This window comes from Odoribacter sp., from assembly GCF_985060555.1.
Genome location: NZ_CFKYFN010000101.1, coordinates 1 through 80,795, shown reverse-complemented (window position 1 = coordinate 80,795; position 80,795 = coordinate 1). Strand labels below are relative to the sequence as shown.

At 43.6% G+C, this 80,795-nt stretch carries 55 protein-coding genes, 1 tRNA gene and 1 pseudogene; 46 read left to right on the top strand and 11 right to left on the bottom strand.

The features are described from left to right. Positions 1-3: 3 nt before the first annotated feature. From AC5RDS_RS13830 to mtaB, 4 genes are all read right to left on the bottom strand, one after another. Positions 4-88: transfer RNA gene (locus AC5RDS_RS13830), tRNA-Ser, on the bottom strand. A gap of 144 nt (positions 89-232) precedes the next feature. After that, positions 233-1,579, bottom strand: a complete 1,347-nt coding sequence (gene nhaA, locus AC5RDS_RS13825) for a Na+/H+ antiporter NhaA (RefSeq protein ID WP_217774218.1) — start codon at positions 1,577-1,579, stop codon at positions 233-235. Next, a complete protein-coding gene (locus AC5RDS_RS13820; RefSeq protein ID WP_494222375.1) occupies positions 1,569-2,594 on the bottom strand; it encodes an NAD-dependent epimerase/dehydratase family protein in 1,026 nt (341 codons plus the stop codon). Before AC5RDS_RS13820 ends, nhaA begins: the two co-directional genes overlap by 11 nt. A 298-nt stretch (positions 2,595-2,892) precedes the next feature. Next, a complete protein-coding gene (gene mtaB, locus AC5RDS_RS13815) occupies positions 2,893-4,179 on the bottom strand; it encodes a tRNA (N(6)-L-threonylcarbamoyladenosine(37)-C(2))-methylthiotransferase MtaB (RefSeq protein ID WP_013610667.1) in 1,287 nt (428 codons plus the stop codon). A 122-nt stretch (positions 4,180-4,301) separates the two neighbouring features. On the opposite strand from mtaB, the gene lpxB reads away from it, so the two are divergent. Next, positions 4,302-5,438, top strand: coding sequence for a lipid-A-disaccharide synthase (gene lpxB / locus AC5RDS_RS13810; RefSeq protein WP_013610668.1), 1,137 nt, complete (start codon positions 4,302-4,304; stop codon positions 5,436-5,438). A gap of 47 nt (positions 5,439-5,485) precedes the next feature. Here the strand turns inward: lpxB and AC5RDS_RS13805 are convergent, their stop codons facing one another. Beyond that, positions 5,486-6,436 carry a PCMD domain-containing protein gene (locus tag AC5RDS_RS13805; protein WP_013610669.1) on the bottom strand — a complete coding sequence of 317 codons (951 nt, stop codon included), beginning with the start codon at positions 6,434-6,436 and terminating at the stop codon, positions 5,486-5,488. Positions 6,437-6,644: 208 nt separating this feature from the next. On the opposite strand from AC5RDS_RS13805, the gene AC5RDS_RS13800 reads away from it, so the two are divergent. From AC5RDS_RS13800 to AC5RDS_RS13770, 7 genes are all read left to right on the top strand, one after another. Beyond that, positions 6,645-7,961 carry a TolC family protein gene (locus AC5RDS_RS13800; protein WP_013610670.1) on the top strand — a complete coding sequence of 439 codons (1,317 nt, stop codon included), beginning with the start codon at positions 6,645-6,647 and terminating at the stop codon, positions 7,959-7,961. Positions 7,962-8,011: 50 nt separating this feature from the next. Beyond that, a complete protein-coding gene (locus AC5RDS_RS13795) occupies positions 8,012-9,220 on the top strand; it encodes an efflux RND transporter periplasmic adaptor subunit (protein ID WP_118113187.1) in 1,209 nt (402 codons plus the stop codon). A gap of 237 nt (positions 9,221-9,457) precedes the next feature. Continuing rightward, the gene (locus AC5RDS_RS13790) at positions 9,458-10,198 is read left to right on the top strand and encodes an ABC transporter ATP-binding protein (RefSeq protein ID WP_013610672.1); all 741 of its coding nucleotides are present in this window, start codon (positions 9,458-9,460) and stop codon (positions 10,196-10,198) included. Positions 10,199-10,213: 15 nt separating this feature from the next. Continuing rightward, positions 10,214-11,434 (top strand): ABC transporter permease, encoded by a 1,221-nt coding sequence (locus AC5RDS_RS13785; RefSeq protein WP_013610673.1) that lies wholly within the window; start codon positions 10,214-10,216, stop codon positions 11,432-11,434. 53 nt (positions 11,435-11,487) lie between these two features. Next, the gene (locus AC5RDS_RS13780) at positions 11,488-12,528 is read left to right on the top strand and encodes a sensor histidine kinase (RefSeq protein ID WP_195305656.1); all 1,041 of its coding nucleotides are present in this window, start codon (positions 11,488-11,490) and stop codon (positions 12,526-12,528) included. Between the two features lie 5 nt (positions 12,529-12,533). Next, a complete protein-coding gene (locus AC5RDS_RS13775; protein WP_013610675.1) occupies positions 12,534-13,247 on the top strand; it encodes a LytR/AlgR family response regulator transcription factor in 714 nt (237 codons plus the stop codon). 48 nt (positions 13,248-13,295) lie between these two features. Next, positions 13,296-15,545: a cation:proton antiporter gene (locus tag AC5RDS_RS13770; protein WP_195203611.1), complete on the top strand. Its 2,250-nt coding sequence runs from the start codon at positions 13,296-13,298 to the stop codon at positions 15,543-15,545. Here the strand turns inward: AC5RDS_RS13770 and AC5RDS_RS13765 are convergent. Further along, positions 15,542-16,882 (bottom strand): MATE family efflux transporter, encoded by a 1,341-nt coding sequence (locus AC5RDS_RS13765; protein ID WP_262706769.1) that lies wholly within the window; start codon positions 16,880-16,882, stop codon positions 15,542-15,544. The genes AC5RDS_RS13770 and AC5RDS_RS13765 overlap by 4 nt on opposite strands. A gap of 766 nt (positions 16,883-17,648) precedes the next feature. On the opposite strand from AC5RDS_RS13765, the gene AC5RDS_RS13760 reads away from it, so the two are divergent. From AC5RDS_RS13760 to AC5RDS_RS13685, 16 genes are all read left to right on the top strand, one after another. Continuing rightward, positions 17,649-17,858, top strand: coding sequence for a helix-turn-helix domain-containing protein (locus AC5RDS_RS13760; protein WP_091824851.1), 210 nt, complete (start codon positions 17,649-17,651; stop codon positions 17,856-17,858). Between the two features lie 16 nt (positions 17,859-17,874). Next, on the top strand, positions 17,875-19,428 hold the full coding sequence (locus AC5RDS_RS13755; protein WP_118103811.1) for an RNA-binding domain-containing protein: 1,554 nt from the start codon (positions 17,875-17,877) through the stop codon (positions 19,426-19,428). Between the two features lie 44 nt (positions 19,429-19,472). After that, entirely contained in the window at positions 19,473-20,444 is a 972-nt protein-coding gene (locus AC5RDS_RS13750; protein ID WP_118103809.1) for a hypothetical protein, read from the top strand. Between the two features lie 95 nt (positions 20,445-20,539). After that, positions 20,540-22,057, top strand: a complete 1,518-nt coding sequence (locus tag AC5RDS_RS13745) for a hypothetical protein (RefSeq protein WP_147347718.1) — start codon at positions 20,540-20,542, stop codon at positions 22,055-22,057. A 271-nt stretch (positions 22,058-22,328) separates the two neighbouring features. Beyond that, a complete protein-coding gene (locus AC5RDS_RS13740) occupies positions 22,329-23,729 on the top strand; it encodes a hypothetical protein (protein WP_118103805.1) in 1,401 nt (466 codons plus the stop codon). A 352-nt stretch (positions 23,730-24,081) separates the two neighbouring features. Beyond that, a complete protein-coding gene (locus AC5RDS_RS13735) occupies positions 24,082-26,838 on the top strand; it encodes a SusC/RagA family TonB-linked outer membrane protein (protein ID WP_493714466.1) in 2,757 nt (918 codons plus the stop codon). Between the two features lie 11 nt (positions 26,839-26,849). Then, positions 26,850-28,316, top strand: coding sequence for a RagB/SusD family nutrient uptake outer membrane protein (locus tag AC5RDS_RS13730; RefSeq protein WP_022159972.1), 1,467 nt, complete (start codon positions 26,850-26,852; stop codon positions 28,314-28,316). A gap of 13 nt (positions 28,317-28,329) precedes the next feature. Continuing rightward, positions 28,330-29,091: a DUF4843 domain-containing protein gene (locus AC5RDS_RS13725; RefSeq protein ID WP_146752591.1), complete on the top strand. Its 762-nt coding sequence runs from the start codon at positions 28,330-28,332 to the stop codon at positions 29,089-29,091. 12 nt (positions 29,092-29,103) lie between these two features. Beyond that, on the top strand, positions 29,104-30,768 hold the full coding sequence (locus tag AC5RDS_RS13720; RefSeq protein WP_172720458.1) for a PKD-like family lipoprotein: 1,665 nt from the start codon (positions 29,104-29,106) through the stop codon (positions 30,766-30,768). A 100-nt stretch (positions 30,769-30,868) separates the two neighbouring features. Then, positions 30,869-32,206, top strand: coding sequence for a TlpA family protein disulfide reductase (locus AC5RDS_RS13715; protein WP_022159683.1), 1,338 nt, complete (start codon positions 30,869-30,871; stop codon positions 32,204-32,206). Between the two features lie 799 nt (positions 32,207-33,005). Continuing rightward, entirely contained in the window at positions 33,006-34,166 is a 1,161-nt protein-coding gene (locus AC5RDS_RS13710) for a FecR family protein (RefSeq protein WP_172721138.1), read from the top strand. Between the two features lie 165 nt (positions 34,167-34,331). Further along, on the top strand, positions 34,332-37,820 hold the full coding sequence (locus AC5RDS_RS13705) for a SusC/RagA family TonB-linked outer membrane protein (protein ID WP_181574420.1): 3,489 nt from the start codon (positions 34,332-34,334) through the stop codon (positions 37,818-37,820). Between the two features lie 12 nt (positions 37,821-37,832). Then, complete coding sequence (locus AC5RDS_RS13700) at positions 37,833-39,299, top strand: RagB/SusD family nutrient uptake outer membrane protein (RefSeq protein ID WP_022160139.1); 1,467 nt, start codon at positions 37,833-37,835, stop codon at positions 39,297-39,299. Positions 39,300-39,321: 22 nt separating this feature from the next. Beyond that, positions 39,322-40,290 carry a hypothetical protein gene (locus tag AC5RDS_RS13695; RefSeq protein ID WP_022160138.1) on the top strand — a complete coding sequence of 323 codons (969 nt, stop codon included), beginning with the start codon at positions 39,322-39,324 and terminating at the stop codon, positions 40,288-40,290. A gap of 78 nt (positions 40,291-40,368) precedes the next feature. Beyond that, the gene (locus tag AC5RDS_RS13690; protein ID WP_022160137.1) at positions 40,369-40,782 is read left to right on the top strand and encodes a hypothetical protein; all 414 of its coding nucleotides are present in this window, start codon (positions 40,369-40,371) and stop codon (positions 40,780-40,782) included. A gap of 193 nt (positions 40,783-40,975) precedes the next feature. Then, complete coding sequence (locus AC5RDS_RS13685) at positions 40,976-41,272, top strand: hypothetical protein (protein ID WP_046403536.1); 297 nt, start codon at positions 40,976-40,978, stop codon at positions 41,270-41,272. Positions 41,273-41,360: 88 nt separating this feature from the next. On the opposite strand, the gene AC5RDS_RS13680 is transcribed toward AC5RDS_RS13685, so the two are convergent. Beyond that, complete coding sequence (locus AC5RDS_RS13680; RefSeq protein ID WP_172720009.1) at positions 41,361-43,448, bottom strand: M3 family metallopeptidase; 2,088 nt, start codon at positions 43,446-43,448, stop codon at positions 41,361-41,363. Between the two features lie 210 nt (positions 43,449-43,658). On the opposite strand from AC5RDS_RS13680, the gene AC5RDS_RS13675 reads away from it, so the two are divergent. The 12 genes from AC5RDS_RS13675 (at position 43,659) to AC5RDS_RS13620 (ending at position 60,204) form a co-directional block, all read left to right on the top strand. Next, entirely contained in the window at positions 43,659-44,258 is a 600-nt protein-coding gene (locus AC5RDS_RS13675) for an RNA polymerase sigma factor (RefSeq protein ID WP_240143344.1), read from the top strand. Between the two features lie 10 nt (positions 44,259-44,268). Beyond that, positions 44,269-46,461 (top strand): glycoside hydrolase family 20 protein, encoded by a 2,193-nt coding sequence (locus tag AC5RDS_RS13670; RefSeq protein ID WP_192921384.1) that lies wholly within the window; start codon positions 44,269-44,271, stop codon positions 46,459-46,461. Positions 46,462-46,540: 79 nt separating this feature from the next. Beyond that, positions 46,541-47,098, top strand: coding sequence for an RNA polymerase sigma factor (locus tag AC5RDS_RS13665; protein WP_022160132.1), 558 nt, complete (start codon positions 46,541-46,543; stop codon positions 47,096-47,098). Positions 47,099-47,187: 89 nt separating this feature from the next. Then, positions 47,188-48,366 carry a FecR family protein gene (locus AC5RDS_RS13660; RefSeq protein ID WP_172720007.1) on the top strand — a complete coding sequence of 393 codons (1,179 nt, stop codon included), beginning with the start codon at positions 47,188-47,190 and terminating at the stop codon, positions 48,364-48,366. A gap of 124 nt (positions 48,367-48,490) precedes the next feature. Continuing rightward, complete coding sequence (locus AC5RDS_RS13655; protein ID WP_087395410.1) at positions 48,491-51,877, top strand: SusC/RagA family TonB-linked outer membrane protein; 3,387 nt, start codon at positions 48,491-48,493, stop codon at positions 51,875-51,877. A 32-nt stretch (positions 51,878-51,909) separates the two neighbouring features. After that, on the top strand, positions 51,910-53,364 hold the full coding sequence (locus AC5RDS_RS13650) for a RagB/SusD family nutrient uptake outer membrane protein (RefSeq protein WP_022160128.1): 1,455 nt from the start codon (positions 51,910-51,912) through the stop codon (positions 53,362-53,364). Between the two features lie 86 nt (positions 53,365-53,450). Continuing rightward, positions 53,451-54,152 (top strand): DUF4843 domain-containing protein, encoded by a 702-nt coding sequence (locus AC5RDS_RS13645; protein ID WP_022160127.1) that lies wholly within the window; start codon positions 53,451-53,453, stop codon positions 54,150-54,152. Positions 54,153-54,171: 19 nt separating this feature from the next. After that, positions 54,172-55,659, top strand: coding sequence for a PKD-like family lipoprotein (locus AC5RDS_RS13640; protein ID WP_022160126.1), 1,488 nt, complete (start codon positions 54,172-54,174; stop codon positions 55,657-55,659). Between the two features lie 19 nt (positions 55,660-55,678). Continuing rightward, positions 55,679-56,779: a TlpA disulfide reductase family protein gene (locus tag AC5RDS_RS13635; RefSeq protein WP_022160125.1), complete on the top strand. Its 1,101-nt coding sequence runs from the start codon at positions 55,679-55,681 to the stop codon at positions 56,777-56,779. Positions 56,780-56,787: 8 nt separating this feature from the next. Next, positions 56,788-57,909 carry a TlpA disulfide reductase family protein gene (locus tag AC5RDS_RS13630; RefSeq protein ID WP_022160124.1) on the top strand — a complete coding sequence of 374 codons (1,122 nt, stop codon included), beginning with the start codon at positions 56,788-56,790 and terminating at the stop codon, positions 57,907-57,909. Positions 57,910-57,920: 11 nt separating this feature from the next. Beyond that, complete coding sequence (locus tag AC5RDS_RS13625; protein ID WP_140403427.1) at positions 57,921-59,102, top strand: TlpA disulfide reductase family protein; 1,182 nt, start codon at positions 57,921-57,923, stop codon at positions 59,100-59,102. A gap of 4 nt (positions 59,103-59,106) precedes the next feature. Continuing rightward, on the top strand, positions 59,107-60,204 hold the full coding sequence (locus tag AC5RDS_RS13620; RefSeq protein WP_306446055.1) for a thioredoxin fold domain-containing protein: 1,098 nt from the start codon (positions 59,107-59,109) through the stop codon (positions 60,202-60,204). A 120-nt stretch (positions 60,205-60,324) separates the two neighbouring features. Here AC5RDS_RS13620 and AC5RDS_RS13615 read toward each other — a convergent pair whose 3' ends face one another. After that, positions 60,325-61,179: an endonuclease/exonuclease/phosphatase family protein gene (locus tag AC5RDS_RS13615; RefSeq protein ID WP_022160121.1), complete on the bottom strand. Its 855-nt coding sequence runs from the start codon at positions 61,177-61,179 to the stop codon at positions 60,325-60,327. Between the two features lie 304 nt (positions 61,180-61,483). Then, positions 61,484-62,317, bottom strand: a complete 834-nt coding sequence (locus AC5RDS_RS13610) for a hypothetical protein (RefSeq protein ID WP_046405179.1) — start codon at positions 62,315-62,317, stop codon at positions 61,484-61,486. Between the two features lie 293 nt (positions 62,318-62,610). Between AC5RDS_RS13610 and AC5RDS_RS13605 the strand changes: the two genes are divergently transcribed. Continuing rightward, complete coding sequence (locus AC5RDS_RS13605) at positions 62,611-64,179, top strand: hypothetical protein (protein WP_172720375.1); 1,569 nt, start codon at positions 62,611-62,613, stop codon at positions 64,177-64,179. A 232-nt stretch (positions 64,180-64,411) separates the two neighbouring features. On the opposite strand, the gene AC5RDS_RS13600 is transcribed toward AC5RDS_RS13605, so the two are convergent. After that, positions 64,412-66,751: a DUF748 domain-containing protein gene (locus AC5RDS_RS13600; protein ID WP_288791948.1), complete on the bottom strand. Its 2,340-nt coding sequence runs from the start codon at positions 66,749-66,751 to the stop codon at positions 64,412-64,414. Positions 66,752-67,083: 332 nt separating this feature from the next. Between AC5RDS_RS13600 and AC5RDS_RS13595 the strand changes: the two genes are divergently transcribed. The 9 genes and pseudogenes from AC5RDS_RS13595 to AC5RDS_RS13555 all read left to right on the top strand — a co-directional run. Then, positions 67,084-67,932 carry a 4-hydroxy-3-methylbut-2-enyl diphosphate reductase gene (locus AC5RDS_RS13595; RefSeq protein WP_013610700.1) on the top strand — a complete coding sequence of 283 codons (849 nt, stop codon included), beginning with the start codon at positions 67,084-67,086 and terminating at the stop codon, positions 67,930-67,932. Positions 67,933-67,952: 20 nt separating this feature from the next. Beyond that, entirely contained in the window at positions 67,953-68,933 is a 981-nt protein-coding gene (gene pfkA / locus AC5RDS_RS13590; RefSeq protein WP_013610701.1) for a 6-phosphofructokinase, read from the top strand. 130 nt (positions 68,934-69,063) lie between these two features. Beyond that, a complete protein-coding gene (gene priA, locus AC5RDS_RS13585; RefSeq protein WP_368318142.1) occupies positions 69,064-71,496 on the top strand; it encodes a replication restart helicase PriA in 2,433 nt (810 codons plus the stop codon). A gap of 374 nt (positions 71,497-71,870) precedes the next feature. Then, positions 71,871-72,449, top strand: a complete 579-nt coding sequence (locus tag AC5RDS_RS13580) for an RNA polymerase sigma-70 factor (protein ID WP_041556268.1) — start codon at positions 71,871-71,873, stop codon at positions 72,447-72,449. A gap of 219 nt (positions 72,450-72,668) precedes the next feature. Then, on the top strand, positions 72,669-73,820 hold the full coding sequence (locus AC5RDS_RS13575; protein ID WP_326343904.1) for a FecR family protein: 1,152 nt from the start codon (positions 72,669-72,671) through the stop codon (positions 73,818-73,820). 130 nt (positions 73,821-73,950) lie between these two features. Next, entirely contained in the window at positions 73,951-77,343 is a 3,393-nt protein-coding gene (locus AC5RDS_RS13570) for a TonB-dependent receptor (protein WP_022160113.1), read from the top strand. A gap of 11 nt (positions 77,344-77,354) precedes the next feature. Next, on the top strand, positions 77,355-78,788 hold the full coding sequence (locus tag AC5RDS_RS13565) for a RagB/SusD family nutrient uptake outer membrane protein (protein ID WP_022160112.1): 1,434 nt from the start codon (positions 77,355-77,357) through the stop codon (positions 78,786-78,788). A gap of 30 nt (positions 78,789-78,818) precedes the next feature. Then, the gene (locus AC5RDS_RS13560) at positions 78,819-79,733 is read left to right on the top strand and encodes a hypothetical protein (RefSeq protein ID WP_022160111.1); all 915 of its coding nucleotides are present in this window, start codon (positions 78,819-78,821) and stop codon (positions 79,731-79,733) included. Positions 79,734-79,956: 223 nt separating this feature from the next. After that, a pseudogene (locus AC5RDS_RS13555) lies at positions 79,957-80,202 on the top strand (GNAT family N-acetyltransferase); the annotation flags it as partial. 405 nt (positions 80,203-80,607) lie between these two features. Here the strand turns inward: AC5RDS_RS13555 and AC5RDS_RS13550 are convergent. Next, a partial coding sequence (locus AC5RDS_RS13550) for a hypothetical protein (protein ID WP_494222374.1) occupies positions 80,608-80,795 on the bottom strand: 188 nt, incomplete at its 5' end.

The following is an 80,795-nucleotide window of genomic DNA, read 5'->3' as shown; positions in this document are numbered from 1 at the left end:
CAGCGGAGAGGGAGGGATTCGAACCCCCGGACCTGTGACAGTCAACGGTTTTCAAGACCGCCGCGATCGACCACTCTGCCACCTCTCCAATGCGGATGCGAAGATAGAATGAATTTTGAAAAAAAACAAAATAATAAGAGTTTTTTTGTAATTGGTCATTGAGGTGATCGTTGTGATTTAGTTGTTTTGTTTTAATAGATTGATATACAAAATTTTATCTGAACCGATAGATTTATCGGTTCCGGGGATTTTTATAGAAATGTTTTAGCAACAGGTAACCGGCGAGACCGGCGAATACGGAACCGCTGATGATACCTAATTTGGCTTGGTTGAGCAGGGTAGGACCGATGTCGGGGAGCCCGGCATAGGAGAGGTTGGCGATGAACAGGGAGACGGTGAAGCCGATTCCGCCCAACATGGATACACCGAGAAGGCTACGGGCATCCATGTGTTCCGGCATGTTCAGTAATTTGCTTTTCACGGCCAGCCATGTAAATGAGAAGATGCCGAGCAGTTTGCCCAGGACGAGGGCGATGAATACGCTGAGTGTCACTCCTTCGATATCGGCCAGGGTGAAATGTTCGAAAGAGATGCTGGCGTTGGCGAAGGCAAAGAGAGGCATCACCACGTAGTTGACCAGGGGATGCAGGTTATCGTCCATCGATTGCAAGGGACTGATCACTTTGTCGGAGGCCGATTCGACATGACGGAGGATAGCGCGTTCCGAGTTGCTCAGCATGTATTTGTTATTGGCCATGTCGGAGGTTTCGGGAAGCTTTTGCAAGCTGGCCCGGATTTCTCCGACATATTTGTAGATGTTCAGCTTGGGACGTGCCGGGACGGTGAAGGCTACGATGACACCGGCGATGGTCGGATGAATCCCCGAATTCAGGAATAAGTACCACACGACGATGCCGAAGAAGATATAAAACAGCTTGCTGTTGATTCCGGCTTTACCGCCTATCCACAGAATGAAAATAATCCCTAATGCCCAAAGCAAGTATTCCAGGATCAGATTACTGCTGTAAAAGGCTCCGATGACAATGATGCCACCGATATCGTCTACTACGGCGAAAGTGGTCAGGAAGATTTTCAGGCTCAGGGGGATGCGTTTCCCTAGTAAGGATAATACTCCCAATGAGAAAGCGATATCCGTGGCCATCGGGATGGCGGCTCCCCGGCTGACAGGGCCTTCGGGGCAAATCAGGGAAAAGATGAGGATGGGGACGAGCATTCCTCCGCAAGCTGCGACAACCGGAAGTAAAGCTTTGCGGGGTGAAGAGAGTTCACCGACCAGGATCTCCCGTTTGATTTCCAGACCGACGGAGAAGAAGAAGATAGCCATCAGCGCATCGTTGATCAGGGACATGAAGGTCATATTCCCACCGTGGACGTGAAAGAGGTTGATGTCTCCGAATTGTAAAATGACCTCTTTGGCAAAAAAGGCATCGTAGGATTCGCGTAAGGGTGTATTAGCTATGATCATTGCGGCTGCGGCAACGAAAAGCAAGACGGCCCCACCGTTTATCTTTGCTTTGATAAAGTGACGTAGGGGCGATTTGAATATATTATAATCCATAAGTTTTCATTTTTTTGAACCAGAGGGCAAACTGTTCGATTCCTTTCCCGAGTGAGGTGGTGGCCCTGTAATTATAATCGGTATGGAGTTTGGTGGTGTCTGCCCAGGTCTGATACACATCTCCGGGTTGCATGCCGACGAATTCTTTCCGGGCGGTTTTACCCAGATATTGTTCCAGGAGTCCGATAAAATCCATGAGCTGAACCGGAGAACCGTGACCGATGTTATAGATGACGGCCGGTACTCCCGGGACATCTTCCCGCACTAAGCCCGGGTGGTCGAGTATCGTGACGATCCCGGCGATAATATCGTCGATATATGTGAAATCCCGGGATAAACGTCCCTCGTTGAATATCCGGATCGGTTTATCTTCCAGGATAGATCGGCCGAAAAGCATCGGTGCCATGTCCGGGCGTCCCCAGGGACCATAAACGGTGAAAAAGCGTAGTCCGACAGTCTGGAGGCCGTAGAGCCGGGAGTAGGTATAGGCCATCAGTTCGTTACTCTTTTTGGTGGCGGCGTAGATACTGACCGGATGATCGGCCCGCGCATCTTCGCGGAACGGTACTTCGGTCGAATTGCCATATACCGATGACGAAGAAGCGAAAATCAGACGGGGAATATGATGGTGGCGGCAGCCTTCCAATATATGCAGAAAACCCGACACATTGCTGTCGATGTAGGTCTCCGGATGTTCGAGGCTATAACGTACTCCGGCTTGTGCAGCCAGGTTGATTACCGTATCGAAGGTCCGGGAAGCGAAAAGTGCGTCGAGGGCAGGTTTGTCACAGAGGTCCATTTGCCTGAACGTATAATTGGGGTAAAGGGTAGAGCGGTATTCCTGTTCTTGACGGGAAAGATCGATTCCGCATGCTTTTAAACGGGCTTTTTTCAGGGATACGTCGTAATAACTGTTTATCGAGTCGATGCCATAAGTGGCTATGCCTTGCCGGGCAAGAGCTTTTGCGAGGTGGTAACCGATAAATCCGGCACTTCCGGTAATTAAAACTTGCATTAGGTTCGTTGCTTTAATTAAAAAGTAAATTGCTGATTACTTAACAATCGATGTTTATATTTTTGATACAAAGTTAAAAAGTATTTATAACAAAAATAGGTATATCGGATGAAATAAAAAAATTAAGTCGCCATGAATTGACGACTTAAATTACTAACCCTAAACAGAAACAAACTATGAAATTGATTCTTACACAAAGGTAATACTAATTGTGAACGCTTCAAATTAAATATTGTTAATTAGACACAATAAGTATGTGCCTTTTGTGTATGGGGTTAATCACTTTATTATGAGTTGTTTATTCGTCTTCACAAAAGAGCCCTTTTTCTAGCCGGATGGGAATAATCCGGTTGGCTAATCCGGCATCGTAAGGGAGTTTTACTTTGATATAATTGTCTGTGAATCCGCAGATATACTGTCCGATTTTGTTGTCTTCGAACAATACAGGACGGGTTTCCCCTTCGAACCGGTGATAGAAAGCGGTTAATTTTTTTTGTGATACGGAAATCAGCCGGTTTACCCGCCGGTGTTTTTCTTCCTGAGGAACGGTCAGGGGGATATCCAGCGCTTTGGTTCCCTGGCGTTCGGAATAAGGGAATACGTGAAGCCGTGAAATGTCGAGCGTCTCGATGAACCGGAGGGCGTCTTCGAAACAGGCTTCGGTTTCACCCCGCATGCCGGCTATGACATCGACGCCGATAAAAGCATCCGGTAGCAGGTGGCGGATGGTGCGGATCTTACCGGCGAATAATTCCCGGTCATAACGCCGGTGCATGAGCTTCAACACTTCGTCGCTACCCGATTGCAAGGGGATATGGAAATGGGGCATGAAGCGCTTGGAGGTTGCTACAAATTCAATGATTTCGTCGGTCAGCAGGTTGGGCTCGATAGAAGAAATCCTGAACCTGGCAATCTCTTCCTGGCGGTCGAGTTGTTGCAATAGTTGTAAGAAATTCATATCCGTGCCCCGGCCGAAATCGCCGGTATTGACACCGGTGAGTATCACTTCCTGGATCCCTTTGCCGGCCACCTCGCGGAGAGCGTCGAGGATCCGCGGCAGACTGGCACTCCGGCTTCTTCCGCGGGCAAAAGGAATGGTGCAATAAGTGCAGAAATAGTCGCAACCGTCCTGGATTTTCAGGAAACAACGGGTACGGTCGCCGAAAGAGTAGGCCAGGTCGAAATTGCTGATTTTGAAAATATCACACGAGTGAGGTTCTTGCTTTTCCTGTTCTTCGAGGTGTTGCAGGTAGTGGGCGACATTGAATTTTTCTCCGGCCCCCAATACCAGGCTCACTCCGTCGATAGCCATGATTTCTTTCGCTCTGAGCTGGGCATAACATCCGACAACTACGATATAGGCGCCCGGGTTGTGGTGAATAATTTTACGGATCAACTGCCGGCCTTTTTTTTCGGCCATATCGGTCACGCTACAGGTATTGATCACAAAGATATCGGCGCCTTCTTTATCGGCTACGGTTTCAGTGCCTTCTTTTTCAAGGCTGTGCCTGATGGTAGACGTTTCTGAAAAGTTCAGTTTACAACCCAAGGTGATATAAGCGACTTTCTTCCCTGCAATATTCATATTTGTACCGACTGCTATTAAATTTCTATAATCGCTTGCAAAAGTAATGATTTGGCTTGTAATTTGCTATCTTTGTACAGTACTGTTGAGTTTTTATTTTTTACTTTTAACCTTTACCTTTTATGCGTTATTATATTATAGCAGGGGAAGCATCGGGCGATTTGCATGCGTCGAATTTAATCCGGGGGTTACGGGCTGAAGATCCGGAAGCCGACATCCGGGGTTGGGGCGGGGACCTGATGCGTGAGGCAGGAGCGGAGATCGTCCGGCATTACAAAGATACGGCTATCATGGGATTTCTGACCGTATTGAAGAATCTCGGTAAGATCAAGGCCAATATCCGCTTGTGTTGTGAGGATATCCGGAGTTGGAAGCCGGACGTGGTGATCCTGGTGGATTATGCCGGTTTCAACCTGCGTATTGCCCGGTTTGCCAAAGGGATCGGTTTGAAAGTATTTTATTACATTTCGCCGAAGTTGTGGGCCTGGAATACCGGGCGCGTGAAAAAGATCAAGCGGTATGTCGACCGGATGTATACGATTTTTCCTTTTGAAACGGATTTTTACGGGCGCTATCATTATACGGTGGAATACGGAGGTAATCCGCTGGTGGATGCGATCGATGCCCGGCCTTACCGGGAGGAGACTTTTGCCGGGTTTATAAAAGCGAACGATTTACCGGATAAACCGATCATCGCTTTACTGGCCGGCAGCCGGAGCCAGGAGCTGCGTTATGTGCTGCCGGCAATGCTTCGGATGGTGGATCATTTCCCCGATTATCAGTTTGTGATCGCCGGGGCTCCTTCGATGTCGGATGCCGATTATGCTCCTTACCTGAAGGGACGGGAGGTCCGTATTTTGTATGGGCAGACTTATCGTTTGTTGAGTCAGGCGAAAGCGGCTCTGGTTACCTCGGGTACGGCGACCCTGGAAACGGCTTTACTGCGTATTCCCCAAGTGGTTTGTTACAATGGCGAAGGAGGTAGGTTGAGTTATTATTTGTTCAAGACCTTCGTTAAAGTAGACTATATTTCGTTAGTCAACCTGATTTTCGGTGGGGAAGTCGTCAAAGAGCTGATGATGCACCGGCTGACCGAAAGAAATATCCTCAACGAGCTCTCCCGTATCCTGTACAGCGAACGTGACCGGGAGAAAATGCTCCGGAATTACGATGAGGTGATCCGCCGTTTAGGGCAACCCGGAGCTTCGGCCCGGTTTGCTAAAATGATGGTACGGGATGCTAAGAATTTAATCGGTTAAAGCCGGGTTTTAATATAACTTTGTAGTTATTATGTGCTTTTGATATTTTAGTAAACCAGTTTTACATTATCGATCCAGAATTTGGCGTCCGGGGCACCGATGTAGGCTCCGCCATGGCCGGAGGAGAAACGGAGGATAATGTGGGTGGGAGTAGTGTCGGGAGAGGCCCAGCCGATCTCCTGGATGGGGACGATCTTCCCCTGGCTATTGGCGGCATATTGTGTCGATTCACCTTTTACCAGGTCCATATAAGGCTGGTAAAAATCCTTTCCGGTAATATCTCCGTAATGGATTTCTATCCGATGGCCGTTTTGCCATTCTTTTACTTCCTGGTCATAACGTTCGTAGGCTGTGCCGACGCGTTTGGCAAACAGATTCCCTTTTTCGTCTTCCCAGCGGTATTGCAGCAATAGGCTGGCTTCGGCATTATTCTGTTCCGGGATATCGACGATACGGCTGAAACCTGTCGCTTTGATCTGTTTCCCGCCCGGCTCTACTTTATAATCGAATTCCAGGGCTTTCGGTCGTTTCGTGAAAGGAATATTGTTATTGAGTTTGCTTTGCGGATTTTTAGTGTCCCGCACGGGTTCCATCACTTCACCGACAAATATCGTTCCGGTGGCTAATACCGATATATTGATCAATCCAAGCACTTTGACGCGTTCCATACGGGTTTCGAGCCGGGCACAATAACCGGAATCCCTTTTCTCCGGGAATACGGTTACACTGGCTTTCACCACTCCGCTGACTTTAGCCATGACGGTCGACGTAGCCCACGGAGATATACTGTTTTTATAAGGGGTGTTGTTTTTCAGCGTATCGCCCGGTGTGATCTCATACAGATATTTTGTATTTCCTCCGATAACAAGGGATTCGTCGACTACCCGTACCATCCACTGATTCATATCTCCGTAAGGAAATAATTCGGTGGTATCGTTTTGTGCACGCAACTGTCCGGCAAAGGATAGCATAATAAACAGGCTGTATATCGGTTTCATAGTAACAGATTTTAATTGAAATAGATGTATTGCCCCTTTGCTAACAAAAAAGATGCCAATATTAATGTGAAAATATGTAAATGCTAAAATAATTATCGGGTGAATCGGGGGATTCGTCGTGAAAAAGGGGGAATGTATATATTTAAATTGTAGGGGGGGAGAACAGAAAATACATTTGTAACGTGAAAATGAACTTAAAAGATACATTATGAATGCATATTGGAAAGGGATAGTCCTGGGACTGGTCGTGTTGTCCGCCCCGGTGATGGCTCAGGAAAAACCGGCTGTGTGGGATTTGAAATCCTGCATTAATTATGCCCGGGCACATAATATTCAGATTCGGCAAAGTCGGATCGCATGGGAAGAAAGTTTAGAAAATACGAAGCAGGCTAAAGCGGACCGGCTGCCTTCTCTTTCTTTTACAACGGCTCACAATTATGTGAACCGTCCCCGTCCCGAAGCCGGTGATAAAAATTCGTATTCCGGAAGTTATAACCTGAATTCTTCCGTATCTCTGTTCGAAGGAGGAAAAATCCGGAAGAACGTACAACAGATGGACCTGCAAAATGAGGTGCAGGGGTTGACGATCAAGGAATCTGAAAATAACATCGAACTGGCGATTACCCAAGCATTTGTCCAGGTATTGTATGCTGACGAAGCGGTGAAAATTAACGAAGGGACGGTAGAAGTTTCCAAAGCCCAGCGGGATCGTGGCAAAGCTTTATTGGAGGCTGGAGCATTATCGAAAGCCGATCTCGCTCAGCTGGAAGCTCAGTATGCCACCGATAAATATCAGTTGGTTGTAGCCCGGACAACGCTCGCAAATGCTCAGCTGGAATTGAAACAATTGCTCGAATTAGGGGTGAACGACCAGATGGAACTGGCTATTCCGCAATTGACAGATGAAAGCGTGTTGGTCGTTTTACCGTCTAAAGAGAGTGTTTACCTGACTTCGCTGGGAATCATGCCGGAAGTGAAATACAACCAATTGAATATCCGGGTAGCGAATCTGGAGAAGGAGAAAGCGTGGGCGGGATATTTACCTGACGTTACCTTGTCTGCCGGTTTAGGAACCAGTCATGTTTCGGGTATCGGCACGGGGTTCGGGACACAGACGAAACACAATTGGAGTGAAAATATCGGTTTGACGCTGAATATACCGATTTTTAATAAACGTTCGACCAAGACGGCGGTCAATCTGGCTAAACTGAATATCGAGAATGCCCAACTCAATTATGAGAACGTACAGAAAGAATTACTGAAATCGGTAGAGACGGTTTATCAGGATGCGGTATCGGCGCAGAACCGTTTCCGTTCGGCCCGGGAGAATCTGACCGCTACAGAATTGTCTTTCGAGCTTACTCAGGAACAGTTTTTCCTGAAAGCAAAAAATACGGTAGAATTGATGACGGAGAAAAACAACTTGCTGGCTGCCCGGCTCGAGTTGATACAAGCCAAATATATGGCAATCCTGAATCAGCAATTGTTGAATTTCTATCAGGGTATAGAGATCAGTATCCAATGATAGAGGTATGTGAGAACCAAGTGATTGTATGACAATATAAAAAAGAATATATGAAAAAAGGGAAATTAATAACGATCGGGGGAGCTATCGTAGTTCTGGCCTTGTGCGGATATTTCTTTATGGGTACTTCTTCAAAAGGGAAAATCAGTTTTCAGACTGAAAAAGTGACCCGTAATTCGATGACGGATGTCGTAGTGGCGACAGGGACGGTAGAGCCGGTGACCAAGGTGGATGTCGGTACGCAGGTTTCGGGTATCATCGACCGTATCTATGTCGACTACAATAGTGTTGTGAAAAAAGGGCAGCTGATTGCCGAGATGGATAAGGTGACCTTACAGGCAGAACTGGAATCGCAGGAAGCTCAGCTGGCGAATGCCAAAGCAGAATACGAGTATCAGCAAAAAAATTATGCCCGCAGTAAAGTGCTGTTCGAAAAGCAACTGATCAGCGACAGCGATTATGAAGAGGCGACGTATAATTATGAAAAGGCTAAAAGTGCCTATGAAAAGTCGAAAGCCGATATTGTAAAGGTGAGAAGAAATTTGGGATATGCCGTGATTACCAGTCCGATAGATGGTGTCGTTATCAGTAGGGAAGTGGAAGAAGGACAGACGGTGGCTGCCGGATTCGAAACTCCGACTTTGTTTACCATTGCTAAAGATTTGACGGAGATGCAGGTGATTGCAGACGTGGATGAGGCCGATATCGGCGAAATACGCGAAGGACAGCGGGTTACCTTTACCGTAGATGCCTACCGGAACGATGCGTTCGAAGGGGTTGTGACTCAGGTACGGCTGGAGGCTACCGTGGAATCGAATGTGGTGACCTACGAAGTGGTGATCAGTGCACCTAATCCGGATCTGAAACTGAAACCGGGATTGACGGCTACCGTGTCGATTTATACACTGGAGAAGAATAACGTATTGACTATTCCTCCCAAAGCATTGAAATTTATGCCCGATCAGGCTTTGGCCGAAGCTAATGGAATCGTACTGAAACCGATCCATGTGGATAATTCTGCCTTACAGAAAACAGTGTGGGTGAAGAATGGACAAACGTTGGAAGAAAAAGAAGTACAGACGGCTACTGCGACGACTTCACTCCTGGAGATCACCGGTGGCCTCGCTGAGGGAGACGAGATTGTCGTGGCGATGGAACAATCCGGTAAAAAAGCGATGGGAACTCCGCAACCCGGAGAAACAGAATCCAGTCCCTTTATGCCGAAACCACCGGGACAAGATAAGAAGAGTAAGAAGTAAAATGTAAAAGGCTATAGGCTGGAAGCTATAGGCTAAAAGATGGGGAGGAGGAGATAAGGGGGAGTTGCGGGAAATTGGTGGAGAAGGTAAATCGATGATTTAGAAAGTAGAGGAACTTAGTAACTCATTAACTCAGCAACTTAGTAACTTAGTAACTCAATAACTCAGCAACTCAATAACTCAGCAACTCAGTAACTCAATAACTCAGCAACTCAGTAACTCAATAACTCACACACAATGAATGCTATAATTGAATTAAAAGATATCAAGCGTGATTTTCTGGTAGGAAATGAGACGGTACATGCTTTGCGGGGGGTATCCTTTGCTATTCAGCCGGGAGAATTCGTGACGATCATGGGGACCAGCGGATCGGGGAAATCTACTTTACTGAATGTGCTGGGGTGTCTGGATACGCCGACAGCCGGGGAGTATTGGCTGGACGGGTATTCGGTCCGGCAGATGGGAAAGAATGAGCGGGCGGAGCTGAGGAATCATAAGATCGGTTTTGTATTCCAGTCTTATAACCTGCTTCCGAAGACTACTTCGATCGAGAATGTCGAGCTTCCGTTGATGTATAATCCGGCGGTTTCGGCTAAGGAACGGGAAAGACGGGCGATAGAAGCGCTCGATTCGGTAGGGTTACATGACCGGTTGTATCATAAGTCGAATCAGATGTCCGGAGGACAGCAGCAACGGGTGGCTATAGCCCGGGCGTTGGTGAACGATCCGGTATTGATTTTGGCCGATGAGGCTACGGGAAACCTGGATACCCGTACTTCTTTCGAGATTCTGACGTTGTTTCAGGAATTGTATGCCCGGGGGAGGACTATTGTTTTTGTCACCCATAATCCCGAATTATCGGCGTATAGCAGCCGGACTATCGTGTTGAAGGATGGGCGGGTGATTCAGGATACCCGGAATGAAAAGATTGCTTCGGCTAAAGAGACGCTGGCCGCTTTACCGAAGAATGAGGATTAATTAAATCGAAATACAATGAATTTTGCGAATTTATTCAGGATTGCTTTGCGGGCCCTGGGGAATAATAAGATGCGGGGATTTCTGACGATGTTGGGGATCATTATCGGTGTCGCTTCGGTGATTACCATGCTGGCTATCGGTCAGGGATCTAAGCGGAGTATCCGTGCTCAGATCGCGGAGATGGGTTCTAATATGATCATGATTCATCCGGGTGCGGATATGCGGGGAGGGGTACGGCAAGATCCGGCTGCCATGCAAAGTCTGAAACTGGACGATTATCAGGCGATTGTCGATGAAACCCGTTATGTTTCGGCTTGTTCGCCATCGGTGAGTAGCAGTGGACAAGCGATCTACGGATCCAATAATTATCCGACCAGTATCTATGGGATAAATCCGGATTATCTTGAAATTCGTAAATATACCCTGGCGGAAGGGGATATGTTTACGGAGGAGGATATTCTCGGATCGGCGAAAGTCTGTGTCGTCGGGAAAACGATCGTGGATAATCTGTTTACCAATGGGGAAAATCCGGTGGGGCAAATTATCCGCTTCGGAAAAATACCTTTCCGTATTATCGGAGTCCTGACATCGAAAGGTTATAATACAATGGGGATGGACCAGGATGATCTTATCTTAGCACCTTATACAACCGTCCAGAAACGTATCCTGGCCATCACCCATTTACAAAGTATATTCTGTTCGGCGCTTTCTGAAGATCAGACCGAACTGGCAGAAGAGGAGATTGCGAGTATCCTGCGCAGGAATCACAGGCTGAAAGAATCGGATGACGATGATTTTAACATCCGTTCCCAACAAGAACTGAGCTCGATGATGAATTCCACAACGGACATGATGACGATGTTGTTGGCTTGTATTGCGGGGATCTCTTTACTGGTCGGCGGTATCGGGATTATGAACATCATGTATGTGTCGGTAACCGAACGTACCCGGGAGATCGGCTTGAGAATGTCTATCGGAGCGAAGGGGCGGGATATTCTGGCCCAGTTCCTGATCGAGGCGATTCTGATCAGTGTGACCGGTGGATTGATCGGTGTGGTGTTCGGTATCGGAGCCTCGTGGGTGGTCAAGTTGGTTGCGGGATGGCCGGTATATGTGCAACTGTATTCTGTCGTACTGTCATTTGTGGTCTGTACGGTGACGGGAATCTTCTTCGGTTGGTATCCGGCACAGAAAGCTTCTAATCTCGATCCGATCGAAGCGATCCGGTATGAGTAGTTTATTTACCGGTTGATCCGGTAAATAAACAAATAAATCTTTATCTTTGTAATATGAGTGACAAGAATAAAATTTTAAAGTTTCTGATCCAGGTGATCGGCTGGGGATTGGTATTCGGCTTCCCTCTTTTTTTCACCTGGAAAGAGGGAAATCCGATGACCTGGGTTAAATTTCTGGGGTATGTCGGTGTTCCCATCGCTTTTATTACTGTATTTTATGCCAATTATTTTATTTTTATCGATCGCTTGTTGTTCCGGAAAAGGTTATTGGTATTTATTATTGTCAATTTATTCCTTTTTGTGTTGCTGAGCTTATGTTTACATGGATGGCAGGAGTATTATTTTATTCATTTTGTCAATGAGGGACCGAGGCATTCGAGACCTTTTCCTCCACGGAGTGTTTTTATTATCCGGGATGGAGTGATGATGGCTTTGGTGGCGGCTCTGAGTGTCGCTATCCGGATGACCGAAAACTGGTATATCCTCGAGCAAGAAAAAAAAGAATTGGAAAATGCCCGTTCCGAAGCGGAATTGCAGAATCTGAAAAGCCAGCTGAACCCTCATTTCCTGTTCAATACCCTCAATAATATTTATTCCCTGATCGCTATCGATCCTGACCGGGCCCAGTTTGCCGTCCATGATCTGAGCCGGCTGTTGCGGCATGTGCTGTATGAAGACAATCAGAAATTCGTATCGCTCGATCATGAATTGAATTTCATGAAGAGTTATATCGAGTTGATGAGTCTGAGGTTGTCGGGAAATGTAGAGTTGAAGGTCGATTTGCCGGACGATGGGAAAGGTGTGCTGGTCGCTCCGTTGTTGTTTATCACTTTGATCGAAAACGCTTTTAAACACGGAGTGAGCCCCACGGAGCCTTCTTTTATTCATATCCGTTTCAATTGGTTGGAAAATTCAGGAATCTGCTGTTATATTGAAAACAGTTATTTTCCCAAGAAAGAAACCGACCGGAGCGGATCGGGGATCGGACTGGAAAATTTAAAAAAACGACTGGATTTATTGTATCCCGGAAAATATGATTTGCGGACAGAACGGGAGGGAAACAAATTTGTCGCTCAATTAAAGATCGGAAGTTGAAACGGATGGAACTGAATTGTTTGATAGTCGATGATGAGCCTTTGGCTTTGGATTTGATGGAGAGTTACGTCAAGCGGACACCTTTTTTGAAATTGGTTGCCCGTTGCTCGAATGCTTTGGAGGTGTTGCAGGTGTTACGCGAAGAGGCGGTGGATCTGATCTTCCTCGATATCCAGATGCCTGAACTGAATGGGTTGGAATTGTCCCGGGTGTTGGATAAACAGATCAAAGTGATTTTTACAACCGCCTTCGAACAGTATGCTTTGGAAGGTTTCCGGGTGGATGCGCTGGACTATTTATTGAAGCCGGTCAGCTATCCTGAATTTTTAAAGGCCGCTAACAAGGCGTTGAATTGGTTTGAGAAAACCCGTGAAACGCAGGGGGACAGTCTGGAAGAGGATTGTATTTTTGTAAAATCGGATTATAAACTGGTCAAGGTCGAATTGGCTAAAATTTGTTATATCGAGGGTTTGAAGGATTATGTAAAAATATACCTCGAAGGGGTGACTTCGCCTATCGTTTCGCTTATCAGTATGAAATCGCTTGAAGAGATGTTGCCGGCTTCTTTTTGCCGGGTACACCGTTCTTTTATCGTCAATCTGAATCGGATCACTGTCATCGAGCGAAACCGGATCGTTTTCGGAAAGACTTATATTCCGATAGCAGATTCCTCGAAAGATAAATTTATGGAATTCCTCAATAAGCGGACGATCAAGTGAACGGAATTAGGGTTTAAATGCTAATTTTGTGGCCAAATTACGTGGTTTATGTCACACTTACCTACATTAATTACGGATCTGGCTCTTATACTGGCTTCAGCCGGATTGATGACCCTGATATTCAAGCGTCTGAAACAACCATCGGTATTAGGGTATATCGTGGCCGGTATTCTTGCCGGACCGCATATCACGTTAACCCCGACGGTTATCGACAGCGGAAATATTCAGACCTGGGCAGATATCGGGGTGGTATTCCTGTTGTTTGCTTTGGGATTGGAATTCAGTTTTAAAAAGTTAATGAAGGTAGGAGGTCCTGCTATCATCGCTGCTCTGACTATCATTGTGGGTATGGTGGTTTTGGGTTTTATCGTCGGGGTAGCGATGGGATGGAAACAGATGGACAGTATCTTTCTGGGAGGTATGCTGGCCATGTCGTCGACTTCGATTATCTATAAGGCTTTCGAGGATTTGGGGTTGCGGACACAACGTTTTACGGGGCTGGTGTTCGGAATTTTAGTCATCGAGGACCTGGTCGCTATCGTCTTGATGGTGATGCTTTCTACGATGGCTGTCAGTAAGAATTTCGAAGGGATGGAAATGGTGTATAGTATCGGGAAACTCTTGTTCTTTTTGCTGTTGTGGTTCCTGACCGGGATTTATATTATTCCTACTTTTTTCAGGCGTACCCGTTTGCTGATGGGCGACGAGACCTTGCTGATCGTCTCTCTCGGTTTGTGTTTCCTGATGGTAGTGTTCGCTACAGCCGTCGGTTTCTCTTCTGCTTTGGGGGCTTTCGTGATGGGGTCTATTCTGGCCGAGACGATCGAAGCGGAAAAAATAGAACGTTTGGTGAAACCGGTGAAAGATTTGTTTGCCGCGATATTTTTTGTTTCAGTGGGGATGATGGTCGATCCGGGGATGATCGCCCAATATATCTGGCCGATTGTGATTATTACGCTTACCGTTTTGATCGGACAGTCGGTATTCGGTACCCTGGGAGTGGTATTGGCCGGTCAACCGCTGAAGACGGCTTTGCAGTCGGGATTTTGTCTGACGCAGATCGGGGAGTTCGCTTTTATTATCGCCGGCTTGGGCATGACGATGCACGTGACCAGTAATTTTTTGTACCCGATCGTGATCGCTGTAGCCGTCATAACGACATTTCTGACTCCTTATATGATCCGGGCTGCCGAGCCGGCTTATCCTTATGTCGAAAAACATTTGCCACGGAAATGGAAGCGTTTTATCGAGCATTATACTTCCGGTACCCGGGTGGTCAATCATGAAAGTAACTGGAAGCGTTTACTGACCTCGCTGATCCGGATAATGGTAATTTATTCGGTGATCATCATCGCTATTCTGATTCTCTCGTTTCAATTTCTGGTGCCCTTGATCCGGGGATCGCTGCCCGGCTTTTGGGGAGGGTTGTTGTGTGCCGTTCTGATTTTGTTATTGATCGCACCTTTTTTGCGGGCTATCGTAGCCAAGAAAAACCATTCGGCCGAGTTTCAAACCCTGTGGAACGATGGATATTTTAGCCGGGCTTATTTGGTGTCGCTGGTCATATTCCGTTTCGTGATAGCGATATTGTATGTCATGGTGGTGATCGTGTCGCTTTTTAAAGCTTCTATCGCTTTGTTGCTGGGAGTGGCTTGCGTGTTGGTGGCCGGGATGTTTTATTCCCGTTACCTGAAAAAGCAGTCTATCCAGATCGAACGGCATTTTTTGCGGAATTTCCGGGTAAGAGAGGTGTATGCCCGGCATGCCGGAACACGGCTGCCTCCGAAATTTGCCGGACATCTGCTGTCACGGGATTTACATATGGCCGATTTTATAATTCCGTCCGAATCGTTGTGGGCCGGATATACGTTGGCCGATCTGGCTTTGGGAAGTCGTTTCGGGGTGATGGTCGTCGCTGTTTTCAGGGGACAGAGTTGTATCAATATTCCGGGTGGTAAAGAACGCTTGTTTCCACAAGACCGGGTGCAGGTGATCGGTAGTGACGAGCAGCTGGAACGTTTTGGGAATAAACTGCAGTCCATGACCTTGCCACCGATGGATTCAGACCTGACACAGAGCGAAGTATGCCTGAAACAGTTTGTGGTCACCGAAGATTCTCCTTTTAACGGGAAGAGTATCCGGGATTCCGGAATCCGGGACAAACACAAATGTGTCGTAGTGGGTGTGGAACGGGGAACGGCCTCGTTAAGAAATCCGGATGCCGATACGGTGTTCGAAGCCGGCGATCTGGTTTGGGTAGTGGGGGAGGAAATGAATGTATACGAACTGATCCATTAATCCGCTTTCCGGTTGGTCCGCCATAAGAAAAAGAGGGCGATCAGTGTGGCCATCAGGTCGGCGAAGGGGATGGCCAGCCAGATGCCTGTCAGTCCCCACCAGTGTGAAAACAGTCCCAGGGCCGGGATCAGAAATAAGAATTGACGGGAAATATTCATGGTGATGGCTTTAGGTGCCTGCCGGATCGACTGGAAATAGCTGGTGACGATCAGTTGAAACCCTAACAGGGGCATGGCGAGAAAAGTATACCGCAGCCCCTCTTCGCTGAGTTGTAGCAGAGTCGGATCGGAAGTAAAGGCTTTGACCAACCAGGGAGCGAATGCTTCGCCGATTATAAAGCCGCAACAGGCGATCAGACTTCCCGTACGGATGGCTTTCCGCAGGATATGGAGCGTCATCTGCCGATGGCCCGCTGCATAAAAATAACCGATGACAGACTGCATGCCCTGGCATATTCCCATGAGCAACATAGAGACCTGGATGGAATAACTACTGATGATCCCATAGGCTCCGATAGCGTAATCTCCTCCGTTGTTTTCCAGATAGCGGTTCATAATGATATTCACCATACCTGTGGTGATGTTCATGATAAAAGCGGCCATACCGATTCCGACGATGGAAACTAAGATCGGAAACCGGGGAGAGAAACATTTACTTTGGAGTTTCAGGATATTGGACGGACTTCTGAAATGACGGATCACCAATACTGAGCTGATGCACATAGATAGGGCTGTTGCAATGGCTGCTCCTTCAATGCCCAGGCCGAAACCGAAAATGAAGATCGGGTCCAGGATAATATTGGCAATCACTCCCGCGAAGACGATGGTCATCGATTTGCGGGAAAAACCGGAGGCACGGATGGCATGGCAATAGGTGAAATTCAGATTCGTCAGCAAGCTGGCCGGGATCAGAATAGACATGTATTTACGGGCATAGGGGATAGTTTGCCCGCTTCCTCCGAAGATATCCAGGATAAAGTCCAGATGATACAGGGAGTAAACGATCAGAATCGTAGATAACAGGATATTCAATACAGTGGCATTTCCCAGGATACGGCAGGCCAGGGAACGGTTGCCTAAAGAAATCGAAGTGGAAATGCGGGCAGCAGCTCCGACTCCGGTCAGGGTGCCGACGGTACTCAACAAAGAAACACAAGGAAGCGTCAGGGCCAGTCCGCAGATAGCCAAAGCGCCGGCTCCCTGCCCGATGAATATCCGGTCGACTATGTTGTACAAGGCCATGACCACCATGTTGAACATAGCCGGGTAAACATAGCTCCTGAAGAACTTGCGGATGCTTTGTTTTTCTTCGGTATAATTGGGAAACAGATCTGCCAAGATAGATTTCGTATGATTAAGTCCACAAAAGTAGTGTAAATTCCATAAAATGTCATACATTTACGTAGTTTTATGTCTTCTTCAGACAGTGCCAGTATATTATCCATATGCAACTTCCGATAAGAGTATATTATGGGAATATGGCACAAAGGTACTCAAATTCCCTCAAAAAAGTGAAGGTTTACTTATTAAATAAGGTGAAGATAGCGTTTTTGCCCCCTTTTTTGCGTCAAAATACCACCTTGACCTTATCTTTTCCTTACCTTTTTGGCTTATTTGTGCTATAACTATTTGTCTGGCGACACATGAACATTGGAACTATTGGTTAATGTATTCAGCAACACTCCTTTTTCACACGTTGAATAGTGCTGATGCCTTTTTCTGACGACTTTCCCACGTCCCTGATGGCATAGTCTTTCTTCAAAAGGGAAATGGCTTCCCTGTATTCTTCTTTCTTTTGGTCGGCTGATTTCTTTGAGCCGGGCTTGCGTCCCAGCTTGTCACATTAAGTGATATACTGCTTACTGCCTGACTGTAGGCGGTAGGTGATGCTATCTCTCTCCAGTTGTGTACAAGTGGAGAGCGTTGCCAACATAACAAGAACAAATATGGATGGCTTAAATAATATGAATAATACAAGTAATATGAGTAATACGCTCTTAAATCTATCTAAAACGCAAATAAAGAAGCAGAAAACCATAAAAATATGTGGTTATTTCAGAGAAAACCAGTACCTTTGCATCATAAACAACGATAAATAGGCATAATGGCACAGGACATCAATCGGCTAAAGGTGGTTTTAGCCGAACAAAAGAGAACAAATAAGTGGCTGGCTGAGCAGTTAGGAAAAGATCCTGCTTCGGTGAGCAAATGGTGTACCAATGCATCACAACCCAGCTTGGAGACTTTGGTGGAAATCGCCAGAAGCCTCAATGTTGATGTGAAGGATTTGCTTTGGTCAACGAAAGAACGATAAATAGACAACAGGAAATATGAGACTACCAATCAACATAGAAGAACTTCTGAGCGGACGAGCAGTAGAAGGTGACCGTATAGAATACAAGACAGGTTGGAACCCTGATGCTATATACCGTACTATCTGTGCTTTCGCCAATGACTTTGACGAAACAGGTGGCGGCTATATCGTGGTGGGAGTAAAAGAAGAGAACGGCCATGCCATAAGGCCCGTTACAGGCATTGACCCTAACCAGATAGAACCTATCGAGAAAGATATGGTCGGGTTCAATAACCTGATACGCCCATACTATCAGCCCCGATTGTATATAGAGGTAGCTGACGGAAAGACGATTCTTGTAATCAAGGTCTCTCCAGGTGAGCGCAGACCATACAAGGTGCCTGACCAGATAACTGCTAAGCAGAAGACGTATAACTACTACATCCGCTACAATAGTAGCAGTATCATTCCAAAAGACGAATACGAGCGTGAATTGATAAACCTTGCAAATCGTATGCCCTTTGATGACCGTGGAAACGATGACATCAAGCTGACGGATTTATCGCCATTGCTTTTGCATGATTATCTTGTAAAGGTCAAGAGTAGTCTTGCAGACATTTCGTTGACAGACCACATGGAGGATGTGCTGGAGCAGATGGACTTATTAGAGGCTGTGCCAGAAGGATGGCGTATCAAGAATGTAGCAGCAATGATGTTCTCAGAACGCCCAGACCGCTTCTTCCGTCAAGCGCAGATAGATATAGTTCTTTTCCCTGAAGGTAGAGAAAAGAATCCCAATAACTTGATAGAGGTGGAACCCATCAGGGGCAGTGTACCGCAGATGATAGAGAAAACGTTAAGCTATCTGAACATCAACATCATCAAGAAACAGATTATCAAGCCCAAGGACAGGGCACAATCCATAACATTCTTCAACTATCCCTATCAGGCTCTGGAAGAAGCTGTTGTCAATAGTTTGTATCATAGAGACTGGACGATTCGGGAACCAGTTGAGATAACTGTGGAACCTGAACGTATTTCGATTCTGAGTTTTTCTGGCCCAAACCATACAATTCCGATGGAGGCAGTCCAAAAAGGTATATCGCTACGTTCACGTCGTTATCGCAACCGCAGATTGGGAGAGTTCCTGAAAGAATTAGACCTCACAGAAGGCCGAGCTACTGGCATCCCTACTATTCAGGACGAACTACAGGGCAATGGATCTCCAGCTGCAAAGATTGAAACGGATGAAGAGAGAACCTATTTTCTTATTGACATTCCTTGCCATCCTTACTTTACCAGTAAGGAAACAACGATGGATTTAGGCGTAACTAATGATGGCAAAGTTACCAAAGATGGCGTAAAAGATGGCGTAAAAGATGGCGTAAAAGAACTAACTGAAGTTCAAGAGGTTATCGTAAAAGAAATGTTATTTGACCCATATATCACAACGAGCGAACTGGCGCAAAAAACTGGTATTAAGTTCAGGACTTTGCAACGGTATGTCTCTCAGCTACAAGCTGCTGGAATCATAATACGTGAAGGTGGTCGTAAGGAAGGCAAATGGGTAATCCTTAACAAGAAGGAATAATATGGCAAATGGTTTCTATATAGGTGATAATAGAAAGCAGAGATATGGTAAAGTTTTTCAAAATAATAGAAAAGATAGTATATGGAATTGCAGCACTGGCAATAGTTGCAGCCCTGGCTATGATGATTATTGGTGCTTTTGTCAATCTTGATAAGGTTGAGAAAGAATTGCTGTCGTACATGCCTTATTTCTATATTTGTGCCACAATTGTACTTCTTTATAAAATTGTAGTTCTCGTCTTTACTAGCTTCTATCAAATTAAGATAGAGAAACGAAAGGATTATCTTGATGTGATTCTCGCTCTACAAAGAGCAGAAGAGGCTTCTACTAAGCAAGAGGATATGCTGGAACAAGAATTAACTCCTTTCATAGAAAATGTGAAGCGTTTGCCAGAAGGCAACACAGATGCAGTCATTAGAGAGATTCAAGACCGTCTTCCAGAAGTTGTTCAAAAGTTGGTGGATCAACGAGTGGCAGAAATTAAGCAGAATATTGCCAAGGAAAACGAAGAACGTATTCAAGAAATCAATGTCCTGTCTGCAAATGTTTCTGATGTGCTGGAAAGACGGGAGCATCTGCTCAACCTTGAAGCTGAAATCAAGCGATGTCAGGAAGAAGAGCAAAAGAGGCGACTGGCTAAAACAGAAGAATATACCATGCTGGTATTCTCCTTGGCTGGCACTTCTGTAGAAAATGTAGAGAAAGTATGTGACAGTGTGAAACTATTTATTGAGACAGGACAGGTGGTAGCCAATAAGGATTTATACATCCCATTGAACAAGAAACTGCGCAATGCCGAGTTGAAGCAGTTCGTCACCAATATAATAAAGTATAACGGGAAAGACAACCTTGATGGTGACTCTTTCCTCCAAACAGCATTCTGCGAATGGTTCAGTGGAAAGAAGGAGAATATTGCCAAAAACTACTCCGTGCTGCCCAAGGATTCATTGGTGTCAAAGGAGGGCGTGGAAGCTGATTTAGTGGTTCTGAAGAATATAGTTACAAAGAATGATTGAAAGAACTAACGGTTCCCCATTATTACTAAAAGAGAACATAGGCAACTATAATGATTATTTCATATACACATCCTTACGAGTTGACACAAACTCCAATGTTTGCTGATACAGAGAAAGATTTTGAAAAAATACCAGTAAAATCATCTGGCTATATTGAGTCAAATAAATTTTTGGTTTCATTGTGGAACCAAGTGAATACACATATTTGCCCCAAACATTGTGTAGATAGAGCTCCTTGGGCTTATTTTCCAGGGAAGTACGTTGGGAAAAAAACTTCGGTCTCAGTTTTGGGGTTTTGTCAGACGAGCATAGGTGAATTATACTTCGCTTTGGAGTACCATAAGAAAGGAGATATTGACTCTTTGTTAGTAATGCGTCCTACATCAAAACTCAAACATGAAGAAATAAAGAGATTAACACTTTTAATCAATGATGCTAGAGCCTGTATTGATAAAACTAAGCTTTTTTTATGTAAAGCTAATGTATTTGCGAAATTAAAAAGAATTCGTTTCGCAGAGTATCATGCAAGCAATTTTAGTATCATTCCCCGTGATGGCGGTTTTGATTTCTTCTTTTATGTGGATGCTATAGATAAATTTGAAGCAGAGCAGCAAGCACTTGAAAGATTGTATGAATTATGTGCATTTCTTACTGTTGAAACAAATATCTACTGTTCGTTTGAAGAGTTCTCTGTGAGAGAAAATGAACTATTACCAGAAAGTAAATCATCAAGCCCATTTATAGATGACTATGTAGATTATTATCCAGCGATAGATAACTGGAAAATTTGCATTTCAAGCTATGCATATAATTTTATAGGTAAGAGATTATTGTCAATAGGACGTTTCGAAAAGAGAAGCGAGATTGAAAAATTTTTTATCTCTTCATGCAAGCATGTTCAAATTGGTATTGAAACCGAATTAAGAATGGGAGATGTAGCTATTGCTGGTATTCCATTTGGAACTATAGGATTAACTAAAAGAGACCAACGGAATAAGGTGGAATATATGACTTCAGCACTGATGTCGTATTTATCAGCAGTAGAATGTGCTACAGCAACAGAGGGGCATCATGAAACATGTAAAGAATGTGGTGCTGTTATTTATAAAATTGCAAATAGAGTCCGCAATTTGTCTGCGGAATTTTTGGGTGACGATCTTGGTAAGGTGTTTCATAAACTATATTCATATAGATCAAAGTTCCTACATACTGGAAGAATGGCGTCAGATGCAAATATTGTAAGAACCATTCCACTACTAAGTGAATTTTCAGAAACAGGGGTCAAAGAGTTTGGTAATGTTGCTATAAAGGTAGATGGCAAAATTCTTTCATTCAACGTAAGTAATATACGTGAGTGGACGACATATATTCTCAGGTGTTATTATCAAAAACGCATTCTTGGAAGAAATTCATTCGCAAATGTTTTCAATGATAGACGTGAATTTTCATTAGCCGATTTCCCATTGAGAATTACTGCTGTCAGTCCAGAAGGAGGCGAACAGATGAAGAAAATGTTCATCAAAACAGATACCCCCCAATATAAGATACGTATGTTTTTTACACGTGTGATGCGAGGATTGAAAAGATTCTGTATTAGACCTAATAAGAGTTAGTATTGGATGTCTTTTTTCTATAAATCCACATTAATCCAATAAAAATACTCTTGGATAAAGAATTTTTTGTACCTTTGCACCAACAAAAGAAAGAAATACAGAGATAAGGACAAAGAAGAATAGGAAGAGCATCGCACGGATGCTTATCGATAGTTATTGAGGGACAACATCCAAGATGCTTATGGTGTTCCAATTTTGTACCAATACTTTCGTAAATCACTGATTATCAGTACATGTTAGATTTGAGGAGGGAATATTGCATTTGTGTCTTATGGATTATCGTTGCCGGATCTATAGCCAAAGGTTATGTTTTATCCGTCATCCGGAAAAAACGGATCTTCGTATCGGAACGGATCGGGACGGATATATGAGCCGGGAAGCGGTCGATGTTGAACTTATTTTAAGCAGTGATTCGCTGAGGGAGGGGCGTTTTTCGCTGTCTGTGACGGACGATGCTGCCGTGTTGCGCGATTCCCTGCAGGACAATATTGTTTCTGAACTGCTGCTGAATTCCGATCTGAAAGGGTATATCGAAGATCCGGGCTTTTATTTCCGGGAGGTAAACCGGGCTACGGACCGTTGTCTGGATCTTTTGCTGCTGACACAAGGATGGACTCGTTTCGATGTCGGTGCTGTCACTGCCGGAGAGTTTGAACAACTCGATTATTATATGGAACGCGGACAGACTATTTCGGGGAGAGTAAAAAACTTCTGGGGAAAAGAGGCAAAAGATGCACAATTGACTTTGCTGTCGACAAATATGCAGTTCGATGTATTGCAGGCGGATAGCACAGGGCATTTTTTGGTGGAAAGAATTTCTTTCCCTGAGAATACCGGTTTCATTGTACAGGCCAGAAATAGTAAAGGGAGAAAAGGGGTAGAAGTGATTATCGATTCGGAAGTATATCTGGCGCCTGAGATTCAAATTCCGTATGAACGTCGGCAAGCGAACGGAGAAGATGAGTTTTATAAGCAATTCGGCCGTGATTTTTATTACGACCATGGCGTGAAAGTATATGTGCTCGACGAAGCTTTGGTCAGGAGGACTCCTCCGAAAAAAAATTATTCTTTCTATGATGCTTCGGCCCGGTATATGCTGGATTCTGCCCGGTTGGCTGCTATGAAACAGAAAGATATGCGTACGGCCCTTATGGAAATTCCCGGTGTTATGGTGATCGGGGAAGAAATCACTTACCGGGGCAAAAAACTATATTTGGTATTGAATGATTTTCCAGAAGAATTCGACCGGATTATGATGATGAATCCGGAACAGTTTTTAAGTATCAGCCTGTTGGATGAAAGAATGTCTTATTTTTATTTTGGGCAGGAAGCCCCGGATGGAGCGTTGATATTTACAGAAAATTTCGATTACCGGCCGGAACGGCTAAAACAGAGAGGCTTATCTGTATTCAGACCGCTAGGGTATCAGAAACCGGTAGATTTTTATATTCCCCGTTACGATGTCGACTCGGTCCGTCTGGCCATGGCCGATTCGACGGATATACGTCCCACCGTTTACTGGAATCCCAATATTAAGCTGAAAACTTCCGAACCTACTCATGTCCGCTTTTTTATGGATGATGCCTGTGACCACTGTACTTTTATCCTGGAAGGAGTATTGAATGATGGTACGGTGTGCAGAAAGGAGAAAAAGATCAGTTTGCGGCGTTAATTCAATTATTCTTAAAAAAAAGAAAAAAAGTTCTGCTTTCTTTCACCCTTTTTTTCTTAAAATCTGTTTCTCTTTACGAAAATAAAAACGTTCGTTTCTTTTGGCTGGAATCCGCTACAAGAAAATGGACAAATGAAAATTGAAAACGGACAATGATTGGAAGCCCCTGCTTCCATTAAAAAACGAATAAAGAAAGTGGAATGAAAAATAAAAACAAGAACATAGTCACTGATTATCAGAAGAATATAATAAATATTCCAAGTACTGTATTACCTTGCCACTTAACCAAGCGTTCCGCAAGGGCTAACGACTTTATAAACTTTATGAACTTTACAAACTTTCAACTAATTTAATCGAAGGTTTTACCGGGTCGGCCACTACGGTTACGGGTGAAGAAATCAAAAAACTGACCTCCAACAATGTTTTACGTGCTTTGAGTATGATCGATCCGGGATTCCGCATGAATGTCAGTAACGTTGCCGGATCCAACCCCAATGCTTTACCCGATTTCGAAATGCGTGGACAGGCTAATATGGGCAATTATGACGGAGAGGACGTGGTGATCATGCGTGGAGATATCGACACCCGTCCCAACCAGCCTCTATTTGTATTGGACGGTATTATCGGAGTGGGTATCAGTACGATCATCGATTTGGACCCTGACCGGATCGAAAGTATTACGATCCTGAAAGATGCTGCCGCCATGGTTGTCTATGGTTCCAGGGCTTCCAACGGAGTGGTTGTGGTAGAAACCAAAGCTCCTGAAAAAGGAAAATTACGGTTCTCTTATTCCGGCAATTATAAATATCAGACTCCTGATTTAAGTGTTTATCATCTGCTGAATGCGACAGATAAGCTCGAACTCGAACGTCAGGCCGGATATTACGACGAACGCTATACGGCTTCTAATGCCAGTAATTTGCAGAATTTCTATCTGGCTAAGTATCTCGATGTACAACGGGGGGTAAATACCGACTGGATCGCTCAACCGGTGCGGACGGCTTTTAATCACCGGCATAGTTTTAACCTGGAAGGTGGTGATAATACCCTGCGTTATAAATTGTATTTCGGTATAAATCAAGCTCCCGGAGTGATGAAGGGGACAGGGGTAGATACGAAGAGCGGTAGTATAGACCTGCGTTATCGTACTAACAAATTATTGGTATCCAATCAATTGAGTATCGATTTTACAGTAGGTGACCGGACCTCTCCGTATGGAACTTTTCAGACTTATACCATGCTGAACCCTTATTACCGGATTTACGACGAGAACGGGGCTATTTCGAAAGTGCTGGATAATCATGTTTATTCTACAGATGGGTACGTCAGTTATATCGGAGGTTATAGTACTCCGACGATGAATCCGATGTATAATATTCAGTTTCATCAGAAAGATCAGAACAAACAGTTTCAGGTGAGAAACTCTTTCCGGGCCGAATATACTCCGATCGAGAGTCTGCGTATTTCTGCCGATATCACCTTGACGAAAACCGAAGAAGATCTGGAACAGTTCAAACCGTCCAGCCATACCGATTTCGAAGGTTTAGCTGTGGAAGACCGGGGTAGCTATAACTGGACACATAACAAAGGTACCAATTATAATGTCAGCTTGACAGCCAGTTATAATAAGGTATTCAATAGTGATCATCTGGTGTCTGTTTTTGCCCGTTATGATATCGACGAGCGTTACACCCATGCTGCCGGTGTAAATGTCAAGGGTTTTCCCAACGATAAGATGGATGAAGTGTTCCTGGGGAACGAACTGACGACAACCTCGGGAGACGAAGGAACGAACCGTTCGATCGGTTTTGTGAGTACGGTAAACTACTCTTATAAACAACGGTATGCAGTCGACGGTAGTATCCGTATCGACGGTTCGTCGGAATTCGGACGTAACAACCGTTTCGCTCCTTTCTGGTCGGCCGGTGTACGTTGGAATATGGATAAAGAAAATTTCATCAAGAGCCTCGGTTTCGTCGATGAGTTTGTATTGCGCGGAACTTACGGGATCACGGGATCACAGGGCTTTTCGCCTTACCAGTCTTTACAGATGTATTCTTACGACGGTATGATGAAACTGTATCATAGTTCGGATGTCGCCGGTTCGGTATTGATGTCTATGGGAAATCCCGATTTGAAATGGCAACAGACCCGTAACTGGAACGTGGGCTTGGATTTTAATTTCTTCCGGGGATTTGTCAGTGGACGGGTGGAATATTATAAGAAGTTTACTAAAAATACCCTGCTCGATTTCACTTTAGCTCCTTCTATCGGATTCGAGACGATCAAGGATAATCTGGGAGACATCGATAATAAAGGGTATGAGCTGACCCTTCGGATTATGCCTTACAATAATCTGAAAAAACAGATGAACTTTAATATCGTGTTGAACGGTAGCCACAACGATAACCGGATTGCCCGGATTTCCAATGCTTTGAAGGTTCGGAATACCGAAGCTGCCGAGAAAGTGACTTCCCGGCCGTTGCCTAAATATGTAGAGGGATATTCTCAGTCGATCATCTGGGGAGTACGTTCGCTCGGGATCGATCCGACCTCGGGTAGGGAAATTCTGCTGACCCGCGATGGAAAACGTACTTTCGACTGGAATGCCCTCGATCAGGTACCTCTGGGAGATACCGAACCTACACTGCAAGGAACACTTTCAGCCAACTTCAACTGGAAGGGATTGAGTGTGAGTTTGATCGGTGGCTATAAATTCGGTGGACAGATGTACAACTACACGTTGATCGAGAAAGTCGAGAATGCCAATTTGCGGATGAATGTGGACGAACGTGCTTTTACCGACCGCTGGAAAAAACCGGGTGATAAAACTTTCTTCAAAGGGGTGACGACAGATGTCAACGGACAAAGTACCAAAGCCAGTTCCCGTTTCGTGATGGACAACAATGAATTTACCCTTTCAACATTGAATGTTTCCTACCGGTTTGAAAGGCGGTACCATGATTTTATCCGGAAAGTAGGCTTGAGCAGTGCTTCGGTTGCCCTGTATCTGGAAGATTTAGTCCGCTTGTCTACGATTAAAATGGAAAGAGGTATCGATTATCCTTTCTCCCGTCAGGTATCTATGTCATTAAGTCTGGTATTTTAATATAAACGATTATGAAGAAAATAGCAATATACGGTTTCTTGCTTATACTTGCTTCGCTGCAAGTGGCTTGTAAGGATTGGTTGGATGTTAAACCCAAGACGGCGGTTGAAGAGGATGTCCTCTTCAGTACGGAACAAGGATTCAAAGAAAATCTGACAGGTATTTATTTACTTCTGGCCAGTAAAGATCTTTATGGCAGAGAGTTATCTTACGGGATTACGGATATTCTGGCGCAGCGCTATGAGCCGGGAGGAGGTTCCGATATCCCCGAATTGAAATTTGCCGATAATGACTGGTATAAATTTCCCTCGGTAAAGACCGAAGGATATGTCAATTCGATCTGGAAAAATATGTATAAAGTCATTGCCAATATCAATAATTTCCTGACGTGGATCGATAAGAATAAAGAGGTACTCACTACTCCCGATTATTATGAAATCATGAAAGGGGAAGCTTTGGGATTACGGGCTTTTGTTTATTTCGATCTGTTGCGACTTTACGGGCCGATCTACGATACCCAGGCAGGTCCTTCGTCGTTGTCTCTGCCCTATCGTACGGAATTTAACCGGGAAGAAAAGTCGTTCAGTACCGCAGAAGAAGTGATCGGATTTATACTCAGAGATATCGAAGCTGCCGAAGCTTTATTGGTTAAAGACCCCATGTATATCGAATTCCCTTCCGGCTTTACGACCGAAACTTTGGGATTGGACGATTTCCTGAGATACCGTTTCAAGCGGATGAATCAGTACGCTGTGAAGGCTTTGGCCGCCCGGGTATATTTGTGGAAGGGCGATAAAGAGAATGCTGCACGTATGGCCAAGGCGGTGATCGATGGGAAGGACAAAGAAGGAAATAATTATTTCGCTTTGGTGATGGATAATTCTACCGACCGGATTTTTTCTACCGAATTGCTCTTTTCGATCAGTGTACCTGATTTCGATGACCAGGTAGAGGTCGATTTTAAGGTTTCTCCTTCCAGTACTTTCTATTATTTGCAGGATAGATCACGGGTGGACAAAATGTTCGATGTAAGTGTAGATGGAGCCAATGATATGCGTTACCGCGAAGGACAGGGATTTTCGTTTGAAGCCAAATCGGCTGTTTCTCTGAAATATCAGCAGAAAGGGGCTTTTTCGAGTGCTGTACAGAATACGGTTCCTTTAATACGTTTGTCGGAGATGTACTATATCCTGGCCGAGTGTGAAAGCGATGATAAGGTTTCTGCCAACTGGTTGTCGCAGGTAAGAGCCGCCAGGGGTTGTGACGATGTCGTCTATAAAAGTAAAGATGACCGGGAATATAATATCATGAAAGAGTATCGGAAAGAATTTTATGCAGAAGGTCAGTTGTGGTATTATTACAAACGGCATGCTTATAAAACTTTCCAGGATTGTCCGTTGAAAATCGATATGACGGAAGCTAACTATCGTTTCTCTATTCCTGATAATGAAGTAGAATTTGGTAAAGTGGATAAATAAAATGAAAGAGAATATGAATACTTGTTTGAAATATATTTTAGGATTCCTGCTGGGCTCCTGGCTGTTTACCGGTTGCCATTATGCAGATATGCTGGAATTTAACGATATTCCACGTGTTAGTTTTGTCGGTGTGGACAAGAATGGAAGCGACACTTACGACCCTACCACTTTGGCTGCTTCCCTGAATTTCGGAGAAAATCTGAAAGGAGATTCTATTTCCTGTGATACGATGACGGTTCGGATCAGGTTATTGGGAGCACCGGCCGGCCAACCTTTGAAAGTTTCTTTGAAATCGGTTCCTGTCGGAGGTTGGCCGGAAGCCGAAGTTAGCTTTTTAAATCCTTATGTGATCGAAGATTCGGCTTACCGGGCTATTTTAAAAGTGGTAGTAAATCGTCCGGCAGAACGGCATAAAGAGTATAAGGCCGATCTGGTTTTCGATTATGCCAATTCGGATGTAGCCGAAGGAATCGATACTTTACGGCATTATGAGTTGACCATTACCGATGAGGTCACACTCGATATGCTGGGATTATATGAGGGGGATTGGGAAAATTATATAGCCCCTTATCTCGGACCGTACAGTGAAAATAAAGCCCGGTTTATGATTATGACCCTTAAAATGATGAACCTGAGTATCCTGACCTATGGACCGGGGTATATCAATCGCTACAAACCGCAATTGGTGGAAGCTCTGGAATATTATAACACGATGAATCCGGATAATCACCTGAAAGATGAAAATGGTAATTTAATCAGTTTTGATCCCGCTTAAATTTTATGAATTATGAGAAGTAGATTTTTATTTTATATATTTCTGTTTCTTTTATCGTCTCTGGCGATCGGTTGTTACGACGATGAAGGAAATTACGATTATAAGACAATCAACGAAGTCGCAGTGAAGTTGGAAGAAACTTACGGTGTACGTAAAGTCGATACGGTTTTTGTGATCCGTCCGGAAATCAGGCAGTCTTTAGCAACCGATACGACGAATCTGAAATTCGAATGGTATTATAATAGTGCTTCGGATCAGTTTAAAGGTGATCTGGTCAGCACAGCCGATACAGTCGCTATCAGGATCGATCCGGCCGATAAAAAATTCTCTTACAATCATTATCTCCGGTTTTATATCCATGACACCCAAACAGGAGCAAGTTATCTGTTTCCGGTGAAACTGAAAGTAGCCAAACCGTATGAAGGGGCCTGGATGGTGTTACATTCCAAAGAGGGACAAACAGGACTGGGAGCGGTGGAATATATCGGCGATCGGATGGAGGTCAGCGAAGATGTGTATTTCAAAGAAAGAGGACAACATTTGAAAGGCAAACCGGTACGCCTGGGATCTGCTAACTATTTCAATGCTTTTTATAATCCCCAGTACAGTCCGACGACTTTATTTTATTGCTTCACCGATAATCCCGAAGAGTCGGGAATTTTGATGCAGGATAAAGGATTTATGCTGTACGATAGTGTCCCGCGTTATGTTTTCCCGAATCATGCTCCGTATTTCGATGTGACTAAAGTAGGTGCTTGTGAAGGTGAGATGTACGGCCGGATTTGTATTTGCAACGGATCGTTGTTTCAGGGATCTGCCTATGAATCCAAACTTTACCGGGTGAATCCGTCGCCCCAGGTATTGGGAGATTACAATATTACACACGGTACTTGTGTCGGCTGGACTTCTCTGGTATACGATAGCAAAGGCCACCGTTTCCTGCATTTCCGGAATGATAATAGTTCGAATATGCAATATGCCAGTTTCGACGAGGCCAGTGAGAATTATTGTACGATGGATTTTGTGAAAAAGGACGAAAACAATATTCCCGGCATCGATTTGAATCAGATCGATGCCAATCAGGAGATGGTCTATATGGGAACCGGTTATTGGTATGGTTCGTCTATGAGAGCTCCTCAGGCCCGGGTGGCTGCCTATGCTTTTACGATCAATAAGACGATCAACTATGCTTATGTATATGAATTTCACGGTTATCCGTTGTGGGGAAGCGATGAAGAGGATTATCCTTTCACTTACTATGCTGCTTTCCCATTGTCCTCGGGTATAGAGGTCAATACGCCGATGGCTTCCAGTTGCTCGTTCAACCGTTTGCTGTTTTATGCAGTCGATAATAAAATCTATCGGCTGGATTTCGGGGCAGGCGGTACTTCGACCCTGATTTATCAACATCCGGATCCGACTGCTAAGGTAGAAATCATGCGTTTTGCCCGGAAAGACGTCGGTTCTAAAAGAGAGACAGATTATAACGACACTTTCTCGGATTACGGACATTCTGTATTCCGTAGCTTAGGGATTGCTTTCAATTTGCCGAACGGAAAAGGCGAATTTGTGGTATTGAACCTCAACTCTTCGGGTAGGGTAGATAAGAACGGTACTTTCCCTTCCGAACAAGTACACGAAGGATTTGGCAGTATCAAAGATATTATGTTTATTTGACAGTTAATTAGTGAAAACGGATAAAACAGTGAAAACAGATAAAAACTTTCTTTATCGTTGTGCCTGTTTTATCCGTTGTTCCTGTTTTAACTCAGCATTTATGAAATACGGATTAATTTTAGGGATTGTCTGTCTTTGCGGTTGTCAGCAACCGGTGAAGAATACGGTTCACTTGAGCGGGCAATTGGTCGACATGGGACGTGCCGGTGTGATTATGCGGTATGATGGCGCAGCTTCTTTGATAGGAGATAGCCGTGATATCATCTTGTATACCGATGCGGAAGGACATTTCGATACGGTTTTACCATTGGAAAAACCGGAATATTACTCGATTAGCCGGAATACGCTTTACCTGACTCCCGGCGATGAGCTGAAGATGTATATCACGACCGACAACCGGCAGGCCCGTTTTGAGGGAGTGGGTGCCGAGGCAAATACCTATATGAAAGAGCGATTATTTCCCAAAGGAGGGTCTTATCTGGAAGGGGGATCGAATGTAAAGGCCGATTTCCGTGAAACCCGGAAACTGATCGGTTCGCTGGCGCAAGTAAGGGAAAAACAGCTGGAGGCTTTGCAAAATGTATCTGAGGAATTTAAAGCGTTGGAAAAAGGACGTATCTATGCCGATGTGATCAATAGTTATTTGTATTATGCATCGTATGCCGATGAATTTCGGGGGAAAAGCAGGGAGGAAACCAGGGAGTTACAAAAGACTTATCGCGCAGAAGCTTTGTCTGAGGTAAAAGAGAAATTGAACTACTTGAACGAAGACCGCTTTCTGGAGGTGGCTGTCGTGCGGAATATTCTGTTTTACCGGGAAGATCCGGAATACAGAAGTTATTTTGAAGATTATCGGATGAGTCCCCGTTGTGAGGAATTGTATCAGGGGTTTGAGAAGGTATCGGCTTTAAGACATGATCTGAACTTACAGGTTGTCGACGATATCCGCACGGTCGGTAATCGGATGCAACAGGCCGATTTTGCTGTAGAGTTGCAAAAGAAGCTGGAACAAGCGGCCCGTTTATTACCCGGTCAACCGGCACCTGATTTTAAAATGACGGATGTGGATGGGAATGAGAAGAAATTGAGTGATTTCAGAGGTAAGTTGATTTATATCGATTTATGGGCTACCTGGTGTGGACCTTGTATACAAGAGTCACCGGCTTTTACAGCCCTGAGTGAGAAATATCCGGATATCGAATTTTTACAGATTTCCCGGGATGAGCAGAAAGAAGCCTGGGAAAGCTATATCGCTCACAAAAATAGTCCGTTGACACAATATAATTCTGTCGATATGGAGTTGGCAGAGGGATGGCAGTTGTTTTATATTCCCCGTTTTATTTTGGTGGATAAAGAGCAGAAGATCATCGATGCCTATGCTCCCCGACCGTCTTCTACGGAAATTATTACGCTGCTGGATTCACTTTCAAAAGCATAAGCAAAAGTAGCCGGTTATCGGACCAAGGCATCTTAAGCAGGTAAAAGTCTATCGTTTGGTTTTTGCCTGATTTTATGAGTTAAAAAATGTAGGTTTAATTTTTTTCTTTCTATTCCGATTTCGGTTTTTATGCCGTCAGACCGGTTCGCCTGGACCGGTCCGTTAAGGCTTTCCTTCACTGACCGGCGGAACTCCTCACTGCGTTCGTCAGACACCACCGGTCGGGCGTTCGGAAACCCTAACCGGACACTCGTTCCCGCTCCAATGGTCTTCCGGCATAAAACCCTTCATCTAACGGCAGAGCTAACCGGCAAAGAAAAACAAACAGAAATTTACAGCAATAAGAAACCGGATCATCCGGATTATTTCCAGATAGAATGTTATTTCTCAAATCAAGACCGGGTCGCCAATTCCGATCACCGGAGACGAATAAGCAACGAAATAAATCTACCTATAAATTTACTGAACCGTATAATATTTCTAAAAGTTATCTCTGATAACTGTGTACTATTTCCTAAAAATAGAAAAAAATATCTTCTTCATTCACCCTTCTTTACAAAAAATCTGTTTCTCTTATAGAGACAATAAAAAACGATCGTTTTTTATTGTTAAAATATGGAGAATCGTTCGTATATTATTTTGGATTTATACTTCCTTTTCCCGATTATAGCCCACTATCTTAAATTCTTTTTGATCAATCTTTTATATCGAAAATACGTTCCTCATTTTACCATCCGGCAGTTTTATCCGTTTATTCTGTTTTATCCGTTTTCTTCGTCCAAAGAATTGATCGTTTTTAATGGGAGAGGAAGAGATTATATCATTGATTCCATTGCTATTGCAGGGAAAGGCGACGGATGAACAGGAACGGGCAGTACGTTGCTGGCTGGAAGAGAATGAAGGGCATTTAGAAATTTACCGGAAATATTGTGCTGTTTATTATCGGCTATATTATGCCGGGGAATGGAAGAAGATCGATGTATCCCGGGCAATAAAGCAGGTCAAGGGACAAAACGATAGAAAAACGATAGTTTTCAGAAAAAGAAAACTATTGTCCGGGGTGGCTGCACTTTTTTTGATTTGTATCGGGGCTTATTGGCTGTTGCATTCCGATAAACAGCCGGAAGTATGCCCACAAAAGGTTGTTGAACAAATAAATAGCGAGGAGAAAAAAGCAATCCTGACTTTAGCAGACGGAAAACAGGTCGAACTGGTCTCGGGGAGTGCGGTCGATAAGGATTTAGGAATTGTACAGGTAACCGGGGATTCGATGGCCGGTTTAGTGTACCGGGCTAAAGATACTATAGTAAAGGCGTTGGAATACCATTTGTTAAGTGTTCCACGTGCCGGAGAATACGTTATGACCTTGTCCGACGGTACGAAAGTGTGGATTAATGCCGAAAGCGAGATCAAATATCCGGTTGTTTTCGGACCGGACAAACGGGAAGTATTTATTACCGGAGAAGCTTTTTTCGAGGTGGTAAAGGATTCGCTCCGGCCTTTTATCGTGCATACTCCTAACGCACAGACAACGGTGTTGGGAACTTCCTTCAATGTTATGGCCTATCCGGACGAACGACACACTGAAATCACCCTATTGAAAGGAGCTGTTGTGGTGGAAGCTGCCGGCCGGAATCAATATATAAAACCGGGGCAGCAAGTACAAGTGGACAATGTCTCTAAAGAAATGAATTGCAGGGAGGTAAATGCCGGTCGTTACGCTTCCTGGAAAGACGGCCTTTTCGATTTCGAAGGGATGAAACTCGAGGATCTGGCTGTCGAATTAAGTCGCTGGTATGATGTGGATTTCTTTTTTATCCATGCAGCTAGCGGGCAGAAAAAATTTACCGGAGCGATCAAACGGAATAATAGCCTGCAGTTTATGCTCGACTTTATCGAGAAGACTTCGGATGTGCGCTTTGAAGTCAAGGAAAATGTGGTCAGGGTTTATAACCGATAAGATAAAAAGAGCCGGCTGGTGTCGTAACCACTAACCGACCCTCTGATTGATGTTTAATAAAAATATGTTTACAAATTTATGGAAAAAAATCGTTGTATGGGCACAAAACCGATAGGAAATGTGCTTCGAAACACTTTTTTAGTTATGCGTTTAACCGTAATTTTTGTGTGCTTATTTGTTTTAGGTGGTCGTGCCAGTGTACTTTCACAATATCGGGTGAATGTAAAACTGGGAGAAACGACCTATAAGCACCTGTTCGAAGAAATCCGGAAGCAAACCGGCTGTATCGTCATGTACAGTGACGATATGCTGGATAAAAATGCAAAGGTGAAAGCTACCTTTGAAAATGTGACTTTAGACAATGTGTTGAGAGAAATTCTGGCGGATAAAGGATTGACTTTCGAAAAAAATGCAGAGTTTATCACCATTTTTAAAGCCGCTGCTGCTCAGCAGAACAGTATAGTCTTATCCGGGAAAGTGACGGATAAAGCCGGTAACCCCCTGCCGGGTGTTTCGGTGCTTGTGAAAGGAACTTCTTTGGGAGTTGCAACTGATGTAAACGGGACTTATAAATTAGAAATTCCTAAAATCGATGGAATGGTCCTGAGCTTCTCTTTTATCGGTATGAAAACGAAGGAGGTGAATTATGCCGGACAAAAAGAACTCGATGTCGTCCTCGAAGAAGAGCTGAGCGAAATGGATGAAGTAGTTGTCACCGGTTACCAGAAAATCGAGCGCCGGAAACTGACTTCTTCCATTACTACCGTAGATATGGAAACCCTGAAAACGGTGAATCAACCGAATATCGATAAACTTTTGCAAGGACAAGTACCCGGTATGACCATTATGAGCACTTCCGGAGCTCCGGGTGCTGTGCCTCAGATCCGAATCCGGGGTACGTCGACTATCAGCGGGAATGTACAGCCTTTGTGGGTGGTAGACGGTGTGATTCTGGATGATCCGGTAGACGCGACGGTGGATGATATACTGACTAACCGTAACCTGATCGCTTCCGGTATCGGCGGCGTAAATGTCGACGATATCGAATCCATCAGCGTACTGAAAGATGCTGCTGCTACTGCTATTTACGGTACTCGGGCCGCTAACGGTGTGATTGTGATCACTTCGAAGAAAGGAAATGTGGGTAAAACCCGAATAACCTATAACGGGAGTGTACATGTAGGGATGCGTCCGGAACTGAAAGATGCTTATATGATGAATTCCAAGGAACGGATCGACGTCAATATGGAGATGATCCAAAGAGGAGTGTTGAATACTTCTTCTGCTAAAGCCAATGAATACGGTACTTGCTCGGATTTTGAACGCTATTTTGTAGATGTACACGATCGTAAATTGACCTGGAGCCAATTTGAAGATAAAGTAAAGGAACTGGAAACGGTGAATACCGATTGGTTTAAATATTTATTCCGAAATGCTATTACTCATCGGCATAGCTTGAGTATTTCGGGGGGTAATGAAAAGACTACTTTTTATGTCTCCGGTAGTTATATGGACGAACAACATACGGCCAAGGAAGTAGGACAGCAGGTTTATACCGGTTTGGTAAAGGTGAATACTTACCTCAGGGAGAATATCCGTTTAGGTGCTTCTTTGAATGCTTCGATGCGGGATAATAAAAGTTTTTTTGCTGTTGACTCATGGGAAAATCCTTATGAATGGGCTATTTATACGACCCGTGCTCAAAAAGCTTATGACGAAAACGGTGATTATAATTATATGTATTATAACGGTGTGAAATACAATTTCTTGGAAAATCGGGATAAAGGTTGGAGAAACTCTAAGAATTTCGGAGTGACCGGTAATTTGGATTTTGAGTGGCGATTGTTCCCCGATCTGATATTTACCAGTTTGTTTTCTTTTAACAAACAAAACACAAGAGATACGGATGTTGCAACCTCAGATAGTTATTTTGTAAGACAAAGAAAAGAAAACGTATATCAGCTGGATGGATATTATCCGGTGTATATTTGGAAAGATGGAGGATATCGGGGAGATAATGATGTAAATGCCAGTTCGATTACTTTCCGGAATCAGCTCTCTTATATGCCCATGATTAAAGATATCCACCGGATCGATATTATGATCGGTGCGGAAATCCGTACTTCTAAACGGGAAGAATTGAAAAATACCGTTTATGGGTATACGCATGAACGGGGACATCAAATGGTGCCGCAATGGGACTTGATAAAACATGTAGGTACCCCTTATTGGAATGAAAATCTTGATCGTACAGCTGCTGTTTCTTATTTTGGAGCGTTAGGGTATACATTGATGAATCGTTATACAATTAGTGTCAATGCACGTACGGATGGCTCTAATCGTTTCGGTATTAAAACCAACGATTTATTCCAACCTTTGTGGTCGGTGGGATTCAATTATCAGATGAAAGAAGAGAATTTCCTGAAAGATAAAGAATGGCTAAGTTATCTTACTTTGCGCGGCTCTTATGGTAGTCAGGGAAATGTTGCTTCACAGGCTTATTCTGATCTGATAACTCGAGTGGCTACTTCCGATGGGATAAATCCCGAAGGTTATCTGACCATTAGTGCCCCGAAAAATCCGGGTTTGAAGTGGGAAAAAAATTATACATCCAATATTGCTTTGGAATTCGGATTTTTGAAACGGAGAATCTACGGTACTCTTGAATATTACTATAAAAAAGGAGTGGATTTGTTAGGTACGAAAGAAGTATCCCAGGTTACCGGTTTTAATACAGTTTCTGTCAATTGGGCGGCAATGAAAAATAGCGGGGTAGAATTTTCTATCAATACGATCAATATCGATACAGACCAGTTCCGTTGGACGACCAATTTGAATTTCGGATACAATAAAAATGAAGTGACGGATGTATATTCGAAACCGACAGTAGGAACTTTAACGAATGCTAACCGATCAAGTTATGAGTCGGCAGCTGTTATCGGAAAACCGATTAACGGTTTGTGGTCCTATCGTTATGCCGGACTGAATGAAGATGGACGGGCGACTTTTTATAATGATAAAGATGAAAAAGTATTGTATGGAATGAATAAAGTGGAAGGGTTAAAATATTCCGGAACGACCCAACCGCTTTTACAGGGAGGTTTTACCAACAGCTTTTATTATAAAAACTTCACCTTGTCGGCTTTATTCATCGGTAGTTTCGGTAATGTGATTCGTTTACGGAATCTGAGTGAAGGATATGCTTTCGGTTTCCCTGATCCTACCAAAAATATGTCTAAAGAATGGGCGAATCGTTGGAGGAAACCCGGAGACGAAGTTCATACGGATGTTCCCGTATTGGAAACAGATGAATGGGCGCCTGAAGTAACCGGAGGAAGTCCTTATAATGCTAAGATGTATGATAATAGCGATTTGAGAACAGTGAAAGGTGACTTTGTCCGCTTGCAAAACTTATCATTGAGTTATGATTTATTTTCAGATAAGATGAGAGCTAAGGGGATTCAGAATATTCGTTTCATGATTCAGGGAAACAATCTGCATGCTTGGCATAACCGTAAACTGAAAGGGCAGGATCCGGAAGCTACGGGTTCCCAGATGAAATATTCGGATGCACGTACGGCTAATGTTTCTTTTGGAAATACTTATTTGCCAATACCTCGTTCTTATTCATTTTCAGTATCCTTACAATTTTAAAATCGTGTAATTATGAGAAAATTATTATATTCCATTTTGATATTTCCGTTATTACTGGCTTTTGTAGGATGTAATAATCTATTGGATATCAAACCGGTCAATAGTATGATACCTGTTTCCATAGAGGATTTTGAATCCTTGCTTATCGGAGGTTATCCCAAGTCTGAATTTTTTATGAAGACAGAATATTCAACCGATAATGTATATGCAAACCTTAATACAATGTATGGTATCGATAAATCTAACGAACCTTTTTTTGTTTGGGCTTCTACTCATGAGTTGCCTACGGCAACAACAGATCCTTATTGGGGTACTTTGTACAAAACCATCTTTTATGCCAATTCGGTATTGGATGATTTTGAGAAGCGTATTCCTGCCGAAGCAGAAAAAGAATTGTATGAAATTGTGAAGGGAGAAGCCTATGCTTTGAGAGCTTATGCTTATTTTTATCTGATAAACCTGTATGCTGAAAATTATGCACCCGAGAATATGGATAAACCCGGTGTGCCTATGCCTTTGACCGCAGAAGATGTACAGATGACCTCCCAAAATAATGTGCGCGAACCTGTAAAGGTGGTGTGGGAACAGATTAATCAGGATTTAGATAATGCCACTACACTGTTGTCAGGAAAAATGGCTAAATCCGATTATCGGTTTAATTACACCTCATTGCAAGCTTTTAAAGCTCGGGTCTACTTATTTATGGGAGAGTGGGAGAAAGCCATCAGTGCTGCTACAGATGTGATGAATACAAAATCTTTGTTCGATATGAACAATTTGCAATCTTATATCGATGAAGAAGGAAATCGGTATGCTTTCGGTGGAGATTACGGTTTCACCGATACCGATTACACTAAAGAAATTTTGTTTTGGGTAGGTGGAAAAGCCAATGGGAATATGTTTTATTACGATAGTTATATGGGGGCTCCGGATCCTTCTCTGCTTGAATTGTGTAGTCGTAATGATACAATTCTCGATTATCGTCGTTATATATTTGATTCGTTCCTCGATCTGACAGATCCCAATAGTGCAGCAACAGGACCGACGGTATACCATTTTTATGGATATCAGGGGACACCTTGTTATTATGTCGGTATTGAATTGAGTGAGATGTATGTCACTCGGGCAGAAGCTTATATGAAGAAAGAAAAACCGGAGCCTGGTAAAGCCATTGCTGATTTGAACGAATTGCTGAAAAGCAGGATTCGTACGAAAGATTATGTTGCTTTAAAAGAGAGTGATTTTAAGACAAATGAAGATTTATTGAAGCGAATTTTGGAGGAGCGTCGCTTGGAAACTGCTTTTGATGCAGGATTGCGTTGGTTTGATCTGAGGCGTCTCGGAAAACCGGAGATCAGGCATGCTTATAAAAATGGAACAGAATATGTTTTGAAACAAGGCGATTTGCGGTATGTCTTGCAAATTCCGATTTCGGAACAGAATGCCAGCCCAAATATGCCTTTGAATCCAAGAGATTAGTTAAATTGTAAAACGAACGATTATGAAAATGAATGGTATATTTAAAATTATGGTGATGTTAGCTACCTTCAGTCTGGTAAGTTGTAGCGATGAAGATGACCTAAAACCTTCTGAAAGTCTGGGAATTCCGGAAATGTTTTCCCCTGCTGCTGATGCTGACGCGCGGGTAAAAGAAATGTATAACGATTATGGCCTTTGGGTGAGAATGGATTTCACAGATTGGCATGAAGTGACCAATGCTTATTTGTATGAAGATGTTAATAACCGTATGGGAGCTACAATGATCGATGATACTTGTCGTGAAAATGCGATTATTTTTTCTCAGACCTTATTGAGCAATGTTTCCAAAGAGTTTGCAAAAGCTTATTTCCCGTTGGAATTATTTTTTGTAAAAACCTATAATGGTAGTTGGTGGGCGGCTGATTATGCACAATTAGGAAGAAGTCGGTTTGTACTGTGTTGGCCGAACCAAATGGAGGGAGCTTTGCCTGTCACTAAAGAGGCTAACCCGGATTATTATTATCAGGATTCTCTGATTTCGGGTTTGATTTGGAAAAATTTCGGGACAATGATCGCTCAGCGTTTCGATGAACCGATCAAAGAATTTGTATTGGCTGGAAAAGCTTATGATAATGGGGAAGCTTATGATAATATCAGAGAGCAATATCAAAAAGACGGTGATGAAGAAAAATATGATAAAGCAATCGATGAATTATGTAAAAACGGAGGATTCCTGTCTGGAGCCGGTTCTGGAAAATTTACAACAGATTTTGGAGATTGGCTTAGTCTTTTAGTTATGGAATCTTATGATAACATCAAAAAGGATTATTTAGACAATAGTATAGCCAGAACTGCTAAATATAAAGTTATTGTCGAATTCTTTAAAAAATATAATTGGGATATACAGGCAGCTGGAAATAAATTCCGTCAGAAATACAATGAGTACAAAGCAACTTTACCTCCTCCTGTAGAAGATGATGAGGAAGAATAATAAATAATTTATTATTACATTGAATGATCTTCCTCCTCTATTATTTGAAGGAAGATCATTCCCTAAACCAAATGGATTATGAAAAGTACAATTCAGAAATTAAGATCGATGATTAGTGTCATTGCTATTTCTTTAATTTTAAGTTCTTTTACCACGAGTACAGCAAGAGTTGAGACTTCGTTCGGAACCACTATTATGGGTGTCCCGTCAGGGAGTAAAACTTTTACTTTTTGGGGAAATAATTATATTAGTGTGTCGATAGGGAATAATAGTTCTATTCCAGTTATTGCATTCTATGAATGTTTACAATTGCAAAAGGGTGAAGAGTATATTGTTTTACCTCCTTATCAGCATACGATGGGAACTCCATTTTATGTTGACGTTCCCGAGCATGAATTGCCTTTTCTGTGGGTTTTTAAATTTGATGCCTCATATTATGAACGAGAGGGTAATATAAATGTAGGTTTTGTCGCGACATGGGCACCGTATTGACTTTTTTGTCTCTAATAGAATTGATTGATACGTTTTAATCTATTTTTATAAAATGTCGGGAAATTATTTAGGATATCTACTTGGTTTTGTTTTGTTTGTATCGTGTTCGCATGAGCAGGATAAGAAGCAAAGGACTAGTTCGATCAATTTACGCCAACAATACGTCAAAACAAACAAGTTTTTAGACGTCGATATGTCGAAATTTCTTCCGGGGACTCAAATTCAAGCTTCGGTAACTGCCGAAGATTCGGCTCAGATGTTTGTGGCTTTGTATCGTTTTTATAGTCATGTGAAAGTGGTGGACGATGCCTACGTGTGTGATTTGACAAATGCGCAGGAGATTCAGGTTTCTGAAAGGGTTTTCAGATCTTTATCGGAGAATTTGCAGAAGACGAATCTGCAAATTCAACGGTTGAAAGAACAAGGCAAAAAAGTAACTATTTCTGAAATAACTCCCGAATACCTGAATTCCCTTTTAGAAAATAAGTGAAATCAGATAGACTGGTTTCACTTATTTATTTTGTCGGATATCTATATTGCTGTTAGCAAGTTTGTACTTGATTTTAGAGTGGAAGGTCCTATTCTGATTTACTTTTCAGTCCGCTTCGTTCCAGCAATGCGTCGATGGTCGGTTCCTGGCCCCGGAAGCGTTTATAAAGTATCATCGGGTGTTCGGAACCGCCTTTTTCCAGGATATTTTTCCGGAAAGATTCGGCGGTAGCCTGGTCGTAAATACCTTGTTGTTTGAAAACCGAGAAAGCATCTGCATCCAACACTTCCGCCCATTTATAGCTGTAGTAGCCGGCAGCATAACCTCCTCCGAAGATATGGCCGAAACCGGTAGAAAAACAGCTGCTGTCTACGGGCGGAAAGGATTCGGTCGGAGCCATTGCCTGATTTTCGAATGCCTGGATAGAACCGTTGACAGGAGAGGTGACCGAATGCCAGGCCATGTCGACCAGGCCGAAACTCAATTGGCGGTCGTTTTGGTAACCACTCTGGAAGTTGGCTGCTTCGTGGATCTTAGTGATATATTCCTGGGGAATTTTCTCTCCGGTCTGGTAATGTACGGCCCAGGTATCCAGCCACTCTTTTTCAAGTGCCCAATTTTCCATAATCTGAGAAGGTAACTCGACAAAATCCCGGTAGACATTGGTCCCTCCGGTCGAATTATAGGTACATTGGGATAACATCCCGTGAAGGGAGTGTCCGAACTCGTGCAGGAAAGTGGTCACTTCGTCGAAGGTCAGTAGGGAAGGTTTGCTGGCTGTCGGTTTGGTAAAGTTCATCACCAGAGAAACCAGCGGCCGTACGTCCTGCCCGTCTTTTTTATGCTGGCCTCTGAATTCGGTCATCCAGGCACCACCGCCTTTGCTTTCGCGTGGGAAAAAGTCCGTATAGAGAACGGCAAGAAAACGGCCGTCCCGGTCGTATACTTCGAAGGTTTTTACATCTTCATGGTATTTGGCGATATTGTCCACTTCTTTAAAAGTAAGGCCATACAATTTGTTGGCTAATCCGAATACCCCCTGCTGTACATTTTCCAGTTTAAAATAGGGTTTTAGCATTTCGTCGTCGAGCGCGTATTTTTCCTGTTTTAATTTATTGGAATAATAGGCCCAATCCCAGCGTTGTAATTCGCCTTTAAATCCCTGACGCCGGGCAAATTCTTCTACTTCCTGTTTTTCGGCCAGGGCATGAGGATGAGAAGCGGCCAGCAGCTGACCGAGGAAGGTATTCACCATCTCCGTGTTTTGGGCCATACGGTCGGTGAGTACGTATTCGGCATAGGTCGGATAGCCCAATAGTTGTGCTTTTTCCAGACGGAGAGCAACCATTTTCCGGATCACCTCTTTGTTGTCGTATTGGTTATCCCGGTTTCCCCTCGAAGCATAAGCCCGGTACATTTTTTCACGCAATTCCCGGTTGTCGGCATATTTCATAAAAGGAATGTAACTGGGGGCATGCAAAGTGAACAGCCAGCCTTCCAATTCTTTTTCTTTTGCCGTCATCGCAGCCATTTCGACCGCTCCTTCAGGAAGACCTGCCAGATCTTTTTCGTCGGTAATGTGGAGGGTGAATCCGTTGGTTTCGGCCAGGGTATTTTCGTCGAATTTTAATCCCAGCTGAGATAGCTCCATAGCTATTTCCTGAAATCTTTTCTGGGCTGCGTTTTCCAGATTAGCTCCTCCTTTAATAAAGGATTTCCACGTATCTTCCAGAAGAGTAGATTGTTCCGGTGTCAGACTTTGCCGGTCCCGGGATTCGTATACTTTTTTCACCCGTGCAAAAAGTTCCGGATTCATGTATACACTGTTTCCGTATTCAGTCAGTTTCGGTGAAATCCGTTGGGCGATCTGTTGCATTTCTTCGTTGGTACAGGCGGAGTTTAGATTGAAAAAAATCGAAGAAATCGTACTCAGTTTTTCTCCGGCCTGATCGAGCGCTACGATGGTATTTTCAAAGTCCGGAGCTTCTGCCGAAGTTGAAATCGCTTTAATTTCTTGCTTGGCTTCCTCGATAGCCTGGTCGAAAGCCGGTTCGTAATGCCGGGTTTCGATGCGGTCGAAAGGAGGGGTTTGATGAGGGGTAGTGAAATGTTCCAACAAAGGATTGCCGGCCTGCTTTTCGCTACACGAAGTTATCGATAAGATAAGTGTCGTCATACAAATTATTGTTTTCATTTATATTTCTGTTTTGTTTACGGCAAAAATAGAAATTAATCTTCAAAATCTATACTAAGTTTATATTATTGGGAAAATAAAGCGGAAACAATGGCTTTGCTATAAATTATACCAGAATCGGGCTTTACACTAGTTTTAAAATTATAAATTGTAGTTAAAATTATATATATTTGTCCATCATTTATGTCCGGCATGTTGTCAGATTCAAAGATATTGCAAACACTTCGGGAAAAAGAACCGCTCGGTATGGATGCCTTGTTCGAAAGGTATTACAGACCCTTAGTGGTATTTGCCGAATCGTATTTGCATGATTTGCAGAGTGCAGAAGATTTGGTACAGGAACAAATGGTAAAGTTATGGTCGAAGCAGACCTTTGCCGGTATCGTTCCCGAGGCATTGGGTACTTTTTTGTTTACCGTAGTGAAAAATGCCTGTATCAACTGGCTCGAGAAGAAGAGATTGCCTGTAAAAAGCCTGGATCTTCTTCATTATCAGATCGCTTTGGAAGAGGCCGAACGTTTGGACGATTCCGCAGTGGAACTGATCCGGGGAGCCTTGGAAAAATTACCTGATAAAACCCGTCTCGTGGTTACGGTGGTTATGTTGCAGGAGAAGATGTATAAAGAGGCGGCCGAGGAATTGGGGGTGTCGGTAAATACAGTAAAGACTTTATTGAAGCAAGGCATGCGGGAATTGAGAGAACTGTTGAAAGATAAGCAAGAATTAATATTTTATTTTTATCTTCTGCGTGCTGAATGTAGAGAACAGAATCCAATATATGATCACCTTTAATTCGAATGTTATGATAAGAAATCTTTTTCTGTTAGTCGTGTTTTTAGGTTGTGTTAGTTTGCGGCATGTAGAGGCTGCCATCGATATCATACCTAAGCCGGTGAAATTAGTAGAAACCGATGGCCGGTTCGATATCACTTCCGCCTGTTCCATTGTGGTGAATGACGATTTGAAAACTTGTGGGGAGTTGTTGGCAGATTATCTTCAACCGGCTATGGGGTATCGTTTAGCAGTGAGTAGTAAAGCGGAGAAAAGCAAGCCGGCTATCCGTTTAAGCCTTGATAAGAGCTTGAAGAAATTATCTGAAGAAGCCTATCGGTTGGAAGTTACCGGGCAGGGGGTACGTATACAAGGGGCTTCGGAGAAAGGAATATTCTATGGTATCCAGACGTTGTTGCAATTGCTTCCTGTCGAAATCTTTCAGACTGAAGTACAACCGGTAAGCTGGACCGTTCCCGGAGTGCAAATCGAAGATTATCCCCGGTTCGGATGGCGTGGATTTTCACTGGATGTATGCCGTCAGGTTTATTCGGTAGATTTTATTAAAAACTGTATCGATTGGCTGGCTATGCACAAGATGAACGTCCTTCACTGGCATTTGACGGATGATGAGGGATGGCGGATAGAGATTAAAAAATATCCGGAGCTGACCCGTACCGGTGCATGGAGGGGACCGAACGAAAAGTTACAGCCTACTTTTTGTTCGGGATACTACCGTTATGGCGGTTTCTATACGCAGGAACAGATCCGGGAAGTGGTCGGTTATGCTGCTAAACGGCAGGTGATGATTATGCCGGAAATCGAAGTGCCGGGACACAGCCGGGCGGTAGCTGCTGCTTATCCTGAAATTCTTTGTGATTATATAGATCCCGGGAAGCACGAGTTGTCGCAGAATTCCTGGTGTGCAGCCAATGAACGGGGATACGAAATCCTGGGGGATATCCTGCAAGAAGTAGCAGGCTTGTTTCCTTGTCCATATATCCATATCGGAGGGGATGAAGTGGAGATGGAGTATTGGGAAAACTGTCGCCGGTGTACCGGATTGATGAAAGAGAAGCATTTTGAGAAACCTGCCGAGGTACAGAATTATTTTATCCACCGGGTAGCGGAATTAGTCGAAGCTGCAGGGAAGAAAATGGGAGGCTGGAGTGAGATTATGGACGGAGGAGAACTGCCGTCGGGTACGGTAGTCTTCTCGTGGATCGGACTGGACCATGGTATCGCTGCTGCCCGGAAGGGATTACCGGTGGTGATGATGCCTGGGGAATACTGTTATTTCGATATGGGACAGACCCCGCTGGAACGCGGACATTATTGGGCAGGAATGGTGCCTACAGAGAAAGCATATGCTTTTAATCCCTTGATTCCCGATAGCCTGAAACCGGCTGAAAGAAAAAATGTGCTGGGGGTAGAAGGGGCGATCTGGTCGGAAATGATGGATCGTCCGGCCTGGCATTGTGAATATCAGATGTTCCCGCGTTTGTGCGTTACGGCAGAAATCGGATGGACACCCCAGGAGCAAAGAGAATGGACCGATTTCAAGGGACGTCTGGATAGGAGTCATTATATGCGCTTGTATCAGAAAGGCATTCGTTTTCGGGTACCTTTCCCGGAAGTTACTTATCAGAACGGGGTATTGACCGCAGCGGCTCCTTACTCTGGGGCAGTGATTCGTTACACGGCCGATGGTAACGAACCAACCTGTTTCTCTCCGTTGTATACCGGTGAGATAAAGACAGAACAACCTGAAAACTATCGGTTTAAGACATTTTTTACGCCGCATTGGGGAAGTATTGCTGTCGGTATCGAAAAGTACTTGCATCCGGAGATGAAGGTGACAACGACTATCGACGCTCATCCGAAATGTCCGGCCCAGTTGCTGGCGGATGGAAACGAAAAAACTTTTTTCAGGAGTAACCGACGGGTAAAAGACGGGGATACCGTTTTGTTCGAATTCGAAAAACCTTTGGATTGCCGTAAAATAACGATCAAGAGTGGAGCTTACCAGACCAGCCATTATATCATTACCCATGCTATTGTCGAAATATCTACGGATGGAGAGCGTTTTATGCGTTCCGGCTGGTTCGATGCCGAAGGGGACAGTGAAGTGATCTGTACGGTTCCGATCAAGGCTTTGCGTATCGTGTTTACCGAACCTCAATACGAAGAACGATTGGTTTTACAGGATTTGAAGATCGAGTAGGCAAAAGGAAATTTGAAAAACAGAGCGTGTTTGTTGAAAATATTGTTCTATCTTCGTAGGCCGTAAGATGTTTTATTTTATGGTAGAGGAGAAAGAAGATCGGTTCACATTATTTAAACAGGGAGATGAACGTATTTTTCGGCAATACTACGAGAAATATTATCATGCATTATGTCTTTGGGTGGTGCGGATTATAAAAGAAGAGACAAGAATGCATGATATCGTTCAGGAAGCTTTTATTGTTTTGTGGAACAGCCGGATGATTATAGAATCTGAACTACACCTGAAAATGTTTCTTTATCAAGTGGTTCGTAACCGCTGTTTCAACTACTTGAAAAGTAAACGGGTCGAGGAAAAATATATTCAGGAGTATCTGCAAATGGAAGAAGAAGGGGGGTTCGAAGATACAGTGATTGAAGAAGAAGTACATCGTATTGTTGCACAAGAAATTGAAAAATTACCCGAGGAACAAAGGAAAGTGGTATATTTCCATATGGAGGGAAAAAATAATTTCGAAATTGCTGAAATCATGCAGATTTCTGTGAATACGGTGAAAACCCATAAAGCCAGGGCCCGAAAAACATTAAAAAATAAATTAGATAATCTTTTCATTATCACAGTCTTGTTGGGACTGTGATAATTTTTTTCTCTTTTTTTACTTTCCTTGTCATTCTCTTGGCCTTTTTAATTGTATTATAGTTAAAAGAGCTAAAAGTCTGTGACGTTATGAATAATTACGATGAAATAGAGCGTAAAATTTCCCTGATCAAAAATTATTTGGAAGACAACCTTAGTGTTGCCGAAGAGGAAGAATTGCGGGTATGGTTGGATGAATCGCCGAAACATCGGGAAACTTTTCAGCGAATCAGGGATAAAAAAATATTGTTTGCAAAGTTGGAATATCGGCAACGGCAAGAAACGGAAACCGATTGGAAAGTGATTTGCCGGAAGACGGGTATCGGCTCTTCCCGTCGTTTGTGGTATATTCGGGTGGCACGTTATGCAGCTGTTTTCTTCGGATTATGCCTGGGGGTATGGTTGTATTTCAGGGCTCAGGTGTCACAGCCTCAGGAATCGACATTGGCCGCTATTTCTATGGATACCATTTGTCCGGGATATAAACAAGCTTATATCGAGTTGAAAAGCGGTGAACGGATTGCCTTGGGAAATACCGGGAACAAGCAGGAGAAACGAATCGAGGGGATGGTTTTAAAAGAGGAAAAAGATGGAGTTATGATATTGCCCGGTGATTCGTTGGCCGATAAAGCAGTAGCGGTGGAAAAAAGTTGGATCGTGGTGCCGAGGGGAGGAGAATATCAACTGATTTTACCGGATGGTACGAAAGTGTGGTTGAATTCCGATTCGAAACTCGAATTCCCGAACACTTTTGTAGGCGATGAAAGAAGGGTGAAGTTGGCCGGTGAAGCGTATTTCGAAGTGGCTAAAAATAAAGCTAAACCTTTCCGGGTAGAGGTAGATCGGGTGGAGGTCGTGGTTTTAGGTACTTCATTTAATATACATGCTTATGATGAGGCGGTTAAGACTACTTTGGTCGAGGGCGCGGTAAAATTGAATGTCGCCGGTAAGGCTTATTCGCTTTCTCCCGGTTTTGAAGCTAATGTCGATCAGGGAGGGGTGAGAATAGTGAAATCGGACGTCTACGAGCAGATTGCCTGGAAGGATGGAAGATTTGTATTTCGTGAAAAACGATTGGAAGAGGTCATGTCGATCTTGTCTCGTTGGTATGATTTTGAAATTTTCTACCAGAATGCGGCAGTAAAAGATTTGCATTTTACGGGCAATATTCCCCGGCATGCTACGATTAATGAAGTGTTGAAATTTTTGGAACGTACTCACCTGGTACATTTTAGTGTGGTTGGGCGAACGGTAATCGTATCTGAATAAACGTCCCTATATTTCGTGAGGAAAGCAAATATTATAATTTTAATAAAAGACTAGCCACCGGAAACTGGTCCTTTCCGGTGGCTAAATTAAACAACAAGGTGTTTAATCTGTTAAAAACAAATTTATGAAAAAAAATCGAAAAAGGTGGTATCCGGAAGAGGGTATTCCCGGAAAATTTTTGAGAAAAATGAAGTTGATTTTATTTCTTTGTTGGGCCGGTATGATGCAGGTATCGGCTATGTCTTACGCACAAACCGGCACGGTAAGTATCCGGGTGAAAGAGACGGCTTTGCATGAGATCTTTCAACTTATAGAAGCTCAGTGCGGTTATACTTTCGTTTATAATAACGAACAGTTGAATGGCTTGAAACCGGTATCCATCGAGATGACCGATGCAAAAATCTCCAAGGTCTTGGATGAATGCTTGAAGGGGACGGATTTGCGCTATGAACTGCTGGACCAGATCATCGTCATCAACCGCCGTAGCGCTCTCCCTCAGACTGCCCTCGATTTGCAGGGAACCGTTAAAGACAAGGAAGGCAATCCGCTGCCGGGTGTTTCCGTTTTTATTAAAGGTACTACCATCGGGGTGGCGACCGATGTAGACGGTAAGTTTAAAATGCAGTTGCCTGAGATGGAAAATATGGTTCTGGTGTTCTCATTTACCGGAATGAAAAAACAGGAGGTAAAATATACGAAACAGCCTGTACTGAATATTGTGATGGAGGAAGATGTGGCTGAAATGGAAGAAGTGGTGGTAAATGGATATTTTACTAAAAATAAGGACAGTTTTACCGGAAATGCCGTAGTGGTGAGTAAGGATGAATTGGCAAAAGTCTCTTCCAATAACCTGCTCAGTGCTTTACAGGTGTTTGATCCCTCTTTCCGTTTGAAAGACAATGTGGATATGGGGTCTAATCCGAACTCCATGCCGAATTTCCGGATTCGGGGAAATTCCGGATTTGGTGCTGAAGGACTGTCGGAAGCCAATTTGAAAAATGATCCGAACCTGCCAACCTTTATTCTGGACGGATATGAGGTGGATGTGGAGAAAATCTTCGACTTGAATATGGACCGTATCGAGAGTGTGACGATTTTGAAAGACGCTTCTGCCACAGCGATCTACGGATCAAGAGCTGCCAACGGAGTGGTGGTCGTGACAACCAAGGCTCCGCAGGAAGGCCAATTGAGGGTTTCTTATAATCTGAACGTGGCTATCAGTGCACCTGATTTATCGGATTATCATCTGTTGAATGCCAGGGAAAAGCTGGAAGCGGAGGTGGCCGGTGGACTTTATGAATCCGAATATATGGATACTCAACAGAAGTTGAGAATGGATTATGCCGATCGTCTGAAACGGGTCAAAAGCGGGGTGGATACCTATTGGTTGTCCCAGCCGCTGGAAGTGGCTGTCGGCCATAAACACTCCCTGTATGTAGAGGGAGGAGACAAAAGCATCCGCTATGGTATCGATTTGAATTATCAGGCCAATCCGGGAGTCATGAAAAAATCTTCCCGTGATCGTTTCGGGGTGGGGTTCCTTTTATCCTATAATTTGAATAATAAACTTTTGTTCCGGAACAAACTGACCGTGGACAAAGTCAAGTCCAAAGAATCTCCCTATGGTTCGTTCCGCGATTATGCGGCAGCCAATCCTTATGAAAGAGTGCATGATGACGAGGGAAAATTGATAGAGTCTTATGACACTCATGTAGCGACTACGGCTCGTTATCTGAATCCGCTTTATGAAGCGACCCTGAACCATAAGGATGAAACGGCTTATACCTCATGGACGGATAACTTTGATTTCGATTGGTTTATCAATGATCATTTCCGCTTAAAAGCCAAGGTTGCCTATTCCGAACGCACTGACAAGCAGGAACAATTTACCGATCCGCGGTCTGCCCAATACAATACTTACGATTATCAAGAGGGAGACGGAGTTCTGAAAAAAGGAGAGGCTTACAGTATGTGGCAGAAGAGTTCCGATCTGGAGATGAATGCCGTATTCAGCTACAACCAGGCGTTCGGATATCATTTTGTCAATGCGGTGGTAGGAGCCAATATGCAGGAATCCCGTTATGAGAATGAATCTTACAGCGTCATTGGTTTTCCGGCCGGGAATATGGACTATATCTCTTTCGGTAACGCTTATAAAGATCAGGTACCGTCCGGAGAGGAGGGGGTGTCGCGTTTGGCCGGTGCTTTCCTCAATGTGAATTACTCTTACAACAACATCTATATGCTGGATTTCTCCGGTCGTCTGGACGGTTCTTCTAAATTCGGAAACGATAAAAGATATGCACCTTTCGGTTCTTTGGGTATCGGCTGGAATATCCACAACGAATCGTTTTGGGAAAGCTGCAAGGGCGTGATGAGCCGCTTTAAGGTTTCCGCCAATATCGGTAGCTTGGGCAAGGCCTCTTTCGAACCCTATGAGGCTCAGGATGTATACAATTACTATAAAGGACAATGGTATGCCGGAGGTTTGGGAGCCATTATGAGTACATTGGGAAATGCCAATTTGCAGTGGGAAAAGACCAAAACCCTCGATATCAACTTAGAAACCGGTTTCCTGAACGATTTGATTACGGTGAACGCCAGCTACTATCTCAAGCGGACCAAAGATTTAGTGAGCAGCATTACCTTACCGCTTTCCTCCGGGTTTCAAAGCTATCGGGATAATTTAGGCGAATTGGAAAACAAGGGGTTTGAAATTTCCGCCAGAGCATACCTGTTAAGGAAAAACGATGTGGTGGTCAACGTATTCGGATCCATTGCACACAACAAGAATATAATCAAAAAAATCTCCAATTCTTTGGAATCCTACAACAAGAAAGTGGATGACGAACAGGATAATTACGAGCAGGGGTGGGGTGAGGACTTGGAAACGGCCAAACCGTTGGTGCAGTTCAAAGAGGGGCAGTCAACGACGGCTATTTATGCGGTTAGGTCGTTGGGTATCAATCCGATGAACGGTAAGGAACTGTTCTATGACTTGAATGGCAATCTGACATACGATTGGAGTGCGGCCAACAAAGTCGTATGTGGAGATACCGAGCCGAAAGTATCCGGTTCTTTTGGTGCGAATGCCGACTGGAAAGGGTTTAACCTGAATGTCAGCTTCCTCTATCAGTTGGGCGGACAGGTCTACAACCAGACTTTGGTGGATCGGGTAGAAGATGCTGATTTGAGCCGGAATGTGGATGAAAGGGTATTGAAAGGCAGATGGCAGAAACCGGGTGATCATACCTTTTTTAAGGACATTGCTTCCAGAGACCGGACGGAGGTTACTTCACGGTTTGTACAAGATGAAAATGTATTGCAATTCAAGTCGTTGTCTCTATCCTATTCTTTCCCTCAAAAATGGATTAAAAAGATGTATATGGAACGGATGAAACTAACTTTCCAGATGGAGGATCTGTTCCGGATTTCTACGGTGAAGCGGGAGAGAGGGTTGGATTATCCCTTTGCCCGGACGTTTAATTTTGGATTACAGGTACAGTTCTGATATGATTTGTTAATATATAAGAAAGAAGAATTATGAAAAATAAGATATTAATAGCGGTGACCCTGTTTGTCTGTACCGTTGCCAGCAGTTGTAACAATTGGTTGGACGTAACCCCGCAAGCTCAGGTCAATGCCGACAAGCTGTTTTCTACTCCGGAAGGGTACGAAAGTGCCGTGTATGGTATTTATACGGCCATGACAGACGCTTCTATCTATGGAACTCACATGACTTTCGGTTTTATGGACGTATTGGCCCAATATTATTATGCCTCTTGGGACAAATCTCATAATTTGTATGAATGTTCCCAATACCATTATAACAATGGAACCACCCAAAACTTGATTTCTAATCTATGGTTGAAGTCTTACAATACCATAGCCAATTGCAATGTGCTGTTGGAGCGTTTGAAAGGGCAGTCGCCGTCATTTTTCCCGGAAGGAGAATACAATTTGATTTATGGAGAGGTGTTGGCATTGAGGGCATTTTTGCATTTCGACTTGCTGAGGGCCTTTGCTCCCTCGTGGAACGTGGATAAAGAAGCCCTTTGTTTACCTTATGCGGATAATTTTGGGGATAAAATATACCGTCAGAAGAAAACTACTGAGATTGTCCGGGCGTTGATACATGATCTGGATACGGCCCGGATATTGCTGAAACCGGTAGACCGTGCGGTACAGGACGAATTTAAGGACATGTACAACCATTATGTGACAGATGCGGATAACGTGTTCCTTTCCGCGCGTGCCTATCGGATGAATTATTGGGCAGTGACCGGGTTGTTGGCGAGAGTGTACCATTATATGGGGGATCCGAAAGCCTATACCTATGCCAATGAAGTGATCCAGGCCTTACGAGACGGATACTTCCAATTCACTCCCGAGAGTGCGTTGAGTGCTCCGGTCAAGACCCGGGATGTCATTATGCAGAATGAGGTGCTGTTTGCTTTGAACTATTCCGGTATCCATGATTTGTGGTATTCCTATGACGCCAGTACAACTACAGACTATGAGATTGATGGTGTGTCGAGACTTTATCCTTCCGGAGATGATTTCAGAGGTCAGTATTTGGTTACGGCAGGTAAGGCCGGTTATGAGGTATCTATCAAATACGCCGACGTGAAATCCGACAAAGGAGGGAAGATTCCGATGATCCGTTTGTCCGAAATGTTCCTGATTGCGGCTGAAAGCGGTTTTGACCAGGACAAGGAAAATGCCATTGCCTTGTTGGAAGAGCTGAGGCTGAACCGGGGAATCGGGGCGGAAATATCGGCTACGATTTCAGCTGAAAAATTCCGGGAAGAACTGACTATAGAGGCTCGTCGGGAATTTTTGGGCGAAGGGCAGATGTTCTATTGGTACAAACGTTTGGGATTGCCGGTCGGATTGGATGAGATAGAGGTGAGTCCTGCTACTTTTTGCCTGCCGTTGCCTGCTACAGAAGTGGAATTCGGTAACCGTACCGAAGATTACATAAAGAACCTGAAATAAACAATTAAGTCGAGAGCAAAGCCAGGTTTGCTTAAGTTTTGCCGAGACGAGAATGATTGTAGACGAAGTTTAAATATATTGAACGTATGAAAAACAGCATAATCTTATTGATAGGAGTTATTGGGATCTTATGTTCCTGTTCGGAAGTGGATGTGACGGATTATTCTTCTGATAATTTCATCCAGTTTGCCAAAGCGGCGAAAGACAGCACGGTCTTCTCTTTTGCGTACGACCAGACGATGTCGGCTGGTACGGTGAAGTTGAAATTGAATTGCATCGCCAACCTTTCTACAGAAAACCGGACGTTTGGTGTCCGGTATCGGGCTGAGGAGAGTACCGCCCAAGCCGGTGTGGATTTTGTCATGCCGGATGAGGAACAGGTCTTGTTGGCCAATGATAGTGTCGCATACCTGGAAATTCAGTTGAACAAAAGCGATAACGTAAAAGCAAAAGACCTGTTATTGGTTTTTGAAGTGACCGACTACGGTGATTTCAAACCGGGGATGAACGCTTACCGGAAAAACAGGGTGATTGTTTCGAATAGATTGACTCAGCCTGCATGGTGGGACGATTGGCATGAAACGAACGGATTGGGCAGTTGGTCGGCGAAAAAATACACGTTATTTATGGAAGAGACAAAAGTGTCCGATATGACTTTGGACCGGGATGGCGGGACGATGAGTTATTCGGAGATGCGTGCTTATGTTTTGAAGTTCAAGTATTGGTTGCAGGAACACCCGACTACGGATGAAGATGGGACCCCGATGAGAGTAGCAATGAGAGGTTAATTTTTAAAGTGCAGATAATATGAAAAAATCGATAGTATTTTTTATCCTGACGATTGGCTGGCTGATCGAGGGATGCTATGAGGATAAGGGACATTATGACTATATCCGGATATCCGGCCCGGAGGTGACCGGTATAGAAAAATTTTATACGGTATATGACGGAGGAAATTTCGATATTCACCCGTCGGTGACCTGGACTTACGGAGAGTTGGAAAATTACACCTATTCCTGGAAAGTGGACGGGATATCTGTTTCCGATAAGGCTGAATTGACCGAACAGGTGAAAGATCTTCCGGTGAAAGCAAATATGTATGCGGAGTTTGTGATTACGGATGAGGACACCGGAGTGGAATACATCACCCAGTTCAGGGTGACTGTATCTTCGGTGTACGAAAGGGGGTGGATGTTGTTGGCAGATCAGGGGGAGACTTCTATGCTGTCGTTGGTCAGGAATGACAAGATCGTTTACGAAGACGCTTATCGTTTGGCCAATGATGCAGATCTGGCAGGCGGTGCAGTCGGATTATACGAACATTGGACGCCTTGGTCGGAAGATGTGGGACAGGTGTTTGTGGCTTGCCAGAAAGGACCGGAATATTCCGTAGAGTTGGATGGGAACAGCTTGAAAAAAATGGTGGCGACCAAAGAGGAGTTTGTGGGAGGAATGCCGGCGGATTTCAAACCGATGAGCATGAATTGTGTGTCGAATTATGATTATCTGGTCAGCAACGGGAAATTGTATGTCCGGTATGTTGAAGCCTCTAATGGGGCGATGTATCAGGACGGACTTTTCCCTAATTTTCCTTATCAGGGGGATTTCCCTTACGAATTGAGTCAATGGACAACCCGGGGAAATTTGTTATTTTCCAATGAAGTGATCGGTTTTGATAAATTGAGTTCCAGTTATGTGGTATTCCGTAATGGATCGCTGAACAAATTCGGTGATGATAACACTGCGGAATCGTTTTTTAATCCTTCTGATATGGGTAAAACCGTATTGGATGGAGCTGCGGTTGCTACTGATACACCTCAGGACGATTATGTCGTATTTTTGAAGTCTAATACAGGCAATACCATTTATGTGCAGAAATTCTTGTTTTGGGGATGGCAGTCTCCCAAAGGATTCTATTCCAGAGGAGAAGAGGTGTTTCCAAAGCCCGAAATTATCGATGAAAAGACAAAATTTGCTTTTTGCCAAAATCGTCCGTATGTTTATATCGCTTCCGGCAATACCCTTTATGTGTATAACCACAAAGATAATACGGTGAAGACATTGCGGGATGATTTCGGACGTCCGATCCGGGATATTGCCGTTTGTCCGACCAATTACGAACGCCTGGGGATTGTGCTGGAAAATGCGGAAGATCCGGGGATGAGTGACTTTATGGTATTGGATGTCTCTGTCGTTGCCGGGGGAAAAGTGGTGGATGGCATGGAATTTTATGGCAGGTTCGGGAAAGTGGTGGATTTGAAGTATAAGATCGGTTATCAGTGGGATACCTATTAATTATTTTATAAGCGTAGAGATGAAAAATCTTTTATTTTTGATTGTAACAGTTTTTTATATCTGTTCCTGTACTTCCAAACCGGACGGTTATGAAGTGACTATTGATTTGAAAAATGCAAAAAACGAACAGATTTATGTAAGTGAGCGTATCCCGCATCCGACGACCTGGTATACGGATACCATTCAGTTGAAGGACGGAAAGGCCGTGTTCAAGGGAAAAGTTACCGATCCGCATTGGGTGGCTTTTGTAGTGGTGAAGGAAGATGGAGAATTGCAGGGGTCTTTCGGAATGTTCTTGGATAACAGTCAGGTACAGGTTAAAGGGGACTATAATAATCTGAAACAAGTGGAAATCACCGGCAGTAAAACAAATGACGAATATCAGAGGATAGAGAAAAACGGAGCAGAAGTGTTCCGGAATTTCGGTCGGATCAGGTATGAACGGAGCAAAGCCTTTAAAGACGACCGCGCCAGATATGATTCATTGACACCCCTTTATCAGGAGGCTTATAACAAGTTGTTCGATTATATCGTTTCTTTGCCCGGTTATGCGACCAGTCAGGTGGCTCCCCATTACGTATGGGAGTATTTTGCGGAGGATTTGGATAAAATGGGTAAGGCATTGGCCGGATTCGATGCTTCCCTGAATTCCAATGTATTTGTGGCTGAGTGCCGGGACAATTGGGAAAAGGAGAAGAAAGTGCAGCCCGGACAGCCGGCATACGATTTTACGTTATCGGATATTGACGGGAAGGTGTATAAATTGTCGGATTTCCGGGGAAAATACGTATTGATAGAATTCAGTGCTTCCTGGTGCGGCTGGTGTAAGCTGGAGATTCCCTATCTGAAGACCGTTTACGAAAATACCAAAGGCAAGAATTTTGTAATGTTTACGGTTAATATGGATGAGGATCGGGAAAAATGGGAGAAAGATGTGAAAGAGTATAACCTGCCTTGGCCGGTAGTGTCCGATTTGAAAGCCTATAGTGGTCCGGTGGCCCAAAATTACCATGTGAAAGGGATTCCGATGATTTATCTGATTGATCCGGAAGGAAAAATCATGGCCAGGGATTTACGCCGGGAACCCATGATCGAGTATATTAACAAATTGTTCAAATAAGCAGACGAATGAAAAATTGTATATATGGGGCAGCAATTTTTATTGCTGCCTGCTTTTCATGCACTTCACCCAAAGCAAAAGAATGTGTTGTAGAGGGAGAGGTGAAAGGGTATGGGGACGGCTTTTTCTGTGTTATGACAGAGACATTGGATGATTATGATGTTGATACAGTTGAGGTGAAAAATGGACATTTCACTTATCGTTCTTCCATCGAACATCCGACACAGCTGACATTTCTGGCGATAGACAATGCTGCATGCGACAAGCGGGGTACTTACTCTTTCCGTTTGCTTGCCGAAAATGCAAATACTCCGATTCGGGTGAAAGCCGAGGTGGAAAAAAAATTGGAGAATGCAGAGATTACCGGTAGCCGGGTACAGGCAGAATGGGAAAGAATCAATTCTGCAGAGGTATTCCGGCATCTGAAAAAGATCCAATGGCAGCGGGACAGTTTGTCACGTACCGAAGATTCCGTTGCCTATAAAATCAAGTGTACCGAGTTTGACGGAATGGTAAAGCCCTGTTTGGATCAGTTGTTTGCCTTGGATTTTGCTCCGAAGAGTACAGCAATGGTATATACGCTTCATAGTTATTTTTCATTCCTGTCTGTCGATGAGTTGGAAAACGCTTTGCAGCGTTTGGCTCCGGATATAGAATGGTCTGTCTATCTGGAAAGGATGCAGGAACGGATTCGGCGGGAAAGGGTTATGGCTGTGGGACAGATAGCACCTGAATTTACGCTTGAGGATGTAAATGGAAAAAAATATCGTTTGTCGGATTTCAAAGGGAAGATGATTTTGCTTGATTTTACGGCTTCCTGGTGTCATTGGTGTAAGGTGGAGATCCCTTATATCGAAGCAGTTTACAAAGAAATGCAGGGAAAGGATTTTGAGATTGTTTCCGTGTATCTGGATAAGAAAAGGGAAGATTGGGTAAAAGATGTCAGGAAAGAAAACCATCCCTGGAAATGTTTGTCGGATGTCATGTCGTGGAAAAAAGGAGGTATGGCCTATGATTATTATGTGGGGGGTATTCCTTGCCTGATTATTCTGGACCGGGACGGACGTATCGTTTCGAAAAATACCCGAGGGGAGGAAACGATACAAGTGATCCGCGAGAATTATAAGTAAGTCCGAATTTTGTGAAATCGATAGTAACCGGAATGATGAAAATGAATCAATGGATACTCTTGTTCAGTCTGATCCTGGGATTGGGGGGAACAGGTTGTGAAAATCGTGAGCCCGGAATAATCACGATTATGGGTGAAATTAAAGGTTTACCCGAAGGCTGGGTCAGGTTGTACACTTGTCCTCCTTCGAATTTACTCTTGGACAGTTGTGAAATCCGGGAAGGAAAATATAAGTTGAAAGGGAAGTTGGACGATCCCCAATTGGGTATGCTGTTTTTTGATGTTAAACCGGAATATCAGCCAAATTTTATGCCTATGGTCAGGTTATTTCTGCAACCGACTATAATGAAAGTATATAGTGAACGGGAAGATATGAAGGGGAGTTTAAAGGTGGAGAATGCTCCTTTGAATGAACAGTTGATCGCTTGTGAGCAGTTCCTGAAAAGTTTGCCCGAATACAAGCAGGCAACTGTGCTGACCGATTCTATTCAACTGGCATTTTACAAAGCGGATATGGTAAAAGTGCGTTCGATGAGTGTGGTGCGGGACTCGCTATATCAGGTTTTGATCGACCGTGTATTTGAGAAAGAACCGGAAGCTTCGCATAGTGAGGTGGTAGCGTATTTAGCCAGTCAGTATTCTTCCCCGATGTCCGGTGATCGGGTGGAGCGTATCGTGGAACGTTTCGATTCTTCCTTCCGTAATTCCTACTATGTCGCTCAGATGAAACAGTTTGCCGAGAATGACCGCTTATTGACTGCCGGGAAAGTATTTCCCGATTTTCAGGTATTCGATACTTTGGGGAAAACTTATACGCTGGCTGATTTTAAAGGGAAATATTTATTCGTAGAATTCAGTGCTTCCTGGTGTGGTTGGTGTAAAAAAGAAATTCCGCATATCCGGAAAGCTTATGAGCAACTGAAGGACCGGAATATTGTTTTCATTACGATGATGATGGATACCGAACGTGAACAATGGATTCGGGATATGAAGAGAGAGGAGATCGGATGGCTTTGTCTGACCGATTTGAAAGGAATGAAAAAAAGTCCTTTGGTAGATGCTTATAATCTGAGAGGATTGCCCGATTCGTTTGTGGTCGATCCGGAAGGATATATTATCCGCCGGGATTTAAGGGGAGGAGAGGTACTCGACTATCTTTCAGAAGTAGTCACTGAATATCAGAATGAATTTTAATGTTATGAAAATAAGTGTATTAAGTGTGATTGCGGTGTTGTTGTTGGGGGCCTTACCGGTACAGAGTCAGGTTGTTTTTGAGGAAACCGGGATCAAAGCGGTATTTCAGAAAGCCCGGGAAGAGAATAAACTGGTTTTTATAGATTGTTATACCAGTTGGTGCGGACCTTGTAAGAAGATGTTGAAGGAGGTATTTAGCCGGAAAGATATCGGGGAGTATATGAATACCCGTTTTGTCAATTATAAGCAAGATATGGAGCAGGAAGAGGGGAAGGAACTGGCCGGGAAATATGGAGTGGAAGTATATCCGACTTTCTTTATTCTGGATGCAGCAGGCGAAGTCAGACACAAAATGGTAGGAGGCATGACTGCCGGGGAGTTTTTGAAACAGGTGCAGCTGGGGAGTGGAGAAAATTCGTTATTCGCTTTCAATCACCGCTACCGGCAAGGCGAACGGAATCCGCAATTTATGATAGAATATATCGGATTGCTTTCGGATGCTTATATGAAAGACGATATGCAAAAAGTGTTGCATGAATATTGGGAAACTCTGGACGACCGGTCGAAATCTTCGGATACTACCTGGCCGTTGGTAAAGCGTTTTGTCCGGGAGATGAAATCTCCGGAGTATCTGTATTTGCTTGAACATAAAAGCGATTTCGAGGCTAACGTAGGAAAAGAGGAGGTGAATGCTAAAATATGGGGAGATCTGTTGCCTCTGATTGGAAATCATTGTAATGATATGATTTTTAAAAATCGCCCTGAAGATCCGGCAACTTTAGAGGAATATCGTTCGATTGTTGAAAAATCGGGTGTGGAAAGGATGGATTATTTATTGGATATCATCGGCTTTACCCGTGCTTATGTGGACAATGATCTGGCAAAGGCTTTGAAAATGTATAGGCGTAATTTTTCGAAATTGATACCTGATGAACGTTTTAATGCAACTTTACAATTAAATGGAATGCTTATCGGAAAGGGAACTCCTGCACAATGTAAACAAGGACTTCAGGCAATTCGCCGAACGATAAAATCGTGTGGTTGGAGCGAAGAAGATCCGTTGTTTAAAACAATGATAAAGGGGCTGGAGGAGAAGAGTTGAAAAGAGTTGCTGAGTTATTGAGTTGTAGAGTTGCAGAGTTAATAGAGTTACTGAGTTGTAGAGTAAGTTAAAGGGGAAGACCCAACTCTTTCAACTCAGCAACTCAGTAACTCAGCAACTCTATTTTATCTCCAATTCGACGATTTCGGGGTTATGGTCGGATAAGAATAGGGTGTCGTTGAGTTGTGAGAAAGGGATGTACGAACTGATTACCCGGATTTGTGGGGTAACGAAGATAAAATCGATTTTTTCACATTTTTCGGCCGGTATTTTACCGAAATTATGGTAAGTGAAATCCACTCCTGTCCGTTTTCCGGCCACTTTGTGGGCATCTTTCAGAATAAATTCGTTGTTGGTAATTGTTTTATAGGCATCCCAGTCTTCCGATACATTAAAATCTCCGGTGAGAATAGCGGGAGAAGTCCCAACGATTTCTTTAATTTTTTCGATAATCAGCAGGGCACTGTTCCGGCGGGCTTCGGTACCTATGTGATCGAAATGTGTGTTTACTACCATAAGGATTTGTCCTGTCTTCTTATCTTGTAATTTTACCCAGGTTGCAATCCGGGTCAAAGCGGCATCCCAACCGACCATTCCGACACTGTCCGGTTTTTCACAAAGCCAGAAAGTATTCTGGTCCAATAGGGTATATTTCGCTTGTTTAAAGAAGATCGGTGCATATTCTCCGGCTGTTTTTCCATCTTCCCGGCCGACTCCGACAACTGTATATTCGGGTAAGCCGGTTTTCAAGACTTCCAGCTGGTGATGCAAGACTTCCTGCATGTCGATGATATCGGGATCGACCCTGTGGATAAAAGCACATATACTGTCTTTGCGGTGTGGCCAGCTATTGGGACCGTCTCCCGAATTATCGTAACGGATATTGAAAGTCGCTAAACGCAGGGACTCAGGCTGTTGTTGGGTACAGCCGAGGGCCAAAAGGCTCAGGATAAGGGTGGAAAATAGATTCTTCATGTTATTTATTGTTAGATCTCCAAAGCTAATAATTATTGAGGAAATTTTTAGGAAAAAGAGGACGAAGTATGAAATAAATGCTTTGGACAATCACCTGGACCGGAGAGCTTCCGCAAAGAAAGACTAGAGGATATAAAACGGATTTAAACGTACGTTTCAAACAATTAAATCTCCACTGTTACAAAGATTTCAGAAGTCAAGTCTAACCGTTGTAACTATAGAAACTAAAAAACGATGCCACTCTGTTTTAAACCCTTGTTCCCGTTTAAACTGTTGGCACCGTTGTAATTGTATTGCCAGAATCTTAATTCAACATCCTGATCAATTCACTGGCCTGTTGTTTCATTAATTGATTTTGAGATTGGTTAGCCAGGTTATTGGCGATGTTGGCATATTTTTTTGCAATGTCGTTGAACCCGCATTTTTTGGAGATTTTGACATAATTGTAAATCGCGTCGAAGTCGGACTTCGATTCGACAGTTTTTCCTGCCCATAATTGGATCACTTTCAGGCGGGAAACATCATTCATGATTTCCAGAGCTCCGGCAGTGATTTCTTTGATCATCTTCCGGTTTTCCGGGAAATAGCGAAATAACTTCCGGGCTTTGTAAAAATAATCTTCGGCATTTCCGGATAACCGTAGTTCTTTGATATTGAAATAATCCAATACAACATCGTAGTGCTCGTATCCGGTTTCTTTAATCCGCTTCATTTGGTTTTCGTAATCTGCCTTATTCTGGAGATAGAGTTGTTCCAAATGGTTTACCAACACATTGTCTAATTTCTGAAAAACATCGTCTTTGGAAAAATGCTGGATGAATTTATCTTGATTTTCAAAAACATATTTGAGCTGAGGTGCATTGATGTCGTTCACATAATCCCGTACGATCATCCAATTGTAATCTTTGAAGTAATCGGCTTCACTTTGGGTTTTGAAATAACGATTCAGTATATCTTGTCCCGACTTCCCTTGTTTACTCAATTCTTTTAATAATTGCATGGTCGTTTGAGGGTTTGCCGGATTTTGTTCAAATGTTTTGACCAAATTATCCAGACTTACCGTCGTTTTTTCAATTGCAAAACCGCTCCAGGTACTCCATAAAATCACCCCTACTGTTAATAAAAATCTACACTTCATATCAACCTTCAATTTTATATTAAATTTACATCTATAAAACACCTAAAGAGCCTAAAAGGGTGAAGTAAAAATCGATTTTAACTTACGATTTAACAGATTTTACATATAAAATTGACGATTTGCAATTATATCCATTCGTTTGGTATAAAAATGCAACTTAAAACGTTTACATGAGGCAAGGTTTTTAGTTTGCTCTTAAAATTAAATAAAACGCGGAAAATATTTTAAGAAATGCAATGATTTCCTGGCTGAAAATATTAATTTGTCGCAATATTTATTAGTTCGACCGGTTTATGAGAAGAATTATACTGTTTTTACAACTGCTGTTGGGAGTGGAGATGATTTATGCTCAGACGGAGACGGAAATATTGAATTATTCCCGTTTGTCTTATGCAGGATCGGCTCGGGCAGCTGCTATGGGCGGTGCTTTCGGAGCTTTGGGAGGAGATATTTCTTCCTGGAATCTGAATCCTGCCGCTGTCGGGGTTTTCCGTAAATCTAGTGTTACCTATACTTCGGTATTGAATTTCTCCGGGAATGAATCCGGGGAGCTGACTGCAAGGAAAACTTCTTATCTGATCGGAACGGTAGGAGGGGTACTGTCAGGGTACGTGAAGGATGAAAAAAGTGATTGGAAAGGTTTTAACCTGGGCTTTTCGTATACTGATCTTTCGAACAATATTCAAAATACCCGGCAGCAGGTGTATCATTCCCCGACTTCCCTGACGGATGTCTATGTTTGGCAAAGTCAGGGATACAAACCGGATGAATTGAATATTTTTACAACCGGTCCCTTTTATGATACCTATTTGTTATATCAGGACGAAAATGAAAGTTACCATTCTATTTTGGAAACCGATGGAGAAACAGCCGAATGGGTCGATCAATATCAGGAGATCCGGGAAAAAGGTTACCTAGGCGAGTTTTCAATTGCCGGAGGAACGAATTATAAAGATAAATTATACCTCGGAGCGGTACTCGGTATACAGTGGACCTATGATAAACAACGTATTCTTTATTCCGAGATTGCAGAAGAAAATGCTCCTTCACTTCTGGATTTTTATGAATTCCGGCAATACCGTCGCACCAGAGGTACGGGGATCAATTTGAAACTAGGGCTTATCTATCGTCCGGTACCGGCTATTCGATTGGGGGCCGCTATTCATTTGCCGACCTGGTTTACGATGGAGTATACACTTGAAAATTCTGTTCATACTTATTTTACTACGCCTACCGATCCTTCCGTCGGACGGGATAAACAGGAGTATGAAATATCCAATAGGGCTTATGGAACCTATTATGATCCTTATCGGTATCTGGCTAATGTACGGACTCCCTGGAGAGCGTTTCTTTGTTGGGGACTTGTGTTGGGGCAACACGTGATGTTGGATGTGGATTATGAATATGTCGATTATAGCTCTGCGAAGTACAAGCGTCCTGCGAAGTGGATTTACGGCAGTTATGAGGATGACTGGGAAAAGGATAAAATAAAAACTTTATCCCGGAGTGTCGATTATGATCCGATTAATCGGGCGATCAGGTCTCTTTATCGTCCTACCCATAATCTTCGGGCCGGAATGGAGGTCCGGGTGAACAGTTGGGTGAGTCTTAGGGGAGGATACGGACTTCAACAAAGTCCGTATAAACACGATGTTGCTTCTTTCAATAAAATATACACCTATGCCGGAGGGATTGGATTGAGTGTGGGCTTGTTCTTCGGGGATCTTTCTTATACCCGCCGTTATTCTAAAAACGAAACTTGTTTTTACAATGAAAATGGTATCACTGCCCAGCCTTTGGCTAACAAATATACGGATCAGGAAATCCGGTTGACCATAGGGTTACATATTCGTTCATTATAAATTTATCGGGACAATAAATTTAGTGTATAAAGCCGATGGCCTGCGGGTGTTTTGTTACGGCCGTAGGGGCGGCTGATAGAAGTGAAAGTTTAATGAACGAAATACTTGGCAGGGATGATGAACTTTATAAAAAACGATATTTTAGTAGTTACAGCAATTTCAAGGGGTACAAAAGTTACAACGGTTGGAGCAATTCTGAAACTTTTGTATCCCTTGAAACTTTTGTCACTGTTTAATTTTCGGTTTCTTCCGCAATTAATTCCGGATCGGGTTCGTCACCTGCGAATACCAAACCGATGGTATATTGGTTCTTACCTTTATAAGCAACGAGTTTTTCTGCAGTTGCGGTCGAAATACGAATACATTTTTCCGGGACTTCCTGACGGAGCAGGTATTCTTTCAGGACTTGGTTGCGTCTGTCCATTAATTGGTGGGTCAGTTGATTCAGTTGAGTCGAGTCGGCCAGTGAAAGAAGTTGGTCATCCAAATAAGCCGTTTTTTTGTCCTCACTGACCTGGGTTCCGACATAATTGAGAAATTGAATGTCTTTCGTATCTATTTCCATTATTTTACTGTAGTCGATCGGTAACAGGGTAGTCTGTGATTTCTCAGGGTGTTGCTGTAGATAATAATTGCGTTTTACATAGAAATCGGCCAATTGTACCTTACTTTGCTGTACATTGACAAATTGTTCCAGGAGTAGGGTCATCTCCGGTTTGGCTTTTATAATTTCGGCTAATTGGTTGATTTGAGTCAATTGTTCAGGAGTAAAGTCGTTCTGTACTGCTTCGAATGGAAGATTTTTCAGTTTTTCTGGAGAGAAACCGAGGGAATTTGCCAGAAAGTTAACCGGAGAAACGGCTACTTTCACCAATAAATTGGTCAGGGTCTTAAAAATGATTTTCCGGTAAGAAAATTCAGGAGAGTTGATGTCTCCTTTTACAGGTAAATCCATTCGAATCAGATCGTCTTTGTCTTTGATCAGATATAAAGCTGTTTTCAATGGGATGTTATAATCGGGTTTCGGATCTTTGTGTTTATTTCCGACTTCACATTTGGCTATATTCAGGTTATTACGTCCGTCCAGCATACTCTTACGGATATTGTTCACGCTGCTGAAAGAAAGGATCCCTTTTTGCAATGGATAACCGAAATATTGCATGCTATAAGGAGTGAAAGTTTTTAAATCCAGATTATTGATAATGAGTAAGATATCTGTATTGCTGAGATCGTCTAATTTCCCTTCGTAGTTGAAAATAATGGTCCCTCCATTTTTGAGGGTACTGCTGACTTTGGCCTTATTTTCTTGAGTGAGACTCAGTTGGTCGGCAACCAGATTGATATTTTCCAGACTGAAAGTGAAGGGGTGACGCAAGGTCTGATCTTTGAAGGTGAAAAGCGAATTATTGATCCGGAAGGTGCTGACTTTGAAATCGGGGGCTGTTGCTGTAGTTTGAGGTCCGGCAGCTGGAGTTTGTTCTGCCGCCCCCCGGACGGTATCTTCGGGAGTTTCTGGGAACAGGTCGCTCATGGTATTTCCGTCTTTACGGAGTTCGAAACCGGTTTTGATACCGTTGACAGCGATCGTGTTAAAATGAAAAATAGCTTTTCCGGGGTTGATCGTTTCCATATCGATATAAATGCTATCGGTAGCCAAGACTTCTTTGTGACTGGCGTCTGCAAGTGACAGGTGGTTTATACCCAGATTGCCACGAACCACTAATTCGGTTACATGTTCGGCGTTACCTTCGATGTTAAGGTGAGTATTCAGGATTCCGCCGATTGTACTGATCCGGGTGAAATCTGTCAGGTAAGGTTGGATAGGAGCGATTGAGAAATTGGTCAGGTCGATATCCAATAGATAATTGCCTGCTTCCATGTTGTATTGGATAGCCGTTTGCAAATGTCCACCGTCATTGAAATTCAATGCGATGCCGACATCGGTATTTTGACCACTGAAATAAACCCCCGGAATCTGAAGTCCGAAATTTTCCATTTGCCAAACCGAATTACGCTCTAAATCTTTGTAAAGGATATGACCTCCCTGTATGCTGATATTATAGAGGGCAATGGCAAGGGGATTTGCCGAAGTTGTGGCCGGAGAGGCCGGAGAAAGGCTGTCGGAGGCCGGCGATTGTAGAGTAGAAGAAGCCACCGGCTGGGCAGCAGGACTATCGGCGGATAACGTATCCGTTGACCCGAGGGCCAAAAGATCGTCGAAATTGAACTCACTGCCTTGCTGAAGTACCTTTACGCTGGGATTGGTCAGACTAATGTGGTTGATTCTGACTTCATTCGCTAACAGACGATGTAGAGACATATCCACACTGAGGGTATCGAAAGAAACGAAAGTATCCAGATCGTTGGCTTCTAATAATTGGAAATCGGTGATACGGGCATAGCCGGTGAAAATGTTTATGTAGAGTCCTTTGATGTTGATCTGACGCCCGATCAACTCTTTACTATGTTTATTGATGTAGTTTTTGGCGATCGGCGGAAAAATACAAGCGATGATAATGAACACTGCGACGAGAACAGCCACTGTAATAGTGGATATTTTAAGAATTTTCATGGTTAAAAATTTATATATGATGTATGTATTTTGCAAAAATAATCAAAATTTTAGAATTTGGTTTATGAAAAGGGATTTCTATCGATTGCAACTTTTTTAGGCTGAATCATATTTATTTACACAGATAATTTATTGAAAATTATTATATCTTTGTGCGTGCTAAGAGAGCTAAAAAAGCTATAGGCTATAAGCTATAGGTTGGGAGGCTCAAGGTTGCTAGAGACGGGAGAGCTAAAGGCTAAAAGCTGGCAGCGGGGGAGGAGAGTTGGAAGAAGTATGAAGTAATAGGTGAAGAAGGAGGAAGAAGCAGGAGGATAAATGAAAGATAGAATATGAGAGTGGAGATCGATGAACATTCGGGTTTTTGTTTCGGGGTAGTGAATGCTATCCGCAAAGCGGAACAGGAATTGGAGCGGGGGATGTTGTATTGTATCGGTGATATTGTGCATAATGACCTCGAGGTAGAGCGTTTGAGGCTACGTGGATTGAAAACGATAGAACACGAGCAGTTTGCACGATTGCAACATTGCCGGGTATTGTTCAGAGCACATGGAGAACCTCCGGTGTCATACGAGATCGCTCAAAAGAATGAGGTTGAAGTGATCGATGCTTCTTGTCCGGTGGTATTGAATTTGCAGAAAAGAATCCGGAAAGCTTATGAGCAAACCCGGGAACAGGGTGGACAGGTGGTCATCTACGGAAAACGCGGGCATGCCGAAGTCGTGGGCTTGGTCGGACAGACGAATGGGGAGGCTTTGGTGATCGAGAATCCCGAGGATATCCGGCAGATCGATTTTTCGCGTCCGGTGATTTTATTTTCACAGACGACCAAAAGTCTGGAAGGTTTTCAGGCTATTGCAGCTTTGCTAAAAGAGAAAGGCGGGGCACAGGTGGTGGTGAACGATACGATTTGCCGGAAAGTGGCCAATCGTATACCTCAGCTGAGAGAGTTCGCACAGAAACATGATGTTGTCATCTTTGTCAGTGGCGAAAAGAGTTCGAACGGAAAGCAATTGTTCGCTACTTGTTGTGAAGTGAATCCCCGGACTTATTTGGTGCAAAGGGCGGAGGATGTAAAGCCGGAAATGTTGGAGAATGCTCAAAGTGTCGGAATTAGTGGGGCGACCTCTACACCGGCATGGGTGATGGAAGAAATAAGACATAAAATAGAACTACAATAAATGAATTACATGATTTAATTATGGGAAGAATAAAAAGAATTGGAGTACTGACTTCAGGAGGTGATGCTCCGGGAATGAATGCTGCCATTAGGGCTGTAGTCCGGACAGCTATCTTTAATGGCTGTGAAGCATATGGTATCTTCGGTGGTTATCAGGGATTGATCGAGGGAGATATCAAAAGATTGAAATCCAATGATGTAAGCAATATTATTCAGCGGGGAGGAACGATTCTGAAATCTGCCCGTAGTATGGAATTCCGTACACCGGAAGGACGTACCAAAGCCGCTCAGATGTTGGCAGAGCATAAAATCGATGCTTTGGTGGTGATCGGGGGAGACGGTTCTTTTACCGGTGCTAAACTATTGATTCAGGAACATGACATTCCGGTGGTAGGTATTCCGGGAACGATCGATAATGACTTGTACGGTACCGATTCGACGATCGGATACGATACGGCTGTCAACACTGCAGTGGAAGCTGTCGATAAAATTAAAGATACGGCGAGTGCTCACAACCGGCTTTTCTTTGTAGAAGTGATGGGACGTGATGCCGGATTTATCGCTTTACGTACCGCTATCGCCACCGGTGCCGAAGCTGTGTTGGTGCCGGAAGTGGAAACGGACTTGACCGATTTGGAACATTTTATTGAAAAAGATTATAATCCGAAAACCTCCAGTGGAATCGTGATTGTCGCTGAAGGTGAAAAATCAGGTGGGGCTTACAGCATTGCTGAAAAGGTGGCTCAGAAACATCCCGAGTATGACATCCGGGTGTCTGTATTGGGACATATGCAGAGAGGCGGTTCTCCTTCTCAGTTCGACCGGGTTTTGGCCAGTCAGTTGGGTGCTGCCGCTGTCGATGCTTTGATGGATGATCAGAAGAGCATTATGCTGGGAATCATGAATAAAGAGATTGTTCATGTTCCTTTTAACAAAACGATCAAGCATACCAAAAACCTGAATCCTGAATTATTGAATCTGGTGCGGATTCTGTCTATTTAATAGAATCTGGTCTTGGTAATGAAATAACGGTAGGAGCATCCCGCTTTCTTACCGTTATTTTTGTTATTATTGCATGATGAATGAGTTCTCATTCGGGTATTTTGTGAATAAATGGTATTAAAATATTTTTATGCGATATGCTGATGTCATCGTGCCCCTGGCGGTAGAAGGAATGTATACCTATACGGTGCCTGTGTCTCTGGAAAGCGAGGTTCGCGAGGGTACATTGGTATTGGTGTCGTTTGCCGGTAACAAGCGGTATACCGCTTTGGTCGGTCGTATACATGACCAGGCGCCTGTCGGATATCAGGTAAAGCCTATCGAGGATGTCGTCGAGAAACAGGTATCGTTTTCGGCTCTGCACCTGAGGTTTTTATTGTGGCTCGGCGGGTACTATATGGCCACTCCCGGCGAAGTGATGAAGGCGGCTTTGCCGGTGGCTTTCCGTTTGGAGAGTTTTACCAGTATTACCCGCACCACGGAGGATGTGGATTATGTGGGGTTGACTACGAACGAAAAAATCTTACTCCGATTTTTACAGCCTGGCGAATATGTTTCGCTGAAAGAAGCGGAGAAATATCTGAAAATTAAAAACGGGCTTCCGTTGGTGAGAAATCTGTTGGCCCGGAATTACATCCAGATTAAAGAAACAGTGGACGACTTGTTCCGGGAAAAAACGGAGCGTATCGTCACTTGGGCAAAAGAGTATACAGAGGAAGAATTGGGGGCGTTGTTGGATCGCTTGAAGAGAGCACCGGCCCAATATGCTATGCTTTGCAGATGGATCGAATGGGGTAAAACTGAGATCGAGAAAGGGGAATTGTTGCGTTTGACCGGACAATCGGCCGCTACACTCAAAGGATTGTGTGACAGAGCGATTTTGAAGGTCGAAGAAAGAAAGATAAGTCGGTTGGGAGGAGACGGAGACGCCGGAGGAAGTTCTTGGCAGCTCAATGCAGAACAACAGGGCGCTTTAGGGCGCATCCGGGATTTTTTCCTTGAAAAAGATTGTGTTTTGTTGCAAGGGGTGACCTCTTCCGGGAAAACGGAGGTATATATTCGTCTGATACAGGAATATCTGAATCGGGGACAGCAGGTGTTGTATATGCTGCCCGAGATCGCTTTAACCGTACAGATCGTAAGACGGTTGCAACGGGTTTTCGGTGACCGTATCGGAATTTATCATTCCGGTATGTCGGATAATATGCGCGCTGAATTGTGGCGGAAGCAATGTAGCGACGAACCTTTTCAATTGATACTCGGAGTCCGTTCGTCGATCTTTCTGCCTTTTCGGAATCTGGGATTGATTATTGTGGATGAGGAACATGACGCTTCTTACAAACAAAAAGAACCTGCACCCCGTTATAATGGCCGGGATGCTGCGGTTATGCTGGGGAAATTGTCGGAAGCCAGAGTCCTGTTAGGGTCGGCGACGCCTTCTTTCGAGTCTTTTCAACATGCGCTTACCGGAAAATATGGGTATGTACAGATGAACAGCCGTTATGGTGGAATTCAGATGCCCGAAATTCGTTTGGCCGATGTGGGAGAATACCGGCGTAAAAAGCTGATGAAAGGTAGTTTCTCTCCCTTATTGCTGGAAGAGATGGAGAAAGTGCTGAGCGAACACAAACAGGTTATTTTATTTCAGAATCGCAGAGGTTATTCTTCCTATGTACAATGTGACCGTTGCGGGGAAATCCCGAAATGCCGTTATTGCGATGTGAGTCTGACCTATTATAAGCAGCGCCATGTACTCGTTTGCCGTTATTGCGGGGCTATCGTGTCGATGAGCGACCGTTGTTCGGTTTGCGGGGAGGGGCATTACCGGGAAAGAACACCCGGAACGGAGCGGATAGAGGAAGAAGTATTACGGCTTTTCCCTCAGGCCCGGGTAGCCCGGATGGACCTGGACGTGATGAGTAGTAAGTCTCGTTTCAGGAGTGTCATCGAAGATTTTGAACAGGGGAAGACCGATATCCTGATCGGGACTCAAATGGTCACTAAAGGCCTGGATTTTGCAAATGTCAAGCTGGTCGGAGTGATAGATGCCGATAGTATGGTCAATTTCCCGGATTTCAGGGCGGAGGAACGGGTTTATTGTATGTTGTTGCAGGTTAGCGGGCGTAGTGGACGGAAAGGTGACCGGGGGAAAGTGGTTATTCAGGCGGCGGATGTTAAAAACAGAGTGTATACCATGCTGACCGATGGGAATTACCGGACGTTTTTCGAGCAATTGGCTGCAGAACGGGAGTTGTTTGTATATCCTCCCTTCGGCCGGATGATTCAGGTGGAACTAAGACATAAAGAGGTGGTACCTTTACGGAATGCCGCTAACCGGCTGGCTGTCCGTTTGCGCGGGCAGCTGGGCAAACGGGTGTGTGGGCCTGCTGTTCCGGAGATTAGTAAAATCGGTGGGTATCATCGGCTGATTTTGTTATTGAAGCTGGAAAACGGAATCTCTTGTTCGGGGGTGAAAAACAGGCTTCGTGAAGAAATCAGAATATTGAAACAAGAAAAACAGTGGGGAACACTTCGGGTCATTTGTGATGTGGATCCTCAATAAAAGAGTGAAGTTATGAATACAAAAGGGTGTAAATTTGTTTTAGGAATTATTTTGTCGCATCTGTTGTGGATCTCTGCTTCTGCTTAGTTTTTTTCGGATTCCTGCAGATAAACGGTAAGAAAAGGTTTTTCTTTATTTTGAAGGGATTTATAACCGGAGTGAGATCTATGTGAACGGTCATTTACTGGGAAAGAGGCCGGGTGGGTATTGGAACATCCCGGGCTTTATCGGTTGAAGACTACTGGTTTGCGTTTATTTACTTTCGATCCGGGTAAAATTTACTTTTCCACTGTTGAAATCCGCGGAAAAACGATCATGGGGATTGTTTATGTAAATTATTTTAACCAATATTGCAGTTCAGTAACGTCTGTGCTATGAGTGGTGACGGTGATGAAGTTTTATATGCAGAATTGGCAGGAGATTTAAGGCGACGGTCTCATCGGGCTTTTGAGCGGATTTTCAAGGAAATGGGACCCCGGTTATATCGTTTTGCCTTCTCTTATCTTATGAATGCGGAGATGGCGGAGGATGTGGTGCAGGATACGTTTATGCATTTTTGGTCTGTTCTGGGAACGCTGCCGGAGGATACACGGGTGAGTACTTATCTTTATGCTTCGGTGAAAAATTCCTGCCTGAATTATTACAAGCATCTCCGTGTGGAAGATACCAACCGGACAAAACTTACCGAAGCCTTGATTTATATGGGGTCCCTGCAATACGAAGAGGGAGAGGACCTGTTCGGAAAGGTGCAGGACTGCTTGCGTAAACTTCCGGAGCAACAGCGCAAGGTGCTTGAAATGAAGATTTTCAGGGATATGAGCTATAAGGAGATTGCCAGAGAACTGAACCTTTCGGAAGTCACTGTGCATACCCATGTCAAGAGGGCCTACAAAGCTATACGGGAGGCATTGCCTGTGGTGTATTTCTTATGGTCTGTCTTGGGTAAAATTTAAAGGATTCCATTTCCGGATCAGTGTTATTCAGCTATTTCGTATTATTCTTCAAAATGTTGACCGGAGGTATTATTGTGTGTGGTTGGTGGAATCTTATTTCTTTCTGAATGGTTCGGGCTATCGGACATATTTTTACTAAAATTAAAAAAAATATGCTTTTTCTTGTCCCCTGTTTTTGTGTAAGGTTGTTTTACTTATAAAGACGGTTAATGACGAGGTATGGAAATAGATAAAATCAAAAAAGTAATGATGGGAAAAGCTTCCCGGGAGGAAAGGGAGGAAGTGGAATCCTGGGCAGGCGGGTCGGCTGAACGGAAGCGATTTGTGGAAGATGCCCGGGGGTTCTATGCCGGGGAGGAAATCCCCGATGGGGAAATAGAACAGCGGATGCGGCGGATTTGGCAGACGATGCCTGTGTCTATATGGCGTCGCAGGATGATTTTCCGTTGGGCTGCTGCGGTGGCTTGTGTGCTTTTGGCGGTAGGGATTGGTTGGAGCGTATGGTTGCCGGGTACGCGTGAAGGCAGGATGATGCCGGATGGGCAGGAACAGGGGGTACAGGCGGTGCAGTTGCTGTTGTCCGATGGTAGCAGGCATGAACTCGGGCCCGGTAGGTTGTCCGGTTCGATTCCCGGATTCCGTGTGGATACGGGGGGAGTGATCCGGCAGGAAGCGGTGGCAAGCGGACCGGGAGGAGATACCGTTCGTTATGGCGAAATCATGGTGCCGCAGGGTGGGGAGTATAGGATGGTGCTGGCCGACGGGACACGGGTGATGTTGAATGCAGAGACGCGGCTGAGGTTTCCGGAGGCTTTCGGAGACGGCGAACGCAGGGTCTTTCTGGAAGGTGAGGCTTATTTCGAGGTGGCGAAGGAAAGAGAACGCCCGTTTTGGGTGGATTTCCGTGAGGGAACGGTGCGGGTATTGGGTACACAGTTCAATGTGAAAGCGTATGGGGGAGAGGAAGCTGTGGCTACCCTGGTTCATGGGAAGGTGGAAGTGGCCAGGGGCCAGGAGGCTGTTGTGTTACAACCCGGTGAGCAATGCCGGATCGCTGCCGGTGAAGCGCATGCGCTGATCGTGGGTAAGGCCGACCTGATGTCCACACTGGCTTGGAAAAATGGGGAGTTCGTATTCAAGGACGCTTCGTTGGAACAGGTGATCGACGAACTGGCACGTTGGTATAATGTGGAAATGATGTACGATCACAGCTTGTTCCGGGAATCGCGGGTACACATTTATATGAACCGTTCTCAGACGCTCGACGAGGCGCTGGATATGCTTTCCAAGGCATGGAACATCCGTTATGAACGGCAAGGAACAAAGGTCTGGCTTGGGGAGCGGCATACCGGTGGGACTGATAGCGATTGAAATAGTTTAATTTAAGGTTACGCAAAAGGCGATACCTTCCGATAGATTAAGAAACACGGGCGATGCTGACTCCATCTCCCGTGTACAGGATTGCCGATTGCTCAACAATCACTTTTAATTTTACAAACGTATGAAAAAAAATTATCTAAGGCAAATTTCCTGCTTGGGAAGGATGGCCCTGAAATGGTGGCTCTGCCTGTTGCTGGGAGGAATGTTGAATCTTCCGGCTACCGCCCAGCAGAAAACGGCACCCCGGGTCAACCTGAAGGTTGAAAAAACATCTTTGATCCGTGCGATCGAAGCATTGCGCAGTCAGACGCGTTATAATTTCCTGTTCAATTCCAAGGACTTGCAGCCCTATACGGACATTTCCGTGCATTTGCAGTCGGTGACGCTGCAACAGGCGCTCGATAGCCTACTTACCGGGCGGAAGACGGGACTGGAGTATACCATCGAGGGAGAAACAGTGGTGATCCGGAAAAAACAGACGCAGGAGCAACAGTGTACAGTGAACGGCCGAGTAACCGATAACCGGGGACAGGCATTGCCGGGAGTGACGGTGTTGGTGAAAGGAACTACTATGGGCACGGTTACCGATGTTGATGGCAACTATAAAATTTCTTTACCTAAGATAGGTTTGACTTTACGGTTTTCATTTTTAGGGATGGGAACTCAGGAAATTGTGGTTACCGGTCCGGAGTGTAATGTAATTTTGGAAGAAGAACAGAATAGTCTGGAAGAAGCAGTGGTGGTTGGATATGGTGTTGTAAAGAAAAAAGATTTGACCGGTTCTGTTTCCAGTGTAGATACTCGTTTGATTGAAGAGTCTGCTGCCGCAGACATTGGTACTATTATTCAGGGACAGGTGTCGGGGCTCCATATTCTGACCGGTAGTGGTGCTCCCGGTGAAGAAGTACAGATACAAATCAGGGGATGTGCTTCCTTGTCCGGGAATACTTCACCTCTGATTGTTGTCGATGAGGTACCTATGCCTTCCGATTTCTCTATCAATCAGCTGAACCCTTCTGATATTAAAAGTATTGATGTATTGAAGGGTGGATCTTCATCGGCAATCTATGGTTCCCGGGCATCTGCCGGAGTGATTTTAATCACGATGAAAAAGGGAAGCCGGAATGAGAAACCGTTGATCAGTTACGATTATACCTTTGGAACACGTCAGTTGGTGTCAGATATTAATGTTCTGAATACAGAAGAATTTAAACTTTTGCTATTGGAAGCCACCCGTAATTCTGCCCAGGAGCAGGGGTATACGAATTTGAGTGATTATCGTTATTATAAAGACTATACCACTCCGGGATATTTTGGGGAGGTGAATACTCCCTGGATGAAACTATTGATGCAGCCTGCCAGGGTACATAAACATAATATCAGCGTAAGGGGAGGGGGACACTCTTCCAATTATTCTGTTTCCTATGGCTTAATAGATGAGGAGGGGATGCTGGTGAATACTTCCAACCGTCGTCATAACCTGAATTTGAACCTCGATACCGATCTCAATAAATGGTTGAAAATGGGAGTGACTTTCAGAGGGGATCTTAGTAAACGCGGACAGACGGAAAATTTTAACGTTGCTGCAGAAGCCCGGCCCGATTTACCCTGTTACAACGAAGATGGAAGTTATTATGTTCATAAATATATGTATCAGGGAGAAGAACGGTTTGAATCTAATCCAATGATTGAAGCCAAGGAAAGAGATAATGTGAACCAGGATCTGGGGGCTAATATTACCTCTTATTTAGTGTCCAGACCGTTCGGAGGACTGAGTCTTAGATTACAATATTCCTATAACTATAAACAAAGTAAAGGGCGGGATTTTTATCCGAGTATGACTTTATATGGGAGTGGTGGATACAAAGGACAGAAAGGTCAGTTGACGAATACAGAACGTCTGTCTGAAAATCAGGAATTGATGGGACAGATTATGTATGGGAAACGTATAAAGAAACACAATTTTGATATTACAATGGTGGGAACTTTGACAGATTCCAAAAATTCTTATGCCTCTATGACCTTTGCTGATTTTCCTGATGATAAAACTCAGACTTCAATTTGGCAGGGAGTTACTTATAAAGATCAGATGGGATATGACAAGGGTGCTCTCTTGTTATCTTACGTTGCCCGTGCTAATTATAGTTTTAATGATCGTTATTTATTGACGGTATCCTGGCGTGCAGACGGTTCGTCTCGTTTCTCTCCTGACAATCGTTGGAGTTATTTTCCTTCATTGGCTGTAGCTTATAATTTGACAGAAGAAAAATTTCTCCGGCATAATAAAGTGATTAACTTTTTAAAATTACGTGCCAGTGTTGGAAAGGTAGGAATGGGATATGTGGATGAATATGGCTGGAGAACATTGTATGATGCTACGGAATACCTGGATCAGCCTGCTATTGTCCCAGGATCGATGGGTAATAATAACCTGAAATGGGAAGGAACTGTTTCTTATGAATTGGGTTTGGATTATGGATTTTTCAAGAATAACCGTATTTCAGGAACATTAGAATTCTATAAGAAAAAGACAAAAGATCTGCTCTATCGGTATACCTTGTCTCCGGGGATCGGCCTGCCTTCTGCAAATGTAAATTTTGCAGCTATAGAGAATCGGGGAATAGATTTTGATATCAATGCTAAAATTATTAATACCCGTAATTTGTCCTGGTCGTTTTCTTTCAATATTTCCAAGAATTTAAACAAAGTCACGGGACTGGATTCTAAATATGTCTCATCTCCAGGATCTTCAGCATTGAATAATACTGTGATAGAAGAAGGGAAGTCGGTTGGACTGTTCTATGGTTATAAGAGTGACGGTATTTTCCAGAATTGGGAGGAAATTGAAGCATGTGAAGCTTTAAATCCCGATATGCCCTATCAACAGAAATTCAGTTCGGATGTTTTGTCGCCGGGAGATATCAAATTATTGGATTTATCCAACGATGGTTATGTAAATTTTACGGCGAATAATTATGAAGATAAAACAGTTCTGGGAAGTTCATTACCTGATTTTTCGGGTGGTTTTTCTACCCGTCTGACTTATAAAGGATTTACATTTAGTATGTCCGGAACATTTAGTTATGGGAATATGAAAAGTTGGGATGCCGAGGGCAGGCAGTTTCAGTTTAATGCAGCCCGGCCGAAGAATTTGTTAGATATCGCTTTAAAACGTTGGACGCCGGAAAATCCGACCAACGATTATCCTAAAATCCGTTTGAATGGTACGAATTACGGGATGACAGATTTTTGGCTGCATGATGCCTCTTATCTGAAGATCAATAATATTTCTTTGACTTATCAGTTGCCGGCTAACTGGTTGAGACGGACAGGTTTTATTGATCGTGCCGAACTATTCGGTTCGATTACCAATGTGTATACCTTTACCAGTTATCCCGGCCCAAATCCTGAAAGTTTTAACAGGAACGATAAGATAGCAGGAGCTGCTGTCGATTATACTGCTTATCCGCAGACTAGAACCTATAATATTGGAATTAAATTGTCAGTTAAGTAATGATATATCCTATGAATAAGATAGATTATATATTAGTGATGGTCCTGATGGTCCTGCTATCCGGATGTAATTCTTTATTTGATAAAGAGATTCCTGAGTATCAGGTCTCAGATGCAACGGCTGTCACAGATCAGGCTTCTGCTGAAACAGCTTTGCTGGGCGTATATTCTTATCTGGGGGACTATGGTGTGTTTTCTGCTTATTATTTAGTTGATGATGCCTATCGGTGTGGGCTGTTGGAGGGGACATACAGATCTTCAGATTATGAGAGAAATCTGGAAGCTTTGTCTGTTCCTTCTGAACACAGGGAATTGCTGGAAAAATGGAAATTGTGTGGGCAAATGATTAATGCTGCCAATAATTTGTTGGCAGCAATTGAAAAAGTGAACGATGCTAACTTTGTTGGGGGGCGTAAAAAAGAGATTATTGCAGAAGCCCGCTTCCTGCGCGCTTTTGCTCAGCTTTATCTGATGAAGCATTATGCATTTTTCTGGGACCTGGATAGTAAATACGGGCCATTGATGCGTCGTGTGCCTGGGACGCTGAGTAATAATAATATGAAACGTTCCGGAGTCCGGGAGACTTATGATCTGATTCTGGAGGATTTGGATTATGCTATTAATTACGGACCTGGGTATAAAGATGTTTTTTCCGCTTCCAAAGGATTGGCAAAGGGGTTCAAAGTGGAAGTTTTATTACTGAGGGGAACAGATGAAGATTACGCAAAAGTGCCGGAATTGGCAAATGAAGTACTTTCTGATTATGAATTTAAGCTGGAAGAGAGCTTTGAGAATGTTTTTAAAAACGGTTATAAATCTACTGAAATCATGTTTTCCCGTTTCCTTTCTGCTAAAAAGTTGGCCGATGTGGATATGAATGTTGCCAGTATAAAAAAATTGATGTGTGGAAAATATAAGCCCAACGAGCAGTTCCTCGATATTTTCAACGCAACCAATGACACCCGTTATGCTTTGACTTTCGATTCGGTATTGTATGAACAGTTTAATTCGACAAATAAGACGTTGATTTTAAAGAAATTATGGCGTACGGACGGAAATTGTCCGATGTTTTATATGCGTTTGGCTCAGATGAAACTGTTTCAGGCTGAGGCGTTGGAACATAATGGGGCGTCGGTTGCAGATGTGTTGGCTCCTTTGAATGATTTGCGTCGGCGTTCGGGCAATGTGCTTTTAAAAGCGGAAGATTTTTCGGACAGGGATGATTTGGTCAGAACCATATTTTATGAAATCGTCCGGGAAATGGGACTGGAAAATGGGGCTGAATGGTTTGCTGCTGTCCGGATGCGTTTATCTTCAGGTAAAAGATTGATATCGGAACTGAATCCTGTTTATTCAGATGATAAACAGTTAGCCTGGCAGATTCCGGACGATGAGGTAAGTTACAATACCCTGATGGAGCCTAATCCGGTGTTTATACGGGAGTAATGAATGTTTAATGATTTTAGATTGCTTGTTATGAGATTTAAATATATATTGATTCTATTATTAGGATGTTGTTGCTGGAGGTGTAACAGTATCGATGATCGTTTTGAAGAAAAAGATAATCTGCGTCTGATTATGCTGGAAGCCATAGAAGAACCTTATGCAAATCCCAAGGATGTGTATGTATATAAATTGATGGCGCAGAGTATGAGTGGACTTGAACGGGTTGTTATTTCGAATGTTAGTCATGAACTGGATTCTGCTCCGGCTTTACCGACAATTGTATTAGTGGACTCTGTTACAGTGGATTCAAATGGATATTTAAGCCGTCCGGTGAAAACTGCAATTATAGAATATCCCATCGTTGTTCCTCCTCTGCCCGGAGAATCAATCAGCCTGGATTTTACGGTGACTGCTGTCAATGGGAAATTCCAGACTATAACCTCTTCGATGCTGGTTGCTAATTATAAAGAAAGTAAGAAAGGGCTCTTTTTTGCCAATACCTATACTTCCAAGAATTATGCTTTTTACTCTTCGGAAAAAGATGCTCTTTATGGTGTAAATCCCAACTTAGCTACTTATTATAAGAGGAATATTCCTTATATTGATTTTTATTCTATTTCTGACGGCGCCAGGGAATATTTTATCTATTCACCCACAGATCCGGAGGTCGTTGAAAGACTGAAAGGGCAGGGAATTACGGATTATGTACTGACGGAGATGCGGAGAACCCGTATGGTAAAACTGGAGGATATAAATTTTACAAAGGTGAAAGATAAAGAGATTCTAGCCATAGATTTTACAAATACAGTAACGAAAATTCAGGTAAAAAAAGGTGATAATATAGGTTTTATAACGGAAGACGGCCGGAAAGGTATTATGAATATTGCTGGAGCCTCCGGCAGATACATCGATTTTAAATGTAAGACCCAGACCATTCCCCAATAATCAGGGGATGTTTTCGGGCATCCTACTATTGCCGGTATTGGGGCTGGAAAATGTAACCGGGCAGCTTTTCCGCCCGGTTATTATATTATTCTACTATTACATGATGGTAACTTTTGATTTTATTCCAGCTACTACGGGTCATATATAAATCTAAATTTCTTAAAATTTTATACACCCATGATTGATGCAATGGTCTTTAAAGAAAACTTTCCTTATTCCGATTGGTCATGTTGTCGGGTGTGGTGGAATAAATTTTGCAGAAAACAAAACCATAGGGAAAATAAGTTGGGATATCATACATCCGGACTTTCAGGGTAAATCATTAGGGACAAAATTATTGAAATATAGAATTGAAGTGCTGAAAACTATTCCCGGTATCCAAAAAATAACTGTCAGGACTTTACAGGTTGCTTATAAATTTTATGAAAAATAAGGGTTTACCTTAAATGAAATCAAAAAGGACTATTAGGCAGAAGGTTTTGATATGTACAGTATGGAATACGAGGGATATAGCAGGGGTAAGTTTTAGTCGGTGAAGTAACGGTAAGCAGGTTAGTTTTGAATTACGGTAAGTCGGAGAAGTTACAAGCCGGATAGGATATTAGATCATTTGAAAGGAAGGTTTAATTTGAGAAATGCGGAGAAAATTGTGATGGAAAAGACTTTGGAAGAGGTATTGGTATTAAAAGCAGCGTGTTCTTTCCCATTTTACATCGTTGTTAGAAAGAGAGAGCGGAAATAAATTTGCTCTCAGGGATATAATGTGTGAGAGTATACGGATATTATTTCAAGATTGAAACAGATCGGGTTATATCATGAGGTATAAGTAAACTGAATTGTTAAAAAACTGGAATACGTAGGTTTAATTTTGTACTTATTCGTCTTCGGTGTTCGTGTTTGGAGACCCGGTCGCTTCTGTCGGTCGTCTACCTTTTTCTTTCACTGACCGGCGGAACTCCTCATTACGTTCGTCAGACACCACCGGTCGGGCGTTCAGAAAAAGCAAGACGACACTCGACAGAGCTCCAATGGTCTCTAAACACGAACACCTCCGACTTACGT

Coding starts and splice junctions, on each gene's coding strand:
- nhaA (WP_217774218.1), bottom strand. CDS start 1,579: ATGGATTATAATATATTCAAATCGCCCCTACGTCACTTTATCAAAGCA.
- AC5RDS_RS13820 (WP_494222375.1), bottom strand. CDS start 2,594: ATGCAAGTTTTAATTACCGGAAGTGCCGGATTTATCGGTTACCACCTC.
- mtaB (WP_013610667.1), bottom strand. CDS start 4,179: ATGAATATTGCAGGGAAGAAAGTCGCTTATATCACCTTGGGTTGTAAA.
- lpxB (WP_013610668.1), top strand. CDS start 4,302: ATGCGTTATTATATTATAGCAGGGGAAGCATCGGGCGATTTGCATGCG.
- AC5RDS_RS13805 (WP_013610669.1), bottom strand. CDS start 6,436: ATGAAACCGATATACAGCCTGTTTATTATGCTATCCTTTGCCGGACAG.
- AC5RDS_RS13800 (WP_013610670.1), top strand. CDS start 6,645: ATGAATGCATATTGGAAAGGGATAGTCCTGGGACTGGTCGTGTTGTCC.
- AC5RDS_RS13795 (WP_118113187.1), top strand. CDS start 8,012: ATGAAAAAAGGGAAATTAATAACGATCGGGGGAGCTATCGTAGTTCTG.
- AC5RDS_RS13790 (WP_013610672.1), top strand. CDS start 9,458: ATGAATGCTATAATTGAATTAAAAGATATCAAGCGTGATTTTCTGGTA.
- AC5RDS_RS13785 (WP_013610673.1), top strand. CDS start 10,214: ATGAATTTTGCGAATTTATTCAGGATTGCTTTGCGGGCCCTGGGGAAT.
- AC5RDS_RS13780 (WP_195305656.1), top strand. CDS start 11,488: ATGAGTGACAAGAATAAAATTTTAAAGTTTCTGATCCAGGTGATCGGC.
- AC5RDS_RS13775 (WP_013610675.1), top strand. CDS start 12,534: ATGGAACTGAATTGTTTGATAGTCGATGATGAGCCTTTGGCTTTGGAT.
- AC5RDS_RS13770 (WP_195203611.1), top strand. CDS start 13,296: ATGTCACACTTACCTACATTAATTACGGATCTGGCTCTTATACTGGCT.
- AC5RDS_RS13760 (WP_091824851.1), top strand. CDS start 17,649: ATGGCACAGGACATCAATCGGCTAAAGGTGGTTTTAGCCGAACAAAAG.
- AC5RDS_RS13755 (WP_118103811.1), top strand. CDS start 17,875: ATGAGACTACCAATCAACATAGAAGAACTTCTGAGCGGACGAGCAGTA.
- AC5RDS_RS13750 (WP_118103809.1), top strand. CDS start 19,473: ATGGTAAAGTTTTTCAAAATAATAGAAAAGATAGTATATGGAATTGCA.
- AC5RDS_RS13745 (WP_147347718.1), top strand. CDS start 20,540: ATGTTTGCTGATACAGAGAAAGATTTTGAAAAAATACCAGTAAAATCA.
- AC5RDS_RS13740 (WP_118103805.1), top strand. CDS start 22,329: ATGGATTATCGTTGCCGGATCTATAGCCAAAGGTTATGTTTTATCCGT.
- AC5RDS_RS13730 (WP_022159972.1), top strand. CDS start 26,850: ATGAAGAAAATAGCAATATACGGTTTCTTGCTTATACTTGCTTCGCTG.
- AC5RDS_RS13725 (WP_146752591.1), top strand. CDS start 28,330: ATGAATACTTGTTTGAAATATATTTTAGGATTCCTGCTGGGCTCCTGG.
- AC5RDS_RS13720 (WP_172720458.1), top strand. CDS start 29,104: ATGAGAAGTAGATTTTTATTTTATATATTTCTGTTTCTTTTATCGTCT.
- AC5RDS_RS13715 (WP_022159683.1), top strand. CDS start 30,869: ATGAAATACGGATTAATTTTAGGGATTGTCTGTCTTTGCGGTTGTCAG.
- AC5RDS_RS13710 (WP_172721138.1), top strand. CDS start 33,006: ATGGGAGAGGAAGAGATTATATCATTGATTCCATTGCTATTGCAGGGA.
- AC5RDS_RS13700 (WP_022160139.1), top strand. CDS start 37,833: ATGAGAAAATTATTATATTCCATTTTGATATTTCCGTTATTACTGGCT.
- AC5RDS_RS13695 (WP_022160138.1), top strand. CDS start 39,322: ATGAAAATGAATGGTATATTTAAAATTATGGTGATGTTAGCTACCTTC.
- AC5RDS_RS13690 (WP_022160137.1), top strand. CDS start 40,369: ATGAAAAGTACAATTCAGAAATTAAGATCGATGATTAGTGTCATTGCT.
- AC5RDS_RS13685 (WP_046403536.1), top strand. CDS start 40,976: ATGTCGAAATTTCTTCCGGGGACTCAAATTCAAGCTTCGGTAACTGCC.
- AC5RDS_RS13680 (WP_172720009.1), bottom strand. CDS start 43,448: ATGACGACACTTATCTTATCGATAACTTCGTGTAGCGAAAAGCAGGCC.
- AC5RDS_RS13675 (WP_240143344.1), top strand. CDS start 43,659: ATGTTGTCAGATTCAAAGATATTGCAAACACTTCGGGAAAAAGAACCG.
- AC5RDS_RS13670 (WP_192921384.1), top strand. CDS start 44,269: ATGATAAGAAATCTTTTTCTGTTAGTCGTGTTTTTAGGTTGTGTTAGT.
- AC5RDS_RS13665 (WP_022160132.1), top strand. CDS start 46,541: ATGGTAGAGGAGAAAGAAGATCGGTTCACATTATTTAAACAGGGAGAT.
- AC5RDS_RS13660 (WP_172720007.1), top strand. CDS start 47,188: ATGAATAATTACGATGAAATAGAGCGTAAAATTTCCCTGATCAAAAAT.
- AC5RDS_RS13655 (WP_087395410.1), top strand. CDS start 48,491: ATGAAAAAAAATCGAAAAAGGTGGTATCCGGAAGAGGGTATTCCCGGA.
- AC5RDS_RS13650 (WP_022160128.1), top strand. CDS start 51,910: ATGAAAAATAAGATATTAATAGCGGTGACCCTGTTTGTCTGTACCGTT.
- AC5RDS_RS13645 (WP_022160127.1), top strand. CDS start 53,451: ATGAAAAACAGCATAATCTTATTGATAGGAGTTATTGGGATCTTATGT.
- AC5RDS_RS13640 (WP_022160126.1), top strand. CDS start 54,172: ATGAAAAAATCGATAGTATTTTTTATCCTGACGATTGGCTGGCTGATC.
- AC5RDS_RS13635 (WP_022160125.1), top strand. CDS start 55,679: ATGAAAAATCTTTTATTTTTGATTGTAACAGTTTTTTATATCTGTTCC.
- AC5RDS_RS13630 (WP_022160124.1), top strand. CDS start 56,788: ATGAAAAATTGTATATATGGGGCAGCAATTTTTATTGCTGCCTGCTTT.
- AC5RDS_RS13620 (WP_306446055.1), top strand. CDS start 59,107: ATGAAAATAAGTGTATTAAGTGTGATTGCGGTGTTGTTGTTGGGGGCC.
- AC5RDS_RS13615 (WP_022160121.1), bottom strand. CDS start 61,179: ATGAAGAATCTATTTTCCACCCTTATCCTGAGCCTTTTGGCCCTCGGC.
- AC5RDS_RS13610 (WP_046405179.1), bottom strand. CDS start 62,317: ATGAAGTGTAGATTTTTATTAACAGTAGGGGTGATTTTATGGAGTACC.
- AC5RDS_RS13605 (WP_172720375.1), top strand. CDS start 62,611: ATGAGAAGAATTATACTGTTTTTACAACTGCTGTTGGGAGTGGAGATG.
- AC5RDS_RS13600 (WP_288791948.1), bottom strand. CDS start 66,751: ATGAAAATTCTTAAAATATCCACTATTACAGTGGCTGTTCTCGTCGCA.
- AC5RDS_RS13595 (WP_013610700.1), top strand. CDS start 67,084: ATGAGAGTGGAGATCGATGAACATTCGGGTTTTTGTTTCGGGGTAGTG.
- pfkA (WP_013610701.1), top strand. CDS start 67,953: ATGGGAAGAATAAAAAGAATTGGAGTACTGACTTCAGGAGGTGATGCT.
- priA (WP_368318142.1), top strand. CDS start 69,064: ATGCGATATGCTGATGTCATCGTGCCCCTGGCGGTAGAAGGAATGTAT.
- AC5RDS_RS13580 (WP_041556268.1), top strand. CDS start 71,871: ATGAGTGGTGACGGTGATGAAGTTTTATATGCAGAATTGGCAGGAGAT.
- AC5RDS_RS13575 (WP_326343904.1), top strand. CDS start 72,669: ATGGAAATAGATAAAATCAAAAAAGTAATGATGGGAAAAGCTTCCCGG.
- AC5RDS_RS13570 (WP_022160113.1), top strand. CDS start 73,951: ATGAAAAAAAATTATCTAAGGCAAATTTCCTGCTTGGGAAGGATGGCC.
- AC5RDS_RS13565 (WP_022160112.1), top strand. CDS start 77,355: ATGAATAAGATAGATTATATATTAGTGATGGTCCTGATGGTCCTGCTA.
- AC5RDS_RS13560 (WP_022160111.1), top strand. CDS start 78,819: ATGAGATTTAAATATATATTGATTCTATTATTAGGATGTTGTTGCTGG.